103 protein-coding genes are annotated in these 106,308 nt (G+C 65.0%); 49 read left to right on the top strand and 54 right to left on the bottom strand.

Features of this window, described 5'->3' with window-relative positions; translation table 11 throughout:
• The 5 genes from A3840_RS12300 to A3840_RS12280 all read right to left on the bottom strand — a co-directional run.
• A partial coding sequence (locus A3840_RS12300; RefSeq protein WP_067457010.1) for a GTA baseplate fiber-binding domain-containing protein occupies positions 1-2,089 on the bottom strand: 2,089 nt, incomplete at its 3' end.
• Positions 2,070-2,489, bottom strand: coding sequence for a hypothetical protein (locus A3840_RS12295; protein WP_067457007.1), 420 nt, complete (start codon positions 2,487-2,489; stop codon positions 2,070-2,072). The genes A3840_RS12300 and A3840_RS12295, both read right to left, overlap by 20 nt.
• A 217-nt stretch (positions 2,490-2,706) precedes the next feature.
• Positions 2,707-3,972, bottom strand: a complete 1,266-nt coding sequence (locus A3840_RS12290; RefSeq protein WP_067457005.1) for an Hsp70 family protein — start codon at positions 3,970-3,972, stop codon at positions 2,707-2,709.
• Between the two features lie 1,105 nt (positions 3,973-5,077).
• On the bottom strand, positions 5,078-5,707 hold the full coding sequence (locus A3840_RS12285) for a diguanylate cyclase domain-containing protein (protein ID WP_067457002.1): 630 nt from the start codon (positions 5,705-5,707) through the stop codon (positions 5,078-5,080).
• 87 nt (positions 5,708-5,794) lie between these two features.
• The gene (locus tag A3840_RS12280) at positions 5,795-6,250 is read right to left on the bottom strand and encodes a YcgN family cysteine cluster protein (protein WP_067456999.1); all 456 of its coding nucleotides are present in this window, start codon (positions 6,248-6,250) and stop codon (positions 5,795-5,797) included.
• Positions 6,251-6,383: 133 nt separating this feature from the next.
• On the opposite strand from A3840_RS12280, the gene A3840_RS12275 reads away from it, so the two are divergent.
• Entirely contained in the window at positions 6,384-8,549 is a 2,166-nt protein-coding gene (locus tag A3840_RS12275) for a transglycosylase domain-containing protein (protein WP_067457043.1), read from the top strand.
• Here A3840_RS12275 and A3840_RS12270 read toward each other — a convergent pair.
• On the bottom strand, positions 8,546-9,019 hold the full coding sequence (locus A3840_RS12270) for a hypothetical protein (RefSeq protein ID WP_067456995.1): 474 nt from the start codon (positions 9,017-9,019) through the stop codon (positions 8,546-8,548). The two genes, A3840_RS12275 and A3840_RS12270, sit on opposite strands and share 4 nt — an antisense overlap.
• A 198-nt stretch (positions 9,020-9,217) precedes the next feature.
• On the opposite strand from A3840_RS12270, the gene A3840_RS12265 reads away from it, so the two are divergent.
• The 3 genes from A3840_RS12265 to A3840_RS12255 all read left to right on the top strand — a co-directional run bounded on the left by A3840_RS12265 (position 9,218) and on the right by A3840_RS12255 (position 11,115).
• Positions 9,218-9,793 carry a DUF1214 domain-containing protein gene (locus A3840_RS12265; RefSeq protein WP_067456992.1) on the top strand — a complete coding sequence of 192 codons (576 nt, stop codon included), beginning with the start codon at positions 9,218-9,220 and terminating at the stop codon, positions 9,791-9,793.
• A complete protein-coding gene (locus A3840_RS12260; RefSeq protein WP_067456989.1) occupies positions 9,790-10,341 on the top strand; it encodes a DUF1254 domain-containing protein in 552 nt (183 codons plus the stop codon). The genes A3840_RS12265 and A3840_RS12260 overlap by 4 nt, the downstream gene beginning before the upstream one ends.
• 120 nt (positions 10,342-10,461) lie before the next feature.
• Positions 10,462-11,115 carry an NUDIX hydrolase gene (locus A3840_RS12255; protein WP_067456986.1) on the top strand — a complete coding sequence of 218 codons (654 nt, stop codon included), beginning with the start codon at positions 10,462-10,464 and terminating at the stop codon, positions 11,113-11,115.
• A 637-nt stretch (positions 11,116-11,752) separates the two neighbouring features.
• Here the strand turns inward: A3840_RS12255 and A3840_RS12250 are convergent.
• The 4 genes from A3840_RS12250 to A3840_RS19720 all read right to left on the bottom strand — a co-directional run bounded on the left by A3840_RS12250 (position 11,753) and on the right by A3840_RS19720 (position 14,751).
• Positions 11,753-12,490, bottom strand: a complete 738-nt coding sequence (locus tag A3840_RS12250; RefSeq protein WP_067456983.1) for a hypothetical protein — start codon at positions 12,488-12,490, stop codon at positions 11,753-11,755.
• Between the two features lie 61 nt (positions 12,491-12,551).
• Positions 12,552-13,754 carry a chromate efflux transporter gene (gene chrA, locus A3840_RS12245; protein WP_067456980.1) on the bottom strand — a complete coding sequence of 401 codons (1,203 nt, stop codon included), beginning with the start codon at positions 13,752-13,754 and terminating at the stop codon, positions 12,552-12,554.
• Between the two features lie 9 nt (positions 13,755-13,763).
• Positions 13,764-14,564, bottom strand: a complete 801-nt coding sequence (locus A3840_RS12240) for a hypothetical protein (protein WP_067456977.1) — start codon at positions 14,562-14,564, stop codon at positions 13,764-13,766.
• A gap of 16 nt (positions 14,565-14,580) precedes the next feature.
• A complete protein-coding gene (locus A3840_RS19720; protein WP_165603175.1) occupies positions 14,581-14,751 on the bottom strand; it encodes a hypothetical protein in 171 nt (56 codons plus the stop codon).
• 195 nt (positions 14,752-14,946) lie between these two features.
• Here A3840_RS19720 and A3840_RS12235 point away from each other — a divergent pair, with 195 nt between their 5' ends.
• Complete coding sequence (locus A3840_RS12235) at positions 14,947-16,089, top strand: DUF2336 domain-containing protein (RefSeq protein WP_067456974.1); 1,143 nt, start codon at positions 14,947-14,949, stop codon at positions 16,087-16,089.
• Positions 16,090-16,131: 42 nt separating this feature from the next.
• Here A3840_RS12235 and A3840_RS12230 read toward each other — a convergent pair whose 3' ends face one another.
• Genes A3840_RS12230 through A3840_RS12220 form a run of 3 tightly spaced genes read right to left on the bottom strand, consistent with a single transcriptional unit; the run spans position 16,132 to position 19,367 of the window.
• The gene (locus tag A3840_RS12230; RefSeq protein WP_131798312.1) at positions 16,132-16,476 is read right to left on the bottom strand and encodes a DUF1491 family protein; all 345 of its coding nucleotides are present in this window, start codon (positions 16,474-16,476) and stop codon (positions 16,132-16,134) included.
• Positions 16,477-17,631 carry a peptidoglycan-binding domain-containing protein gene (locus A3840_RS12225; RefSeq protein WP_067456968.1) on the bottom strand — a complete coding sequence of 385 codons (1,155 nt, stop codon included), beginning with the start codon at positions 17,629-17,631 and terminating at the stop codon, positions 16,477-16,479.
• Entirely contained in the window at positions 17,628-19,367 is a 1,740-nt protein-coding gene (locus A3840_RS12220) for an ATP-binding protein (protein ID WP_067456965.1), read from the bottom strand. Before A3840_RS12220 ends, A3840_RS12225 begins: the two co-directional genes overlap by 4 nt.
• Positions 19,368-19,757: 390 nt before the next feature.
• On the opposite strand from A3840_RS12220, the gene A3840_RS12215 reads away from it, so the two are divergent.
• Complete coding sequence (locus A3840_RS12215; protein ID WP_067456962.1) at positions 19,758-20,051, top strand: hypothetical protein; 294 nt, start codon at positions 19,758-19,760, stop codon at positions 20,049-20,051.
• A 168-nt stretch (positions 20,052-20,219) separates the two neighbouring features.
• The gene (locus A3840_RS12210; RefSeq protein WP_067456959.1) at positions 20,220-20,648 is read left to right on the top strand and encodes a SufE family protein; all 429 of its coding nucleotides are present in this window, start codon (positions 20,220-20,222) and stop codon (positions 20,646-20,648) included.
• Between the two features lie 3 nt (positions 20,649-20,651).
• Here the strand turns inward: A3840_RS12210 and A3840_RS12205 are convergent, their stop codons facing one another.
• The 10 genes from A3840_RS12205 to A3840_RS12160 all read right to left on the bottom strand — a co-directional run bounded on the left by A3840_RS12205 (position 20,652) and on the right by A3840_RS12160 (position 28,131).
• On the bottom strand, positions 20,652-21,161 hold the full coding sequence (locus A3840_RS12205) for a DUF6456 domain-containing protein (protein WP_131798310.1): 510 nt from the start codon (positions 21,159-21,161) through the stop codon (positions 20,652-20,654).
• Positions 21,154-21,510, bottom strand: coding sequence for a helix-turn-helix domain-containing protein (locus tag A3840_RS12200; protein ID WP_067456954.1), 357 nt, complete (start codon positions 21,508-21,510; stop codon positions 21,154-21,156). Before A3840_RS12200 ends, A3840_RS12205 begins: the two co-directional genes overlap by 8 nt.
• 153 nt (positions 21,511-21,663) lie before the next feature.
• The gene (locus A3840_RS12195; protein ID WP_067456951.1) at positions 21,664-22,086 is read right to left on the bottom strand and encodes a Ros/MucR family transcriptional regulator; all 423 of its coding nucleotides are present in this window, start codon (positions 22,084-22,086) and stop codon (positions 21,664-21,666) included.
• Positions 22,087-22,210: 124 nt separating this feature from the next.
• Positions 22,211-22,567 (bottom strand): monovalent cation/H(+) antiporter subunit G, encoded by a 357-nt coding sequence (gene mnhG / locus A3840_RS12190; RefSeq protein ID WP_067456948.1) that lies wholly within the window; start codon positions 22,565-22,567, stop codon positions 22,211-22,213.
• A complete protein-coding gene (locus A3840_RS12185; RefSeq protein WP_067456945.1) occupies positions 22,567-22,860 on the bottom strand; it encodes an MrpF/PhaF family protein in 294 nt (97 codons plus the stop codon). The genes mnhG and A3840_RS12185 overlap by 1 nt, the downstream gene beginning before the upstream one ends.
• Positions 22,857-23,336: a Na+/H+ antiporter subunit E gene (locus tag A3840_RS12180; RefSeq protein WP_067456942.1), complete on the bottom strand. Its 480-nt coding sequence runs from the start codon at positions 23,334-23,336 to the stop codon at positions 22,857-22,859. Before A3840_RS12180 ends, A3840_RS12185 begins: the two co-directional genes overlap by 4 nt.
• The gene (locus A3840_RS12175) at positions 23,333-24,925 is read right to left on the bottom strand and encodes a proton-conducting transporter transmembrane domain-containing protein (RefSeq protein WP_067456939.1); all 1,593 of its coding nucleotides are present in this window, start codon (positions 24,923-24,925) and stop codon (positions 23,333-23,335) included. The genes A3840_RS12180 and A3840_RS12175 overlap by 4 nt, the downstream gene beginning before the upstream one ends.
• Position 24,926: 1 nt before the next feature.
• Positions 24,927-25,304 carry a Na+/H+ antiporter subunit C gene (locus A3840_RS12170; protein ID WP_067456936.1) on the bottom strand — a complete coding sequence of 126 codons (378 nt, stop codon included), beginning with the start codon at positions 25,302-25,304 and terminating at the stop codon, positions 24,927-24,929.
• Positions 25,304-25,729: an MnhB domain-containing protein gene (locus A3840_RS12165; RefSeq protein ID WP_067456934.1), complete on the bottom strand. Its 426-nt coding sequence runs from the start codon at positions 25,727-25,729 to the stop codon at positions 25,304-25,306. Before A3840_RS12165 ends, A3840_RS12170 begins: the two co-directional genes overlap by 1 nt.
• Positions 25,726-28,131: a putative monovalent cation/H+ antiporter subunit A gene (locus A3840_RS12160; protein WP_067456931.1), complete on the bottom strand. Its 2,406-nt coding sequence runs from the start codon at positions 28,129-28,131 to the stop codon at positions 25,726-25,728. The genes A3840_RS12165 and A3840_RS12160 overlap by 4 nt, the downstream gene beginning before the upstream one ends.
• Before the next feature lie 214 nt (positions 28,132-28,345).
• Here A3840_RS12160 and A3840_RS12155 point away from each other — a divergent pair, with 214 nt between their 5' ends.
• The 3 genes from A3840_RS12155 (at position 28,346) to A3840_RS12145 (ending at position 31,923) form a co-directional block, all read left to right on the top strand.
• Complete coding sequence (locus tag A3840_RS12155) at positions 28,346-30,427, top strand: S9 family peptidase (protein ID WP_067456928.1); 2,082 nt, start codon at positions 28,346-28,348, stop codon at positions 30,425-30,427.
• Positions 30,428-30,526: 99 nt separating this feature from the next.
• Positions 30,527-31,141 carry a superoxide dismutase gene (locus tag A3840_RS12150; RefSeq protein ID WP_067456925.1) on the top strand — a complete coding sequence of 205 codons (615 nt, stop codon included), beginning with the start codon at positions 30,527-30,529 and terminating at the stop codon, positions 31,139-31,141.
• A gap of 230 nt (positions 31,142-31,371) precedes the next feature.
• On the top strand, positions 31,372-31,923 hold the full coding sequence (locus tag A3840_RS12145) for a response regulator (protein ID WP_067456922.1): 552 nt from the start codon (positions 31,372-31,374) through the stop codon (positions 31,921-31,923).
• Between the two features lie 105 nt (positions 31,924-32,028).
• On the opposite strand, the gene A3840_RS12140 is transcribed toward A3840_RS12145, so the two are convergent.
• Both A3840_RS12140 and A3840_RS12135 read right to left on the bottom strand, forming a co-directional pair.
• Positions 32,029-32,571, bottom strand: coding sequence for a hypothetical protein (locus A3840_RS12140; protein WP_131798309.1), 543 nt, complete (start codon positions 32,569-32,571; stop codon positions 32,029-32,031).
• An 8-nt stretch (positions 32,572-32,579) separates the two neighbouring features.
• The gene (locus tag A3840_RS12135) at positions 32,580-34,088 is read right to left on the bottom strand and encodes a helicase HerA-like domain-containing protein (protein WP_067456916.1); all 1,509 of its coding nucleotides are present in this window, start codon (positions 34,086-34,088) and stop codon (positions 32,580-32,582) included.
• Between the two features lie 126 nt (positions 34,089-34,214).
• Here A3840_RS12135 and A3840_RS12130 point away from each other — a divergent pair, with 126 nt between their 5' ends.
• From A3840_RS12130 to A3840_RS12120, 3 genes are all read left to right on the top strand, one after another.
• Positions 34,215-35,501, top strand: coding sequence for a TIGR03808 family TAT-translocated repetitive protein (locus A3840_RS12130; RefSeq protein WP_067457039.1), 1,287 nt, complete (start codon positions 34,215-34,217; stop codon positions 35,499-35,501).
• A gap of 96 nt (positions 35,502-35,597) precedes the next feature.
• Positions 35,598-36,005 (top strand): MbcA/ParS/Xre antitoxin family protein, encoded by a 408-nt coding sequence (locus tag A3840_RS12125; protein WP_067456913.1) that lies wholly within the window; start codon positions 35,598-35,600, stop codon positions 36,003-36,005.
• Positions 36,005-36,697, top strand: a complete 693-nt coding sequence (locus tag A3840_RS12120; protein ID WP_067456911.1) for an RES family NAD+ phosphorylase — start codon at positions 36,005-36,007, stop codon at positions 36,695-36,697. The genes A3840_RS12125 and A3840_RS12120 overlap by 1 nt, the downstream gene beginning before the upstream one ends.
• A gap of 70 nt (positions 36,698-36,767) precedes the next feature.
• Here A3840_RS12120 and A3840_RS12115 read toward each other — a convergent pair whose 3' ends face one another.
• The gene (locus A3840_RS12115; protein ID WP_067456908.1) at positions 36,768-37,769 is read right to left on the bottom strand and encodes an asparaginase; all 1,002 of its coding nucleotides are present in this window, start codon (positions 37,767-37,769) and stop codon (positions 36,768-36,770) included.
• Between the two features lie 92 nt (positions 37,770-37,861).
• Positions 37,862-38,200 (bottom strand): SH3 domain-containing protein, encoded by a 339-nt coding sequence (locus A3840_RS12110; protein WP_067456905.1) that lies wholly within the window; start codon positions 38,198-38,200, stop codon positions 37,862-37,864.
• A gap of 155 nt (positions 38,201-38,355) precedes the next feature.
• Here A3840_RS12110 and A3840_RS20040 point away from each other — a divergent pair, with 155 nt between their 5' ends.
• The 11 genes from A3840_RS20040 (at position 38,356) to A3840_RS12060 (ending at position 51,711) form a co-directional block, all read left to right on the top strand.
• Entirely contained in the window at positions 38,356-38,784 is a 429-nt protein-coding gene (locus A3840_RS20040; protein ID WP_245676607.1) for an NAD-dependent epimerase/dehydratase family protein, read from the top strand.
• A 36-nt stretch (positions 38,785-38,820) separates the two neighbouring features.
• Positions 38,821-39,216, top strand: coding sequence for an NAD-dependent epimerase/dehydratase family protein (locus A3840_RS20035; RefSeq protein WP_245676606.1), 396 nt, complete (start codon positions 38,821-38,823; stop codon positions 39,214-39,216).
• Positions 39,217-39,485: 269 nt separating this feature from the next.
• Positions 39,486-40,076, top strand: a complete 591-nt coding sequence (locus tag A3840_RS12100) for an ANTAR domain-containing response regulator (RefSeq protein WP_067456902.1) — start codon at positions 39,486-39,488, stop codon at positions 40,074-40,076.
• Positions 40,077-40,084: 8 nt separating this feature from the next.
• Entirely contained in the window at positions 40,085-41,293 is a 1,209-nt protein-coding gene (locus A3840_RS12095) for a CmpA/NrtA family ABC transporter substrate-binding protein (protein ID WP_067456899.1), read from the top strand.
• A 465-nt stretch (positions 41,294-41,758) separates the two neighbouring features.
• On the top strand, positions 41,759-43,051 hold the full coding sequence (locus A3840_RS12090; RefSeq protein WP_067457036.1) for a CmpA/NrtA family ABC transporter substrate-binding protein: 1,293 nt from the start codon (positions 41,759-41,761) through the stop codon (positions 43,049-43,051).
• Between the two features lie 50 nt (positions 43,052-43,101).
• Positions 43,102-43,995 (top strand): nitrate ABC transporter permease, encoded by an 894-nt coding sequence (gene ntrB, locus A3840_RS12085; protein ID WP_067456896.1) that lies wholly within the window; start codon positions 43,102-43,104, stop codon positions 43,993-43,995.
• Positions 43,996-44,004: 9 nt separating this feature from the next.
• A complete protein-coding gene (locus A3840_RS12080; protein ID WP_067456893.1) occupies positions 44,005-44,796 on the top strand; it encodes an ABC transporter ATP-binding protein in 792 nt (263 codons plus the stop codon).
• A 15-nt stretch (positions 44,797-44,811) separates the two neighbouring features.
• Complete coding sequence (gene nirB / locus A3840_RS12075; RefSeq protein WP_067456890.1) at positions 44,812-47,256, top strand: nitrite reductase large subunit NirB; 2,445 nt, start codon at positions 44,812-44,814, stop codon at positions 47,254-47,256.
• Between the two features lie 163 nt (positions 47,257-47,419).
• Positions 47,420-47,755, top strand: coding sequence for a nitrite reductase small subunit NirD (gene nirD, locus A3840_RS12070; RefSeq protein ID WP_067456887.1), 336 nt, complete (start codon positions 47,420-47,422; stop codon positions 47,753-47,755).
• A gap of 160 nt (positions 47,756-47,915) precedes the next feature.
• Positions 47,916-50,531: a nitrate reductase gene (locus tag A3840_RS12065; RefSeq protein WP_067456885.1), complete on the top strand. Its 2,616-nt coding sequence runs from the start codon at positions 47,916-47,918 to the stop codon at positions 50,529-50,531.
• A complete protein-coding gene (locus A3840_RS12060) occupies positions 50,503-51,711 on the top strand; it encodes a siroheme synthase family protein (protein WP_082903853.1) in 1,209 nt (402 codons plus the stop codon). Before A3840_RS12065 ends, A3840_RS12060 begins: the two co-directional genes overlap by 29 nt.
• Here the strand turns inward: A3840_RS12060 and rhaM are convergent.
• The 6 genes from rhaM to A3840_RS12030 form a co-directional block, all read right to left on the bottom strand.
• The gene (gene rhaM / locus A3840_RS12055) at positions 51,644-51,976 is read right to left on the bottom strand and encodes an L-rhamnose mutarotase (RefSeq protein WP_067456879.1); all 333 of its coding nucleotides are present in this window, start codon (positions 51,974-51,976) and stop codon (positions 51,644-51,646) included. The two genes, A3840_RS12060 and rhaM, sit on opposite strands and share 68 nt — an antisense overlap.
• Positions 51,973-52,974 (bottom strand): ABC transporter permease, encoded by a 1,002-nt coding sequence (locus A3840_RS12050; RefSeq protein ID WP_067456876.1) that lies wholly within the window; start codon positions 52,972-52,974, stop codon positions 51,973-51,975. Before A3840_RS12050 ends, rhaM begins: the two co-directional genes overlap by 4 nt.
• Before the next feature lie 166 nt (positions 52,975-53,140).
• Positions 53,141-54,121 carry an ABC transporter permease gene (locus A3840_RS12045; RefSeq protein ID WP_067456873.1) on the bottom strand — a complete coding sequence of 327 codons (981 nt, stop codon included), beginning with the start codon at positions 54,119-54,121 and terminating at the stop codon, positions 53,141-53,143.
• Positions 54,118-55,623: a sugar ABC transporter ATP-binding protein gene (locus A3840_RS12040; protein ID WP_067456870.1), complete on the bottom strand. Its 1,506-nt coding sequence runs from the start codon at positions 55,621-55,623 to the stop codon at positions 54,118-54,120. Before A3840_RS12040 ends, A3840_RS12045 begins: the two co-directional genes overlap by 4 nt.
• A gap of 103 nt (positions 55,624-55,726) precedes the next feature.
• Positions 55,727-56,665: a rhamnose ABC transporter substrate-binding protein gene (gene rhaS, locus A3840_RS12035; RefSeq protein WP_425388849.1), complete on the bottom strand. Its 939-nt coding sequence runs from the start codon at positions 56,663-56,665 to the stop codon at positions 55,727-55,729.
• A gap of 91 nt (positions 56,666-56,756) precedes the next feature.
• Complete coding sequence (locus A3840_RS12030; protein ID WP_067456863.1) at positions 56,757-57,563, bottom strand: DeoR/GlpR family DNA-binding transcription regulator; 807 nt, start codon at positions 57,561-57,563, stop codon at positions 56,757-56,759.
• Positions 57,564-57,832: 269 nt separating this feature from the next.
• On the opposite strand from A3840_RS12030, the gene A3840_RS12025 reads away from it, so the two are divergent.
• Both A3840_RS12025 and rhaI read left to right on the top strand, forming a co-directional pair.
• Entirely contained in the window at positions 57,833-59,929 is a 2,097-nt protein-coding gene (locus A3840_RS12025) for a bifunctional rhamnulose-1-phosphate aldolase/short-chain dehydrogenase (protein WP_067456861.1), read from the top strand.
• Between the two features lie 166 nt (positions 59,930-60,095).
• Positions 60,096-61,385 (top strand): L-rhamnose catabolism isomerase, encoded by a 1,290-nt coding sequence (gene rhaI / locus A3840_RS12020; RefSeq protein ID WP_067456858.1) that lies wholly within the window; start codon positions 60,096-60,098, stop codon positions 61,383-61,385.
• A gap of 67 nt (positions 61,386-61,452) precedes the next feature.
• Here the strand turns inward: rhaI and A3840_RS12015 are convergent, their stop codons facing one another.
• Positions 61,453-62,349: a LysR substrate-binding domain-containing protein gene (locus A3840_RS12015; protein WP_067456855.1), complete on the bottom strand. Its 897-nt coding sequence runs from the start codon at positions 62,347-62,349 to the stop codon at positions 61,453-61,455.
• A 120-nt stretch (positions 62,350-62,469) separates the two neighbouring features.
• Here A3840_RS12015 and A3840_RS12010 point away from each other — a divergent pair, with 120 nt between their 5' ends.
• Together A3840_RS12010 and ybaK are read left to right on the top strand one after the other, a co-directional pair.
• A complete protein-coding gene (locus tag A3840_RS12010; RefSeq protein WP_067456852.1) occupies positions 62,470-62,670 on the top strand; it encodes a hypothetical protein in 201 nt (66 codons plus the stop codon).
• Between the two features lie 37 nt (positions 62,671-62,707).
• Positions 62,708-63,181 (top strand): Cys-tRNA(Pro) deacylase, encoded by a 474-nt coding sequence (ybaK, locus tag A3840_RS12005; RefSeq protein ID WP_067456849.1) that lies wholly within the window; start codon positions 62,708-62,710, stop codon positions 63,179-63,181.
• Between the two features lie 152 nt (positions 63,182-63,333).
• Here ybaK and A3840_RS19085 read toward each other — a convergent pair whose 3' ends face one another.
• From A3840_RS19085 to cydD, 3 genes are all read right to left on the bottom strand, one after another.
• Positions 63,334-63,480 carry a DUF1127 domain-containing protein gene (locus tag A3840_RS19085; RefSeq protein ID WP_082903852.1) on the bottom strand — a complete coding sequence of 49 codons (147 nt, stop codon included), beginning with the start codon at positions 63,478-63,480 and terminating at the stop codon, positions 63,334-63,336.
• Between the two features lie 279 nt (positions 63,481-63,759).
• Positions 63,760-65,415, bottom strand: coding sequence for a thiol reductant ABC exporter subunit CydC (gene cydC / locus A3840_RS12000; RefSeq protein ID WP_067456846.1), 1,656 nt, complete (start codon positions 65,413-65,415; stop codon positions 63,760-63,762).
• Positions 65,412-67,154, bottom strand: a complete 1,743-nt coding sequence (cydD, locus tag A3840_RS11995; RefSeq protein WP_067456843.1) for a thiol reductant ABC exporter subunit CydD — start codon at positions 67,152-67,154, stop codon at positions 65,412-65,414. The genes cydC and cydD overlap by 4 nt, the downstream gene beginning before the upstream one ends.
• Positions 67,155-67,287: 133 nt before the next feature.
• Here cydD and A3840_RS11990 point away from each other — a divergent pair, with 133 nt between their 5' ends.
• The 3 genes from A3840_RS11990 to cydX are packed head-to-tail and all read left to right on the top strand — an operon-like array spanning position 67,288 to position 70,173.
• Complete coding sequence (locus A3840_RS11990; RefSeq protein ID WP_205633380.1) at positions 67,288-68,883, top strand: cytochrome ubiquinol oxidase subunit I; 1,596 nt, start codon at positions 67,288-67,290, stop codon at positions 68,881-68,883.
• Positions 68,880-70,025: a cytochrome d ubiquinol oxidase subunit II gene (gene cydB, locus A3840_RS11985; RefSeq protein ID WP_067456837.1), complete on the top strand. Its 1,146-nt coding sequence runs from the start codon at positions 68,880-68,882 to the stop codon at positions 70,023-70,025. Before A3840_RS11990 ends, cydB begins: the two co-directional genes overlap by 4 nt.
• A 10-nt stretch (positions 70,026-70,035) precedes the next feature.
• Complete coding sequence (gene cydX / locus A3840_RS11980; RefSeq protein ID WP_067456834.1) at positions 70,036-70,173, top strand: cytochrome bd-I oxidase subunit CydX; 138 nt, start codon at positions 70,036-70,038, stop codon at positions 70,171-70,173.
• 232 nt (positions 70,174-70,405) lie between these two features.
• On the opposite strand, the gene A3840_RS11975 is transcribed toward cydX, so the two are convergent.
• Positions 70,406-71,128, bottom strand: a complete 723-nt coding sequence (locus tag A3840_RS11975) for a Crp/Fnr family transcriptional regulator (protein WP_067456831.1) — start codon at positions 71,126-71,128, stop codon at positions 70,406-70,408.
• Between the two features lie 218 nt (positions 71,129-71,346).
• On the opposite strand from A3840_RS11975, the gene A3840_RS11970 reads away from it, so the two are divergent.
• Genes A3840_RS11970 through A3840_RS11960 form a run of 3 tightly spaced genes read left to right on the top strand, consistent with a single transcriptional unit; the run spans position 71,347 to position 74,208 of the window.
• Entirely contained in the window at positions 71,347-73,602 is a 2,256-nt protein-coding gene (locus A3840_RS11970) for a heavy metal translocating P-type ATPase (protein WP_067457032.1), read from the top strand.
• Positions 73,599-74,006 carry a Cu(I)-responsive transcriptional regulator gene (cueR, locus tag A3840_RS11965; protein WP_067456828.1) on the top strand — a complete coding sequence of 136 codons (408 nt, stop codon included), beginning with the start codon at positions 73,599-73,601 and terminating at the stop codon, positions 74,004-74,006. The genes A3840_RS11970 and cueR overlap by 4 nt, the downstream gene beginning before the upstream one ends.
• 1 nt (position 74,007) lies before the next feature.
• A complete protein-coding gene (locus tag A3840_RS11960) occupies positions 74,008-74,208 on the top strand; it encodes a heavy-metal-associated domain-containing protein (RefSeq protein WP_067456825.1) in 201 nt (66 codons plus the stop codon).
• 629 nt (positions 74,209-74,837) lie between these two features.
• On the opposite strand, the gene A3840_RS11955 is transcribed toward A3840_RS11960, so the two are convergent.
• From A3840_RS11955 to A3840_RS11945, 3 genes are read right to left on the bottom strand one after another with little or no spacing between them, the layout of a single operon-like run.
• Positions 74,838-75,791 carry a substrate-binding domain-containing protein gene (locus A3840_RS11955; protein WP_067456822.1) on the bottom strand — a complete coding sequence of 318 codons (954 nt, stop codon included), beginning with the start codon at positions 75,789-75,791 and terminating at the stop codon, positions 74,838-74,840.
• Between the two features lie 56 nt (positions 75,792-75,847).
• Positions 75,848-76,852, bottom strand: coding sequence for an ABC transporter permease (locus A3840_RS11950; protein ID WP_067456819.1), 1,005 nt, complete (start codon positions 76,850-76,852; stop codon positions 75,848-75,850).
• Positions 76,833-78,374, bottom strand: a complete 1,542-nt coding sequence (locus A3840_RS11945) for a sugar ABC transporter ATP-binding protein (protein ID WP_067456816.1) — start codon at positions 78,372-78,374, stop codon at positions 76,833-76,835. Before A3840_RS11945 ends, A3840_RS11950 begins: the two co-directional genes overlap by 20 nt.
• Positions 78,375-78,581: 207 nt before the next feature.
• Here A3840_RS11945 and A3840_RS11940 point away from each other — a divergent pair, with 207 nt between their 5' ends.
• The gene (locus tag A3840_RS11940) at positions 78,582-79,604 is read left to right on the top strand and encodes a LacI family DNA-binding transcriptional regulator (protein ID WP_281180578.1); all 1,023 of its coding nucleotides are present in this window, start codon (positions 78,582-78,584) and stop codon (positions 79,602-79,604) included.
• Positions 79,605-79,722: 118 nt separating this feature from the next.
• Here A3840_RS11940 and copM read toward each other — a convergent pair whose 3' ends face one another.
• Complete coding sequence (gene copM / locus A3840_RS11935; RefSeq protein WP_082903860.1) at positions 79,723-80,076, bottom strand: CopM family metallochaperone; 354 nt, start codon at positions 80,074-80,076, stop codon at positions 79,723-79,725.
• 105 nt (positions 80,077-80,181) lie between these two features.
• Between copM and A3840_RS11930 the strand changes: the two genes are divergently transcribed.
• Positions 80,182-80,469 (top strand): ArsR/SmtB family transcription factor, encoded by a 288-nt coding sequence (locus tag A3840_RS11930; RefSeq protein ID WP_067456811.1) that lies wholly within the window; start codon positions 80,182-80,184, stop codon positions 80,467-80,469.
• Positions 80,470-80,499: 30 nt separating this feature from the next.
• On the opposite strand, the gene A3840_RS11925 is transcribed toward A3840_RS11930, so the two are convergent.
• From A3840_RS11925 to A3840_RS11900, 6 genes are all read right to left on the bottom strand, one after another.
• Positions 80,500-80,994 carry an SRPBCC domain-containing protein gene (locus A3840_RS11925; RefSeq protein WP_067456808.1) on the bottom strand — a complete coding sequence of 165 codons (495 nt, stop codon included), beginning with the start codon at positions 80,992-80,994 and terminating at the stop codon, positions 80,500-80,502.
• A gap of 11 nt (positions 80,995-81,005) precedes the next feature.
• Positions 81,006-81,347: an ArsR/SmtB family transcription factor gene (locus A3840_RS11920; RefSeq protein WP_067457025.1), complete on the bottom strand. Its 342-nt coding sequence runs from the start codon at positions 81,345-81,347 to the stop codon at positions 81,006-81,008.
• 638 nt (positions 81,348-81,985) lie between these two features.
• Positions 81,986-82,495, bottom strand: a complete 510-nt coding sequence (locus tag A3840_RS11915; RefSeq protein WP_067456805.1) for a GNAT family N-acetyltransferase — start codon at positions 82,493-82,495, stop codon at positions 81,986-81,988.
• Entirely contained in the window at positions 82,495-83,595 is a 1,101-nt protein-coding gene (locus tag A3840_RS11910) for a M24 family metallopeptidase (RefSeq protein ID WP_067456802.1), read from the bottom strand. The genes A3840_RS11915 and A3840_RS11910 overlap by 1 nt, the downstream gene beginning before the upstream one ends.
• Positions 83,596-83,882: 287 nt before the next feature.
• On the bottom strand, positions 83,883-85,469 hold the full coding sequence (locus A3840_RS11905; protein WP_067456799.1) for an ABC transporter substrate-binding protein: 1,587 nt from the start codon (positions 85,467-85,469) through the stop codon (positions 83,883-83,885).
• Positions 85,466-86,122, bottom strand: coding sequence for a helix-turn-helix domain-containing protein (locus tag A3840_RS11900; RefSeq protein WP_067456796.1), 657 nt, complete (start codon positions 86,120-86,122; stop codon positions 85,466-85,468). Before A3840_RS11900 ends, A3840_RS11905 begins: the two co-directional genes overlap by 4 nt.
• Before the next feature lie 205 nt (positions 86,123-86,327).
• Between A3840_RS11900 and A3840_RS11895 the strand changes: the two genes are divergently transcribed.
• The 5 genes from A3840_RS11895 (at position 86,328) to A3840_RS11875 (ending at position 90,848) form a co-directional block, all read left to right on the top strand.
• A complete protein-coding gene (locus tag A3840_RS11895; RefSeq protein ID WP_245676609.1) occupies positions 86,328-87,341 on the top strand; it encodes an ABC transporter permease in 1,014 nt (337 codons plus the stop codon).
• 223 nt (positions 87,342-87,564) lie between these two features.
• Entirely contained in the window at positions 87,565-88,467 is a 903-nt protein-coding gene (locus A3840_RS11890) for an ABC transporter permease (protein ID WP_067456793.1), read from the top strand.
• A gap of 187 nt (positions 88,468-88,654) precedes the next feature.
• The gene (locus tag A3840_RS11885; RefSeq protein ID WP_067456790.1) at positions 88,655-89,488 is read left to right on the top strand and encodes an ABC transporter ATP-binding protein; all 834 of its coding nucleotides are present in this window, start codon (positions 88,655-88,657) and stop codon (positions 89,486-89,488) included.
• Positions 89,485-90,219, top strand: coding sequence for an ABC transporter ATP-binding protein (locus A3840_RS11880; protein ID WP_067457019.1), 735 nt, complete (start codon positions 89,485-89,487; stop codon positions 90,217-90,219). Before A3840_RS11885 ends, A3840_RS11880 begins: the two co-directional genes overlap by 4 nt.
• A gap of 137 nt (positions 90,220-90,356) precedes the next feature.
• Positions 90,357-90,848 (top strand): GAF domain-containing protein, encoded by a 492-nt coding sequence (locus A3840_RS11875; RefSeq protein WP_067456787.1) that lies wholly within the window; start codon positions 90,357-90,359, stop codon positions 90,846-90,848.
• A 170-nt stretch (positions 90,849-91,018) separates the two neighbouring features.
• Here A3840_RS11875 and putA read toward each other — a convergent pair whose 3' ends face one another.
• Positions 91,019-94,396, bottom strand: a complete 3,378-nt coding sequence (gene putA / locus A3840_RS11870; protein ID WP_067456783.1) for a bifunctional proline dehydrogenase/L-glutamate gamma-semialdehyde dehydrogenase PutA — start codon at positions 94,394-94,396, stop codon at positions 91,019-91,021.
• A gap of 123 nt (positions 94,397-94,519) precedes the next feature.
• Here putA and A3840_RS11865 point away from each other — a divergent pair, with 123 nt between their 5' ends.
• The 8 genes from A3840_RS11865 (at position 94,520) to cobM (ending at position 101,352) form a co-directional block, all read left to right on the top strand.
• Positions 94,520-94,984 carry an Lrp/AsnC family transcriptional regulator gene (locus A3840_RS11865; protein WP_067456780.1) on the top strand — a complete coding sequence of 155 codons (465 nt, stop codon included), beginning with the start codon at positions 94,520-94,522 and terminating at the stop codon, positions 94,982-94,984.
• Between the two features lie 13 nt (positions 94,985-94,997).
• Positions 94,998-95,723 (top strand): precorrin-6A synthase (deacetylating), encoded by a 726-nt coding sequence (gene cobF / locus A3840_RS11860; protein ID WP_067456777.1) that lies wholly within the window; start codon positions 94,998-95,000, stop codon positions 95,721-95,723.
• A gap of 135 nt (positions 95,724-95,858) precedes the next feature.
• Complete coding sequence (gene cobG / locus A3840_RS11855; RefSeq protein WP_082903850.1) at positions 95,859-97,106, top strand: precorrin-3B synthase; 1,248 nt, start codon at positions 95,859-95,861, stop codon at positions 97,104-97,106.
• On the top strand, positions 97,103-97,735 hold the full coding sequence (locus A3840_RS11850; RefSeq protein ID WP_067456774.1) for a precorrin-8X methylmutase: 633 nt from the start codon (positions 97,103-97,105) through the stop codon (positions 97,733-97,735). The genes cobG and A3840_RS11850 overlap by 4 nt, the downstream gene beginning before the upstream one ends.
• The gene (locus tag A3840_RS11845) at positions 97,732-98,457 is read left to right on the top strand and encodes a precorrin-2 C(20)-methyltransferase (RefSeq protein ID WP_067456771.1); all 726 of its coding nucleotides are present in this window, start codon (positions 97,732-97,734) and stop codon (positions 98,455-98,457) included. Before A3840_RS11850 ends, A3840_RS11845 begins: the two co-directional genes overlap by 4 nt.
• Positions 98,454-99,209: a precorrin-3B C(17)-methyltransferase gene (locus tag A3840_RS11840; protein ID WP_067456768.1), complete on the top strand. Its 756-nt coding sequence runs from the start codon at positions 98,454-98,456 to the stop codon at positions 99,207-99,209. Before A3840_RS11845 ends, A3840_RS11840 begins: the two co-directional genes overlap by 4 nt.
• Positions 99,210-99,215: 6 nt before the next feature.
• Complete coding sequence (locus A3840_RS11835; protein WP_067456765.1) at positions 99,216-100,427, top strand: bifunctional cobalt-precorrin-7 (C(5))-methyltransferase/cobalt-precorrin-6B (C(15))-methyltransferase; 1,212 nt, start codon at positions 99,216-99,218, stop codon at positions 100,425-100,427.
• Positions 100,428-100,596: 169 nt separating this feature from the next.
• Positions 100,597-101,352 (top strand): precorrin-4 C(11)-methyltransferase, encoded by a 756-nt coding sequence (gene cobM / locus A3840_RS11830; protein ID WP_067456762.1) that lies wholly within the window; start codon positions 100,597-100,599, stop codon positions 101,350-101,352.
• Between the two features lie 78 nt (positions 101,353-101,430).
• On the opposite strand, the gene A3840_RS11825 is transcribed toward cobM, so the two are convergent.
• The 5 genes from A3840_RS11825 to A3840_RS11805 are packed head-to-tail and all read right to left on the bottom strand — an operon-like array spanning position 101,431 to position 106,164.
• Entirely contained in the window at positions 101,431-102,537 is a 1,107-nt protein-coding gene (locus tag A3840_RS11825; protein ID WP_067456759.1) for an extracellular solute-binding protein, read from the bottom strand.
• Between the two features lie 49 nt (positions 102,538-102,586).
• Positions 102,587-103,348 (bottom strand): IclR family transcriptional regulator, encoded by a 762-nt coding sequence (locus A3840_RS11820; protein WP_067456756.1) that lies wholly within the window; start codon positions 103,346-103,348, stop codon positions 102,587-102,589.
• 16 nt (positions 103,349-103,364) lie between these two features.
• Positions 103,365-104,636 (bottom strand): TRAP transporter large permease, encoded by a 1,272-nt coding sequence (locus tag A3840_RS11815; protein WP_082903849.1) that lies wholly within the window; start codon positions 104,634-104,636, stop codon positions 103,365-103,367.
• Positions 104,636-105,127: a TRAP transporter small permease gene (locus tag A3840_RS11810; protein ID WP_067456753.1), complete on the bottom strand. Its 492-nt coding sequence runs from the start codon at positions 105,125-105,127 to the stop codon at positions 104,636-104,638. The genes A3840_RS11815 and A3840_RS11810 overlap by 1 nt, the downstream gene beginning before the upstream one ends.
• Before the next feature lie 53 nt (positions 105,128-105,180).
• Complete coding sequence (locus A3840_RS11805) at positions 105,181-106,164, bottom strand: TRAP transporter substrate-binding protein (protein WP_067456750.1); 984 nt, start codon at positions 106,162-106,164, stop codon at positions 105,181-105,183.
• Positions 106,165-106,308: the final 144 nt, after the last annotated feature.

The following is a 106,308-nucleotide window of genomic DNA, read 5'->3' as shown; positions in this document are numbered from 1 at the left end:
GGGTCCAGGACAGCGCGATGGCGCCGTCTTCCCGCCGCACCGCGCGCGGATGCACGGGCGCGAGCGGCAGGGCCGGCCCCGCATCGGGCGAAACCACAAAGGCCCGCCCCGTCGCGTCCCCCGCCCCGGCAAAGCAGCGCAGGCTCCGGCTCTCGCCGATGCGATGCGCCTCGACCGGCAGCGTGGCCGCCCGCCCGTCCAGCACCATGACGCGCCGCCCCGCCGAGACCGGGCCGATAGCCGCCTCGGTGCCGTCCAGCCCCCGCAGCAACAGGCTCAGCCGATAGCGCCGGGGCGCGACCAGCTCCGCCCGCGCGAAGCCGATGACTTCCCAGGCGCCGCTGTCTGTTTCAACCGCGATGCGGTTATTGCCCGCCAGCACCTCGCCTTCGTCCAGATCGGCCAGATGGCCGGAGCCCAGTGCGATCTCCAGCGCCTGGCCGCGATGCCACACTGCCCGCGGCCCCGCCGCGAGGGGGCCAAGCGTTTCGCCCATCACCAGCGGCCGCGTCAGCTCCGCCAGCACCGCGCCGGTGCTGTCGTCCGCGATGCGGACCGCGCCGGGCCAGGGCCGGGCAAAGGCCCCGATGAGGAGGCGACTGCGCGCCGGATCGTCCGGCAGCGGCGGCAGATGCGCCGCGACCACGACAGGGGCGACCTGCGGCGCCGGCATCGCCGCCCCGCCGCGCGGCCGCTCCAACCCGGCCGCCACGGCATCGCGCCGCGGCAGGGCCGAGGCGGTAATGCGCCGCACCGCGCCATCGCGGATATCGGTGATTTCGAACGGGCCTTCCGCCAGCCCGGGCAGGTCGATGCGATCCCCCGGCTCCAGCGCGATCCGGTCCGGCGGCAGGGCCAGTTCCAGCCTGTCGCCGGCGGCGGCGCGGCGGTCCAGCAGCCTTTCGGCGGCGCGCCGCGCCCCCGCGCCGTCCAGCACCATGGGCAGCGTTTCGGCCAGCAGGTTTCCGGTTCCCGGCCGCAGGGCCGTGACATTGGCCATCAGGTAATCCCGCTCGCGATCGAAATGGGCCAGGCTCAGCCGCCCCGGCCGCTCCGCCGCATCCCCCCGCCGTCGCGCCAGCACCGGCCCGTCGGTTGCCGCCAGCGTTTCGGGGGCCAGCATGGTCGTCGGACCCGCGCCCTGGGCCCGCGCCAGCAGGACGCCATCGCGGGCCAGCAGCACCTGCCCACTTATCTCCAGCACCGGCTCGATGGCCTGGCGCGCCGTGCCCGGCCCGTTGATCACCATGCCGCCCACCAGTGGCGCGGCGGGCACGGCGTCGAGCGCGCATCCGTGATCCTCGGCGATGGCCCCGGCCAGCTCGTCGCTGGCCAATGCGCCCAGCCGACCGGTCAGCCAATGGCCATTGCCATGGTTCGGCCCATCGGCCCAGACCGCTTCCAACGCCGGAAAGCTCGGATAGGGCCGCGCATCCCAGGTCCAGCAATAGAGCCTGTCCACATCGACCATGCCCGGCGGATTCTTCGCCGGATCGTGCCAATGGCGGTGATGGGCGCGCAGGAATTGCCGCTGGATCAGCCCGTCCGGCAGACCGCTCGAAAAATAGGGCCGCCCGCCTTCGGCGCTCTTGGCATCGCCGAAAATATTGGGCTGGTTCGCGCCCTTGTCGACCGCGCCACAGCCGATTTCGTCGCACCAGGCGGCGGCGAATTGCGGCCCGCGAAACCGCTCCGGGTCGGAGGCGGTGAGGATCGTGGCCTCGACCCCGTTGGGCCAGCTCAGCCGGCTCTTGCCATGCAGCGTGGGGCGTTCCTCGTCGGGATGCACGGCCAGAATACCGCTTTCGCCCCGCACCATGATCTCGACCGCCTCGCTCATGGTCTCGCCCACCAAAGCGATGGGCGAGATGCGCTTGCGCGCCAGCCGCCGCACCCATTCGGCGCCGGCCCTGGTCTTGCCCGAGCCGCGCCCGCCCATCAAAAGCCAGGTGGTCCAGTCGCCCACCGGGGGCCTTTGCTCCCGCCTGGCCCAGCGTGGCCAGCAATAGAGCATCCTGTAGGCCATGTCGTCGCTCAGCCCTTCGACATCGGCCCGGGCCTGTTCCAGCCTAGCGTCGGGACTGGGCAAGACGCTGGGCCAGCTTGGCGCGAATATCGTTCATATCCTTGCGCGTGGCCGGCTCCACATTACGCTCCGCCGCGCCCAGCTCGATGAGCTTGTCGAGCGTCTTCACCTGTGTGGCGAGCGTATTGGTCCGCTTGTCCACGGGTTCGTCCTTGCTCATTTCCAAATCCCTGATCTGTCTTTCCAGCACTTTGAGCATCCGCGACACCAGCACGGCCTCTTTCGGCCGCCGCTCGCGCTGGCTCAGCCAGCCCTCGCATTGGCGCCGGTAGCGCAATTGCGACACGGTGATGGCGTGACGCTTGCAGATCATGCGGGCCTCATAGAGCCGCCCCTCATATTCGGCGCGAATCGTCGCCCAGTCAGGCTGCCGTTCCCGGCTCGCCGTGCCCGTTCCATCCATTTCAGCAATTCCCGAAAGTGCCGGGGCATTCCGCCCGCCGCCGACCCAATTTGTCGACCATGCCATAAACATAACCGACCAGCGTGACGGGGGGATAAATCGAGAGATTTTTTTTTGGACATTCTCCATCCGCCGGTGTCATCCCGGCGAATGACCGGGATCCATCTTGAGGCCCCCGGTCTCTTTTTGGGCCTGATCCGGACAGGGATGAACCGGCCTAGTGTCCCGGCCCGAACACCCTTTTCGCCTCCAGCGCCAGGCCCAGCCCCACGCTGCCCAGCACGTCGGTGCGCACCACCTCCGCCTCCGGAAACAGCGCCCCGAGCCGGCGCGACACCGCCGGCACCAGCGTCGAACCGCCGGTCAGGATCAGGCTATCCACCGCGTCGGCGCCGATGCCCGCGCGTCGCAGCGTTTCCCCGATGGTCGCTTCCAGCCGCGCCACCGAATCGGCCAGCGCCTCGGCCAATTGCCCCACGCTGATCGTGGTCCGGATATCCCGGTCCCGCACCGGAAAGACGAAATCGGTCTCCGTCGCGTCCGACAGCGCGATCTTGGCCGCTTCCACCGCCCCGATCAGCCGGTGCCCCAGCCTGTCCTCCACCAGCATGATCATGGTGCGCACCCGCTCCGCCTCGATCGCCTCGCGCAGGGTGGAGCGCAGGTCGCGCAGGGCCTGCGGATCGTAGAGCCGGTTGATGCGGTGCCAGGTGGACAGATCGTAATAGGGCGCCACCGGCAAATGCCTCTTGCCGTCCCGGGTGCGCGAGCCCAGCCCCAGTTCCGGCATGATCCGGCTCATGGCGAGCAGCCGGTCGAAATCGGTGCCGCCGATATGGACGCCCGCCGTCGCCAGGATATCCCCCGAGCGATCCGCCGCCCCGGCCCGCGCCGGCGAGACGCGCACCAGCGAAAAGTCCGAGGTGCCGCCGCCCAGGTCGACGATCAGCGCCAGCTTCTCCCCGCTCACCTGCCGCTCATAGTCGAGGGCGGCGGCGATGGGTTCGAACTGAAACGCGATCTCCTCGAAGCCCTGCGCCCGCACGGCCGCTTCCAATTGCCCCTGCGCCATGCGGTCGGCCTCGGCATCGTCATCCACGAATTGCACCGGCCGGCCCATCACCACCCGCGTCAGCTCCGCGCCCAGCTCGGCCTCGGCCCGCCGCTTCAATTCCCCGATATAGGTGCCGATGATCTCCCCGAACCCCAGCCGCCGCGCCTTCACCCGGGTCGTATCGGCGAAAAGTGCCGTACCCAGCACGCTTTTCAGCGACCGCATCAGCCGCCCCTCGGCCCCGGTCACATATTCGGCCAAAGCCGCCCGCCCGAAATGGACGCGATCGTCCTCGAAGCCGAAAAACAGCACGCTGGGCATGGTCGCCTGCCCATCCTCCAGCGCCAAAAGCTGCGGCTGCCCATCGGGACCGACCCGCCCCAGGGTCGAATTGGACGTGCCGAAATCGAGGCCGCAAGCCAGCGTCATGGGAAAACCGTCCGGAAAGTAGCGCGAGGGGACGGGCCTTTTAGGGAAGAAGGAACTAGATGGCAACCACGCACTGGCGTCCCGCGCTCCGGGGAGCTCCACTCATTCGCCGGGTCATTTACTTAGGGCGCGTCATTACGTGAATTTTCACGATGTCATCCCCGCGAAAGCGGGGACCTCCGTTCCCGATATAAAGGCCGCAAACAGGGGTTCCCGCTGTCGCGGGAATGACTCCGTGGGTAAGGAAAGCCCTCGTGGTGAAATGCGGAGCAAAGCACGGCCGCGACACTATTTTCACCGTCATTGCCGGGCTTGTCCCGGCAATCCATCGCGCGACGGCATGGCCCTCGGGTCAAGCCCGAGGGTGACGAGCTGCGGGTGGGGATCATGCGGCAAACACCGAACCCCACCTCCCCCTTGATGGGCTTCGAACCGGCCCGCAGGGCAAATCTCTCCAGTGGAGAGATTTGAGGTGAGAAGGCCATGAGCGCTATGCGCGAATGGCGGAGCGCAGCTTGGCCGACAGGCCCTAGCGTAGCTAGGAGGGGGTGCAGAACAGCACGGAAGACAAAATTTGAGACTCCTCCCTTGTGGCGGAGTGTTTAGTTCGGCGCCTCTTTCAGCTCCTTGATTGACGCATCCACCGCGCTGCCCTCGGGCTTGCATTGTGTCTGCCCGCAGTATTTTCTGATCCAAAGGGGGAAAGACATGGCACGGCGTCGCTCACCATTCGGATTTCGTAAACCTTCGCTGAAGAAGAGTTTTGCTGCTCGAACCTCAGCCAAGAGGATTATTCGGCATAATCTTGGCCTTAAGGCGCCGCGCGGCTGGGGCTGGCTGACCAATCCAAAGCGTGCCGCTTATAATAGAACTTATTCCCGTACTTCCTGGAGTGTATGGGGATTGTTGGCTAGCCTGTTCCGGAAAAAATAGGCCTGACATTTGGGTCTGTAGAAGCGAAACAACCTCAACAGACCTCATCCTGAGTCCGTCGAAGGACGACGTCGTGGCACTCAGGCCTCCGCTCACCCGACCTCGTGGTTCGACAGGCTCACCATGAGGTCTCATGCAGCAAGCGCTAGATCAACCCTCGGGCAAACGCCCCCTAAGCCGCCTTCTTCCGCTTTTCGGGCTTGGCGCGCAGGTCCATGACTTCGAGCCGCGCCAGGCCCCGGCGCTGGGCGCGTTTGACGGCCTGGTTGGCATTGTGCAGCACGGCGCGGTCGAAGCCGCCCTGCGGATTTGTGATGGCCAGGCCCATGCTCAGCGTCACCTGGCCGGCATGGCTTTCCCTGTTGGGCAGGTTTTCCTGGCGGATGGCCTTGGCGATGCGGCTGGCCAGGTCGCGCGCCATCAGCACCGGCATGTCCGGCAGCACCAGCACGAAGCCGGCGCGCCCCTGGCGCAGGCAGTGGATCGACGGCGCCGGCAGCAGCGGCCTGATCGTCTCCAGCAGGTGATCGAGGCTGTGCTCCACCACGTCCTTGCCATAGGCAGCGAAATATTCGGGATAGCGGTCCATTTCCATGGCCAGCACGCAGAGCGACACATGGCGCTGCGCCGACTCGGTCCAGCCCCGGCGCAATTCTTCCTCGATGCGCTGGGCGGGCCGGGATTTCTTCTCGGGATTGCCGATGGCCGATTGGCCATAGGCGGGTTCGGCAGGGTTCCGGCCGAGCACTGCGCGCACCCGGACCCAGAAGCTGTCATTGCCGCTCATGGTCACCCTGTTCATCCAGCCTGTCCTGGGCCCTGTTTGCCTCCCGCCGATCTGGCCACAGAATGGTTAACAGGAGGTAAGGCCTTGTCCCGATCAGGCGTCCTACAGATGCTCGGGCGGTTCGAATTCCGGCCAGTCCACCGCGTGCTCTTCCCAGTCCTCGGGGTCGATTTCCGTTTCGAGGAATGTCCGCCCCTTCACCGACACGCCCACATCCACCACGGTCTGCGGATCGCCTGAAACCAGCGGATGCCACCAGGCCAGTCCCTTGCCTTCCGCCAGCCGCCGATAGGCGCAGGTCGTGGGAATCCAGGGGATCTCCCGCACATTGTCCGGCGTCAGCTTGATGCAGTCGGGCACCTTTTTCTGCCTGTTGGGATAATCGGTGCAGGCGCAGCTATCGCCGTCCAGCAGCTTGCAGCGCACGTCGGAGGTGATGAGCGTGCCGCTATCCTCGTCCTCGAGCTTGATGAGGCAGCAGCGCCCGCAGCCGTCGCAGAGCGCTTCCCACTCGGACGGCGACATTTCCTCCAGCGATTTTTCTTCCCAAAAGGCCATGTTTACCCTTGGCGGTTCATGATGTTGCCGGTTTGCGCTTGCCGGACGGCAAAGGCAATCATATTCCAGCGATTGTGTTGCATTGGTCGCGTATTGGCGACAACCATGCGGCCAGGTGGCTCCGGGGATCGGCGTGCAGGATCCGTTCTATACCAGGGAAAAGAAGCGCAAATCGTCCGGCGGCATGCTGGCGGCCGATGCATGGCTGGATTCCTCGCTCTACGAATTCTGGCAGGCCCTGGGCCGGGCCTATACGCGCTACCAGGATTTCATGAACCGCTTCCATGTCAGCGGCATCAGGCGCTTCTTCGTCGAAATCCTCTCCGACGCCTTCACCTTCGGGGCCATTGGCTGCGTGCTGGTCACCGCGCTCGCCATGCCCGCCTTCGACATCATCGATCGCGGCATCCTCAACAAGGCGGAGGATTATTCGGTCGTCTTCCTCGATCGCTTCGGCAACGAGATCGGCCGGCGCGGCATCCGCTCCGACGACAGCGTCGCCCTGGACCAGATGCCGGACTATCTCATCAAGGCCACGCTCGCCACCGAGGACCGGCGCTTCTACGAGCATTTCGGCGTCGATGTCCTGGGCACCCTGCGCGCGCTGATGACCAATGCCACCGGCGATACGTCCATGCATGGCGGCTCCTCGATCACCCAGCAATTGGCCAAGCAGCTCTTCCTCTCCTCCGAGCGCACCATCGAGCGCAAGATCGTCGAGGCCTTTCTCTCGGTCTGGCTGGAATGGCATTATTCCAAGGACCAGATCCTCAAGCTCTATCTCGACCGCGCCTATATGGGCGGCGGCAATTTCGGGGTCGTGGCCGCGGCCGATTATTATTTCGGCAAGCGCATCCAGGACATTTCCCTGGCCGAAGCGGCCATGCTGTCGGGCCTCTACAAGGCGCCGGGCCGCTGGGCGCCCCATATCGATCTCGCCGCCGCGCGCGGCCGCGCCAATGTGGTGCTGACCAATCTGGTGGCCGCCGGCTTCCTCACCGAGGGCCAGGTCACCGCCGCCCGCCGCCATCCCGCCTCGCCGGTCGATCGCACGGCCGACGCCAATTCGCCGGGCTATTTCCTCGATTACGCCTTCGAGGAATCCAAGCGCCTGATCGATGAAAACAACGCGCCGGGCAATAATTTCATCGTCCGCACCACTATCGACACCACGCTGCAGGCCTATGCCGAGGAAGCGATCAATTCGGTGATCCGCGAGCAGGGCCAGCAATATCGGGTCGAGCAGGGCGCCATGGTGGTGACCGATACCGAAGGCGCCATCCGTGCCATGGTGGGCGGCACCGATTACGCCAAGAGCCAGTTCAACCGCGCCATCGTCTCCACCCGCCAGCCCGGCTCGTCCTACAAGCCCTTCGTCTATGCCGAGGCCTTCGAGCAATTGGGCCTCAAGCCCTCCGACACCATTTCGGACCGCCCGGTCTGCATCGGCGATTGGTGCCCGCAGAATTACGGCCGCTCCTATCGCGGGCAAACCACGCTGCTCAGCGCCTTCGCCGCCTCCATCAATACCGTACCGGTCACCCTCTCGATCAAGACCGGGCGCGACGCCATCGCCCAGCTCAGCTATCGCATGGGCCTGCGCCAGGAATATCCGGTCACCCGCTCGCTGGCCCTGGGCGTGGCCTCGGTCTCGGTGCTGGACATGACCTCGTCCTACGCGGTCTTCGCCAATCACGGCCTCAAGACGCAGGCCTATGGCCTCACCCGCATGACCGATCTCAACGAGAACCTCATCTGGGAACACGACGTGCATGCGGAAAAGCCCCGCGTGCTCTCCGAGCAGACCGTGGCCTATATGAACCAGATGATGCGCGCCGTGGTCACCAGCGGCACCGGCACCCGCGCCCAGATCGAGGGCGTGCCGGCCCTGGGCAAGACCGGCACCACCACCTCCTATCGCGATGCCTGGTTCGCCGGCTTCACCGGCAATTACGTCGCCGCCGTCTGGCTGGGCAATGACGATTACCGCCCCACCAACAATCTCACCGGGGGCCTGCTGCCCACCATGGCCTGGCAGAAATTCATGGCCTTCGCCCACACCAATATCGAGGTGGAGCCGGTGTTCGGCGTCGATTTCGTGCCGCCCCAGCGCATCATCGCCGATGCCGATCTCGATGCGGTGGAGGAGCTGGCGCCCGAGCGTCCGCCCAGCCTGAAACCCGCCGCCGCCCGCAAGCTGCTCGATCTCGCCACCCGTTTCGAGACCAATCTGGCCAGAAATACCGGCCTCAGCGACACCGCCAGCGCCCCGGCGGCACCCGGTGCGGTCGGGCTTTAATCGTCCTGGTCGATGGGGCGATATTCGTAGCGGCCCGCAAACGCGGCCATGCAGGTCCCGCTCTCGGTCACATCGATCCAGTTGATGTTCCAGTCGAGCCGCAGCACCAGCACGCAATCGTCCGGCCCGGCCTCGCCGGGCGGCAGGGCTCCATCCGGCCCCAGCATGAACGCGATCTGATTATCGACATGGATGTCGCGGTCCGGAATGCGCACCGAGAATTGCGCATTCTCCACATTCCCCGCCGCCCGCCGATCGGGATCGAGCAGGCCGATCGTGAACAGCCCGTCGATCTGCAAGGTGTTCCTGTCCCACAAGAAGATCGTGATCGACCGCTCCGCATCGGCGAAGAAATCCCCCACCCATTCGGACGTATCCAGGCGCGACACGATACCGTGCGGCCTCAGCTCGCCCCCGCCTGCCGGCGCCACGCTCAGCGCCAGGATCACGGGAACCATCAATGCGCGCATCGGACCACCGCCATTTTCGGGAAATCGCAGCTCCCTGCCCTGATGTGGCCCGTCCGCGCAAGCTCCCTGCCCGGCGCGCAAAACCAAAACTTGCCGGACAAGCGCCTTTCGCCGCGCCCGGCCCGTTGCTATAGCCTAGGGCGTCGCCAACGCAGCCGGTCCGGCCATCCCATGCCCCATTCGCAGAGAAGCTGATCCGTGCGTTTCGTCCTGCGCCTGCTCCTGTCGATCGCTTTGGCCCTGGCCACCGGGTTCGGCCTGTCCTATTCGGCGCTCACCGATGGCCGCCTGTTCGGCGCCACGCAATTGGGGGCCTGGACCACCTGGCCCGATATCGGCTCTCCCCTGCCCAATCCCTATACCCGCGCCCATATTGCCCGCGAGGCGGCGCTGCATCTGGGGCGCAGCGAGGGCCTGCAATTCATCGCCCGTGCCGACAGCGCCGGCGAGCCGCTCGATCTCGCCTGTTCCTACCGCCTGGATGGACGCAGCCCGGTCTCCAGCTTCTGGACCCTGGCCGCCATCGACGGCGACTGGGTCAATCTGGCCGCGCCGGGCAGCGATGCCGCCCTGCGCTCCAGCGAAATCGCCCGCGCCCCCGACGGCGCCCTCCGCATCCATGTCGGCACCGCGCTCCGGCCCGGCAATTGGCTGGAACTCACCGGCACCGGCCCCTTCAGCCTGGTGATGACGCTCTACGACACCACCGCGCTCACCGGCTTCAGCTCCGCCGACACCACCATGCCCGCCATCACCCGGGAGGCATGCCGATGATCCGCACCCTGCTCTGGCTCCTGGGCGGCCTCCTGCTGGGCGGGCTCATCCATCTCGTCACCATCCTCATGCTGCCCCTGCTCGCGGAGGACACGACCTGGACCCGCATCACCCAGCTCGAGGCGCGCAACCGCGTGGTCATCCTGCCGCCCGCGCTGCCGGGCGAGCCCAACCCGTTCCATATCGATACCGAGCTCAGCTATGGCCTCTGCCAGGTGGACCTGGCCGATGGCCCCGCCTATCTCAGCGGCATATTGCCCGACGCCTTCTGGTCGGTCGCCATCTACAACCAGGCCGGCATCGTCACCTATTCCACCACCAATCGCGACGGCATCGGGCAGAATGTCGAACTGGGCATCTTCAATGCCGACCAGACCCGCCTGCTCGCCCAGCAGCAGATCGACATCGCCGAAGGCCTGCTGGTGGTGGAATCGCGCGACGACGACCTCTTCATCCTCGTCCGCCTGGCGCCCCCCCACGAAATCATGCGCCCCCGCTTCGAGCAGGAACTCTCCAAACTCACCTGCGGCCCCCGCCCGGCCGCGTGAGGCATGGAAACGCGTTCTATAACCCACGAAACGCCCATATCGTGAGCTATGGCCAGCCCCCTGGCCGCCATCCCTGAGCGCCGCTCGCATTCTCATCTGAACCACCGGAAAGGACATGACATGGTCTTCGCCGAGGCGCTCGCCGCCGCAGTCAGCCGCTATCGCGCCGAAATCGCCGGCCCCGGCGAGCATCTTTCGCTGCTGCGCTGGCAGATGGAAGCGGGCCATGCGCTCGACCGGCGCGAGACCTTGCCCGGCCATGTTACCACCAGCGCCCTCATTGTCTCGCCCGATCATCGCCGGACGCTGCTCATCGACCACGTCACCATCGGCCGCTGGCTGCAACCGGGCGGGCATTACGAGCCGGCCGCCTTCTTCCATATCTCGGCCCTGCGCGAGGCGGTGGAGGAAACCGGCATCGCCCATGCCGCCCTGCATCCCTGGCACCGGGACAGCGACGTGCCCTTCGTCATCGACAGCCACGACGTCCCCGGCAAGCCGGCCCGCAACGAGCCGGCCCATGTCCATCACGATCTGCAATATCTCTTCATCGCCGACCCGGCCGCGCCCCTCGTCGCGCAACTGGACGAAGTCCACGCCGCCCAATGGCACGACATCGCCATGCTGGACGACATCGCCCCCAAAGCCGCGGCCAGGCTGCGCGGCGTGGTGGCGGCGAGGGGGAATGAGGGTGGCGGCCGGCATTTGCCGCATGATCCCGCCACACACCGCTCGTCACCCTCGGGCTTGACCCGAGGGCGTTCACACGATTGAGACGACGCCGTGGACGCGCGGCGGCAGGCCCTCGGGTCGAGCCCGCGGGCCGTTCGGTGTGGGCGGAGGCTGGCAAGAAAGAACCCTCGGGTCGGGCCCGAGGGTGACGATCCGGGGGTGTGGGTGGTTCAGTGATCCGCCGATGACCCCACGCTCATTCCTCCCCCTCAAGGGGGAATGAGCGTGGCGGCCGGCATTTGCCGCATGATCCCGCCACACGCCGCTCGTCACCCTCGGGCTTGACCCGAGGGCGTTCACCGGATTGAGATGACGCCGTGGGCGTGCGGCGGCAGGCCCTCGCATCAAGCCCGCGGGCAGTTCGGTGTGGGGGAAGGCTGGCAAGAAAGAACCCTCGGGTCGGGCCCGAGGGTGACGATCCGGGGGTGTGGGTGGTTCAGTGATCCGCCGATGACCCCACCCTCATTCCTCCCCTCAAAGGGGAATGAGGGTGGCGGCCGGCATTTGCCGTATGATCCCGCCACCCACCGCTCGTCACCCTCGGGCTTGACCCGAGGGCGTTCACCGGATTGCGACGACGCCGTGGGCGTGCGGCGGCAGGCCCGCGGGCCGTTCGGTATGGAGGGGATAAATCCACACTATGATCCCCGCTCCACCGCGATAAACAACTATCCCGCTTTCACAAGAACCGCCGCATGGCGCTCGCATGCAGGGCCGCGAATTCGAGCCGCCTGATCCATTGCAGCGGATCGTCGTCGCCGCTATCGGCCGCCGCGCCGAATTCCTCGATAGTCCGATAGAACAGCGCATCCGATTGCGCATAGCCGGTCCGCAATCCGGCCTGCCGCACCAGCAGCGGCCATTCGACGTCATTGGCCAGGCTGTCCACTTCGCTCCGCTCGACAATGAGCCTGGCCGCCGCCGGCGACAGGCGCCTTATGGCGAACATCAGGTCCCAATGCTTGCCGGTCAGCAGCGCATGGGCATGATTGACCAGCGCCTCGGTCTCGCGCAACCGGCGCGGCTCTGCCGCCAGGGCTCGTTCGGAGCGCCCCACCACCAGGCAATCGACATCCGGCGTCGTCGCCAGCACCGCGCGCAAATCTTCAGGGCCGAACTCCACCCAGCGCAGCATATGGTCGAAATCGGCATAGAGCACCGGCCGGCCATCGGCCGCCAGGGCCACGGCATCGCGCCGCGCCTTGCCGATAATGGCCTCCCCCGCCGCATGGATCATCACCCTGTCGCCCAGAAGCCGCGCCGCCGCGATCACCTCCGGCGTCGTGGCATCGGAAATATTGAGCGCGATGGCCGGGAAGACCTCTCGCAATGGCCCCGCCAGCCGCTCGATCGCCCCGGCCAGCCGCCCCACCGGATCGTGCAATGTCGCGCCAAGCACCACGCCGGAACTGCCCATGCCGTCCTCCCCATTTCGGCGCGAGCCTATAAGCGACAAGCGGAGCTGTCACGCGCCGGCCTCAAAGCACCAGCAATCCCCCCGCCAGCCCCAGCGCCAATACCACGCTCCAACTCGGCGCCTTCCAGGCGACCAGCGCCACGAAGCCGGCCAGGGCCAGGGCGAAATCCAGCGGGGTCAGCACCGCGCTGGTGAACACCGGGTCATAGAGCGCCGCGCCCAATAGGCCCACCACGGCGGCATTGGCGCCGCGCATGCCCGCCTGGGCCTGCGGCCAGCGCCGCAATTGCGTCCAGAACGGCAGCGCGCCGACCACCAGCAGCAGGCCGGGCAGGAAGATGGCGACGAGCGCGATGGCGGCGCCGCCGATACCATTGGGCGGGGCCAGCCCGATCGCACCGAGATAGGCGGCGAAGGTGAAGAGCGGCCCCGGCACGGCCTGCGCCGCGCCATAGCCGGCGAGAAATGCGTCCGGGGTCACCAGGCCGCGCCCCACCGTTTCCGCCTCCAATAGCGGCAGCACCACATGGCCGCCGCCGAAGACCAGCGCCCCGGCGCGATAGAAGCCGTCGAACAGCGCCAGGCCCGGCCCGGCTCCGCCGATCAGCGGCAGGCCCACCAGGAGCAGCGCGAAGAGGACCAGCGCCATTATGCCGGCGCGGCGCGGCAGCGCATGCAAATGCGATTCGGCCGCCATGGTCGGCGCGCCCCGGCACAGCCAGAGGCCCGCCAATCCACCGAGCAGGATCGCTCCCACCTGCCCCATGGCGCCGCCGGCCAGCACGACGACGAAAATGGCCAGCACGGCGATTCCCGCCCGCTCCCGGTCCGGCGTCAGGCTCCGGGCCATGCCGAACACGGCCTGGGCGACGATGGCGACGGCCACCAGTTTCAACCCATGCAGCACGCCTTGGGCAAAGCCCCCCTCCAGCGCAGCGGCGCCATAGGCGAACAGCACCAGCAGCAGGGCCGATGGCAGGGTGAAGGCGGTCCAGGCCGCCAGCGCGCCCAGCGGCCCGGCGCGCATCAGGCCGAGCGCGAAGCCGACCTGGCTGGAGGCCGGCCCGGGCAGGAACTGGCAGAGCGCCACCAGGTCCGCATAGCCCGCCTCGTCGAGCCAGCGTCGGCGAGTGACGAATTCGTCGCGGAAATAGCCCAGATGGGCGATGGGCCCGCCGAAAGAGGTCAGGCCCAGCTTGAGAAAGGCGAGAAAGACCTCACCCGCATTGCCCGCAAGTGGCCGTTCCTGTTCGCTCACGGGCATTCCTGGCTGTTATTTCTGGGGGATGACTTCGCGATCCGGCATCATGGTCTGGTAGCGTGACGGTATGGTGACGACGGCGCCGCCCCCGCCGCCGGTGAGGCCCGAGCAGAAATCGCCGCGATTGGCTCGGTCCACCCAGGGCCCGAGGCGTCGCAGGTTTTCGTCCACCGCCATGGATTGTTCATGCGGGGTTTCCACCAGCAAGTGATCCAGCGCATAGGCATAGCTCTGGTAGCGGTAGTTCAGCGCCCGCACGAACCAGTCGATATGCCAGCGATTCTCGACGAAGCGGGCCTGCGCATTGGCCGCGACGGAGGCCTCGATGCCCGGCAGCTCGGCCAAAGCGATGCGCCGCTGGCGGTCCACTTCCTCGACGGCACAGATGGCGCGGAAGGTGGTGGGCAGGGTGTCGATATCGGCCAGGATATGCCGGCCGACAGAATTGTAGCGCGTCGGCGAGGATTGGTAATGGGTGCTCCGCAGCCAGGCATAATAGCGCTCGGGGCCATAGCGGTGATCCTTGGCCGGCCCGATCCGGGTGCGCTGCAATTCGGCATTGGTGTCGAACATCCAGTCCCGGCTATGCGCGGCGACGAGGAAGCGCCAGGTGCGGTCATGCATTTCCCGCTCCTGGTCGGTCTGATTGAAGTTCGAAACCGGCTCGCCGCGATTGGCGGCGACCTTGCTGCCGATATAGGGCATGGCCCGGTCATGCAGGACGCCAGGCTGGGCCCGGCCGAAGTCGCCCACCGGCCGCGAGACGCAGGCCGCGGCGAGACCGGCCATGAGCACCAGCGCCACAAAGCGCATGCAGCCGCGCGCGGACTTATCCCCGCTTGCGTTTGCGCCGTTTGGTTTCGGCATGAGAATCAGACGGCGGCGGCGTACCGCGTTCATAACGCACCCCGGTAAAGATCAGGATCTGGGCGGAGCCGCGCGTGGTGTTCCCATCGCTGGCGGTTGTCTTCCGCCCGGCAAATTTCAGCAGCTTTCCCAAGCTGGCCTCCGTTCGAGATGCCGCTCCCCCGTCCCTAGTGGAGGCAGCGAGTAGTAAATTAGCAGTCCGACGCGTCGCCCCACGCGTTTCGCCCCATTAAGAGATCGTCAAGGTTAACAGTCTGCTAACGAATTGCCGGCAAGAGTTGTTTGGCATCGCTTGGGATGCGAAAGCGAGTCGACGGTTCCTGCACACATGCTTGGTTTTCAGCCTTACGAAACCTTCCAGCTTCTGATCGAGACGGGCGGGGTCGACCGCACCAATACCCTGCTGATCGCGGCCTGCGACGCCTATGCGCGGCGCGGCAAGCCGACAATTCCCGAAATGGAACAGTTCGAAACCCTTGCCGGCCGCCTGTTTCCGACCGCCGGGCCACAGGCCCGCGCCAAGGGCGCCGCCATCCTGGGCCGCGCCGAACTGCTCTCCCCCAAGCTCGAGCAATTGGTCATCGACAATATCGGGGAGGACCTCATCCCCTTCCTGGAGCATGCCGCCGAGCTCTCCGACCAGACCATGATCGACGTCATAGCGCGCTACGACGTTCCCGCCTGCGCCACCCTGGCCAGCCGGCCGGGCCTGTCGAATGTGGTGCTGGCCAAGCTGTTCCAGATGAATTCCCGCAAGGTTTACAGGGCCTTGGCCGCCAATACCCACATCGCGCCGCGCGGCGCCTATCTCAGCGCCCTGGCCCGTTCGGCGCAGATGGACCATCTCGTGGCCGAAGCCCTGGGCAATCGCGACGATTTCGACGCCGCCCTCTTGGCGCCGGCCTTCTTCGATCTCTCCGACAGCCACCGCCTCAAAGTCATCCACGCCTTCGCCAATCGCGAAACGCCGGCGGCGCCGATATCGCGGACCATCGAACAAATCTCGGTGGCCAGTGGCGAACTGACCAAGGCGCTGATGAAGCTGTTCTCGGAAAACCGGCGCCCGGAGGTGACCCGGCTGCTGGCCCAGATCACCGGGCTGGACGAGGTCCGCTGCGGGCAGATCGCCCACGACGTTACCGGCGCCTCGCTCTTCGTCATCCTGCGCGCCTTCGGCTCCACCGCCTATGACGGGCTCAAGGTGCTGATCCACGCCACCAGCCATGATGGCGAGCGGTCCGGCGTTCTGCCCGATTTCGCTACCCTGTTCGGCGGCGTGTCCTCGGAATCCATGGCCTATCTGATGAGCGCCTGGCGTGGCGAGGTGAACCTGCTGGAGCTCAACAAGCCGCAATATCAGCCATTTACCCAGCCCAGCCGTCGCACGCCCGGCCTGGCGCCGGCGCACAATCCGGTGGTCGAACAGGCCATTGAAGCGCTGGCCCGCATCGGCGCCCGTCGCGCCAGCTAAGAACCCGGAACGCAAAAGGCCCCGCTCGATGCGGGGCCTTTTTCACTGACTATCCCTGACCAGGTCGATACCGAGATCGCCGTCGCGGCTATCGAGGCTCAGCACCCAGAGATCGGGATCGAACTCCACTTCCCGCGCGATCCGCTCGCGGATTTTTTCCGGTTCGGCATGGTCGAAACGGCGCTGGAACACCAGCCCTGCGCCCTCCCCCCGGCTCACCATTGGCGCGGGCGTATAGAGCGAGCGCGTGCCGTCCAGATGGTCGACCTCGATAAAGACCTGGCCGGCAATGGGGTCGCCGCGCCGGGCAACGACGCACATATGGCCCAGATCGTTGTGGCGCCGCACGAAGGCCATGCACCACAGATCGCTGCGCAAGCTGGACACTTAGATCGTCGCGCCGGCCTTGAGCAGGAGATCCACCAGATCCGGCTGCACCTGCCCGGTCATCCTGTAGCGGTGGAAGCTCTCGAACTCGCGAATGGCCCTGGCCGTTTCCGGTCCCGGCTTGCCGTCCACCGGCGCATGGAAAAAGCCGAGGCTGGCCAGGCCGCGTTGGATTTGCGTCACCAGTTCAGTGTCATTGGCCGGCGGTGTCCGCGCGGCCCGCACATTGGTGGCGGCCGGCTGCGGGGCCGGAGCGATCTCGGCAACCGGCGCCGGCATGGGCTGGGTGCTCGCGGTCAGGTTCGATGCCGGAACTGGCGGATTGGCCATGGCGGGAGCCGGCGACGGCGCTCGCGTGTCCACGGCGGCAATGATGGAATCGATAGTATTGGCGGCCGATTGGGCCACGCTGTCGAAGGCCTGCTCGGCGGGCGACAATGCCGGCAGGCGCGCCACCACCTGGTCCTGCTGCGGTGCGCTCGAGGCCGTCTGCACCGGCGCTGGCTGCGGTTGGGGCGCGGGCGCGGTCACGACCGCCTGCGGTTGCGGCTGCGCCGCCGGTTGCCTAGCCGCCGGCGGCTGGGCGACGCGACCCGTCGAATCGGATGCCAGGATGGCCTCCATCACAGCGGCATTGGTGCTGCCGGTCGGCGTCATGCCATTGCGCTGCTCGAAGGCCCGAATCGCCTCGGCGGTCTTGGGGCCGTAATAGCCGTCGATCGTGCCATTGAAGAGATTGAGCTCGAACAGCTTCTTCTGGACGGCAAACATCTGCGCATTGCCCACCGGCGCGTCGGGCACCACCACGTTGGTGGCAACGCTGCCCGTGGTCTCCTCGACCACGGCGGGGGCGATGGCCGTCTGCGGCGCCGGAATCTCCGGCAAGGCCATCTCGGGCCTTTCGACGACCGGCGTGGGCAGCGCGGCGATGCTGTTGGCGGCCGGGGCGAAAAAGGGCGAGGGATGCTCGGTCGTCTGGAAATACAGGGCATTGCTGCCCGCCAGGGCCGTCAATGTCACCAGGGCGAGCAGCCCCGTGGAGGCGAGCGGCGCTCGCATATAGCGCGATAAGGTCCATTGGCCCGCCCGGCCGATCGAGCCAAGCAGGGCGCCGCTGGCCATCAGCAGCGGCTGGGAGAGGGTCGCAGCATTCATTGCGCTTTTCTTTTTTCGTTTTGCCATGAAGGAGGATTGGCGCTGGCCAGAGGCTCTCGGTGCAGGTGAACGATGTCGGCAGTTTCGCCGGCTTTGGTTGCTGGACCGTTTATAGGCAGCAGAACAGTGATGGTTGTCCCCGCTCCAATCTCCGACATCGCCCGCAAAGTGCCGCCATGCAGCTCCACCAGACCCTTGACGATGGAAAGACCGAGCCCCGTCCCTTCATATTTGCGGGCCAGGCCTTCCTGCACCTGGAAGAAGGGTTCGCCGATTCGGGCCAAAGCCGCCGGCGCCATGCCGATGCCCTGGTCGCGGACCGACAGATTGATCGACTGTCCCTGGCGCTTGATCGCCACACTCACCAGTCCGCCTTCATGGCTGAACTTGATGGCGTTGGAGAGCAGGTTGATCAGGATTTGCCGGCAAAGCCGTTCGTCAGCGGTCAGGAGGGGCAGATCGGCCTCGACCTCCGCGACGAGTTCGACCTGGCGCTCCGCCGCCATGGTTTCCACCATGGCGAGGCACGAGGGCACGATTTCGCCCGGCGCCATCGGGGCCGCCAGCACATCGAACTTGCCCGCTTCGATGCGCGACATATCCAAAAGCATGCTGACCACTTCCAGCAGATGCTTGCCGCTCTGGTGGATGAGGCCCGCATATTCCTTCTGCGTTGGCGACAATTCCCCGCCGATGCCGCTGGTCATCATCTCCGAAAAGCCGACAACCGCATTGAGCGGGGTGCGCAATTCGTGGCCGATCGTGGCCAGGAAGCGGGACTTGGCCTGCGAGGCTTCCTCGGCCGCGCGCCGTGCTTCGGCCATGGCGGTCTCGGCATCCTTGCGGCCGGTAATGTCGCGCAGCAGCGCGATCACTTCATAACGTCCGTCCGGCGCGATTTCGTCCAGGATCGGGGAGAGCTGCATCTCGACCCAGACGAAGCGCGGCACGCTGGTGGCAGCATGCGGATTGTCCTGGCGCATGCGGATTTCGATGGTCCGGCTGCGGCCGCCCTTATTGGCATCGGCAAAGGCCGTCATGAAGGCGGGCCGGTCCAGCACGTGCAGCCGGCCGCTCAGGTTCCCGCCCGATAAATGATAGCGGGGGCAACCGAACAAGGCTTCGGACGAGCGCGAGGCCAGCAGAATCGCACCATCGGCGCTGAAGCGCAGCACGGCGTCCTGCACATGTTCGACCAGGTGCCGGTAAGCGCTGAGCTGGGCCTTGTCATGAACCTCATATGCCGCGCTGATTCGATGCGCGCTATGCGCCACGATGGCAAAGGCGGCCAGGAAGCCGAACGCCGACGCGAAAAGCATCGACGGTTCCGCCATCGGCACCGGGGCCATGCCGACGATGCTGGCAATCGCGCCCAGCGTCAGGATGGCGGCGAGGCCGATCCAGCTTGCCCGCCGCTGCGCCGGCTTGGCGATCAATGCCGCCAGCACCGGGCCCATCAGCGCCACGGCCATGCCGGCATCACCAAAATGCGGATCGGTTATCGTCAGGACCAGGCCGGCGGCAATCAGCGTGGCAACCTGTCCGGCGGTGGCGCTGCCGAAGAACCCGCGCTGATGCATGGAAAGGCTGATCATGCCACCGGCCAGCAGCAGGCATGCCAGAATGAAGGGCAGAGCCGCACCGGTCATGAGCATGTACATGGAAGGCAGCAGCGCAAGGCCCGCCAGGGCGATCAGCAGACGCGCATTATTGGCGATGGTCTTGCGGCGCAGCATTTCAGGACGGTTCCCGACCCCGACAGACGCCGGGTCGTTCCCCTTGCTGGCTCCGAACACCTTGAGGCTACGCATCCACTAAACTCACTATAACGACGCCTTTTTGCGGAGCTTCTGCTCCTGGCGCAGCCCTTCCCCGAGCCGCCCGCCCGAATTCATCCGGGTCATGCAGGCACGTTCGCGCGCCAACATCTAAGACAGGTTTAAGCCGGCGCCTTGGGGCGGCCCGTTCTGCGGGCTTTCGAAAGTTAGCGTAAACAAGGGGTTGCACAGGCCCGGAAAGCTGCGTCGCATTTGTTTCAAATTTTATCGAAATGTCGCAGCAGGGTTTAAACGTCGCCCGCTAGGTTGAGGACAACAGGCGGGAATGGCCCGCTCATTGGGTGGACGATGTTTCTCTTGCGCTCCGCATTCTGGCTGACAATCGCGTTCCTGGTCATCCGACCGGGTATGGATGTGCAGGAAAGTGCCGCCGCCCTCTCCTCCGAGGCCATGGCGCGCGGCAGCCAGTTTGTCGCGCAGCAGATCGACGCCATCGAATGCGACAATCTCACCTGCATCGGCGGCAAGGCCGTGGTCAGCGCCGCCCTCCAGTCTAGCCTGCCCGCCGTCCATCCCATGCAAATGCTTGCGGCGGATAATCCGGTTCCTCTCCCCCGACCTCGGCCGGATCGCGCAGGCTAGCCACAGCGCCGTTCCGGCGCCAATTCATACTCCGGGGGTCGTCACTTCCCCAAGCGACGCTACTCCATAGGCCCCTGGCTCCTGCCGCAAGCACCGCCCTGTGCTTGCGGCTTTCTTTTGCCGATCGGGGCTCTGGCAAAGCGCTCCTTCATGGCCTAGATAGGGCCAATGACCCAGCCGCAGCCCTTCCAGGATATTGCCGACAACCTCGCCTTTCTCGACGATTGGGAGGATCGCTACCGTTATCTGATCGAACTCGGCCAGGCGCTGCCCAAGCTCGCCGAGACCGAGCGCGCGGCCGAAAACAAGGTGAATGGCTGCGTCTCCCAGGTCTGGCTCGTCGCGGAGCCGGAAACGATCCAGGGTGCGCCGGGCCTCAAATTCCGGGGCGAAAGCGATGCCATGATCGTGCAGGGCCTGGTCGCTGTGCTGCTGGCGCTTTATTCGGACCGCCCCGCCCGCGAGATCGCCGACACCGACGCCATCGCGCTCTTCGATGAACTGGGCCTGCGGGAACATCTGACCACGCAACGCTCCAACGGCCTGGTGGCCATGGTCAACCGCATCCGCAACGAAGCCCGCGCCGCGCTGAGCTGAACCTTATTCGGTCGGCTCGGCGAACATGGGCGGCCGCTCGGGCAGCCAGTTGCGCGTCGCGCTGGCCGCCCTGCCCTCGGCTTTTTCGCCCAGCCCCATGATGGATGTCAGCTGGTCCAGCCCGATGCGCAGCACCAGCTTGGCGCTGCGGCGCGGCCAATTGCGTTCCGTTTCGATCTGCTGAAGCCCTTTGTCGAAGCCGCAGACATCGGTGAGCATGTTCCAGCAGTCGCGCGGCATCCGGCGCGCCAGCCCATCGAGCACGCGCCGCGCCTGGATGGCGCTGTCGGCGAGATCGCCCTGCCGGGGCCGGTCTCGTCCGCCGCCGGCGCGCGCCGGATCGTAGGACATGGTCACCCGTTGCATCATGCGGGCCCGGTCGAACAGACGCGCCAGCCGCCGCGCCGCCTCCACGTGATGCGCCGCAAGAAACCGCTCGCCCCCGCCCCCCACGGCCAAGCGCATCACCGCCTCAGGGGCGATTTCACCCTTCTGCATTGCCGCTTCACTCATGGTGAAGCGCCTCCGCCCGCTCGAGCAAGGCTTCGAGATGGCAGACTTCCGCGTCGAAATGAGGATCGTCGCGCATATCCTCGATGAGCCCACAGGCGTAGGAGACTGTTGTCCTATCCCGCCCGAAGGCCAGCCCGATGGCGGTGAAGCTCTGCTGCAGGATGACATGGGTGAGATACATGGCGAGTTGCCGGGCCAGTGCCACATCGGCGTGGCAACGGGAATTGTTGAACAGCAGGGATTTTTGGATATTCTTGGTGCTGGCGACAAGATGGGCCACACGCTGGGCCGGCGCAGCGCGGCGCCTGGCAAGCCTTGTGGAAGATGCCGAGACAAAACCGATATCCATGGCGGGACTCCGATCAGAATAGGACTATATTCCTACAATCTGTGCGAAGGCCACCCACCCGGGGATAAGTTGCTGTCGATTTTCAGAGGCCGTAAAAAATAAGGCCGCCCTGTGGGGCGGCCTTCATGGTCTCGACGCTGGTTTTCAGGCGGTTCAGCCGGCCTTGCGGCCCAGGCCATTATCCTTGGCCAGCTTGGAACGGGTCGCCGAATAGCTCGGGGCCACCATCGGGTAATCGGCCGGCAGGCCCCACTTCTCGCGATATTCTTCCGGCGAGAGGTTGTAATGGGTGCGCAGGTGACGCTTGAGCGACTTGAACTTCTTCCCGTCTTCCAGGCAGATGATGTAGTCGGGCGCGATCGACTTGCGGATGGGCACGGCGGGCTTCAGCTCTTCCACCGGCGCGGGCGTTTCGTTGTTCTTGAGGCCGCGCAGCGCGCTATGCACATCGGCAATCAACCGGGGCAGATCACCGGGACTGACAGCGTTGTGGCTGACATAGGCAGAGACTATTTCAGTGCTGAGTTCGACCAGATCGGCCTCAGCATTTACGAACGCGCCGGTATCGTCGTTCATTTTTTCAACCTTCCAAATTTTTCTTGATGACAGAAGCAGGGGGCAGCTTCCGCACGCCTCGTTTACTATGGCCGTTTATAGCCACATGCAAGCCGATACTGATCATCCGAAAAATGGGCTATCGTTATTTATTGGCAGAATTTTGTTCTGCATTTATCGCAATGTCGTCGGCAACAGTTTCACTTCCGGGCTTGTAACCCGCAAGATAACTGGCGCGCGCCAGAAGATGTGCCGATAGCGGCGTGGTCAGCAGCAGAAACACAATACCAATCACGGCCCGTACGGCGATTGCGGCATCCTGTCCCAGCACCGCCACCGCCAGAAGAATCAGCCCGCCGCCGACCGCCCCTGCTTTGGAGGCCGCATGCATGCGTGTATAGAGGTCGGGCAGGCGCAAGACGCCGATGGCGGCCATCAGGACGAAGAGCGATCCGGCCAGCAGCACGATTCCGCCGACATAGAGAGCGAGGCTGTGCAGCATCAGGCGTTCTCCCCGCGCTGGGCCCGCAGCAGGATATAGCGGGCCAGGGCCACAGTCGCCAGGAAGCCCAGCAGGGCCAGGGCGATGGCTATGTCGAGATAGAGCGTCAGCCCGGTGCGCACCGCGATGGCGCCGATAAAGCCCATGGCCACCACGGTCAGCAGGTCCAGGGCCAGCACGCGGTCGGACAGCGTCGGCCCGATGATGATCCGGGCCAGCGAGAGCAGCAGCGCCAGCGCAAGCAGTACCAAGGAGGCCAGGCTCACCCAATCGATGAAAAGCTCTGCACTCATTCGAACACCTCCAGAACCTTCTTCTCGAAGCCGTTCTTGATGTCGGCGATCATCGCGTCGCGGTCGCCCATGGTCAGCGCATGCACATAGAGCACCGACCGATCCGGAGAGAGATCGACGCTGAGCGTGCCCGGTGTCAGCGTGATCAGATTGGCCAGCATGGTGATCTGGACGTCCGATTTGGCGCTGAGCGGCACCGCGACGATGGCCGGCTGGATGACCTTGTTCATATCCGGCCGCAGCACGACCAGTGCCACCCGCACCGCGCTCGCCATCAATTCATAGAGGAACAGTCCCAGGAGCGAGAGGGCCTGCCGGGCCCGGCGCAGATGCACAGAATTGGCGAGCGACTGGCGCAGCAGCAATACCGCGACACCGCCAATCACCCCGCCGAACAGCAGGTTCAGCCCCGAGAATGAGCCGGTGGTACCGGCCCAGAGCAGCGCGAGGATGACGACGAGAAAGGCGGCGTTCATGGCGTGTCCTCCGCCAGACCGGTGGCGGCCACGTAGCGGGCCGGATCAGCCACATCCTGCGCTCCTGTCCGGGCGCCGTCGAGCAATGGCGCCGGCCACAATCCGGCCATGACGATACCGGCAGTCAGCGCGGCGACCGCACCGAAGCCCAGCCTGCCCCGCCGGTCCAATGGCGCCAAGGGCTGGCGGACATGTTCGGAGCCTTCACCCTCGGGTCCCTCGCGCCAGAAGATATGCGCCCAGAGCCGGGTGCCGGCAATCAGGGTCAGGACGGCGTTGACGAGCAGCGCGAGCGTCAGGGCCGAGCCGATCCAGCCTGCCGCCGGACCTGTTACGCCCTCGGCCAGCCCGGCCTCGAGCAACAGCAATTTGGGCCAGAAACCGAGGAAGGGTGGCACTCCCGCGCTGGCCAGGACCAGCAGGATGAACAGAACGGACAGCGGCGCGCTGGCGGCATAGAGCCCGCCCATCTGCCGCGTATCGGTGCTGCCGGTCCGCTTTTCGACCAGCCCCGCCACCATGTAAAGCGCCGACATGGTCAGGATGGCGTGCAGGATATAGAGGCCCGAGCCGGCGATACCGTCCGCGGTCGGCACGGCCAGCCCCACCATGACCGCGCCGATGCCGCCAATGACGATGAAGCCTATGGCACGGCGCAGATTGGTCTCGGCAATGGCGCCCAGCGGCGCCAGCAACAGCGTGGTGATGGCGAGCAGGGCCAGAACGGGCTCGAGGAGATCGCGGCTGGCCGGCAGCAAGGCGACGAGGGCCCGCAGCAGCGCATAGGCGCCCACCTTGGTCAGCAATCCCGCGAACAGGGCCGAGATCGCGGCGGGCGGCGTATGATAGGCGGCCGGCAGCCAGGCATTGAGCGGAAAGGCCGCCGCCTTCATGCCGAAGGCCAGCAGCAGCAGCGCCGCGACACCCGCCATGGCCGCGGGATTGGCGAGCGGGGCCACGCGCATGATATCGGCCATGTTCAGCGTACCGAGCAGGCCATAGAGCAGGCCGAGCGACAGAAGGAAAAGCGTGGTCGCCAGGAAATTGAGGAAGCCGTATTTCACCGCGCCATCGAGCTGGGCGGGCCGGCCGCCCTGCACGATCAGCCCGAAGGAGGCGATGAGCGTCACCTCGAACCAGACATAGAGATTGAAGAGGTCGCCGGTCAGGAAGGCGCCCGTCACCCCCGCCAGGAGCAGCAGCACTATGGCGTGGAAGGCATCCCTGCCATCGGCGCCGGCGCGGTCGATCTCGGCGTAGAGCAGGATGAACAGCGTCACCACGCTGGCGGCCAGCGCGAAGCTCGCGCCGAAAATGTCGGCGGTGAGGCTGATGCCGAAGGGTGGCAGCCACCTGCCCATGGTCATGCTGACCGGGCCGTTCTCCAACACGGCGAGCAGCAGGACGATCTCGCAGGCAATAATGCCCAGGACGACGAGCACCGCGCCGACCAGCGGCATCCTGGTGCTGCGCCGCACCATGAGCAGGCCGGCAGCGCCGATCAGGGCCAGCACGATGGGCAGTACGACGACCCAATCGGCGAGAGGCGTGGCCGTTTCGATCATGGCCTGTGGCAGTGTGGCCTCCATATCAATAGCTCAGCGGCGGCTGGGGCGCGCGTTCCGGCTCGGCCAGGCGCATATTGTCGGTATTGTCGGCATCCAGGCTCTGATAGGCGCGGAAGGCCAGCACCAGCAGGAAGCTGAACATGGAAAAGCCGATGACGATGGCGGTGAGGATCAACGCCTGCGGCAGCGGATTGGCAATGGGGCCTTCCGGCGCGTCGAGACCCGGCGGGATGATGGGCGCGATTTCCCGCGTCACGCGGCCGGCGGTGAAGATCAGCAGATTGACGCCATTGCCGAAAATGGTCATCCCGATCAGCATGCGGATCACCGAGCGCGACAGCAGCAGATAAATGCCCAGCGCGATGAAGAGACCGACCAGCGCCGCGAGAATATAGTCCATCAGATGTCCTCCTCGCGGTCGCTTTCCAGCGACAGCGCGATTGCCGACAAGGTGCCGAAGACGACGCAATAGACGCCCAGATCGAAAAAGAGGGGTGTGGACAGCGGCACCACGCTTTCGCCGATATCGAGATAGAGCCAGATCGAGGTCATGAAGGGCGCATCGATGAAGAGGCTCATCAGCCCCGATGCGCCCGCCATCACCACGCCGAATCCGGCAATGGCCATTGGATCGACCCGGAGCGCCTTGCGCACCGTCGCTACGCCCGAGGCCATGCCGAAGACGCCGATGGCGGCCGCCGCAATCAGCCCGCCGATAAAGCCCCCGCCCGGCTCGTTATGGCCGCGCAAGCACACATAGACCGAAAAGACCAGCATGATCGCCACGATCATCGGCGCGAGGGTGCGGAAGATTACCGTGTTCATGCGCCGGCCTTTCGCGTCCGCCGCCGAGGCGCGGGCTTCTCGGTCGCCTTTTTGCGCTGCCGGCGCAGCAGAGCCAGGATGGCCATGCCCGCGCCCATGACCACCGAGATTTCACCCAGCGTATCGAAGCCGCGATAATCGACGAGGATGACGTTGACGATGTTGTGGCCATGCGCGATGGGCACGCTGGTGGCCGTGAACAGGTCGGAGAGGCGCGTATCGAGAGTGCCGTTGAGCACCAGCATCAGCAGGAGGCTCACCCCGACGCCGCAGACGATGGCCAGCGTGCCGTCGCGTGCCCAATCCTCGAAGGGCCGGGGATCGCGGTCATCGAGCCGCAACCGGGTCATGAGGAAGGTCAGGATGACCACCGAGAGCACTTCCACCATGAGCTGGGTAAAGGCCAGGTCCGGCGCGCCGAACAGCAAAAAGATAAGCGCCAGGGCGGTGCCCTGCACGCCCATGGAGAGAATGGCGATGAGCCGGGTCGGCGCCGCGAGGACGGCGAGCAGGCCGGCAATGGCCATGACGATGACGCCCCATTCATAGGGTTGCAGCGCCGGCAGGACGAGGCGCTGCGACCAGTCGCCCAAATCGGCCTTCGGTACCATCCAGTCCAGCCCGCCCCAGGCCAGCATGGGCCCGAAAAGCGCCACGGCCAGGGTCAGGAAAACCAGGACCAGGTAGAGTTCCAGCTTGCCGTGGTGCAGCGCCCGCGTGACGGCGCCCGAAAAGCGGATCAGGCCGAACATGCAAGCATCGAACACGTTATCCGCCGTCCAGCCCAGCCAAGCGTCGAAGCGGCGCAGCAATGTGCGGATCGTGTCGGCCTGCCGGTAGACGAGAACGCCGAGCGCCCAGGTCAGGACGGAAAGCCAGAGCAGGAGGCCGGTGACATCCAGCGCCAGCGTCAAATGGCTCTCGACCGGCCGCTGCAGGATGGCGGAGGCCGCCGGCACCAGCACGTCATGCCCCAGCCAATCCGGCAACACGCCCGCGACGAGTCCTGCCGCGCCCACCAGGACCGGCCCCGCCAGCATGGCGAGCGGGGCCTCATGCGGCGTCCGCGGCGTCGGCACCAGGGTACCGAGGAAGGGGCGGATGGCCACGATCAGGGCGACGCCAGCCAGCATGGCATTGCCGGCGATCAGCACGACGATGACGACAAGGCTCGTCCAGTCCCCGTTCATGAGACCCAGGTACATTTCCTCCTTGGCGAAATAGCCGATCGTCAGCGGCAGTCCGACCATGGAAAGCGCCGCCATGGCCGCGGCGATGAAGGTGGCGGGCATTTTTTCCGCCAGGCCGCCGAGGCCGGTGATCTCCCGCGTCCCGGTTTCGTGGTCCACGGCGCCCGCGACCATGAACAGGCCGGCCTTATAGAAGGCATGGGCGACGAAATAGACGATGGCTGCGGCGATGGAATAGGTACTGCCCAGCCCGATCAGCAGCACGAGCAGGCCGAGCGAGGCAATCGTGGTCTGCGCCAGGATTTGCTTGAGATCGGTCTGCTTGAGCGCTCCCAGCGCGCCCCAGATCAGGGTCAGTCCGCCGAAGATCACCAATATGGACGTCCAGGCCTCCGTACCCCCCAGGACCGGGCTCATGCGGGCCAGGAGATAGACGCCGGCCTGCACCATGGTGGCCGAATGCAGGAAGGCCGATACAGGCGTCGGCGCCTCCATCGCATTGGGCAGCCAGAAATGCAGCGGAAACTGCGCCGATTTGGTGAAGGCGGCGCCGAGGAAGCAGAAGAGCACCAGCCCGTAAAGGGCATGGTCGCGCAGCAGGTCGCCCATGCCGCGCAGAGCGCTCATCTCCCACGAGCCGGAAAGCTGCTGCACCAGGATCGCGCCGGCCAGCAGACACATGCCGCCGATATTGGTGATGACCAGGGCCTGGATGGCGCCGCGCCGCGCCGCCTGGCGGGCATGATCGAACCCGATCAGCAGGAAGGATGTAACAGAGGTCAGTTCCCAGAACAGGAACAAGGCCAGGAGGCTATCGGCCAGAACCAGCCCCAGCATCGCACCCATGAAGGCGAGCATGAAGCCGAGAAACCGTCCCTGATGCTTGTGCCCCGCCAGATAGGCGCCGGAATAGAGGATGATCAGCGCGCCAATGCCGGAAATGGTCAGCGCGAAAACCAGGCTCAACCCATCGATGAAGAAGCTGAGATTGATGTCATAGGCGGGGATCCAGTTCATCGACATCGCGATGGTGCCGCCGCCAATCACCGTTTCGGCAAAGCCGAGCAGGAACAGGAAGATCGCGGCCGGAACCAGCGCCAGCAGCCAGCCGGTGAAACGGCCAGCGATTCGAAACAAGAACGGCGCCAGAATGGCGGCCACGAAGGGCGCGATGGCGACAAAGACGATGCCCGTTTCAGAGGCTGGCCACAAACCTGCCAATTCCTCTCCCCCAATTGCGATTCCGCCAGCTTTCGGGCTGCGACCTTACCGATTGAGGGGGGCGGGACAAGCAAAATCGGTCCTGTTTCGTCCCTGCCGGGACTGGTTTTCAACTGATTCCGGACTGGCAAAGCGCGGTCACGCGGCCTATGTCCTGTCCAGCCCTTCTCGCGGCTCCGGCCGCGCCCCATCCTGTGGAGACAGCATGATCCAGGCCCAGCCCCCCGTGGCCAAGCGCGTTGCCCATTCGCACACGCATCACGATATCCACCGCGACGATCCCTATGCCTGGCTGCGGGCCGACAATTGGCAGGAGGTAATGCAGAAGCCGGAGGCGCTCGATCCGGAAATCCGCGCTTATCTCGATGCCGAGAACGCCTATTACGAGGCCGAATTCGGCCAGAAGACGGCGGCATTGCAGGACAAGATCTACCGCGAAATTCGCGGTCGCATCAAGGAAGACGATAGCGGCGTACCCTCGCCTGACGGGGCGTGGGCCTATAATTCGCGCATGCTCGAGGGCAAGCAATATCCGCAGATCGTGCGGACGCCGCGCGAGGGCGGTGCCGAAACGGTGCTGCTCGATTGCAATATCGAGGCGGGGGATGGCTATTTCGGCTTTGCGGGGGCGGGCCACGATCCTTCGCACCGCATTCTCGCCTGGGCGGCCGACCGGGCGGGCTCTGAATATTACGACATCGTGCTGCGCGACATTGCCACCGGCAAAGACAGCGCGGAGGTGATCCGCGAGACCGCCGGCTCCTATGTCTGGTCCAACGACAGCCGCTCGATCTACTATACCGAATATGACGACAATCACCGCCCCTTCCGCATCCGCCGGCACGACCTGGGGACGGCGCAGGCGGCCGATCCCGTCATCTACGAGGAAAAGGATCCCGGCTTTTTCGTCGGTGTCGGCAAGACGCTGTCCGACCGGTTCATCGTCATCGACGCCCACGACCACCAGACCAGCGAAATCTGGCTGATCGATGCCGAAAACGGCGGCGAACCGCGCCTCGTCGCGCCGCGCCTCACCGATCGCGAATATGAAATCGATGAGCGCGACGGACTGCTCTATATCCGCACCAATGCCGATGGCGCCGAGGATTACAAGATCGTCACCGTCTCGGCCGAGGCCCCGGCCGCGGAGAACTGGACCGATCTGGTGCCCCATCGCGAAGGGGTTCTGATTCTCGACATCGCCCTGCTCAAGAACCATCTGCTGCGCCTGGAGCGGGAAGACGGCCTGCCCCGCATCGTCGCCCGCGACCTGCGCAATGGCAGGGAGGAAGTCGTTCGTTTCGGGGAGGAGGCCTATTCGCTGTCCATGTCGACCGGCTACGAGTTCGACACATCGGTCTTCCGACTCACCTATTCATCGCCGACCACGCCCAGCCAGGTCTTCGACATCGACCTCGAGACCGGGGCGCGCAGTCTGCTCAAGACGCAGGAAGTGCCCTCGGGGCACAATCCGGCCGATTACGAGACCCGACGGCTGTTCGCCACCGCGCCCGATGGCGAGCAGGTGCCCGTCACCCTGCTTTATCGCAAGGGTCTCGTGCTCGACGGCACCAATCCCACCCTGCTCTACGGCTATGGCGCCTACGGCATGTCCATGCCTGCCGCCTTTTCGGTCTCCGTGCTTTCGCTGGTCGATCGCGGTTTCGTCCACGCCACTGCCCATATTCGCGGCGGCATGGAAAAGGGCTATCGCTGGTATCGGCTGGGGCGCGGCGCGCACAAGGCCAATACTTTCACCGACTTCATCGCGGCAGCCGAAATGCTGATTGAAAAGGGCTATACCCGGCAGGGCAGGATCATCGCCCAGGGCGGCTCGGCCGGCGGCATGCTGATGGGCGCGATCGCCAATATGCGTCCCGAGCTCTGGGGCGGCATCATCGCCCAGGTGCCGTTCGTGGACGTACTCAACACCATGCTCGACGACACCCTGCCCCTCACCCCGCCCGAATGGCCCGAATGGGGGAACCCGATCCTTTCCGCCGAGGATTACAGTCGGATCGCCGCTTACGCGCCCTATGAGGCGGTGAGCGCCCAGGCTTATCCCCCGATCTTCGCGCTGGCCGGGCTGACCGATCCGCGCGTCACCTATTGGGAGCCGGCCAAATGGGTGGCCAAACTGCGGGCAACCAAGACCGGGGACGCCCCATTATACCTCAAGACCAACATGGGCGCCGGTCATGCCGGGGCCTCGGGTCGGTTCGATCGCCTGAAGGAAACCGCGCAGTGCTATGCCTTTGCAATAAAGTCTGCGGGATTGGACCTTTAGTTCCTTCGGCGACATTGTTGCGCCATTGGCGTGCGCCTATAAAGGCGCATCATCAGCCGGTTCTTCCAGCGTCAGATCTTTCCCCGAACGGAGGCTAAAATGACCACCAAATTCACCCTGCCCGAGCTGCCTTACGCCTATGATGCGCTCGCGCCCTACATGTCGGCCGAAACGCTCGAATTCCACCACGACAAGCACCACCAGGCCTATGTCACCAATGGCGAAAAGCTGCTGGAAGGCTCGGGGCTGGAAATCCTGCCGCTCGAGGACATCGTCAAGGAAAGCTTCGGCAAGAATGCTGGCCTCTTCAACAATGCCGGCCAGCATTACAACCATGTGCATTTCTGGAACTGGATGAAGCCCAATGGCGGCGGCAAGTCCCTGCCGGGCAAGCTCGCAGCCAAGGTCGACGAGGACCTGGGCGGCTTCGACAAGTTCCGCGCCGATTTCATCAATGCCGGCACCACCCAGTTCGGGTCGGGCTGGGCCTGGCTGTCGTTCAACCACAAGGCGGGCAAGCTCGAAGTCACCAAGACCGCCAACGGCGAATCGCCGCTGGTCCATGGCGGCCACCCGCTTCTGGGCGTCGATGTGTGGGAGCATTCCTATTATATCGACTACCGCAATGCCCGCCCGAAATACCTCGAAGCCTGGTTCGATAACCTCGTGAACTGGGAACACGTGGAAAAGATGTTCGAGGAAGCCACGGCCTGATCCGGACCTGACTTCCGCCCCGGTGGCTCCGGCCATCGGGGCCTTTTGGCGGCCGCCCCTGCCCTGAACACGGTGGCCCTATTCGCGGGTATTCCGTAAGGCGATGCCACATCGGGAACTCTCCCGATCCCGATTTACCCTCTCCAGAAAGTCTTTTGAGAAGCGGAACTCCCCGCTTCATTCGCCCGTTCGGTCATGTTAACGAAGCCTTTACCACTTGAGGAATCGTCGTGACCGCAGCCGGCAAGAAAATTGCCATCCTGGCCGCCAATCCGGCCCTTACTGCCGTCCTCACGATGGTGGTCGCCGGTGATTCACGGCTGCGCGTGCGGCCGTTCGAAAGCGAGGCCGAACTCTTCGCCTATATGCGCCTCGCGCCGCTCGACCTGCTGGTGGTGGATTTCGACCGCGAGGGCCGCCCGGCCTATGAAATGGTCGAAGCGATCCGGCTCGATCCCTCCTTCCTCTCGCGCGACCTGCCGGTGATCGCCCTGGCCCGGGCCATCACGCCGCCCATGCGCCAGCAGGCTATCAGCGCCGGTATAGACGAGGTGGTGGTCAAGCCGATGTCGCCGCGCCACCTGTTGCAGCGCGTCCAGGCCCGGCTGATCAATCGCAGCGTCGTCGGCGCGCTCGGCGCCGGCTATCGCGGCCCCGACCGTCGCGCCCGCCTGCCGCAGTCCAGACCGCAACCCAATGCCGGCCGCCGCTTCACCGACAATGTCGTGCCCCTATTCCCCGACCGCCGCGCCCAGCGCCCGGAATTGGAGCCCTTGGCGTAGGCGGTCTAACCACGAGGACGGGCACGCGAAGCTGAGTGCCACGCCTCGCCCTTGGACAGGCTCGGGATGAGGTCTGCTGCTATCTCTTTGCAGGTGTGAAACGCACTACCGCCGCTGTTCGCCGACCCAGACGATCTTGTTCCACAAGTCGTCGGCATTGTCGGCGAACTGGATTTTGCGGTCATGGCCCGGCACGGCGGGGGCGAGGACGTCGGCCGCAAAGCCGCGTATCGCCTCGAAGGCGCGGTGCCGGTTCAGCATCACCACCGGCAATTGCGTGCCGTTCGCCCAGGTCTGGAACAGAGCAGTGGCGGAAGCCAGGGAGCCCGGCAGGCCGACCAGGACCGCGGCCGTTGCGGCCAGATAAGCCAGCCGCTCGGCATGATCGGGCAGAACCGTGATCGGCACTGAAGCCAGGGCGGGCGGCAGCACGATGCCGGTATCGGCGAGCACTTCCACCGCGCCCCCGGCCGTACGGGCCGCCGTGATCAGCGGCACCGGGATGACGCCACCTTCGGCCAGGCACAGGATCCGCGCGCCTTTGCGCGCAAAGACGCGCCCCACCTCGCCCATAAGGCTGGCGCGTTCAGGATCGCCCGGCCCCTTGTCGGATGCGAAGATCGCAACGACCGGGCTAGTCTGCGCCATGGCGCCCATCAGCGGCGCCCCCTGATGCCACCGAGAATGCCGCGCACCAGTTCACGCCCCAGCGTATTGGCAATAGTGCGGGCAAAGGAGGTCGTGGCCGCCTCAACCGGGGTCTGTCTTGTACTGCGGCGCGGCGCGGCGGCTTTTTCGGCCTTTTCGCGCTCCTTGGCCAACCGTTCGGCTTCGGCGCGGCTTTCGGCCTCCAGCAGGGCCCGCTCATCCTCGACCTGCTTGTCCCTCGCCCGCTTCTGCAGGATTTCGTAGGCCGATTCCCGGTCGATCACCGTGTCATAGAGCCCGCCGACCGGCGAACTGGTGATGGACGCTTCGCGCTCGGCCGGGCTGATCGGCCCCACCTGCGCCGAAGGCGGGCGGATGAAGGTGCGGCCGACCATGGAGGGCACGCCCTTGTCTTCCAGCACCGAGACCAGTGCCTCGCCGATGCCGAGCTGGGTGATTGCCTCCGCCGTCGAAAAGGCCGGATTGGGCCGGAACGTATCGGCGGCGACCTTCACCGCCTTCTGTTCGCGCGGCGTGTAGGCCCGCAAGGCATGCTGCACGCGATTGGCGAGCTGCGCCAGGACGCTTTCGGGAATGTCGACCGGGTTCTGGGTGACGAAATAGACGCCTACGCCCTTGGAGCGAATGAGTTTCACCACCTGCTCGACCTTGTCCACCAGGGCCTTGGGGGCGCCATCAAACAGCAAATGGGCTTCATCGAAGAAGAAGACCAGTTTCGGCTTTTCGGGATCGCCCACCTCTGGCAGTTCTTCGAACAATTCCGAAAGCAGCCAGAGCAGGAAGGTCGAATAGAGCCGGGGCGACTGCATCAACTGGTCGGCCGCGAGGATTGAGACGAAGCCGCGCCCATCGGCATCGACCCGCATCAGGTCGGCGATTTCCAGCGCCCGTTCGCCGAAGAAATTGTCGGCGCCCTGCTGTTCCAGCACCAGCAGCGACCGCTGGATAGCGCCGATGGAGGCGGTCGTCACATTGCCATAGCGCCCGGAAATTTCCTTGGCCCGCTCCTGCAGATCGGTCAGCAGTGCCCGCAAATCCTTGAGGTCGAGCAGGAGCAACCCTTCCTCGTCGGCGACGCGGAAGGCGATGTTGAGCACGCCTTCCTGGGTGTCGTTGAGGTCGAGGATGCGGCTCAGCAGCACCGGCCCCATTTCCGAGATGGTCGCCCGCACGGGATGCCCCTGCTTGCCGAACAGGTCCCAGAAAATGGTGGGATAGACGTCGTCGCGGTAATCGTCGAAACCGATATCGGTGGCCCGCTGGGTCTGCCAACCCTGCGCCTTGCCCATGCGCGAAATGCCGGACAGGTCGCCCTTGATGTCGGCGGCGAAGACCGGCACGCCTGCGGCTGAAAAGCCCTCGGCCAGCACCTGCAGGCTCACCGTCTTGCCCGTGCCGGTGGCGCCGGTGATCAGCCCATGGCGATTGCCATATTTGAGATTGAGATATTCGGGCCGATCGCTCACGCCCAGAAAAATCTTGCCATCAACGAGCATGAAACCACCTGCCACAAAAAGACTCGTCCCGTTATAGCCATCAGCAGCCATGCCGAACAAGCAAAGCCGTTCACCAAGGTCGCGGGTTTGCCTCGCCTCTTTGTCGAAAACCGGCACAATGGCGCCATGAACAAGGCCGTCCCGCTCCATCGCCGCTCCGTGCTTGCCGGTCTTTTCGGCCTCGCCCTGACCTTGCCCGGCATGGCGCTGGCGCAGGTGGCAAGCCTCGATGCTTCCAGCGATGCCGACCAATCCGCCGCCCTGCGGGAGGCCCTTGCGGCCGCCGGCGCCAGCGGCCGCCTCGCCTTGCCGCCCGGCCGGTTCCGCGTTTCGGGCCTGCGATTTCCGGCCAATATGCTGGTCGAGGGCGTGCCGGGCGCCACCTGGCTCATCGGCACCGGCGCGGAAATCGCCGCCATCGAGGGGCAGTCCAATGTAACGCTGCGCGATATCGGCTTTGCCGGCAATAGCGGCGCCGACGCGCTGCTGCGCATCGCCTCCGGCGAGAACATCAGCCTCGAACGCTGCCTGTTCCGCGACAATCCGGGCATTGGGCTCGATATTCACGGCGCGGCGGCAAGCATTCGCGATTGCGATTTCGCCGGCCATGGCGACGCCGCCATTCATGCGCTCGACAGCCTGGGCCTGCTCGTCGCCGGCAACCGCATCAACGCCTGCGGCAATGCCGGCATTCGCATCTGGCGCTCGGAGGCCGGCGTGGACGGCTCCATTCTGGTCAATAATCGTATTTCCGGCATCGATTGGCGCGCCGGCGGCAATGGCCAGAACGGTAATGGCATCAATGTCTACCTGGCGGACGAAGTCATTGTTGCCGACAATCACATCAGCGATTGCGCCTTCACCGCCGTGCGGCTCAACACGACGCGCAACAGCCAGGTGACCGGCAATCAATGCCGTACATCCGGCGAGGTGGCGATTTTCTCCGAATTCGGCTTTTCCGGCTCGGTCATCGCCCAGAATATCGTCGATGGCGCCGCCACCGGCATTTCCATCACCAATATGGACGTGGGCGGCGCGCTGGCGGTCTGCTCGGGCAATATCGTGCGCAATATCAGCCCGCGCTCCACCGTCAATCCCGACACGATCCCCCTCGGCATCTTCGCCGAGGCAGACACGGCCATTACCGGCAATGTGGTCGAGAATGTTCCGGGCGTGGCCATCGGCGCCGGCTGGGGGCCCTACCTGCGCAACGTGCTCATATCCGACAATGTCGTCATCGGCAGCGATATCGGTATCGGCGTCAGCCTGGCCGAAGGGGTAGGCGCTGTGACCATTGGCAGCAACAGGATCGAGGCGCGCCAGCACGCCATTGCCGGCATGCTGTGGACCGATGTGGCGGAGCCGGAGCTGGCCGACGTTGCGGATCGTTATCCGCATGTGACCATGAATTAGAGCATTTCACGCATTCGACTGAAACCGCAGTTGCGCTCACACGCATCTTGCCATTTGGCAAATACCCCCTATTTTACGCCAAAAGGAGATTTGCTCATGTTGCTGGAACTTCCGCGCACCCAGGCGGCTCCCGAGATTGCCCGCATCACCGATGCCGAGGCTCAGGCCATGGTGCGTGCCGTCATTCGCCTGTTCGAGCGCTGGCAGGTACCGGATAATCGCGCCCGCGACATTCTTGGCGGCCTCGCCGCCCGCACCTATGCCCGCTGGAAGGCCGGCGAGATCGGCCGGATCGACCGCGATCTGGCCACGCGCCTGTCGCTGCTCATGGGCATTCACAAGGGCCTGCGCTATCTCTTCACCGATCCCGAGCGCGGCTATGCCTGGGTCGGCAAGCCCAATCCGGTTTTCGGCGGGCAGAGCCCGATCGAGATCATGGCGGCGGGCGACATCTTCTCGCTGGCGCGGGTCCGCGCCTGGCTCGATGCGGAGCGGGGCGGCTGATGCCGCCAGTGCCCGGCACCACCCGGGTCCGCTGGCCCAAGGCCTATCGGCTGATCCGCTCTATCTATCCGCCGATCGATCTCTTTGAAGATATTGCCGATCCCAGCGATTGGGAGGCCCTCGCCTCGGCAGAGGCCAAGACCAATCCGCGCGTCTGGGAGCATCTGGGCCGGCTCGACCTCGTGCCGCCGGAGCGGCGTGTCAGCGGGCCCGGCGCCAGCTATCTCATGGCGCCCTTCGTCCATGTCAGCCACGACCGGCCCGGCCGCTTCACCGACGGTTCCTACGGCGTGTTCAGCGCCGCCGACAAGGAGGAAGTCGCCATCCGCGAAGTCGCCCATCACCATGCCCGGCTCATGCGCGGTACCAATGAGCCGCCCGGCTGGACCTCGCAATTCCGCATGCTGGTGACCCGGCTCGATCTCGACCTGCACGATGCCCGACCGCTCGAAGAATGCCACGATCCCGACGATTACGCGCCCGCCCAGGCGCTGGCGCGCCAATTGCGCCAGGCGGGTAGCAACGGCATTCTCTATCGCAGCGTGCGCTGCCCGGGCGGCGAATGCGCCGCCCTGTTCTGGCCCGACCTCATGCCCGCGCCGGTGCAGGCTGACCATTTCGACTTCCACTGGGACGGCACCCGCGTCGATCGCATCCGCAATTGCGGCACCCAGGCGATCTTCGGGCTTTAGGCGTAGGCCGGGGTATGGAGATGAATCCCGGCCTTCGCCGGGATGTTAGCCTGGTTGTGGGGCTCGCCCCTTAAATCCCGATAGCCCGCAACTCGCCCACCACAGTGCCCCGCACATTCTTGGTCGGCTGGCGCGCAAACTGCTCCAGCACGGCGCGCTGGGCGGCGTCGGGGTCGGCGTATTGCAGCAATAGGGCGGCGATCATGACGTGGCTTGCAGCCATGTTGCCGTCGTCGCATTTGAGGGCGTAGCCCCAGCCTTTGTCGCGGATGGCGCCGCATTGCACGCCTTCGGCGCCGCCCTTCTGCATCACCCGGCCCTTGAAGGCCTCCATGACCAGCGTATCGAGATGCCCAGTGCCGGCGACAAGGTGGGGATGGCTGGTCGCCGCGTCGAAGAGTTTTTGTGCACCGGCCGCGTCGTCTGCCGAAAGATCCCTACCCGTCGCCATGCGCGCGAAGCCCTGTGCCCAGGCGCGCAGCGGCGCCGCCCAGGTAGGGATGGAACAGCCATCGGTGCCGCAACGATCCTCGGTCAGAGGCTCGCCGATCACCCGTTCGACGGCGGCGCGGACGGCCTTCTGCACGTCATGCTCGCGCTCGACATAGCCGCTGGTCGGCACGCCCATGGCCAGGGCCACGCTCAGCATGCCCGAATGCTTGCCGGAACAATTATTGTGCAACGCGCTGGGCCCTTGCCCAGAGGCGCGCAAGGCCTCGCGCGCCTTGCCATTGGTGGGCATGTGCGCGCCACATTCAAGATCGGCCACGGAGAGCCCCATGCGGTCGAGGAAATGGGCGACATTGCGCACATGCATGTCCTCGCCGTGGTGCGAGGCGCAGGCCAAGGCCAGCTCTTCGGGACTATGGTGGAACTTTTCCATCGCATGCCGCTCGAAGATCGCCAAAGCCTGCATGGACTTGATGGCCGAGCGCGGGAAAATCGGCCGCTCGACATCCCCGCCCGAGGCGATCACTCGCCCATCGGCATCGGCGATGATGAACGCGCCGCGATGGCGATTTTCCACCCAATTGCCGCGAACGGCTTCGGCGAGAATAGGATTGGCCTGCATGAAAAAAGCTCCGGTCCCTGCTGATCCTGTGGACCAGCGCAGAACCGGAAAGTCAACATGCATGGGAGATGGAGGCGCGCCAGAAGAAGGGATCAGATATCCCAGTCATGCACCGGGGTCAGGAAGCGCGAATTCACCCAACCCTTGGTGTTGTTGCGGTCGACCAGGCACCAATCGGAGCTGTTCTTGACCTCGATGCAGCGCTCCACCCAGACATGGACGCCGGGCGCGAACGCGCCCACCTGCTGCGAATAGCTGGCCGGCCACTTGCGCACATTGAGCTGGTCCCAATGGGCCACGCCGCTCACCCGCGCCAGATTGTCGACCGGGTAGCCCGCGGCCATGGCCGGCTGCACTGCGAAGGCAGCCGCGGCGGTGAGCACCAGGCCGCACAGCGTGGCGACGAGAACTTTTTCCTGAGCCTTGTTCATTTCATGTCCCCCGGACAATTCGATCTGTTGGAGGCACCTTACGAAGCCCGTCTTGAACTCACCCTGAGACCGGCGTTCAGATTGGGTTCATCCGGCGGATTGGCAGCCGGGGCCTCTGCGCTTAGGCTCATTGCCTGCAAATAGAGGAGGCGGAGATGACGAAGGTGCTGGTCACCGGTGGCAGCGGCAAGCTCGGTCGCGCCGTGCTGCGCGATCTGGTCGAACATGGCTATGAGGTGCTCAATATCGATCAGCAGGCATTGCCCGAGCCGATCTGCCCGAGCCTGCGCATCGACCTGGCCAATTTCGGCGAGGTCGCCGCCGCCGTCCTGGGTGGCGTGGATGAAAGGCCCGGGCCGTTCGATGCCGTGGTGCATCTGGCTGCCATCCCCGCCCCCGGCCTGGCAGCCAATGCCCGCACGATCACCAACAATGTCAGCGCCAGCTACAATGTCTTCGAGGCCTGCCGACTAGCCGGGATCAAGAACGTGGTCTTCGCCTCCAGCGAAACCGTTCTGGGCCTGCCCTTCGACAATCCGCCGCCCTATGTGCCGGTGGACGAGAACTATTTTCCGCGCCCCTAAAGCGCCTATTCGCTGGGCAAGCTGCTGGACGAAACCATGGCCGCGCAATTCTGCCGCTGGGATCCCGGGCTGCGCATGGTGGGCCTGCGCTTTTCCAATGTCATGTATCCGGAGGATTACGCCGCCTTTCCCGGCTTCGACGCCGATCCGGCCAGACGCAAATGGAACCTTTGGGCCTATATCGATGCCCGCGACGGCGCCCAGGCGGTGCGTCGCGCCATCCAGGCCGATTTCAAGGGTTTTGAAGCCTTCATCATCGCCAATGCGGATTCGGTGATGAACCGTTCCAATATCTCGCTGCTCGCCGAGATTTTCCCCGAAGTCGAGCAGCGCGGCAATATCGCCACCAATTCCACCCTGCTCTCGATCGACAAGGCCAAGCGCATGCTGGGCTATTCGCCGCAATATAGCTGGCGCAATGGCGGCGCGTGAGGGGACAGAACATCGGGCCATTCCGAGGAATGCGGGATATCGGGTCCGAACAGCCGCCCTTGCTCCCCCACCCACCGTTCGTCACCCTCGGGCTTGACCCGAGGGCGTTACCTGCATCGCGAGCCCCCTCGCGTCGCGCGCGAGGGTGACGGTCGGGGATGTGGGGAACGACCGACAAAGAGGAAGCATCCCCTCTCCACACATTTTGCATACGAAATGTGCAATTTCGTCTCTTGCGCCTTTTGCGGGCAAGGGCATAAAACCGGACCATGCCCGGCCCGGACCTTTCGATCCTGATCATCGATGAGAATCGCATCCGTGCCTCGATCATCGAGGAGGGGCTGCGCGAGGCGGGTCATGCGCGGGTCGCGGTGATCCATGATGTCAACGAGGTCGGACGGACCATTCAGGACACCATGCCCGATGTGGTGTTCATCGATCTCGAAAACCCCAAGCGCGACACGCTCGAGCATTTCTTTTCCCTCAGCCGCGCCATCCAGCGCCCCATCGCCATGTTCGTGGACCGGTCCGATACGGGCATGATCGAAAAGGCGGTCGAGGCCGGCGTCTCCGCCTATGTCGTGGACGGGCTCAAGAAGGAGCGTGTCAAGCCCATCCTGGACATGGCCATTTCCCGCTTCAACGCCTTTTCCCGCCTGACGCGCGAGCTGGAGCAGGCCCGCAGCGCCCTGGAGGAGCGCAAGATCGTCGAGCAGGCCAAAGGCATATTGATGAAGACCCGCGGGCTCAGCGAGTCGGATGCCTATGCCCTGCTGCGCTCCACCGCCATGAACCAGAACCGCCGGCTGATCGACATCGCCCAGAGCCTGATCACCGCCGCCAATCTGCTCGACCCTTAGGACATGCCATGTCACGCCCGCTGATCAATGCCGGTTTCCTGCCCCTGCTCGACAGCGTGCTGCTGGTACTGGCGCATGAAATGGGCTTCGCCGAAAAGGAAGGCCTTGGCCTCGCCCTCAGCCGCGAAACGTCCTGGGCCAATATCCGCGACCGGGCAGCCCTGGGCCATTTCGACATTGCCCTCATGCTCGCGCCCATGCCACTAGCGGCCAGCCTGGGCATTACCCCGCTCGCCACGCCGATGATCGCGCCGGTCATGGCCGGATTGGGCAATAATGCCATCACCGTCAGCGCCGACTTGTGGCAAAAAATGGAAGATGCAGGCGCGCCGGGCGACCTGGCCGCCGGCCCGGCCGGCAAGGCCTTGGCGCAGGTCGTTCGAACGTCACCGCGAAAACTGCGCTTCGGCGTCGTGCACCAGACCTCCTCGCACAATTACGAATTGCGCTACTGGCTCGCCGCCAGCGGCATCCGGCCGGACCGGGACGTGGAGATCGTCGTTCTGCCGCCGCCACTGCTGCCCGAGGCGCTCGGCTCGGGCGGGCTCGACGGCTATTGCGTCGGTGAGCCATGGAACAGCGTCGGCGTCGTGCATCACCAGGCCCGCATCGCCACGATCAAGGCCTCGATCTGGCAATGGAGCCCCGACAAGCTGATCGGCATGCGGGGCGACTGGGCCCGACGGCACCCCGACATCGTCGCGTCGATCATCCGCGCCATCTACCGTGCCGGCCTCTGGCTCCAGGCACCTGAAAACCGCATGCCGGCCGCCGAAATCATGGCCCGCCCGCCCTATCTCAATCTCCCTGTCGATATAGTGGTCCGCGCCCTGGCCGGCCATATCGATAGCGGCGCCCGCACGCTCTCCGTCCCGGATTACTTCATCCCCCATGACGGGGCCGCCAATTTCCCATGGAAGAGCCACGCGCTCTGGTATTACAGCCAGATGGTGCGCTGGGGCGAAGTCGAAGCCAGCCCCGACAATGCGGAGAAGGCCGCCGCCACCTTCCGCCCCGATCTCTACCGCGCCGCCCTCCGCCCCCTCGGCATTCCGGTACCGCTGGAGGATTATCGCAAGGATGGCGACCAGCCCGCCGCGCACGAGATTGCCGCCAGCAATGGCGGAATGATGCTTGGCCCCAATCGCTTCTTCGACGGCACGATTTTCGACCCGGCGAAGCTGGATGCCTATATTGCGGGGCAGAAGGCGGATTAGGCTGAAGCCTTTCTTTTGGCTTGAAGAAGACCTCATGGTGAGCCCGTCGAACCACGAGGTCGGGCATGCCGAGGCTTTGGGTTGCCACGCCCTCGCCCTTCGACAAGCTCAGGATGAGGTCTACTGGTGGCTTCGGCAGAACAAAGCCCAATCATTAACCACTCAGACGAACTTGCACAAATTTTGTGCACCTTGCCGACGCGATAGCCGCATCAGCAGATGACGCGTCGTCTGCGCCAAATCCGCGGCAAACACCCAAACCACTGACAAAACTTAACAAATCCACCCACACCCAATCTGGCACGCTTCCTGCAAAGCATCAGGCGAAGCGCTCCTCCCAAGACGCTCTTCGCTCGACGCCCAATGAGGGGTGTCCAAAGGCAAGGCTGCCAACAGGTCGCGACCGGCTCAACCCGGTCCACGTCCCGTTGGCAGCCTTTTTGTTTGTCGCAATCGGAGAATGCCATGGCCCTGCCTCAGACCACCCGCCGCTCCTTCCTCAAGGGCGCCTCCGCCACGGCGGCCACCCTGCTCGCCGCCAAGACGCTGTTTCCCGCCGGCGCCTTCGCGCAGGGCGCAGGGCCGGAAGTGGCCGGCACCAGGCTGGGTTATATCGCGCTCACCGATTCCGCCCCGCTGATCATCGCCAAGGAAAAGGGCCTTTTCGACAAGTATGGCCTGCCCGACATGGCCATCGAAAAGCAGGCGAGCTGGGGCGCCACGCGCGACAACATGGCGCTCGGATCGGCCAATGGCGGCATCGATGGCGGCCATATCCTGCGCCCAAAAGTGCACCTCTATTCGGCCGGCATGGTGACGCAGAACAACCAGCCCCTGCCCATGTATACGCTGCTCAACCTCAACGAGGATTGCCAGGGGCTGTCGGTGGCGCAGGCCTATGCCGATCTCGGCGTGGGCATCGATTCGAGCCCCCTCAAGGAGGCTTTCGCCAAGGCCCGCGCCGAGGGCAAGGCGCCCGCCGCCGCCATGACCTTTCCCGGCGGCACGCATGACCTCTGGCTCCGCTACTGGCTGGCCGCCGGTGGCATCGTGCCCAATGTCGATGTCGATGTCATCGTGGTGCCACCACCGCAAATGGTCGCCAATATGAAGGTCGGCACCATGGATGCCTTCTGCGTCGGCGAGCCGTGGAACGAACAGCTGGTCAACCAGGGCATCGGCTTCACCGCCGCCACCACGGGCGAGCTCTGGGCCAATCATCCGGAAAAAATCCTGGGCATGCGCGCCGACTGGGTCGACGCCAACCCCATCGCCACCCGCGCCATCCTGATGGCGGTGATGGAAGCCCAGCAATGGTGCGAAGCCATGGAGAACAAGCAGGAAATGGCCGAAATCATCGGCCGCCGCCAATGGTACAATGTGCCGGTCGCCGACATTATCGGCCGCATCAAGGGCGACATCAATTACGGCAATGGCCGGGTCGAAACCGGCACCGACCTCTACATGAAATTCTGGGGCGAGAACGGGGCGGCTTCCTATCCCTGGAAGAGCCTCGACACCTGGTTCATGACCGAAAACATCCGCTGGGGCTATTTCCCCGCCGACACCGATGTGAAGGCCCTGATCGACCAGACCAACCGCGCCGATCTCTGGCTGGAAGCGGCCAATGAACTCGGGCTCACCAACCTGCCCTCCGGCGACAGCCGCGGCACCGAAACCTTCTTCGACGGCAAGGTCTTCGACCCGGCCAATCCGCAGGCCTATCTCGACAGCCTTGAGATCAAGACGCTGGCTTGAGCGCCCTGCCACCCCTGAAAATCGAACGCTGACCATTAAGGGAGAGCCCCATGACCCTGCCCGCCACCGACGACAGCAAGATCACCGCCCTGCCACTCAAGGGCAAGTCCGCGACCGTCACGACCATCGCGCCCTCGGCCCGCAAGCTCGATATCGCTGCCCTTACCGGCACGATCGGTAAGAATGTCATTCCGCCGCTCATCGTGCTCGCCGTCATCCTGGCGATCTGGCAGGTGGTGTTCTCCCAGCCCGGCTCATCGCTGCCGCCGCCCAGCGAGGTCTGGGCGCAAAGCTATGACCTGATCGTCGATCCCTTCTTCGTCTATGGAAGCCAGGATATCGGGCTGGGCCTGCGGGTCTTCACCTCGCTGCAGCGCGTGGCCATCGGCTTCGGGCTGGCCGCCATTGTCGGCGTCGCCGTCGGCGCGGTGATCGGGCAGTCCATCTGGACGATGCGCGGGCTCGATCCCATTTTCCAAATCCTGCGCACCGTGCCCCCGCTCGCCTGGCTGCCGATTTCTCTCGCCGCCTTCATGGATAGCGGTCCCTCGGCCATTTTCGTGATCTTCATCACCGCCATCTGGCCGGTGATCATCAATACCGCCGTGGGCGTGCGCAATATCCCGCAGGATTACCGCAACGTCGCCCGCGTGCTGCGCCTCAACCAGCTCGAATTCTTCACCAGGATCATGGTGCCGGCGGCCGCGCCCTACATTTTCTCGGGGTTGCGCATCGGCGTGGGGCTGTCCTGGCTCGCCATCGTCGCCGCCGAAATGCTCACCGGCGGGGTCGGCATCGGCTTCTTCATCTGGGATGCGTGGAACAGTTCCCGCCTCACCGACATCATCGTGGCGCTGGTCTATATCGGCGTCGTCGGTTTCGTCCTCGACCGGCTGGTTGCCCTGATCGGCACCCTGGTCACCCGCGGCGCCAGCGCCAGCTAAGGAGACGTCATGACTTACCTGCAAATCTCCGCCGTCGGCAAAACCTTCACCCGGGGCAGAGCGAGCACCGAGGTGCTGCGCGACATCAATCTCGATATCGAGAAGGGCGAGTTCGTCTCCATCATCGGCCATTCGGGCTGCGGCAAGTCCACGCTGCTCAATCTGGTGGCCGGCCTCAATGAGGTCAGCTCCGGCGGCATCATTCTCGAAAATGCCGAGGTGCACACGCCTGGCCCCGATCGCGCCGTGGTGTTCCAGAACCATTCCCTGCTGCCCTGGCTGACCGTATATGAAAACGTCAACCTTGCCGTCGCCAAGGTCTTCGGCCGCCGGAAGAGCGCTGCCGAGCGCCATGACTGGATCATGGACAATCTCAATCTCGTCCAGATGGCCCACGCGAAAGACAAGCGCCCCACCGAGATTTCAGGCGGCATGAAGCAGCGCGTCGGCATTGCCCGCGCGCTGGCCATGGAGCCAAAAATCCTGCTGCTGGACGAACCCTTTGGCGCGCTTGATGCGCTCACCCGCGCACACCTGCAGGACCAGATGATGGAAATCCACGCCCGGCTCGGCAACACCATGATCATGATCACCCATGACGTGGACGAGGCGGTGCTGCTCTCGGACCGCATCGTCATGATGACCAATGGCCCCGCCGCCACGATCGGTGAAGTGCTGGACGTGCCGCTGGAGCGCCCGCGCCGTCGGCTCGAGCTCGCATCCGACCGGACTTACCTCAAGTGCCGGGAAGCTGTCCTCAAATTCCTCTACGAGCGCCACCGCTTCGTGGAAGCGGCCTGATCGGGAGTCCCTCCAATGGAAAAACTGGTCGTCATCGGTGCCGGCATGGCCTCGGGCCGCGCCCTCGAACATATCTTCGAGGAGGCCCCCGGCCGTTTCGACATCACCCTGTTCGGCGCCGAGCCGCGCGGCAATTACAACCGGCTCATGCTCTCGCCCGTCCTGGCCGGCGAGAAGGAATATGAGCAGATCATCACCCACGATAGTGCGTGGTACGAGGCCAATGGCGTCCATACCCGCTTCGGCGAAACCGTCACCGCCATAGACCGGCAGCGCAAAATCGTCATCTCCAGGAACGGAGAAACGTCCTATGACAAGCTGATCATCGCCACCGGCTCGGCGCCCTTCATCATCCCCCTGCCCGGCAAGGACCTGCCTGGCGTCATGGCGTTTCGCGATCTCGACGACGTCAATGCCATGGTCGCAGCCGCGAGACGTCCCAATGCCAAGGCCGTCATCATCGGCGGTGGATTGCTGGGTCTCGAAGCGGCGGCGGCCCTGCGTCTGCGCGGCATGGAGGTGGTGGTCCTCCACCTCACCGGCCATGTCATGGATCGTCAGCTCGATCCCGCCGCTGGTTACCTGCTCCAGCGCGAGCTCGAATCCCGCGGCATCAAGGTGCATTGCAAGGCCCAGACCAAGGCCATTCTCGGCCAGAACGCCGTCGAGGCCGTCGCTCTCGATGACGGCACGGTGTACGGCGCCGATATCGTCATCATGGCCGCCGGCATCCGCCCCGAAACCCGCATCGCCGTCGATGCCGGCCTGCATGTCGAGCGCGGCATCGTCGTCAACGACCAGATGGTCACATCCGACCCCGACATCTTTGCCCTGGGCGAATGCGTCGAGCACGAGAAAATCGTCTACGGCCTGGTCGCCCCGCTCTATGACCAGGCCAAGGTGCTGGCGAAAACACTCGCCAAAAATGACGCGGCCTTCCGCCCGGTGCAGACCGCGACGCAGCTCAAGGTGACGGGCGTTTCGGTCTATTCGGCGGGCGATTTCGCCGATGCCGAGGACCGCGAGGAAATCGTTTTGCGCGACGCTACATCGGGCATCTACAAGCGACTCGTACTCAAGGATGATCGCGTCATCGGCGCCGTGCTTTACGGCGAAACCGGGGACGGCCCGTGGTTCTTCGACATGATCCGCAAGGGCACTGACACGCGGGAGATGCGCGACACCCTGATTTTCGGCCAGGCCTATCAGGGAGGGGCCGCCCTGGACCCTATGGCGGCCGTTGCAGCCTTGCCGGATGATGCAGAAATCTGTGGCTGCAACGGCGTCTGCAAGGGAGCGATCACCGGCGCGATCCTCTCCAAAGGCCTCACCGATCTGGATGGTGTGCGCGCCCATTCCAAGGCCTCGGCCTCGTGCGGCTCCTGCACGCATCTGGTCGAAAAGCTCATGGCCATCACCTTGGGCGACAGCTACAACCCGGCCGCCGTCAAGCCGATGTGCCCCTGCACCGAGCACGACCACGGCACGGTCCGCCGCCTGATCGTGGCCAAGGGGCTGAAATCCATTCCTGCCGTCATGCAGGAACTGGAATGGAAAACGTCCTGCGGCTGCGCCAAATGCCGCCCGGCGCTCAACTACTATCTCGTTGCCGACTGGCCCGGCGAATACGAGGACGACAACCAGTCCCGCTTCATCAACGAGCGCGTCCACGCCAATATCCAGAAAGACGGCACCTATTCGGTGGTGCCGCGCATGTGGGGCGGCATGACCAATCCACGCGAATTGCGCGCCATCGCCGACGTGGCCGACAAGTTCGCCATTCCCGCCGTAAAAGTCACCGGCGGCCAGCGCATCGACCTGCTCGGGGTCAAGAAGGAGGACCTGCCCGGCGTCTGGGCCGATCTCAACGCCGCCGGCATGGTCTCGGGCGCCGCCTATGCCAAAGGTCTCCGCACCGTCAAAACCTGCGTCGGCTCGGACTGGTGCCGCTTCGGCACCCAGGATTCCACCGGCCTCGGCATCCGCATTGAAAAGTTCATGTGGGGTGCCTGGACACCGGCAAAACTGAAGCTCGCCGTCTCCGGCTGCCCGCGCAATTGCGCCGAAGCCACCTGCAAGGATATCGGCGTCATCTGCGTGGATTCGGGCTACGACATCCACTTCGCCGGTGCGGCCGGGCTGGACATCAAACCCACCGAACTGCTCGGCCACGCCAATAGCGAGGACGAAGCCCTCGAGATCATCACCGCCCTGACGCAGATGTATCGCGAACAGGGCCATTATCTCGAGCGCATCTACAAATGGGCCAGGCGCGTCGGCGTCGACACGATCAAGGCCGCCATCATCGAGGACCTCGACAAGCGCCGCCACTATGCCGAGCGCTTCGCCTATTCCCAGCAATTCGCCCAGGTTGATCCCTGGGAGGAGCGCGTCAACGGCAAGGACGCCCATGAATTCGCCGCCATGGCCGAATTCGGGCTTCCCGTGGCGGCGGAGTGATGCGGATGGAATCCCCCTCACCCGTCTCGGGCTTCGCCCGATCCACCCTCTCCCCGAGGGGGAGAGGAATAGAGGCGAATGTCGACCCGTTCTTCTCCCCCTCGGGGAGAAGGTGGCGCGCAGCGCCGGATGAGGGGGTCTTCCCTCACGCCAGGAGCCCCCAATGACCGACTGGATCGATATCGGCGCCATCAACGCCATTCCCCAGCGCGGCGCCCGCTGCGTCAATACCCCCAACGGCAAGATCGCCATTTTCCGCACGGCGGATGATCAGGTCTTCGCCATGGACAATCGCTGCCCCCACAAGGGCGGCCCGCTTTCCGAAGGCATCGTCCACGGCGCCTCGGTCACCTGCCCGCTGCACAATTGGGTCTTCGACCTATCGACCGGCACAGCGCAGGGCGCCGACGAAGGACAGGTGCGCACCTATCCCGTGCAGGTGATGGATGGGCGGATTCTGATCGCGCCGGACGTGCTGATGGAGGTGGCGGCAGAGTGATGGCGTTCCTTCTCCACATCGCACCCCTCACCCTGACCCTCCCCCCGGAGGGGCGAGGGGACGATGGGCGAACCTCCGGCGCTCCCATAGCCGCGATCTGGCTCCCTCGCCCCTCTGGGGAGAGGGCTGGGGTGAGGGGTCTTCAACAAAGCGCCTCCCCATGAAAACCACCCGCACCACCTGCCCCTATTGCGGTGTTGGCTGTGGTGTCCTTGCCACCCCGCAGCCCGATGGCAGCGTCACCATAGCCGGCGATCCCGATCATCCCGCCAATTTCGGCCGCCTCTGCTCCAAGGGCTCGGCTTTGGGCGAAACCCTTTCGCTCGATGGCCGCCTGCTGCACCCCGAAATCGCCGACAAACGAGTCACCTGGGACGAAGCGCTCGGCCACATCGCCGGCCGCTTCACCCGGATCATCGCCGAACACGGCCCCGATGCCGTCGCCATCTATGGCTCCGGCCAGCTCCTCACCGAGGATTATTACCTCGCCAACAAGCTGATGAAGGGCTTTGTCGGCACCGCCAATATCGACACCAATTCCCGCCTTTGCATGGCCTCGTCGGTCGCCGGTCACAAACGCGCCTTCGGCTCCGACACGGTTCCGGGCAATTACGAGGATCTCGAACAGGCCGATCTCATCGTGCTGGTCGGCTCGAACCTGGGCTGGTGCCATCCGGTGCTTTACCAGCGCATCGCCGCCGCCCGCGCCCAGCGCCCGGAGATGAAGATCGTCCTCATCGATCCGCGCCGCACCGTGACCAACGAGATTGCCGATCTGCATCTGCCCATCGGCCCCGATGGCGACAGCGCGCTGTTTGTCGGCCTCCTCGCCCATCTCGCGCAGACTGGCGCTACCGACCCCGCCTATATCGCCGCCCATACCAGCGGATTCGACGCTGCTCTACTCGCCGCCGAAGACTGGGACATCGCCCGCGTGGCCGCGGCGACCGGTCTCGCTCCCCTTGCCATTTCGCACTTCTACGATCTCTTTGCCCGCACCGAAAAGGTCGTCACTGTCTATTCCCAAGGCGTTAATCAATCGGCCGCCGGCAGCGACAAGGTCAATGCCATCATCAATTGCCATCTGGCCAGTGGCCGGATCGGCCGGCCGGGCATGGGCCCCTTTTCCGTCACCGGCCAGCCCAATGCCATGGGCGGGCGCGAGGTCGGTGGGCTCGCCAACATGCTGGCCGCCCATATGGATTTCACCCCCGAGGCCATCGACCGCGTCTCCCGCTTCTGGGATGCACCCAATATCGCGCGAAAGCCCGGCCTCAAGGCCGTCGATCTCTTCGCCGCCATGGCGCGCGGCGAAATCAAGGCCGTCTGGATCATGGCCACCAATCCGGTCGATTCCATGCCCGACGCCGATGCCGTGCGCGCCGCTCTGGCCGCCTGCCCCTTGGTGGTGGTGTCCGACATGAACCGGCATACCGATACGATGGACCTCGCCCATATCCGCCTGCCCGCCGCCGGCTGGGGCGAAAAGGACGGCACCGTCACCAATTCGGAACGCCGCATCTCGCGCCAACGCCCCTTCCTGCCGCTCCCCGGCGAGGCCCGCCCCGATTGGTGGATCATCAAGGAAGTCGCGCGCCGCATGGGGCATGCCAAGGCCTTCGACTATGAAACGCCGTCAGAGATTTTCGCCGAACACGTCGCGCTCTCGGCTTTCGACAATGACGGCAGCCGGGATTTCGATCTCTCCGGGCTGATCGATGCCGATTACGACACCCTCGCCCCTGTACAATGGCCTATCCGCACCAGGCCTGCCGCCCGCATGTTCGGCGATGGCCGTTTCTTCACGCCGGACCGCAAGGCGCGCTTCGTCGCCATCCAGCCCCCGCCGCCCTTCGCCCCCGCGCCGGGCGGTTTCATCCTCAATACCGGCCGGGTGCGCGATCACTGGCACACCATGACCCGCACCGGCAAGGCCGCGCGCCTCTCCGCGCACATGGCCGAGCCCTTCGTCGAAATCCATCCCGACGACGCCGCCCGGCTCGGCATCCGCCGCGCCAGCCTGGTGCGGCTGTCGAGCCGGCATGGCACTGCCCTGGTCCGCGCCCTCGTCACCGATCGCCAGCAGCGCGGCCAATTGTTCGCCCCCATGCATTGGACGGACCAATTCGCCAGTAATGGCCGCATCGACGCGCTCGTCCCCGGCAAGACCGATCCGGTTTCCGGCCAGCCGGCGCTGAAAATGGCGCAGGTCCATGCCGAGCCCGCCGCCATGCGGCTTCACGGCTATTTCGTCGCCGCCGAAAACCCGCGCCTCTCCAGTGAATACTGGGCCATCGCCCCGGCGCTGGGCGGCTGGCGTGGCGAGTTGGGTTTCACCGCCGAACCGGCGGATTGGCCTGCGTTTCTCGCCGTGACCTTCGGCACGGAGTCGCAATTTCAGTCCATCCGCGACGACCGCAATGGCCGCCGCGCCTTCGCGCTCATCGAAAATGGCCGCCTCGTCGCCGCGCTCTACACATCGCCTGATCCGGTCCTCGTCTCCCGCCAATGGGCCGCCGGCCTCCTCGCCGAAACCGGCCTCAGCGCCTCCATCGTTCTTGCCGGCCGCCCCGGCAGCGACCGGCCCGATGGCGGCGCCGTGGTCTGTTCGTGCTTTTCGGTGGGCATCAATACCATCGCCGATGCGGTCGCCCGCCAGGGCTGTTCCAGCGTCGAGGCCGTCGGCGCCGTCACTCGCGCCGGCACCAATTGCGGCTCCTGCCGCGCCGAAATCAGGAGCATTCTCGATGCGAACCGTCTCGCCGCAGCCGAATAGCCCAAGGATCGCCCCGCTCGCGGTGCTGCCGGTCTTCTTCGACCTGCGCGGCAAGCGCGTCGTCGTCATCGGCGGCTCGGAAGCGGCGGCATGGAAGACTGAATTGCTGGCCGCCGCGGGCGCACATGTCGATGTTTACGCGGAGGAGATTTGCGCGGAGCTGGCGGCTCTTGCGCCTCCCTCCCCCTTGAGGGGAGGGAACGAGGGTGGGGGTGCAGGCGCTCCCACACACATCGAATTCCTGGGCAGCCGCAGAACCTCCACCCCCAACCCCTCCCCTCAAGGGGGAGGGGAGCCTGGCATCACACTGCATTTGCGGCCTTGGAGTGCGGAAGATCTATCCAACACCGCCCTCGCCATAGCCGACCTCGAATCCGACGCCGAAGCCCGTGCCTTCATCGCCGCCGCCAGGGCCGCGTCCGTGCCCTATAACGTCATCGACCAGCCCGAATTCTGCCAGTTCCAGTTCGGCGCCATCGTCAATCGCTCGCCGCTCGTCGTCGGCATTTCCACCGCCGGGGCCGCGCCCATTCTCGGCCAGGCCGTGCGCCGGCGCATCGAGACGCTGCTGCCGCGATCGCTGGCGCTCTGGGCGCAACTGGCCGCCCGGCTGCGCGACAGGGTGATGGAAAATCTCGCGCCGGGCCCCCAGCGCCGCGTCTTCTGGGAGCGCCTGGCCGACAAGGCGTTCGGCGAGGCCCCGCCCGTCCGCGCCGACGAGGAAATCTCTCCCGTTACCGCAATGCCCTTGGGCCGCATCAGCCTGGTCGGCGCCGGCCCGGGCGCGCCGGACCTCCTCACCGTCAAGGCCGTTCGGGCCCTGCAATCGGCCGATATCATCCTCTTCGACGCGCGCGTTCCGGCCGCAATTCTCGAGCTTGCCCGGCGCGAGGCCCGGCGCCTGCCGGTCGCCGACGATGCTGTCGCGCAGATGGTTGCGCTCGCCCGCCAGGGCAAGCATGTCGTTCGCCTCAGGACCGGCGACGCGCTATCCGACACCGGCGGCGAGATGATCACCAGGCTCGAAGATGCGGGCATTGCCGTCAATATGGTCCCCGGCCTTCCCGCCGCCCGTCAGCGCAGCGACAGGACATGGCCGCGCCGGCAGCCGCTCACTTCATCCAGAACATCGGCGTCAAGTCCATCGAGACCGGCTCGTTCTGCGCATTGGTCGCCATGATATCGGCCATATGCGCCCACCAGCGCTGCATCACCTCTGTCCTGGGCAGGTCGGCCATCGTGTGGTCCACCCGCCGCCAGAGCACGCCGAACAGCGTATTGGTCTCCTCATCCAGGTGGATGGAATAATCCTTCACCCCGGCCTCGTGCAGCAGGTCCACCAGTTCGGGGAAGATTTCGTCATGGCGTTTTTTGTATTCCGCCGCCATGCCGGGATTGAGCCGCATCTTGAAGGCGTGCTTTTCGTAGCCCTGGTCGACAATCATGCCCGGCGTTCCTTGTACATGCGCCACAGGATCGGCAGCGCGATGACCACGATCAGCAGCGTGCCGGTAAAGATCGACATGACAATGCCCGGCACGTTGAGCAGGCCCAGCCCGAAGGTCACGAGGCCAATGATCAAGGCTGCCAGCACCACGCCGATGATCGAGCCGGCGCCGCCCAGGATCGAGACCCCGCCCAGCACCACCATGGTGATGACCTCGAGCTCGAAGCCCTGCGCGATGGAGGGACGGGTCGAGCCCAGCCGGGCCGTCAGCAACACGGCGGCGATGCCGCTCATCAGCCCGGTGAGGCAGAAAAGGACGAACTTGATGCGGTCCACGCGCACGCCGGAAAATTGCGCCGCCGTCGCATTATTGCCGATGGCGAAGACCCGGCGGCCGAAATTGGTGTGGTGCAGCAGCACGTAGAAAATCACTGCCGCCACAAGGAACAGCACCAGTTCGAAGGAAATCACCCACCAGACATAGCCCTGCCCGAACCAGGAAAAGCTCGCCGGATAGCCTTTGAAGCTCTGGTCGCCCAGGATGATGTAGGCAATGCCGCGAAACAGGCTCATCGTGCCGATCGTGACCACGATGGAGGGCAGCTTGAGCCCGGTCACGAGGAAGCCGTTGAAGGCGCCGCAGAGGATGCCGACGCCCACACCCACCGCCACCAGCATGGGCGTGTCCGCGCCATATTGCAGCGCCAGGCCCATCAGCGTCGAGGCCAGCGCGATGATCGAGGCCACCGAGAGGTCGATTTCACCGGTGATGATCACCAGCGCCATGGCCAGGGCGATCAGCGCCTTCTCGGTAAAATTGAAGGTGAGGTCGCTCAGGCTCCACGCATTGAGGAAATAGGGCGAGGCGAAGCTGTTGGCGATGAAAATGCCCAGCGCCACCAGCACGAGCAGGCTCTCCCAGCTCAGGGCGGCCGATTTCACCGGATTGTCGAGCCGGTCGGGCAGACGGCGGCCAGTCGTGATCATGTCGGTCATGGGCAAAAATCCGGGAGCCACAGGGCAGGCTTCCCTCCCCCTTGAGGGGAGGGATTGAGGGTGGGGGTTCGGGCGCCGAAAAATGCACTGGCGTTCGTGGAGAAGTCTGACCCCCCACCCCCGGCCCCTTCCCTCAAGGGGGAGGGGAGAAAAGCGTCCATTATCATCACGCCACCCCCTCCGCCTTTTTCAGGATCACCCGGCCCTTGCTCCGCTCGCCGCGCGCATTGAGCACCACGGCCAGCAGGATCGCGGCGCCGGAAATGGCCATCTGCCAGAAAGGCGAGACGCCGATGACCGGCAGGGCATTGTTGACGACGCCGAGGAACAGCGCGCCGAGCAATGCGCCTGCCACCGTGCCGATGCCCCCGGCAATGGAGACGCCGCCGATGACGCAGGCGGCGATGATGGTCAGTTCATAGCCGCTGGCCACTTCCACCGAGGCGATGACGTAGCGGGAAATCCAGAGATAGCCGCAAAGCCCGGAAATCGCCCCGGAAATGACGAAGGCGAGGAATTTGGTCCGCCCCACATTGATGCCGGTATAGACCGAGGCCGTGGGATTGACGCCGATGGCGTAAAAGCTCCGGCCGGCCGGCGTGCGCGTCATCAGCACATAGAACAGAGCCGCGACGACGATGGCGAACCAGGTCAGGACCGGCAGGCCGACAAAGCTGCCGCGCTGCAGGGCAATGAAATCCGGGCTCATCTGCGCCGCATTGACCCAGGCGCCGCCGGAAATGACGAAGACCAGCCCGCGGAAAATGGTGAGCGTGCCCAAAGTCACGACGATAGGCGGAATATCGAGCTTCCAGACCAGCATGCCGTTGAAGCCGCCCAGAGCCGCGCCGACCAGAACGCAGCCGGCGATCAGGAGCGGAATGGGGATCATGGGGAAGGCCGCATTGACCATGGCGACGATCATGCCGGTCAGCGCCAGGTTGGAGGCCATGGACAGATCGATCGAGCGCGTCAGGATCACCACCATCTGCCCCAAAGCCAGCATCATCAGGATGGAGGTGTCGTTGAGGATGGTCAGCAGGTTTCCCGGCTGGGAAAAGCGCGGAAAGCGCAGCGTCACCAGAATGACCACCGCCACGATGGCCAAAGCCAGCCAGATTTCACGATTTTTCAGCACGCTTTTCATGCCGCCTCGTCCTCGACGATCCCCGCGGCCAGGCGCACCAGCGTCTCGGGTTTAAGGTCTTTGTTGTCCAATATGTCCACCACCAGCCCTTCGCGCATGACCACGATGCGGTCGCTCATGCCCAGCACTTCGGGCAGTTCGGAGGAGACCATGATGACCGAGAGCCCCTGCGCCACGAGTTCCCCCATGAATTCATGCACGGCTGCCTTGGAGCCGATATCGATACCCTTGGTCGGCTCGTCGAGGATGATGACCTTGGGCAAGGTGGCCAGCCATTTGGCGATCACCACCTTCTGCTGGTTGCCGCCCGACAGCGTCGAGACATTCTGGCTCAGCGAGGAGGCGCGCAGGTCCAGCCGCTCGGTATAGGTCCGCGCCAGCGCAAATTCCTCGGCCATGCGCAGAAAGCCGGAGCGGCTGGTTTTATTGAGGCTCGGCAGCGAGACATTCTTGAAGATCGGCTCGCCCGTGATGACGCCCTGCTTGCCACGTTCCTCGGGCACATAGACGATGCCCGCTTCCACCGCATCGGCCGGTGAGCGCGGGGCAATGGTCCGGCCGTCCAGCACCATGACGCCGCCCGAAGGCTTGGTCATGCCGAACACGGCCTGCATCACCTCGGAGCGCCCGGCGCCGACCAGCCCGTAAAAGCCCAGGATTTCGCCCTTCTTCACGGCGAAGGCGACGTCGTCGAATTCGGTGGGATGGCTGAGCCCTTGCACGTCCAGCACAACGTCGCCGATCGCGGCCTCGCGCGCGGGGAAGATATGGTCCACCGAGCGCCCCACCATCAGCCGGACGATTTCGGCTTGCGGCGTATCCTTGATGAACCCCTTGCCCACCATTTCCCCGTCGCGGAACACGGTATAGCGGTCGGCGATACGATAGATTTCGTCGAATTTGTGCGAGATGAAGAGGATGGCCTTGCCGTCCTGCTTGAGCAGGTCGACCAGCACGTAAAGCTCTTCGATTTCCTTCTGGCTCAAGGCCGCCGTCGGCTCGTCCATGATGACGACCTGCGCATCCACCGACAGCGCCCGCGCCACGGCGACCAGGTGCTTCTTGGCGATGCCCAATTCCTTGAGCGGCATGCCCGCATCGATGCCTGCCGCCATGGAATCAAGCGTTTCCTGCGCCTCGCGCCGCATCGTGCCCCAATCGATCAGCCCCAGCCGATTGCGCGGCGCATGCCCGAGATAGATGTTCTCGGCGACGCTCAATTCGTCGAACAAGACCGTTTCCTGGTGGATGGCGGTAATGCCGGCCTGGGAAGCCGAAATGGCCGTCGGCAGGCTCACCACCTGGCCATTGACGCGGATTTCCCCGCTATCGGACTGGTAGATGCCGGTCATGGTCTTCACCAGCGTCGACTTGCCCGCGCCATTCTCGCCGATCAGCGCCGTCACCGCGCCGGGATAGAGTTCCAGCGACACATCGCTAAGCGCCCGCACGCCGGGAAAGCTTTTCGATATGCCGGAAAGGGTGAGGATGGGCTCGGTCATGGGTTTGTGCTCGTTAATACCCCCACCCCTGTCCCCTCCCCCCTTGTGGGGAGGGGACAGGGGTGGGGGTTACCCCGGCGCCGAAGCGCCGGGATGGGAAAGATCAATAAATCTTCGAGAATTCCTCGATATTGGTCTTATCGAACTGGAACGGCGCGGCCATGGCGGCCGAGTTGGTGTCGTCCAGGGTCACTTCGCCCACCTTGCCGATGGAGAAGGTGGCGCCCGGTGCCGCTTCCTGCCCCTCGACCAGCGCATTGGCGAGGTAGACAGCCGAATAGCCGAGATCGATCGGGTTCCACAGCGCCACGGCCTGCGAAGCGCCATTGTCGATGAACTGCTTGAACTCGGACGGCAGGGCCAGGCCGGTGACGTTGATCTGGCCGATGAGGTTCTGGTCGGTCACCACCTGGGCGGCGGCAACGACACCGACCGTGGTCGGGGCGATGATGGCCTTGAGGTCGGGGTAAGCGGCGATCAGGCCGCGCGCTTCTTCGGTGGATTTCACCGAATCGTCATCGCCATAGACGGTGGCGACGAGGTTGATATTGGGGAACTTCTCGGGGATCGCGGCCTTGGCGGCCTCGATCCAGGCATTCTGGTTGGTCGCGGTCGAGGCGGCCGAGAGAATGGCCACGTCACCCCCTTCGGGCAGGTAATCGGCGGCGAGCTTGATGATGGTTTCGCCGATCAGGTCGATGTCCGACGGGTTGAGGTGGATCTGGCGGCCTTCGGGCGCGACGCCCGAATCCCAGGAGATGACCTTGATGCCGCGGTCCATGGCGCGCTGCAGGGCCGGCACCAGGGCGTCGGGATCGTTGGCGGAGATGGCGATGGCATCCACCTGCTGGGCGATCAGCGAATTGACGACTTCGATCTGCGCTTCGGCGGTGGCCGCGGTCGGGCCGGTATAGATCAGCTCGACATCGCCCAGCTCGGCGGCGGCTTCCTCAGCGCCCTTGGCGGCGGCGTCGAAAAAGCCGTTGCCGAGCGATTTCACGACCAGCGCGATACGGGTCTGGGCGGCGGCCGGCGCGGCCATCAGCACGGCGGCGGTTGCCGTTGCAGCAAGCAGTGTCCAGAGTTTCATATGAATTCCTCCCGGGAATGATCTGGTTATCGTCATTGAATGCTCAGGCCGTTTTCGTTTCTGGCTCGGCCTGAGCGGCCGCATCCGCCACGATGAGTCGCACGCCTGCGTTTTCCAGCATCTGGCGGTCCTCGTCGCGGATACCGCTATCGGTGATGACAGCGGCAATTCGGTCCAGCCCGCAGAGAATGAGGCTGGAGCGTCCCGAAAATTTCGATGAATCGGCGAGGACGACGAGTTCGTCTGCCTGTCCGATCAGCGCCAGCTCCGATTGCACGACCATGGGGTCGGCCTCCATCAGGCCATGGGCGCCGATGCCCTGGCAGCCGATGAACATGCGCTTGGCGTAAAAATGGCTCGCCACCACGCCGCCGAAGGGCGAGAGGATGACGTTCTGCTCGCGATAGATCGTACCGCCGGGAATGACGACCGAATTGCGCGAATTGTGAATGAGGAATTCGGCGATGGCGAAGCTGTTGGTGAAGACGCTCAGCCGTTTGCCCAGAAGGTGATGCACCATCTGATAGGTGGTGGTGCCGCCATTGATGATGATCGGCTCGCCGTCATTGCACATCTCGGCGGCAGCACGGGCGATTGCCCGCTTTTGCGCGATATTGATCGTTTCGTTGACCGAGAAGGGCCGCCCCATCAATCCGCCCTGTTCCGGCGGATTGATCGCCTCGGCGCCGCCGCGCACCCGCCGCAGCTTGCCCTGCACATGCAGCGCCGCAATGTCCCGACGAATAGTGGCTTCGGACGAGCTGGTCACGTCGCAAAGCTCCGCCACGGTCACCACGGGGCGACTTTGTGCGGCTGCCAATATGACGCGATGACGTTCCGTTTCGTGCAAGGCCGATCCTCCCTGATTGCATTCGTTCCCATCAAACTCATGCAGAGTCAATCATCATTCCGCATGTTTCTGTCATATTCGAGCATGAATGACGAAACATGACTGTTTCTGATTGACACTATCGGAGTGGTATGGCCATGTCCGGACCGAACTTGCGTGCGGGCAAAGCCAGGAATGGTCCCCATACCCGAAGTCACCCGGCGCCGGCCGGGATGACGCCCGTGGATGGGGACGGCTCCTGAGACCGCCGAAACTACAGGAGGAAATCCATGTCCACCGCGCCCAAGCGCCTCGCCAATTTGTGGGATGATGCCAAGGCCGCGTCTATGAGCGAGCCGGAGCGCCTCGTCTATCGCTCCAACCTGCTCGGCAGCGACAAGCGCGTCACCAATTACGGTGGCGGCAACACCTCCTCCAAGATCATGCAGCAAGACCCGCTGACGGGCGAAATGGTCGAGGTTCTCTGGGTCAAGGGCTCGGGCGGCGACAATGCCTCGATCAAGCTCGATGGTTTCGCCACGCTCTACATGGACAAGCTGCGGGCGCTGAAGGGCCTCTATCGCGGCGTCGAATTCGAAGACGAGGTGGTGGGCTACCTCCCCCACGCCACGTTCAATCTCAATCCCCGCGCCTCCTCCATCGATACCCCGCTCCATGCCTATGTGAACCGGCCCTATGTCGATCACATGCATCCCGACGCGATCATCGCCATCGCGGCCTCGAAGAATTCCAAGGAGCTGACCCGGCAGATTTTTGGCGATGTGATCGGCTGGCTCCCCTGGAAGAAGCCAGGCTTCGAGCTGGGCCTGTGGCTGGAAAAATTCTGCCTCGAAAACCCCGAGGCCAAGGGCGTCGTGCTCGAGTCCCATGGCCTCTTCACCTGGGGCGACACGCCCAAAGAGTGCTACGAAACCACCATCGCCATCATCAACCAGGCCATGGACTGGTTCGAGAAGGAGACCGAGGGCAAGACGATCTTCGGCGGAAAAAAAGTCGATAGCCTGCCCGCCGAGGAACGCCGCGCCGTTGCAGCCCGCCTGATGCCCAAGATTCGCGGGTTCATCTCCGAAGACAGCCACAAGCTCGGCCATTTCGATGACAGCGCCGCCGTGCTCGAATTCGTCAATTCCAACGATCTGCGGCCGCTGGCGGCCCTGGGCACGTCCTGCCCCGACCATTTCCTGCGCACCAAGATCCGCCCGCTGGTGATCGACTTCGATCCGGCCAAGCCGGACGTCGATGCCGTCATTGCCGGTCTCGACCAGCAGATTGCCGATTACCGCGCCGATTACGCGGCCTATTACGAGCGCTGCCGCCACGACAATTCGCCCGCCATCCGCGATCCCAATGCCGTGGTCTATCTCATCCCCGGCGTCGGCATGATCACCTTCGCCAAGGACAAGGCTACCGCCCGCATTTCCGGCGAGTTCTATGTCAACGCCATCAACGTGATGCGCGGCGCTTCGACCGTGTCCGAATATCAGGGGCTGCCCGAGCAGGAAGCCTTCGACATCGAATATTGGCTGCTCGAAGAAGCCAAGCTCCAGCGCATGCCGAAGCCGAAATCGCTCGCGGGCAAGATCGCCCTCGTCACCGGCGGCGCCGGCGGCATCGGCAAGGCAACGGCCGTCCGCCTGCTGCGCGAAGGCGCCTGCGTCGTCCTGGCCGATATCGATCAGGCCGCGCTCGACGCCGCCAATGAAGAACTTGGCTCCGCCTTCGGCAAGGATTTCGTCCGCCCGGTCAATATCAACGTCACCAGGGAAGACCAGGTCATTTCCGGCTTCGCCCATGCCGTGGTGGAATTCGGCGGCCTCGACATCCTGGTCTCCAATGCAGGCCTCGCATCCTCGGCCCCCATCGAGGAAACGACGCTGGAGCTCTGGAACAAGAACATGGATATCCTGTCCACGGGCTATTTCCTGGTTTCCCGCGAGGCCTTCCGCCTGTTCCGCCAGCAGAAGATCGGCGGCAATGTCGTCTTCGTGGCCTCCAAGAACGGCCTCGCCGCCTCGCCCAATGCCGCCGCCTATTGTACCGCCAAGGCCGCCGAAATCCACCTCGCGCGCTGCCTGGCCCTCGAAGGCGCCGCCGAGCAGATCCGCGTCAACACCGTCAATCCCGACGCGGTGCTGCGCGGCTCCAAGATCTGGGCCGGCGAATGGCTCGAGCAGCGCGCCTCAACCTACAAGACCGACAAGGATGGCCTCGAGGAAATGTACCGCGAGCGCTCCATGCTCAAGCGGAGCGTCTTCCCCGAAGACATCGCCGAGGCCATCTATTTCTTCGCGTCGGACGCTTCGGCCAAGTCCACCGGCAACATCCTCAACGTCGATGCGGGCAACGCCCAGTCGTTTCCGCGGTAATTAATTGGGGAAGAGCCCCCTCATCCGCCCTTCGGGCACCTTCTCCCACAAGGGGAGAAGGAAGGCACTTAGCCTCCCCGAACGCGGAGCCCCCCCTCGCCCCTTGTGGGAGAGGGTGGATCGGCCGAAGGCCGAGACGGGTGAGGGGTATCTTCGGGAGAAAACAATGACCGAACACATCATCGACCCATCCATCATCGCCGCCGAGAACGCCAGGCTCTCAACCGACCTTCGCAACGACTATGACAGCCTCGGCGAACGCCTCGACCGACGCGGCATTGCCATCGACGCCATCAAGGAAAAGGTCGCGAATTTCTCCGTCGCCGTGCCCTCCTGGGGCGTCGGCACCGGCGGCACCCGTTTTGCCCGCTTCCCGGGCAAGGGCGAGCCGCGCGACATCTTCGACAAGATCGAGGATTGCGCCGTCATCGCCCAGCTGACCCGGGCGACGCGTACCGTCTCCCTCCACATTCCCTGGGACAAGGCCGATCCGAACCGGCTGAAGCAGGCCGCCAGCCGTTTCAATCTCGGCTTCGACGCCATGAATTCCAATACCTTCTCGGACGCCAAGGGGCAGATCCAGTCCTACAAGTTCGGCTCGCTCTCGGCCTATGACAAGGCCACCCGCGACCAGGCGATCGAGCATAATCTGGAATGCATCGAGATCGGCAAAACCATCGGCTCCAAGGCCCTCACCGTTTGGATCGGCGACGGCTCCAACTTCCCCGGCCAGGTCAATTTCACATCGCAATTCGAGCATTATCTCGACTCGATGAAATCGATCCACGCCGCCCTGCCCGATGACTGGCGGCTCTATACCGAGCACAAGATGTACGAGCCGGCCTTCTATTCGACCGTCGTGCAGGATTGGGGCACCAATTACCTGATCGCCAAGGAACTGGGCGACAAGGCCTTCTGCCTCGTCGATCTCGGCCACCATGCGCCCAATGTGAACATTGAAATGATCGTCGCCCGCCTCGCTCAGTTCGGCAAGCTTGGCGGCTTCCACTTCAATGACAGCAAATATGGCGACGACGATCTCGACGCCGGCTCCATCGATCCGTTCCGTCTCTTCCTCGTCTTCAACGAGCTGGTAGACGCCGAAAGCCGCGACGCCGATTTCCACCCCGCGCACATGCTCGACCAGTCACACAACGTCACCGACCCCATCGAGTCGCTGATGCTCTCCGCGGCCGATGTGCAGCGAGCCTATGCCCAGGCCCTGCTGGTCGATCGGAATTCACTCGTCGCGGCGCAGAACGCCAATGATGCGCTGGCCGCAGCGCTCGAACTGCGCAAGGCCTTCCGCACCGATGTGGAGCCCATTCTGGCCATGGCCCGGCTGGAACAGGGCGGCGCCATCGACCCGCTCGCCGCCTATCGTGCCGCCGGCTACCGCGCCAAGGTCGCCGAAATCCGCCCGGAAATCGCGGCCGGGTCGAGCGGCATCGTCTAGCTTTCCAAGGCACCTCCCCGCCGCGGAAACAAGGGCCCGGAACACGTCTCCGGGCCCTTTGCCTTGTTCAGGATTCGGCGCGCATGAAAGCCGTCGCCTCCAGCATCCAGTCGCGGAACCTCTTGATCTTAGGCACGTTTCGGCGGCTTTCCGCATAGGCCAGGTAATAGCCCCGCCCGGCATTGGCCAGCAGCGGAAAGGGCCGGATCAACTGGTCCGCGGCAATCTCGTCATGGAACAGCGCCGGCGTCAGCATGGTCGCCCCGCGCCCCGCAATGGCGGCCGCGCCGAGCAGGCTCTGCAGGTTCATCACGCTTTTGGGCCGCCCCTCCCCCGAAAAGCCCGGCACCCCCGCCGCGCTGAACCACATGCCCCACCATTCATCCTGCGGATCGAGCATCGGCAGCTTGAGAAGGTCCGCCGGCTCCCTGATCCCGCCAATGCTTTCCGCCAGCGCGGGGCTTAGAAGCGGGGTGAAGTCCGCCTTGACCAGCAGGTGGTATACCAGCCCCTTCCCTCGCGGCTCCGCCAGCGTGCGGATCCCGATATCGAAGGCGTCACCGCTCAGATCGACCATGTCGCTGGTGCTGTCGAGCCGCACGGCAATATCGGGATGCGCGATCTGGAACAGGCCGAGATTCTTGGCCAGCCATTGGCTGGCAAAGGTGGGCACGGTGGAGATCGAGAGCAGGCTGTCGACTTCCCCCTTGGTATCGGCAAAGGCCTCACGCATGAGCTCGAAGGCCTGGCGGATTTGCGGCGCCAGCTTGCGGCCGGTTTCGCTCAATTCCACCTGCCTGGGCCGGCGCACGAAGAGCGGGGCGGCAATGCGCTCCTCCAGCAGCTTGATCTGATAGCTCACCGCCGCCTGCGTCATGCCCAATTCGTCGGCGGCGCGGGTGAAGCTCAAATGGCGCGCCACGGCTTCGAAGGCTCTTATGGCGGCCATGGGCGGCAACGACATGGATAAAATCTCCTTATGCGTACTTGCCGAGCTTTAGTTGGTATCCGGCCAGAGTGAGGCGCATATTCCAGGCGTTGTCAATCGCATGAGAGCGCTGGCCATAAGGCCAGCGAATGCAAAATGCTTGGTTTTCTCGCTTTTCTCCTGCCCCTGCCCGCGGCCCGCAATGGCGGCGGAGAGGAGCAGGTCGGCCAGCGCCGCCGGCGCGCCCTTCAGGCGCTGCGCCTGTCGCCGCATCTCTTGCAGGATGTCGGCATGGAAGCCGCGCACAATCCCGCCGACGATCCGCGCTGGATACAGCGCAAGGACCTCGAGCGCTGAGGCTTGCCGTTTGCCGCCATTGGCCTAAAACAGGGCCATGTCCAAGACGACTCCCGCCACGCAGGCCCTGGCGAAGGCCGGCCTGGCCTTCACGCTCGCCACCTATGACTACGATCCCAATGCGGAGCGCGTGGGATTGCAGGCGGCCGAGGCCATGGGCGCTTCGCCCGGCGAAGTGTTCAAGACCTTGATGGCCGAACTCGACGGCAAGCCCGTCTGCGCCATCCTGCCTTCCGACGAGGAGGTGAACATGAAAAAGCTCGCCGCGGCCCTGGGTGGCAAATCCGCCCAGATGATGAAGCCCGTCGATGCCGAACGCCTGACCGGCTACAAGGTCGGCGGCATCAGCCCCCTGGGCCAGCGCAAGCCGGTCCCCACCGCGCTCGACGAACTGGCCATGCTCTACGACGAGATTTTTCTCAATGGCGGCCAGCGCGGCCTGCAAATCCGCATCCGGCCGGCCGACCTCGTCACGGCGCTGGACTGCGTCGTCGCGGATCTCGTGCGTTAGAGCGGTTCGGGCGAGGCAGCATCCCCACCCACAAATCGTCACCCTCGGGCTTGACCCGAGGATGACGATCCGGATTGGTTCCGAAGCCCCTAGAAACGACAAAAGGCGCCCTGGAGGACGCCTTCGTCGGACAGTTCAGCTATGCGTTTGGCTTAGCCGATATAGGTGCCGCGAGCGATCGACTTGATGTCGCCCTTGGTGATGCCCAGGTCGTGCAGCTGACGGCTGTCGAGGCTGTTCAGCTCGCGCAGGGTGCGCTGGTAACGGGCAAAGTCGGCAATCTTCTTGGCGATGTTCATTTTGGTTCCCCTTCGTTTTGATGACCCTTATCTAGATCATTGGGGTCGTGATTAGTAGGTAGCCAAACTGCACATCCGTTATGCACTACATGCATTCGAAAGAGGCATAAGGTTCATGAAACCTTGCCAGTCCTGCCGATGAACGCGCCGGACCCGCCCACCCTTGAGAGCTTTCATGCCATTGATATTTAAATGAAATTCTTGCCGAACGGCACGATTATGGCGTATTTTTGATTTTTGACCATCCGGTCAACAGCCATGCATCTGCGGCGTTGCTCTTCAGGTGCAAAGCCGCCCGTTGCGCAGCGTCAGCACCCGATCCACCACGCCCTCCGGCAGGGCGGCATGGGTCACCATGATGATGGTACGCTCCGCCGCCGCTGCCGCGAGAACGCCGAAAAAGGCCAGTTCCGTGGCGCGGTCCAGCGCGTCACTGGGCTCATCGAGCAGCAGCACCGGCGCCCGGCTGACCAGCGCCCGGGCTAGGCAAAGCCGCCGGGCCTGGCCCGCCGAAAGCGTACGGCCGGCCTCGCCGACAATGCTGTCGAGCCCCTTGGGCAGCGCGGCAATATGCGCATCCAATTGCGCCTCCGCCAGGGCGGCCCAGAGATCGGCATCGCTGGCGTCGGGCCGCCCGATCAGCAGGTTGTTGCGGATCGTATCGATGAAGACCGGACTGTCCTGGCTCAGCAGCGCCATATGCGCATGGATATCGGCGCTGCGGAATTGCTCGAGCCCGATCCCGCCAATGCCGATCGCGCCATCCTGCGGCTCGGCCAGGCGCAGCAGCAGCCGCAGCAGGGTCGACTTGCCGCTGCCGCTCGGGCCGGCAATGGCGATACGCTCGCCCGGTGCGATTGTCAGTGAAAATCCCGAGAGCACGGGCGGTAGGCCCGGATAGGCGAAGCTGACCTCCTCGAACGCAATGGCGCCATCTTCGGGGATGTCGCGCGGCTTTGCCGGTTCGGCCACCGGCGGGGCCAGGGCCGCCAGCGCATTGAGGCGTTCGGCGGCGGCCATGGCGGCGCCGGCCTTGCCGACGCTGCGCACGATCATGCCGGTCACCTCGAAGCTGCCGAGCACGGCCAGCAGCAATCCGGCCATGACGGGGCCTTCGACATGCCCCGCATCCACGGCCAGGAGCCCCATCCACAAGGTGCTGATCAGGGCCAAGGCGGCCAGCATTTGCACCATGGCCGCGGCGCCGGCCGTATAGGCGCCGAGGCGACGGCGCAGGGACGCAGCGATGGCGCTGGCCGCCTCGAACCGGCGCGCCGCCGTGCCCAGCGCGCCCAGGGCCGTGAGGTCGGCGTGCCCGATGGCGCCGTCGAGCACGGCCATGCGCATATCGGCCTGGGCCGCGACGCTGGCCCGCCCCGCCGACCGGCTGAGCCAGACGAGGCCGATCGGCACCAGTAAGGCGGCACCCAGCATTGCCAGGCCATAGGCCAGCGCCGCCCCGGGCAGGAAGAAGCCGAGCAGCGCCGTCATGCCGCCGCCCACCAGCAGGGCCGCCATCCAGGGGCCGACGGCCACGAGGAAGGCAGTGTCGAGCGCGTCTACATCGGCCGTCAGCCGGCTCACCAGGTCGCCATGGCGCAGCGAGCGGTCGGGCAGCGGCAATTTCGGAAACAGCAGCGCAAAGAGCCAGCCACGCAGGTCCGAAAGCAGCTTCAGCGTGGCATTGTGGCCCACCAGTCGCTCGCCATAGCGCGCCAGGATGCGGATGAAGGAAAAGCCGCGCACCAGCGAGGACGGCACGAAGAGGTTGAAGCCCAGCCCCAGCGTGGTCAGCGCCGTCGCGGTGATGAACCAGCCCGAGGTTCCCAGCAGCGCCACGCCGGCCAGCAGGGTTACCAGCGACAGCAGCAGCGCCAACCCGAAGGCGCGGCCGCGCTGGCGGAACAGGGGGAGAAAAGCCAGCAGCGCCTTCATGCGACACCCCGCTTGCGCCGATGATGCGGCGCCTCGACCAGCCCGTGCCCGGCAATGCGCCAGGCCTTGTCGAGGCGATTGGCGAGATTGTGCGAATGGGTGGCGATGACCAGCGTGCGGCCGGCGCAATAATCGAGCACCTTGCCGATGATTTCGTCCTCGAGCGCGGGATCGAGATGCGCCGTGGGCTCGTCGAGCAGGACCAGGCCGGCATCGCGCAGGAACATCCGCGCCAGCGCCACGCGCTGCGCCTGCCCGCCGGACAGCCCGATCCCATCCTCGCCGATCAGCGTATCCAGCCCCTCGGGCAGGGCCGCGGCAAAGCCGCCGATAGCGGCGCCTTCCGCCGCCCGCTCGATATCGTGGCGGCTGGCATCGGGCCGGGCCAGCGCGATATTGTCGGCAATACTGGCATGGATCAGCCGGGGCTTCTGCGTCAGCATGAAGACCCGGCCGCGCAATTCCGCCGCGCTCCATTCGGCCAGCGGCCGGCCATCAAGGCTGATGCCGCTTTCCGGCGGGCGCAGGCCGGCAATGGTTTCGAGAAGGCTGGTCTTGCCCGAGCCACTGCTGCCCAGAATGGCCACGTGCTGCCCCGGCGCGATGGTCAGGTCCGCTTCGTCCAGCACGGCACGCATGCGGTCCGGCGTGCGCAGAATGAGCTTGTCGAGCACGATGCCGATGGCCGGGCCGGAGCGCGGCGCGATATCGACCGGTGCCGATCCGGCTTCGGGAATGGCGCCCAATTGCCGCTCGATCTCGACGAGGCCCGCCTTGGCCGTGGCCCGGTCATGGTAATGAGAGGCGAGCAAGCGCAGCGGATTGTAGATTTCAGGCGCCATGAGCAGCAGGAACATGCCCACATGCAGCGTCAGCGGGCTGGCGCGCAGATGCAGATAGTCGATGAAGGTCAGGCCGACATAGAGCGCGATGCCGGCGACGCCCAGCGCCGCGAAGAATTCCAGCACCGCCGAGGACAGGAAGGCGATGCGCAAGACCTTGAGCGTGCGTTTGCGCAAGGCCTCGCTGGCGGCGACGATGCCGGCGGTTTCCGCCTCGGCGCGCCCGAACAACTTTAGTGTCAGCAGGCCTTTGAGCCGGTCGGCGAAGCGGCCCGAGAGGTGGCTGAGCGCTCGCGCCTGGCGGTCCGTGGCGATCTGCGCGCCCCAGCCGACCAGGGCCATGAAGATGGGAATGAGCGGCGCGGTGACCAGAAACAGCACGCCCGCCACCCAATCCAGCGGCAGGATGATGGCGCCGAATATCAGGGGCAGCAGCGCGGCCTGCAGCGCGGCGGGCAGATAGCGCGCGAAATAGCCGTCCAGCGCCTCCACCTGGTCGACGATGGCGGCCGCGGCAAGCCCGGACGAGGCCTTGTCCGCATCGCGCGGCGAGCGCGCCAACAGATTCTGGAACAAGGCCTGGCGCAGATGCTGCTTGATGCGTTCCGCGGCGGCTATGCCGGCCTGTTCGCCCAGGGCGCCCAGCCCGGCGCGGATGGCGAGCAGGGCCAGGATGAGCCCGACGGAAGGCAGCAGCAAAGCTGGCGCCTCCCCGCTCTCGATGGCCCGGCCGAGCACATCGGCCAGCGTCCAGGCCTGCCAGACGAGAAGTCCGCCGCCGGCCAGCGGCAGCAGCAGCGCCACCCACAGGGCGACCCCGCCATGGCGTTGCAGCCGGCTCAGCAGCTTGCCGGCCTGGCGATCGGCATCCTTCGGTGTGGCAGGCGTCCTGTTCATGGTCGGACCACCCTAGCGGCAGGTCAGCCAGGCTGTCTTGATCTGAATCAAGGCGTTCAACACCCTGCATAATTATGAGGGGACAAGGGCGACCCGATTCCGGCCGCCGCAAGACCGAGGCCCATATGCCATGATCGATATGCTCGTCGTCGATTTATCGCGGTGGCAATTCGCCGCCACCGCGATGTACCACTTCATCTTCGTGCCCCTGACGCTGGGCCTCTCTTTCATGATGGCGATCATGGAAAGCGTCTATGTGATGACCGGGCGCCAGATCTGGCGCAAGGCGACCCTGTTCTGGGGCACGTTGTTCGGCATCAATTTCGCCATGGGCGTGGCCACGGGCATCGTCATGGAATTCCAGTTCGGCATGAACTGGAGCTATTACAGCCATTATGTCGGCGACATCTTCGGCGCGCCTTTGGCCATCGAGGGCCTCATGGCCTTCTTCCTCGAAGCCACCTTTATCGGCCTGTTCTTCTTCGGCTGGGACCGGCTGAGCAAAGTCGGCCACCTGGTCGTCACCTGGCTCACTGCCCTGGGCGCCAATTTCTCGGCCCTGTGGATCCTGATCGCCAATGGCTGGATGCAGAACCCGGTCGGCGCCAAGTTCAACCCCGATACGATGCGCATGGAAATCACCGATTTCATGGCGGTGATCTTCAATCCCGTGGCCCAGGCCAAGTTCGTGCACACGGTCAGCGCCGGCTATCTCTCGGGCGCGGTGTTCATCCTGGCCATTTCGTCCTTCTTCCTGATCAAGGGCCGGCATGTCGAGCTGGCCAAGCGCTCGGCCGTCGTCGCGGCCAGTTTCGGCCTCGCTTCGGCGCTTTCGGTCGTGGTGCTGGGCGATGAGAGCGGCTATGTCGCCACCGAGCACCAGAAGATGAAGATCGCGGCGCTCGAGGCCATGTACCATACCGAAGAGGCGCCCGCGCCCTGGACGCTGATCGCCTGGCCGGGCGAGAATGGCGAGCCGGGCTTCCACATTTCGATCCCCTGGGTCGGCGGGCTCATCACCACGCGCTCCTTCACCGAGGAACTTCCGGGCATCAACGAGCTGGTGGAGCGCGCCGAGGACCGCATCCGCACCGGCATCATCGCCTATAGCGCGCTCCAGGATATCCGCGCCGATGGCAGCAATGAAGAAGCCCGCGCCATATTCGACGAATATTGGCCCGACCTGGGCTATGGCCTGTTGCTGAAAAAATATCGCGTGGACATCGAGAACGCCACCGAGGCGGAAATCGCCATGGCGGCGCAGGATACGGTGCCGGGCGTCTGGCCGCTGTTCTGGACCTTCCGCATCATGATGGGGTTGGGCTTCTTCTACATCGCCTTCTTCGCGATGTGGTTCTACCGGGCATCGCGCGGCTGGATCGATACCAACAAGCCCTTGCTGTGGTTCAGCTTCGTCACCCTGCCCCTGCCCTGGGTGGCCATCGAAAGCGGCTGGTTCATCGCCGAATTCGGCCGGCAGCCCTGGGTGGTGGAGGGGGTATTGCCCACCTTCTACGCCGCATCGGGCCTCACCGTGCTCGATCTCGTCCTTTCGCTGAGCTTCTTCGTGCTGCTCTATACCGTCCTGCTGATCATCATGGTCTTCCTCATGGTCCGCGTCATCAAGGCCGGTCCCAAGGACAAGCTGTTCGCCGACGATGACGACGCCGATGATTTCGTCATGGCCGCCATCCCCGCCACGCCCGCAAACAAGGAGCTCGGATCGTGAGCACCATTCCACTCGATTACGAAACGCTGCGGCTGATCTGGTGGCTGCTGCTCGGTGTCCTGCTGATCGGTTTCGCCATCATGGGCGGGCGCGACCTGGGCGTGGGGACCCTGTTGCCCTTCGCCGCCCGCACCGATGCGGAACGACGGGTGCTGCTCAACCTGATCGGGCCGACCTGGGAAGGCAATCAGGTCTGGCTGATCCTGGGCGGTGGCGCCATCTTCGCCGCCTTCCCCTCGCTCTATGCCGTCAGCTTCTCGGGCTTTTACCTGGCCATGATGGTCATCCTCGTGGCGCTGATCCTGCGGCCAGTCGGCTTCAAGTTCCGCGGCAAGGTCGAGGACAAGCGCTGGCGCACCGCCTGGGACTGGGGCCTGTTCATCGGCGGCTTCGTGCCCGCGCTGATCATGGGCGTGGCCGTGGGCAATGTGCTGCTGGGCGCGCCGTTCCACCTCGATCACACGATGCGCATCTTCTATACCGGCAATTTCTTCCAGTTGCTGACGCCCTTCGCGCTGCTGGCCGGGCTGGTCAGCGTCGGCATGGTGGTCACCCATGGCGCCGCGCTCCTGGCCGGTCGCACCGAAGGCATCATTGCCGAGCGGGCGCGCAGCTACGGCATCTGGGCCGGCCTCGCCACCCTCGTCCTGTTCGCCCTGGGCGGGGTCTGGATATCCTTCATGAGCGGCCATGTGATCACCAGCGTCATCGATCCCAATGCGCCGATCAATCCGCTCAACAAGTCCGTCGAACTGGTGCCGGGTGGGTGGCTCAGCAATTATAGCACCTATCCCTGGATGATCGCCGCGCCGGTCCTGGGGTTCGGGGGCATGGCGCTAGCCGTGTTCGGCCTCGCCGCCCGCCGCAAATGGCTCGCCTACCTCGCCAGCAGCACCGGCATTTTCGGCATCGTCAGCACGGCGGGGCTATCGATCTTCCCGTTCTTCCTGCCGTCCTCGAGCGTCCCCAATAGCGGGCTGACGCTGTGGGATTCCTCGTCCAGCCACATGACGCTGTTCATCATGCTGCTGGTCACCGCGTTCTTCCTGCCGATCATCGTCATGTATACCGGCTGGGTCTTCCGCGTCATGCGCGGACCGGTGACCAGCGACAGCCTCGGCAAGAACCCCAACGCCTATTAGGAGAAGCTCGATGTGGTATTTCTCGTGGATTCTCGGCGTCAGCCTGGCCTGCAGCTTCGGCATCCTCAACGCCATGTGGTTCGAAATGCGCGAAGACCGGCGCCTCGCCCGCGAAGAGGGCAAGGAGCCGGTGGGGGCGACCGAGTAGAGGTTTAAGAACCCGGATATCGCTGCACTCTCGGCTCTTTCGCCCCCTCCCCCTTGAGGGGAGGGCTGGTGTGGGGGTTCTGAAGGTGCAGCATGCTCCCACGGCAGCGGGATTGCTGACAGGTCTGAACCCCCACCCTCATTCCCTCCCCTCAAGGGGGAGGGATGCGCAGGAACCGACACTCTGGCGCAAAAACAAGCAGCCCAGACTGGACGTATCCTGGGGTCAGCCCCTACCCGCACAACACCCTTAACCGCGCCAGGTCGGGCACGGTCACGTGCCGGTAATTGACGATCTCGATCACCCCATCGGCCTTGAGCTTGCTGATCTGGCGGCTCACCGTCTCGATGGTCAGGCCCAGGAAATCGGCGATGTCGGAGCGGCTGAGCGGCAGGTCGAAAGTGGCGGCCTCGAACTCGTCGGTGGGGTCGATATGGCTGGCGATCATGAACAGGAAGCTCGCCACCTTCTCGGCGGCGGTCTTGCGGCCCAGCGTCACCATCCAGTCGCGCGCCTCGTCCAGTTCGCGCAGCGCCTGCATCATCACCCGATGTTCGAGGGGCGCGCTGTCCTGCATCAGGGCTTCCAGCGCCGCCTTGGGAATGACGCAGAGATCGACCTCCGAGGCCGCTTCGGCGCTGACCCGGCTTTCCGCCGCGAAGGGCCGGCCGAGCAGGTCGGGCGCGAATTGCAGGCCCACCACCTGCTGGCGTCCGTCTTCGAGCACCTTGGTCAGCTTCACCACGCCGCGCAGCACGTTGGAATAGGAGGAGATCGGCATGGCGTCGGCCATCAATTCCTCGCCCGCCTGCCGGCGGACCCGGCGGGTCGACCTGGCCAGGGCCAGCAATTGTTCGGGATTGAGCGCGCCACACACGCCCTGATGCCGCGCCTCACAGCTCTGGCAGAGAAGGGGAAGCTCGGAATTGTGGATGTCTTTGCGAACCGTCTGCATGATCGGCCTCCTGACCATCCAAGAGATATGCGCATGCGGGCAGTGGTTTAACCTGTGGCTTTGTCGCTGTGCCAACAGGTCGCATTTGGAATGGGGATGAGTCATTCGAGCGTATCCACCCATGTGCGATAGCGGCGCCCTCGCGGAGAAGGAAAGGAAACACCCCTTGACCTTCCCATGATGGGAAGGATTATATGCTTGCGGACGAGGTAGAAATCATGAACCAGCACGTCCATAAACATTCCGATCCCACCAGTCTCGACATTTCCGGCATGACCTGCGCCTCCTGCGTTTCGCGGGTCGAAAAGGCGCTGCTCAAGGTGCCGGGGGTCGAAGCGGCCTCCGTCAATCTGGCCACCGAGCGCGCCAGCGTCACCGGCGGCGATCCCGCGGCCCTGCTCAAGGCGGTCGAGAAGGCCGGCTACAAGGGCAGCGTCCGGCCCAAGGACGCTCCCGCCCACGATCACGGCCATCACCACGACGAAGACGCCGCAATCCTCAAGCGCGACGTCATCATCGCCGCGATCCCCACCATCCCGCTCTTCCTGGTGGAGATGATCGGCCATATCCACATGCCCTTCCATATGTGGGTCATGTCGATCGTCTCGATGGATGTCCTTTATGTGAGCTATTTCCTGCTCGCCACTTTCGTCCTGTTCGTCCCCGGCTTCCGCTTCTTCCGCATCGGCTTTCCCGCCCTGTTCCGCGGCGCTCCGGAGATGAATTCGCTGGTGGCCCTGGGCGCCGGGGCGGCCTGGCTCTATTCCAGTATCGTCACCTTCGCGCCCCAGCTGGTGCCGGCGGAGACGCGCTATGTCTATTTCGAAGCCGCCGCCGTCATCGTCACGCTGATCCTGGTCGGCCGCTGGCTCGAGGCCCTGGGCAAGGGCCGCACCGGCCAGGCCATCAGCCAGTTGATGCAGCAGCAGGCCAAGACCGCCCGCATCGAGCGCGACGGCCAGGTCAGCGAAGTGCCGATCGAAGAGGTTCGCGTGGGCGATATCGTCCTGGTGCGCCCCGGCGAGAAGATCGCCGTCGATGGCCAGATCGTTGAGGGCGCCAGCCATATCGATGAATCGATGATCTCCGGCGAGCCGCTGCCCGTTTCCAAGGGCGTCGGCGCCGATGTGGTGGGCGGCACGCTCAACACGTCCGGATCCTTCCGCTTCCGCGCCACCAAGGTCGGGTCGGACACCATGCTGGCCCAGATCATCCGCATGGTCGAGGACGCGCAGGCCGGTAAATTGCCGATCCAGGCGGTGGTGGACCGGATCACCTCGATCTTCGTGCCCATCGTCATCGGCATCGCCATCCTCACGGCCGTGGCCTGGTTCGTCCTCGGCCCCGATCCCAAGCTCACCTATGCGCTGGTCAATGCCGTCGCAGTGCTCATCATCGCCTGCCCCTGTGCCATGGGCCTGGCCACGCCGATGTCGATCATGGTCGGCACCGGTCGCGCCGCCCAGCTCGGCGTCCTGTTCCGCAAGAGCGAGGCCCTGCAGCAGCTCCGCGACGCCAAGGTGGTGGCCTTCGACAAGACCGGCACGCTGACGGAAGGCAAGCCGGCCCTGGCCGATCTCATCCTCAATGACGGCTTCGAGCATGACGAGGTGCTGGCGCTGGTCGCCGCCGCCGAATCCCGCTCCGAGCACCCCATCGCCCATGCCATTGTCGGCGCCGCGGAAAAGGCCGGGCTCGCCCTGGGCGAGGTCACCGATTTCACCGCCAATGCCGGCACCGGCATCACGGCCCGGGTCGATGGCCGCGAGGTCCTGGTGGGCGCGCAGCGGCACATGAACCATCTCGATTTCTCGGGTTTTGCCGAGGCCATCGAGCGCTTCGCCAATGAGGGCAAGACCCCGGTTTTCGCGGCGGTGGACGGTCGGCTGGCGGCCGCCATCGTGGTCGCCGACACCATCAAGCCCACCAGCAAGGCGGTGATCGATGCCCTGCATGTCATGGGCCTCAAGACGGCGATGATTTCCGGCGACAATCGCCGCACCGCCGAAGCCATCGCCGCCCGCCTCGGCATCGACGAGGTCCGCGCCGAAGTGCTGCCCGCCGACAAGGTCGAGGCCATCAAGTCCCTGCGCCAGGGCAATGGCGTGGTCGCCTATGTGGGCGACGGCATCAACGATGCACCGGCCCTGGCCGAAGCCGATATCGGCATCGCGGTCGGCAACGGCACCGACGCGGCCATCGAGAGCGCCGACGTGGTGCTGCTCGGCGGCGATCTCAGGCAGGTGCTCAATGCGCTGGCCATCAGCCGGGCCACGCTTCGCAACATCTGGGAAAACCTGTTCTGGGCCTTCGGCTACAACGTCATCCTGATCCCGGTGGCGGCAGGTCTGCTCTATCCCGGTTTCGGCATTCTGCTCTCGCCGATGATCGGCGCCGGCGCCATGGCTTTGTCCTCGGTCTTCGTGGTGGCCAATGCCCAGCGCCTGAGGAACGTGAAAGGAGGTACGGCATGAATATCGGACAAGCCGCCGAGCAATCCGGCGTCTCGGCCAAGATGATCCGCTATTACGAGCAGATCGGCCTCATTTCGGCGCCCCATCGCACCGGCAGCAATTACCGGGTCTATGGCAGCGACGAAGTGCATGTCCTGCGCTTCATCAAGCGGGCGCGCACGCTCGGTTTCTCGGTGGAGGAAACCGGCGCCCTGCTCGCCCTCTGGCAGGACAAGAGCCGGGCCAGCGGCGAGGTGAAGGACATAGCCAGCGACCATATCGCCGCGCTCGAAACCAAGATCGCCGAACTCCAGGGCATGGTGAAGACGCTGAAACACCTGGTTCATTGCTGTCAGGGCGACAACCGCCCCGATTGCCCCATCCTCGACGATCTCGCCGGCGAACCGGCCCACAAAGGACACTGACATGACCGACAAGCACATTCTCATCGTCAACGACATGACCTGCGGCCATTGCGTCGGCACCGTCCGCACCGCCCTCGAAACCGCCCTGCCCGGCGCCGAAATCCAGATCGACCTGGACACCCACAAGGTCAGCTTCACCGGCGACAAGACCCGGGGCGAAGCGGCCATCCGCGAGGCGGGCTATACGCCTGAAGCGCCATAGGCACCGCGATACGCTGTTCCGTCCTTGCGCCCTCGGGTGAGGCGCCAGGGTGACGAACTGCGGGTGGGGCCGGACCGCGCGGCCAACGCCGCAGCCCCACCTCCCCCTTGATGGGGGAGGTAGCGCAGCTTGGCCGATCGGCCTAGCGAAGCTGGGAGGGGGTGCCGGCAAGCGCCGGCGCCCGGCATATGGCACCTGCCCGCCAGCATCCTCACAACCTCATTCCTCTGACACCCAAGCGCCCCAGAAGCCAAAGCGACGCCTCGTATGGCAGGACCTCCTCTACCCACCGCTCGTCACCCTCGGGCTTGACCCGAGGGCTCTATACGTCATGCCAGGCGAGGCACCCGGTCGCCTCAAGCAAAACGCCCTCGGGTCAAGCCCGAGGGTGACGATCCGGTGGGAGAGGAGGCATGCGGGGTGCCGGCAGGTCACGCCCGAGGGCAGTGAGGAGTGTAAGGATGAATAGACACCTCCCCAGCCCCTCTGACCGCTGCGCCCCAAACACAAAAGGGGCGCCTCGCGGCGCCCCTTTCCCGTTCGGTTCGCCATTCGAGCATAGCTCTCATGGCCTTCTCGCCCCCAATCGCTCCACCGGAGCGATTGGCCCTGCGGGACAGCTCAAAGCCTCAGAACGGGCTGTCGGCGTCTAGGAACTGCTCGGCATTGTCCTTGGTGATCAGGGTCGAGTCGAGGATATAGCGACCAGCCACCTGGATGCCGCCGGTGAAGTGCGACGTCGTCAGTTCGATGGCGGTGGCGATCATTGCCGGGCTATAGCTCACGTCGACCGGGGTCAGCGGGTCGCCATTGGCAACGGCCTGGATGATCTGCTGCATGCCGGCGCCGCCGACCACGAACATTTCGTCTTCACGGCCAGCCTGCTTGATGGCCTCGATGGCGCCCAGGGAGATATCGTCGTCCTGGGTCCAGACGGCATCGATTTCCGGGAAGCGGGTCAGGAAGTCCTGCATCACGCGGAAGCCATCATCGCGGTTCCAGTTGGCGAACTGGTTTTCGAGAACCATGATGTTGGAGCCTTCGATGCTGCCCATGAAGCCATCGAAGCGCTGCTGATCGATCGGGATCGGCAGGCCGCGCAGGATGACCACGTTGCCGCCGTCCGGCAGAGCACTCTTGATGTACTCGGCAGCGTTGGCGCCAAGACCCGGATTGTCGCCGGCGACATAGAGGTTTTCCACGCCGTCGATCGACAGCTGGCGGTCCACCACGGTCACGAACTTGCCGGCGTCCTTGACCTGCTTGATGGCCGAAGTCATGGCGTCCGGATCACCCGGCAGGATGACCAGAGCATCGATGCCGCGGGTGGAAACCATGTCCTCGATGTCGGCGATCTGCTTGGGCGAGTCAGGCGAAGAGGCAAAGACGAATTCAACGTTCGGATAGGTTTCGCTAAGGCGGGTGATGGCCTGCTGGGCGAAATAGTTGACACCGCCGGTCCAGCCATGCGTTGCGGCCGGAACCGAGACGCCGATGGTGACCTTGTCGTCCTGGGCCAGGGCAACGCCACCCAGGCCGGCCGCGATGACGACGGACGCCATCAGGGTTTTTGCCAGTTTCATTCTTTTAGTCCTCCCAAAATGCCCGTTTGTGGGCGATGTAAAACTTGATGTCGTCGTCAGCTGGCGCGCTTGGGGCGCTGAAGCAGCACGGCGAGAATGATGATCACACCCTGGAAAGCCCCATTCAGATATGGGCTGATGAAGCTTTGCAGGTTGAGGATGTTGCCGATCAGGCCAAGGATGATCACGCCCGCCACCGTGCCCCAGACGCGGCCATAGCCGCCCTTTAGCGTGGTGCCGCCGATGATCACCGCGGCGATGGCTTCCAGCTCCCAGAGCACGCCGGTCGTGCTCGACGCCGAGCCAAGACGGGGCACGTAGAGCAGCACGGCGACAGCCACCAATACACCCTGGAGAATGTAGGTAATCAGCCGGACATTATCGACGTTGATCGAGGAATAGCGGGCCACCTGCTCGTTCGAGCCGATCGCGGCGCAATGGCGGCCAAAGGCAGTGCGGCGCATGACGACTTCGCCGGCAATGGCCACGAGCGCAAAGACCAGGATCGGATAAGGAACGCCCAGGAAGCCATTGTAGTAGACCGGACGATAGACGTCGGCGACCTGGAAATTGAGCGAGAGCGTGCCGCCATCGGCGAGGAAGGTCACCAGCGAGCGGAAGATGCCCATCGTGCCAAGGGTCACGATGAACGCTTCGATGCGGCCACGGGTGATCATGATGCCGTTGCCGACGCCCGCCACGCCGCCAAGCAGGACGCCTGCCGCCATGCCGGCAAGAATGACGCCCCAGCCGATGCCGAAAACCGGGATCAGCCAGTTCATCACCATGATCATGACGCCGGCGATGACCGCAGCCATGGAGCCCACGGACAGGTCGAGCCCGCCCGCAGTGATCACGAAGGTCGCGCCGATGGCGATGATCCCGATGAAGCTCGAGCGCGCCAGGACGTTGGTGATATTGTTGTAAGTGAGAAAATTCTCGTTGAGCGTAATGCCCAGCAGCACCAGCAGGGCCAATGCCGCCAATGGACCTATGGTCTTGAGATCCCACTTGAAACGGCTCGTGGTCTTAGCCGGAATCTCAGGCGCTGATACGCTCATCGTGTCCACTCTGCTTGATGCCCGCGGCGTACCGCATGATTTCTTCTTCGGTGATCTCGGCGCCTTCGAGCACCCCGGCAATGCGCCCTGAGCGCATCACCACGACCCGGTGGCTGAGCCCGATCACTTCCTGGAGTTCGGAGGAAATGACGATGACCGCTTTCCCCTCGGCGGCCAGCGCCGCGATGATGTGATAGATTTGCTGCTTGGTGCCGACATCGATGCCGCGTGTCGGCTCATCCATGATGATGATGTCCGGCTCGCTTTCCATCGTCTTGCCCAGCATCAGCTTTTGCTGATTGCCGCCCGACAGGCGCCCAACGGCCACCGAGGCGTCACGGGCGCGGATGTCGAAGCGGCGCGTCGCACGTTCGAGCGCACGCTCTTCGCTGGCCGTATCGAGGAACCCGGCGCGCATATGCTTTTGCAGCGTCAGCAAGGTCAGGTTCGGCCGCAAGCCCATATTGAGCAGCAGGCCCTTGCCCTTGCGGTCCTTGGTCATATAGGCCAGCCCCGCCTCGACCGATTGGGCGACCCGGGTAAAATTGACCACCTGGCCATTGAGCTGGATTTCGCCAGCCGTCCGATGTGTCAGCCCGACAATCGCTTCGGCCACAGCCGTGCGACCCGAACCGATCAGACCGGCAAACCCAAGAATTTCGCCCTTCCGCAGGTCGAAGGAAATGTCGGAGACGGACTTGGTTGCGAGGTTCCGCACACTCAGCAGCACAGGCTCGTCCACATCCGGCTCGTGCTTGGGCGGATAGAGGTTGGACAGCTCGCGGCCCACCATCATCTGGGCGATGGAATCGGGCGTCAGCGCCTCGGTGCTCACCGTCGCGATCAGTTGGCCATCGCGCAGCACGGTGACGCGGTCCGCAAGCTCCATGATCTCATCGAGCTTGTGCGAGATGAACACCACGGACACGCCACGCGCCGTAAGGCGCCGGATCTGCTCGAACAGGGTCTGGGTTTCGCCCACCGACAGCACCGCTGTCGGCTCATCCATGATCAGCACCCGCGCATCGCGGCTGATGGCCTTGGCGATTTCCACCATCTGCTTGTCGGCCACCGAAAGGCTCGAAATGCGCGCGTCGGGATCGACATGCACATGCAGCGTTTCCATGATCTCGGCGGCGCGGCGGCGCATCTCGCCGACTTTGAGGAAGGGCCCCTGCCTCAGCTCGCGCCCAAGGAAGATCGAATCCGCCACGGTCAGGTGTTCGGCCAGGTTCAGCTCCTGGTGAATGAGCACGATGCCCATGGCTTCCGCCTTGCCGTCGGGCGGCAGCACCACGCTCCGACCGTCATAATGGATCGATCCGGACGTAGGCTGCTCGATGCCGGAGAGGATTTTGATCAGCGTCGACTTGCCGGCGCCGTTCTCCCCGATAATGGCATGCACTTCGCCGGGCCTGATATCGAAGTCGATGCTGAACAGCACCGGAATTTCGCCGAAGGATTTGGAGATGCGATGCGCCGACAGAATCGGCGCCACGCCTGTGTCCTGCACATCCGCCATGCTGTCTGCCCCTCCCGAGCGGGCGCCGCTTTGCCGCGGGCTCTCTGCTCTCCTGCCGATGTAAAGGTTTTCATGAATGATGTAAAGGTTTACACAGGGGCATAAGTGTATATGCCTGTGAGCGATGCCGTGGCGGAGGAAGCGTCATCTGCTAAAGGCGGAAGCGCGCTGGATTTTCGGTTCGGTGTGAGGGGCGGAGCGAGCCAAGTGCAGCAGCATAAGCTGGCGACAATCGAAGATGTTGCGGCCATGGCCGGGGTCTCCATCGCCACGGTCAGCCGCGCGATCAACGAACCCACCAAGGTCGCCGACGCCACGCGCCGCCGGGTCACCGAGGCCATTGCCCGCACCGGCTATACCACCAATGCCATGGCCCGCTCGCTGCGGATGCGGCGCTCCAACATGATCCTGATTCTGGCGCCCGACGTGGGCGACCCGAATTTCTCCAACATTCTGGTGGGCCTCGAAACCGAGGCCAGCAAGCGCGGCTATGGCCTGCTCATCGGCAATACCCAGAACGATCCCAGCCGCGAGACCGATTACCTGCGCTTCATCAGCTCAAACCAGGCGGACGGGCTGATCCTGTTCACCGGCCACCTGCCCTTCGGCTTCGGGCAGGATCGCGGCGAGACCCGCCTGCCCCCCATGGTCGCGGTCAATGAGCCGGTCATGGGCCAGGACGTGCCTTTCGTGGGCGTCGACAACCTGGAAGGGGCCCGCGTCGCCGCCGAGCATCTGATTTCGCAGGGCCATCGCCGCATCGCCTTTATCGGCCGCTCCAGTAGCCGCGAGATCAATCGCCTGCGCGAGGCCGGCTACCGCGCCGCCCTGGAAGGGGCCGGCATCGTCATCGATCCGCGCCTGATCCTGGATGGCGACGGCACCACCGAAAGCGGCCGCGCCGCCGCCGAGCTGATGTTCGTGCGCGATGCCCTGCCGACGGCCTTTCTCTGCGTCAACGACGCCACGGCGCTGGGCGTCATCATCGCGCTCAATACCCGCCATTACGAATTGCCCCGGCAATTTTCCATCATGGGGTTCGACGACATTTCCTTTTCCAGCTTCGTCAGCCCCTCGCTGACCACCATGAAGCAGCCCCGCCACCGTATCGGCGAGGCGGCCATGGAATTGCTGCTGGCTCTCTTGGCCGGCGAAACCCCGAAATCGCGCGAAGTGCTGCTGCGGGCAGAGCTGATCGTGCGCAATTCGGTGGCCCGGCCGGCGCGCTAGCCGATCATCGGCTCCTGCGCCCTATCCCTCCCCGCCATCGTCATTGCCCGGCTGGTCCGGGTGGACCACCCGGGTGGTGCCGCCGGGAGAATATCGACCCTCAAGAACCGCCGGGTTCTCAATACCCGTTCTTGTCCAGCCATTCCTGCATCCAGGCGATTTCGGCTTCCTGCGCTTCGATCACCGCTTCGGCCAAGGCGCGCACTTCCGGATCGGCGCCGTGCTCCAGCACGATGCGCGCCATGTCCACCGCGCCCTGGTGATGGGGGATCATGCCGAGGATGAAATCGGCGTCGGCATTGCCGGTATAGGCAATGTCCATCTGGGTATGCATGCGCGCATTGGCGTCACGATAGGCGATCGTGGCGGCGCTGTCGCCGGCGGCGGCGTGGCCGCCATGGCCGGAATGATCCTGGGCGAGGGCCGGCAGCGGCAAGAGCACGAGGACAGCGGCGAGCAGAACGGTTTTCATGGCAACCTCCATTGGTGATGCCCCTTTCTGCCGCCTTCCAAAATGGGAAGGTCAAGCCGGCGTCGCCACGTTGACAGCGCCGGCGCCCACTTGTTACTTAATTAAATGCTTAACAAAAAGCCCGATCTCGACCTGATCTTCCAGGCGCTGGCCGATCCGACACGCCGCGCCATGCTCGAGCGGCTCAGCCAGGGGCCGGCGGCGGTCAGCGAATTGGCCAGGCCCTTCGAGATGAGCCTGCCCGCCGTGGTGCAGCATCTGCAGGCGCTGGAGGCCAGCGGCCTGGTGAGCTCGGAAAAGGTCGGCCGCGTCCGCACCTGCCGCATCGAGCGCGACGCTTTGGGCGCGGCCGAACATTGGCTGCATGCGCGCCGCCTGTCCGGGGAAGCCTAGAGCCTTCCCCGGCGCCAGCGCCCTGCCCGCTCAGCCCTTCAGCCGTTCCAGGATGGTGTCGAACTTGGCCATGGAGACATTGGCGCCCCATTCCATGCCGGTATCGACCGTGGCGTTGCGCATCTCGATATCGGGGAAATTCGAAATCGAGCGGTAATGGGTCCTGCCGTCCCGCTCCTCGAAATGGTGCTCTTCGTAATAGCGTTCGTCTTCCTCGAACATGCCCTCGACCACGAAGGTATTGCGGATCATCCGCTTCGGCTCGACGGCGAGATAGGTGCCGAACATCACCCATCGCGTCCCGTCGGGGGACAGACCCACGATCCGCCATTTACCGCCGGTGCGCACGTCGTATTCGATCACCTCGTTCTTGCCGAAGCCCCACCAATGGGCGACGTGTTCCTTTTCGGTCCACACTTTCCAGACCAGGGCCAGCGGCGCCTCGAAACTGCGCGACATGATGATGAGCGGCTGGTCGTCGGGCAATTCGGTCTTGAAGGGATTGGCGAAATTCTGGGTATCCATCGGTCTTCTCCTCAGTTTTTCGTGTCGGTGCGCGGGCGCTGCACCTGGGCCAGATAGGCTTCGAGCTGGTTGAGGTTCTGCTCCCAGAACCGGCGATAGAGTTCGAGATAGGAGGCCGCCTCGCGCAGTGGCCCCGGCTCCAGCGCGCAGGGCCGGTATTGAGCCTGCCGACCGCGGCGCACCAAGCCGGCATTTTCCAGCACCTTGATATGCTTGGAGACCGCCGCCAGCGTCATGTCGAAAGGCTCGGCGATCTCGTTGACGCTCGCCTCCCCCTTTGCCAGCCGCGCCAGGATCGCGCGCCGCGTCGGATCGGCCAGCGCCCCCAAAGTCGCGCTCAAGCTGTCGGTCATCACCACCTCCATAATTCAACTTATCAGTATAATACTAATTGGTTGAATTATGATCAAGCGGAAATCGCGGGCGTTTGCGAATGCTTCCAAAAACGAAGAACCCTCGGGTCACGCCCGAGGGTGACGACCGGGATTGGGTTAGATGCCCTTAAAGCAGCCGACATTTGAGCTGAAATCACGGCTCTTTTGCTTCCCTCCCCCTTGAGGGGAGGGAATGAGGGAGGGGATCCATCAGTGGATAACTGCCACCCTCACCCACGGATCGTCACCCTCGGCTCGACCCGAGGGCGTTTGCGATATACACAAAAACAAAGAATCCTCGGGTCACGCCCGAGGGTGACGATCGGGGTTGGGTTAGACGCCCTTAAACGATCCGGACTGGGTTTGATGCCCTCAAAGCAGTCCACATTCAGCTGGGATCGCTGCTCTTTTGCTGCCTTTACCCTAAAAAGAAGGGCTTGAGGGAGGGGGCCACCAGTGAATAACCGAACTACCCTCACCCACGGATCGTCACCCTCGGGCTCGACCCGAGGGCGTTTGCGATACACCCAAAACCAAAGAACCCTCGATCAGGCCCGAGGGTGACGATCCGGATTGGGTTAGATGCCCTTAAACGATCCCGATTGGGTCAGATGCCCTTATTCCCGGCGCAGCAGCAGGGATGGCTTGCCGTAATAATCGATGCGCTGGGTCTCGCGGAACCCCAGGCGCAGGGCGAGGCCGAGGGAGGCTTCATTGTCCGGGTCGATGAGGCAGAGCGTGCGGGCCATGCCGCGCCCAGCGGCCCAATCCAGCAGCGCCGCCACCGCCTCGCGCGCCAGGCCCTTGCCATGCCAATCGGGGTGGAAGACCCAGCCGGCTTCGGGCGCGTCGAGCGGCGGGGATATATCGCGCCGAAAATCGGCCAGGCCGACCTCGCCGATCACCCGGTCGCTGCCGCGCTCGGTCACCGCGAAATAGCCGAAGCCGAGCATCTGCCAATGGCCGGCATAGCGCAGGATGCGCGACCAGACCTCTTCCCCGGTGCTGGGCCGGCCGCCGATGAAGCGCGTCACCGTCTCCTGGCCCCACAGCGCGCAGCAGGCGGCATGGTCGCCGGCGCGATGCCCGCGCAGGACCAGCCGCTCTGTCTCCAGCCGCGGGACCATTATCCGGCGGCGATGGCGGCGCGCGGCATTTCCGAAAAGATTTCCGCCTTGCCGTTGCGGATGATGACGATCTCTTCGAGGCGCAGGCCGAAGCGGCCCTGCAGATAGATGCCGGGCTCGATGGAGAACACCATGCCCTCGTCCAGCACCGTCTCGCTGGTGCCGGTGATATAGGGCGCCTCATGCACGTCGATGCCCAAGCCATGCCCGGTGCGGTGCAGGAAATATTCGCCATAGCCGGCCTGGGCGATCACGTCCCGCGCAGCCTTGTCCACGTCCATGGCTTTGGCGCCGGGCAAAGATGCCGCAATGGCCGCCTCGACGGCACGGTCGAGGATGGCGTGGATGTCGTCGAACCCTTCCGGCTTGCTGCCGAAATAGCCAACGCGGGTCATGTCGGAGGGATAGCCGCCGATACGCCCGCCGATATCGATCAATACGGCATCGCCCTGCTTGAGCTTCGTCGCGCCGGTATGGTGGTGCGGAAAGGCGCCATTGGGGCCGAAGCAGACCGAGATGAACTGCGTGGTCGCGCCGTTTTCCTTGTAGAAATTGCCGATCACCTCGGCCACTTCCGCCTCGGTCACGCCGTCCTTCAGCGCCGCGAAGCCGGCCGCCATGGCCCGGTCATTGAGCAGGTGCGAGGCTTTCAGCAGCCTGTATTCGGCCTCGTCCTTGCGCGAGCGCAGATAGCCCACGCTGTCGGCGGTGAAGCGCCGCTTGGCGCCGGGCAGCGCGTCGAGCACCAGGAGGGCGAAATCGGCGCGCATGGTTTCGTCCAGCACGATGGAGGGGCTGATCCGCGACACGCCCGTCGCGTCGATCAATTGCGCCAGCGCCGCATCGGGCCCGTCGGCATCGGCCCAGGGGAAGAAGGGCAGATCGGTGTGCTGGCGCGAAGAATCCACGTTCAAGGCCGGCATGAGGAAGCCGGCGAAATCCTTACTCACCATCAGTAGCACCGGACGCTCGTCGCCATGCGGCGACAGGTCGGCCAGGTAGCGCATATGGCTGGATGGCCCGATCACCACGAGGTCGGTGCCGGTCTCGGCCATGCGGGCGCGCAGCTTTTCCATGCGGGTGGCGAGGATGGGGTTCATGATCTGGTCTCGTCTTGTTGGGACAGGGCTGGCACCATTGCAGCAAAGCACTCGGTGGTATTCCCTCGCCCCTCAGGGGAGAGGGTCAGGGTGAGGGGTGCGGGCCTCTCGGCAAGAATCGAGAAGCCGGCACCCCTCATCCGGCGCTACGCGCCCCTTCTCGCCGGAGGGGCGAAGGAAAGGCGGCGGCGACAAATAAGAGCGGAGCCGGACGGGAGGAGGAGATGTCCGGCTCCGCAAGCGGCGGCCCGAGGGAACGGAAGCCGCCGCTTGTTCGATGTCGGACCTTAGTCCTTGGTCACCAGCCGATAGTAGACGAAGTCCGAATTGGACCCGTTCACATAGCCTTCGACATTATTGGCCATGCCGATCTGCAGTGCGGCCTGGAACATGATGATGATCGGGCTTTCAGCCTGAACCTTCTGCTGCAGGTCGACATACATCTCGTTGCGCACGCTCTGGTCGGCTTCGGCCAGGGCGGCGTTGACCTCGTCGTTCATCTCCTGCGGCACGGCCCAGGCATTGCGCCAGGTCGTGGTCGCCGCATAGGCGTCGTCCGCATTGTTGGAATTGTAGGCGAAGGCCTTGGCGTTGGAATGGGGATCCATGAAGTCCGGGCCCCAATAGAGCAGCATGGCCTGGTGGGTGCGCTCACGATATTTCGTGATCACCTGGGCGCCGGTGCCGGGCAGGATGTCGAAATTGATTCCCGCTTCGGAGAAGCCGGCCTGCAGGGACTGGGCGATATCGGTGAAGGGCGCCGAATTGATCACGTCGAGCGTGACGTTGATCGGGGTTTCGATACCGGCATCGGCCAGGATCTGCTTGGCCTTTTCCACGTCATAGCTATAGGGCGTCTCGTCATAGGAGCCGGGGAAGCCCTTGGGCCAGAAGGCCTGGTGCTTTTCCATCTGGCCCTTGAGGAAGGTCTCGGTCATCCCGTCATAATCGACGAGGTAACGCGCGGCTTCCCAGATGGCCGGGTCGGTCAGTTCCTCGGTCTTCTGGTTGAACGAGAGGAAGTGGACGGCCGCCTGCGGATAGGTTTCCACCTTCACGTTCTCGCCCAGGCCGCCGATCTGGTCGGGGGTCAGGTTCTTGGCGATATCGATGTCGCCCGAGGTCAGCAGCAATTGCTGGGTGGCCGCTTCGGCGACGTGACGGATCAGCACCTGCTTCATGGCCGGCGCGCCGTTCCAGTAATTCTCGTTGGCGGTGAGGCGCACGAGTTCGGCCGGACGGTAATCGGTCAGCACGAAGGGGCCGGAGCCGGCCGAATTGGTGTTGAGCCAGGCATTGCCCCAGTCGCCGTCCACCTCGTTCTGCATCACCAGCACTTCATCGACGATGGCGCCGGGGCGGGCGGCCAGCACGTTCAGCACGAAGGCCGAAGCGAAATCGCCGGTCCACTTGACGGTGACCTTGTTGCCGTCGACCGTGACCATCTCGCCGATATTGTCCGGGGTCCAGCCGAGCTGGGTGAGGATGAAGGCGGGGGTGAGGTTCAGCGTCACCACGCGGGTGAACGAGAATTTCACGTCCTCAGCGCGCACCGGATTGCCCGAGGCGAAGGTCGCGCCTTCGCGCATGGTGAAGGTCAGCGACTTGGCTTCCTCGTCGGCAACCCATTCGCTGGCCAGGCCCGGCGCGAGCACGGTGGTGTCCTCCGCGTCGTACTGCACCAGCTTGTCATAGAGGTTGGCGTTGATTTCGCCGGCCGAGAATTCGTAGGCCTGGGCGGGATCGAGCGCGACGATATCGTCGATGTTCTGGGCAATGACCAGCGCATCGGCGGGCGTCGCGGCATAGGCGGCGCCGGCCGCGAGCGGCAGGGCCAGGGCGGATGCCATCAAGGCAGCACGGAAGAGCTTCATGAGCGTTTCTCCTTGGGAATGACTTTTTTGCGGACCGGCTTGTCGCTGCCGGTTTTGGGCTTCGCCACGACCGGCCTGGGCCGGGCCGTGGAGCGAAAGAGCGCCAGCGTGCCCGTCCACAACAGACGGGCCGGCTGATCGGTATGGTTCGACCAGGAATGGGGGCGATTGCCCCGGAAATGCAGGCTGTCGCCGGCCTGCATGATCATTTCCTCGCCGTCGAGCCTCTGGGTGATCGCGCCTTCGAGCACGAAGAGGATTTCTTCGCCCTCATGCGCTACCGTTTCCGAGCGATAGCCGGGCGGCACGAGCATGAGGAAGCTCGAGAGCTGGTTACCCGGGAAATCGGCCCCCAGCCGCTCGTAGAGAATGGAGGAGCCGTCCAGTGAGAAGCGGTTGCGCTCGCTTTGGCGCGTCAGCGCATTGTGGCTGGCCGGCGAGGCGATGAAGTAATCGATGCCCACGCCCAGCGCCCGCGCGATCTGCGCAAGCGTGCCCAGCGAGGGGGTGGCATGGTCGCGCTCGACCTGGCTCAGATAGCCCACCGAAACCTCGGCCGCCTCGCCCAGTTCCATCAGCGTCATATGCTGCTGGCGGCGGCGCGCACGGATCAGCGCACCCACCTTGGGATGCCCGTCCTGCCTGTTCGCCATTGCCTCCGCCACGCTTCGCCTCACCAAAATTTTTTTGATATAAGCAAAGTTTCTTGTATGGTGAAAGCGAAATGTGAAGGTTCTGCGACTTGCCCACTCTTGCGGTTGGCGAGGTCAATAACCTGTTATTCAAGAGGAATTTTCATTGGCGCTTGATCAGCAAACCGCCCCGCCGCCTCTGGCGCCCAGCCTGCGCAACAAGCGCCTGGGCCGCAATGTGCTGACGCTGGGCGGCTTTGTGCTCACGCTTTTCCTCACTTTTCTTGGCCTGCTCGCCATCACCTTCTTCATCGGGCGCATCATTCCCATCGATCCGGTGCTTTCGGTGGTCGGCGACCGCGCCACCCAGGCGCAATATGATGCCGCCCGGATCGCCATGGGGCTGGATCGCCCGCTCTGGCAGCAATTCATCTCCTATGTCGGCAATGTCTTTACCGGCGATCTGGGCCGTTCGGTGTCCACCGGCCGCCCGGTGATCGAGGATTTGTCGCGCTTCTTCCCCGCCACGTTCGAAATGGCGACCCTGGGCATCCTGATCGGCGTGGCGCTCGGCGTGCCGCTGGGGGTCACCGCCGCCGCCCGCCAGGGCTCCTGGCTCGATCAGGCGATCCGCGTGGTGGGCCTGCTCGGCTATTCGGTGCCCGCCTTCTGGCTCGGCCTGGTGGGCCTCGCCCTGTTCTACGCCCGCCTGCGCTGGGTCGGCGGGCCGGGCCGGCTCGACATTTTCTACGATGGCCTTGTCCAGCCGGTCACCGGCATGATCCTCGTCGATTCCCTCCTGCGCGGGGAGATCGACATCTTCTGGAACGCGGTCTCCCATATCGTGCTGCCCGCCTCGGTGCTGGGCTTTTTCAGCCTCGCCTATATCGCCCGCATGACCCGGAGCTTCATGCTCGACCAGCTGAGCCAGGAATTCGTCACCACCGCCCGGGTCAAGGGCGTGCCGGAACGCATCGTCGTCTGGCGCCACGCCTTCAACCCGATCCGCGTGCCGCTCATCACCGTCATCGGCCTCTCCTATGCGGGGCTGCTCGAAGGCTCGGTGATGATCGAGACCGTGTTCTCCTGGCCCGGCATCGGCAATTACCTCACCACCGCCCTCCTCAACGCCGACATGAACGCCGTCCTCGGCGCCACCCTGGTCATCGGCGCGGTCTTCATCGTCATCAACAAGGTCTCGGACGTGCTCTACCGCGTCCTGGATCCGAGGGCGAAGTGATGGGGATAACGCACGACGTCGTCGCGGTCGCCTGGGAGCCACAGAACCGCCCCCTCCCCCTTGAGGGGAGGGCCGGGGTGGGGGTTCTGCGGCAGCCACTTGCGCCATCGCAGCCGTTCCCCCCGCTGACAGGCCTGCACCCCCACCCCATCCCTCCCCTCAAGGGGGAGGGTGCCCATCGCGGCTCTCTCGCATCAGTGTCAAACTCACAAGGAGTCCCCGCATGACCACCCGCGACTGGCTCCTTGCCGATAGCCCCACTTCCCGCATGCAGGCCAATGCCGGGCGCGCCTATCGCGTGTTCACCGCCCTCCTGCGCAATCCCCTGTCCGTGCTCGGCGGCATCATCATCCTCGTCCTGCTGCTCACGGCCGCCTTCGCGCCGTGGATCGCGCCCTATTCGCCCACCGGGCAGAATCTCTCCGCCCGCCTCCTCCCGCCCTCCGCGCAATATTGGATGGGCACGGACGAGCTGGGCCGCGACATCTTCTCCCGCGTGGTCTGGGGCAGCCAGATCACCCTCACCATCGTCGCGCTGGTCGCGCTGATCTCCGCCCCGCTGGGCCTGTTCATCGGGGCAATTGCCGGCTATTTCGGCGGCTGGGTGGATCGGATGCTGATGGGCTTCACCGATATCTTCCTGTCGCTGCCCAAGCTGATCCTGGCCCTGGCTTTCGTCGCCGCGCTCGGCCCCGGCATCAACAATGCCATCATCGCCATCGCCATCACCTCCTGGCCGGCCTATGCGCGCATTGCCCGAGCCGAAACGCTGACCATCCGCAATGCCGAATATATCTCGGCGGTGCAATTGGCCGGCGGCGGACCCCTCCGCATCATCGTCCAGCATATCCTGCCGCTCTGCACCTCCTCGATGATCGTGCGCGTCACCCTGGACATGGCCGGCGTCATCCTCACCGCGGCAGGCCTGGGCTTTCTCGGGCTGGGCGCCCAGCCGCCCCTGCCCGAATGGGGCGCCATGATCAGCCGCGGCCGCACCTTCATTCTCGATCAATGGTGGGTCGCCACCATGCCGGGCTTCGCCATCATCATCGTCAGCCTCGGCTTCTGCTTCCTCGGCGACGGACTGCGCGACGTGCTCGATCCCAAGAGCGAGGGGAAGTCATGATCCTCGATCTGTCGGTTCTTTCGCCTCCCTCCCCCTTGAGGGGAGGGATCGAGGGTGGGGGTCCATCAATGCATCACCGCACTACCCCCACCCCAGCTCCGCTAAGCCTTCGGCCAAGCTTCGCTACCCTCCCCTCAAGGGGGAGGGAGGGCGCAGCCGTGCATCCAGAGTGTGCGGGAGCCACCTCATGCCCCCCCTTCTCGAAGTCGAAAATCTCCGCGTTTCCTTCCCCACGCATTCGGGCCGGGTCGAGGTGGTGAAAGGCCTTTCCTTCACCCTCGGCCGCGAGCGGCTGGGCATTGTGGGCGAATCCGGTTCCGGCAAATCCATGACCGGCCGCTCGATCCTGAAACTCATCCGCAAGCCGGGCCAGGTCACCGCCGACAAGCTCAGCTTCGACGGCATCGACATCCTGGCCCAGAACGAGAAGCAGATGCGCGCCATTCGCGGCGCCCGCATCTCCATGGTCATGCAGGACCCCAAATTCTCGCTCAATCCGGTGATGACCGTCGGCGAGCAGATTGCCGAGGCCCTTGTCACCCACCAGAAGCTGCCGCGCCGCGACGTGCAGGCGCGCATTCTCGACATGCTCAAGGCCGTGCGCATCAACGATCCCGAGCGCGTGGCAAAACTCTATCCGCACGAAGTCTCCGGCGGCATGGGCCAGCGCATCATGATCGCCATGATGCTGATTCCCGAGCCGGAATTGCTGATCGCCGACGAGCCTACGTCCGCGCTCGACGTCTCGGTGCAGGCGCAGGTCCTCGACATCATCGATGACCTGGTCACCCGCAAGGGCATGGGCCTGATCCTCATCAGCCACGACCTGGCTCTGGTCAGCCGCTATTGCGACCGCATCCTGGTGATGAATGCCGGCCGCGTGGTGGAGGAATGCGCTGCCGGCCAGCTCGAAAACGCCCAGCATCCCTATACGCGGGGCCTGCTCGCCGCCATGCCGGTGATCGACGAAAACCGCGACGAGCTTCCCGTGCTCGACCGCACCCAATGGGCCGGCACATGAACGCCATCGACCTCCAGAATCTCGATATTTCCTATGGCGACACCAAGGTCGTCTTCGACGTGAACCTGGCCATTCCCGAGGGCGAGAGCTTCGCGCTGGTGGGTGAATCCGGGTCCGGCAAATCCACCATCCTGCGCGCCATTGCCGGCCTCGCGCCGGACTGGACCGGCTCGATCTCCGTCATGGGCAAGCCGCGCAGCCATCATGTGGATCGCGCCGTGTCGCGGCAGGCCCAGATGGTGTTCCAGGACCCCTATGGCTCGCTCCATCCCCGCAAGACCATCGACGCCGCCCTGTCCGAACCGCTGGCCATCCACGGCATCGGCAATCGCGGCGAGCGCGTCGAGGCCCAGCTCAAGGCCGTGGGGCTCGACCAGCGCTTCCGCTTCCGCTTTCCCCACCAGCTTTCCGGCGGCCAGCGCCAGCGCGTCGCCATTGCCCGCGCCCTGATGCTGGAACCCAAAGTGCTGCTGCTGGACGAGCCCACCTCGGCGCTCGACGTGTCGGTGCAGGCCGAAATCCTCAACCTGCTCAAGCGCCTGCGTCGCGAGCAGGGCCTGACCTATCTCATGGTCACCCACAATCTTCCCGTCGTCAGCTTCCTCTGCGACCGCCTCGCGGTCATGCGCCATGGCCGCATCGTGGAGATCGCCGATGTCGCCCAGCTCAAGGCGGGCCAATTGCGCGAGCCCTATTCCCAGGAACTTCTCGCGGCGACAGAAGGCGGATAAGCGCCTGGATTGCCGGGACAAGCCCGGCAATGACGGATGAGCGTGGCACCGAGCCCCCCACACCGTCATCACCCGGCTTGTCCGGGTGATCCATGCGACGCCTCTGCAGTCACAAGACTACCACCAAGGACCACCCCATGACCGACCACATCCCCGCCCTCGCCACCTTCGACGCCGCCATCGCCAAGGCGAAAACCGCCGACGAAGCCTTCACCGCCCTCCAGGACCTGGCCCGCGCCGTGGTCGGCGCCAAGCTCTTCACCATCATGCTGGTCGATATGGAAGCCGAGCTCTCCCGCCGCGCCTTTACCAGCGATCCGGTCAGCTACCCGACCTCGGCCACCAAGCCGCTCAATTACGGCCCCTGGTTCGACATCGTCCACGGCAAGCGCGAATTCTTCGTCGCCAACACCATCGAGGACATCGCCAAGGTGCTGTTCGACCACGAGCTGATCAATTCGCTGGGCTGCCAGTCCGTCGTCAACGTGCCGATCATCCTCAAGGACGAACTGGTCGGCTGCATGAACCTGCTCGACGTCGCCCACCACTATACCGAAGAACGCCTGCAAACGATCCGCGACGTGCTCTCCATCCCCGCCAAGCTGGCCGTACTGGCCGCGCGGGGGTGATCACCTCCCTCAGCGCTCGACCTATCCCACCCGCCGGCGCAACACCTCCCCCTTGACGGGGGAGGCCGGGAGGGGGTGCGGGAGCCCCGATCTCCGAGCGTGTGAGCAACCCTCCCCGTCAAGGGGAGAGTGCATATCGTGGCTCACCAAAAACGGCGCGGTGCGGCGCCCTAAACCGCCGACGCCATCAGCGAGGCATTGCCGCCCGCCGCCGTCGTGTCGATGCAGACATGCCGCTCCAATTGCAGCCGGCCGATATCGTCCGGCCCGATGAGGATCGGCAGCAGCGCCCCGGTCCGCTGGCCCAGCGCCTGCCGCACCGCCTTCAGCCCTGCCGCATCGCCGAACCAGGCCACGGCATCAAAGCCCTGCCCCGCCACCAGGTGGTCCGCATCGAACGCGGCGGTCTCCGCCCGGCATCCGGCCCGTTCGGCCATTGCCTGCTGCGCCGCCATATCGGCCTCGCTAGGCCCCAGGCAGAGCAGCGTGCCGCGCGGCATCACATGCAGCACATTGCTCTCGCCCGTCGGCCCCGGCAGTTCCAGCGCGCCGGCCTGCAGATCCATTGCCCCGCGGGTAAACCGCTTGAGATAATGCGGCCCGCCCGCCTTGGGCCCGGTGCCCGACAGGCCCTCGCCGCCAAAGGGCTGGCTGCCCACCACCGCGCCGATCTGGTTGCGGTTCACATAGATATTGCCCGCATGCACCTGTCCCGCCAGCTTGCGCACCCGCGAGGAAATGCGCGTATGCATGCCGAAGGTCAGCCCATAGCCCGAGGCATTGATGGCGGCGATCACCTTGTCCAGTTCGTCGCCCTTGAACGTCGCCACATGCAGGACCGGCCCGAAGATTTCCTCCGGCATTTCCGCGATGCCCGACACGCGCAACACCGTCGGCGCAATGAACGTTCCGCCCTGCGGCGCGGCCAGCCGATGGATCACCCGATCCTCGCGCTCGGCGACATAGGCGGCAATCTTGTCCCTGGCCTGCGCATCGATGATCGGCCCGACATCGGTGGACAGCGCCCAGGGATCGCCCAGCACCAATTCGTCCATCGCGCCCTTGAGCATGTCGATAGTCCGCTCGGCCGCTTCTTCCTGCACATAGAGAATGCGCAAAGCCGAGCAGCGCTGCCCCGCCGACTGGAACGCCGAGGCGATGATGTCGCGCACGGCCTGCTCGGTCAGCGCGGTCGTATCGACCACCATCGCATTGAGGCCACCGGTCTCGGCGATGAGCGGCGCATGGGGAGAGGCATGTTCCGCCATGGCGGTTTCGATGCTTTTCGCCGTTTTTAGCGAGCCGGTGAACGCTATGCCGCCAAGTGCGACACTCGACGTCAACAGTCTGCCAACCTCAGGGCCTCCGGTGAGAAGCTGAAGTGCATCCCTGGGAATGCCTGCCTCATGCAGCAATTGCACCGCGCGATAGGCGATCAGCGGCGTCTGCGGCGCCGGCTTGGCCAGCACCGGATTGCCCGCCACCAGGGCCGCCGCGATCTGGCCGGTGAAGATGGCGAGCGGGAAATTCCACGGCGAAATGCACACGAAAGGTCCCCGCGGCGCATCGTGCAACGCCTCCGCTTCCTCCGCATAATAGCGAAGGAAATCAACGGCTTCGCGCAGTTCCGCCACGGCGTCGGCCCAGCTCTTGCCCGCCTCCCGCGCCAAAAGCGCGAAGAACTCGGCGGCATTGGCCTCGTAGAGATCGGCGGCCCGGCGCAGCAGGTCGGCGCGCTCGCCCCGCGGCCAATTGGCCCAGCCCGATGCCGTCGCGGCGGCAAGTGCCTGATCTACCTGATCTTTCGTCGCCTCGACCACCATGCCGACCCGGTCGGCATGGTTGGCTGGATTGATCACCTTCTGCGCCGATCCGGTCGCATCCGGCCTCATGGCGCCGAGCGGAGCGGCCTGCCATTGCCGCGTCTCGAACCCCGCCCTCGCCTCAGACATCGCCGTGAAGGCGACCGGATCGGTCAGGTCCAAACCCTTGGAATTGCGGCGCTTTCCGAAAATCCCTTCCGGCGCCGGAATAGCCGGATTGGGGATGGCCGCGCCCAGGGCCTGCAGCTTGCCGATGGGGTCCTCGGCGACCTTCTCGGCCGGAATGCCCTCGTCGGCGATCTGGTACACGAAGGAGCCATTGGCGCCGTTTTCCAGCAGCCGCCGCACCAGATAGGCCAGCAAATCCTTGTGCGCCCCGACCGGCGCGTAAATCCTTGTGGTGACTGCATGATTCTTGCGCAGCACTTCGTGCAGCTGCTCGCCCATGCCGTGCAGGCGCTGGAATTCATAGCTGTCGTTGAAACGCCCCGCCTCGGCCGCCAGATGCAGCACGGCCGCCGCCGTGTGGGCATTGTGCGTGGCGAATTGCGGGTAGATGTGCTTGCAATCAAACAGCTTTTTGGCCGCAGCGATATAGCTCGCATCCGTCGCCGCCTTGCGCGTGAACACCGGATAGCCCGGCAGGCCCAGCACCTGCGCCCGCTTGATCTCGGCATCCCAATAGGCGCCCTTGACCAGCCGCACCATGATCCTGCGATCCAGCCGCGCGGCCGTCGCTTCCAGCCAGTCGATCAGCGGCAGGACCCGCTTGCCATAGGCCTGCACCACGACGCCGAAACCGTTCCAGCCCGCCAGTTCCGGCGTATCCAGCACCACCTCGATCACGTCGAGCGACAGGTCCAGCCGATCCATTTCCTCGGCGTCGATATTGAATCCCATATTGGCCCTGGCCGCCGCGATGGCCAGCTTGCGGGTCACCTCGACCAGTTCGGCCATCACCCGCTGGCGCTGGGCCACTTCATAGCGCGGATGCAGCGCGCTGAGCTTGACCGAAATGCCCGGATTATCCCGCACCGATCCATTGACGCAATGCGGCGCCAAGGCATTGATCGCGTTGAGATAAGCGTCGAAATATCGCCGCGCATCCTCGGCGGTTCGCGCCGCCTCGCCCAGCATGTCATAGGAATAGCGATAGCCCAGGGCCTCGGGCTTTTTGGCATTGCCGATCGCCTCGTCGATGGTGCGCCCGAAGACGAATTGGCTGCCCATCAGCCGCATGGCATGGCCCACGGCCTTGCGGATCACCGGTTCGCCCAGCCGCGCCACCGCCCGGTGCAGCGCCGATTTCGGGCCCACTTCCGGATCGCCCAGCACTTCGGCTGTCAGGTTCAGCGCCCAGGAGGAGAAATTGACCAGCGGGCTGGACGAGCCGCCGAAATGGCTGGCCCAGTCGGCGCCGCCGACCTTGTCGTGGATCAGGGCATCCACCGTCTCGCTGTCGGGCACGCGCAGCAGCGCTTCGGCCAGCGACATCAGCGCCAGGCCTTCCTCGCTGTCGAGGCCGTATTCGGAGAGAAAGCTCTCCATCAGGCCGAGCCTCGTGCCCCGGCGCACGGCCTGGACCAGTCCGGCGGCACTGGCGGAAACGGCCTGTCGCGCCGCGTCGTCGAGCCCGGTCCGCGCGATGATATCGCGAACGAGATCGGTTTCGTCGGCATAAAGGGACTGGCGGAGGGCGGCGCGGGCGATATCGGCTTGGGTCATGGCAGGGCTCGGAGAACGAATGGCCCATATTGCCAGAGCGGCGATAGCCGTTTTGCCTGATCTATCGCCTTCTGCGATACTTGTGATACGATGTTGTGGTCTTTTCCAGCCATTCCGCCCACCATGTCCGACCAAGACAGTCCTTTGGATCAAATCGATCGCCGCATCCTCACCGAGCTGGCCCGCGACGGCCGCATCAGCGTGGCCGAACTCAGCCGGCGGGTAAACCTGTCCAAGACGCCGCTGCAGGCCCGCATCAAGCGGCTGGAGCGCGACGGCTATATCCTGGGCTATCGCGCCGTCATCGATCCCGAGCGCCTCGGCCTGCCGCATGTCGCATTTGTGGAAGTGCGGCTCAGCGATACCCGCAAGGCGGCGCTCGAAGCCTTCAACAAGGCGGTCCGCGCTTTGTCCGAGGTCGAGCAGGCCCATATGATCGCCTCCAGCTTCGATTATCTGCTGAAAGTGCGGACCAAGGACATCTCGGCCTATCGCGAAGTGCTGGGCGAGAAGATTTCCGCCCTGCCCCATGTCGCCCACACCTCCACCCATGTGTCGATGGAGGCAGTCAAGGACGATGCGGAATGATAGAGAGCCCGGCATGAAGACCATTCTCGTCGTCGGCATCGGCACCGGCAGCCCCGACCACATGACCATGGCCGCCATCGAAGCGCTGAACCGCGCCGATGTGCTGTTCGTGCCCGACAAGGGCGCGAACAAGGCCGACCTGGCCGATATCCGCCGCACCATCATCGCCCGCTTCGTCACCGGCGCGCCGCGCCAGATCGGCTATGCCGTGCCCCGGCGCGATGCGGCCAATCCCGATTACGGCCAGGGCGTCGATGATTGGCACGATGCGCTGGGCCGGATTTTCGGCGATCTCATCGCCCAGGTGCCGGATAGTGGCGCCGGCGCCTTCCTCGTCTGGGGCGATCCCGGCCTCTATGATTCCACCCTGCGCATTCTCGAGCGCGTCGATACGCCGATCCGGGTGGAAGTCATCCCCGGCATCACCGCCATCCAGGCGCTTACCGCCGCCCATGGCATCGCGCTCAATCGCATCGGCGAACCGGTGCTGATCACCACCGGCCGCCAATTGGGTTCGGTCGAAACCGACACCATCGTCATGCTCGACGGGCGCCTGGCCTTCCAAGAGGCCGATCCGGACCTGCAAATCTTCTGGGGCGCCTATCTCGGCACGCCCGACCAGTTGCTCATCGCCGGTCGGCTGGGCGATGTGGCCGAGGACATCGTCGCCACCCGCACCGAAGCCCGCGCCCGCCATGGCTGGATCATGGATACCTATCTCCTCCGCAAGGCGCAGTAGTGCGCCGGGCGGCGGGCTGGTAAGATAATCCCATGCAGCGTTTGGACTCTTTCAGACAGTCACAATGTCATTCCCGCGAAAGCGGGAACCCCTGTTTGCTGCAACGGAGGTCCCCGCTTTCGCGGGGATGACCCCGTGATAAATATCACCGCCCCCAATCGTCGCGGCGCCTGTCCGACGCTGGACGCGCCGATGCGGACCGGCGACGGCCTGCTCGCCCGCCTCCGCATTGCCGGCAATCGGCTGGCGCCATCCCAGCTTGCCGATCTCGCGCGGCTCGCCATCGCCCATGGCAATGGCATCGTTGAAATCACCGCCCGTGGCAATCTCCAAGTGCGCGGCCTGACGCCGGCCAGCGCCCCGCTCTTCGCCCGCGCCGCCGGCGCCGGCTTGCCCATCGAAACCGGGCTGGTGGTCGATCTCTCTCCCATCGCCGGCGACGATCCCACCGAAAAGGCCGATCCCCGTGCGCTTGCCGAAGCGATCCGCAAGGCCGCCGCGCCGATGGAGGGCAAGCTCGGCCCCAAGGTCAGCGTGGTAATCGACAGCGGCGGCCAGGTTTCCCTCGCCGCGCTCAAGGCCGATATCCGGTTGCTCGCCATCGACGATAAACACTGGGCGGTGACGCTGGGCGGCGGCAAGCCACAGGTGATGGATACCGATGGCGCGGTCTCCGCCACCCTCGCAACGCTCGGTGCGCTGGCGGCTCTAGGCGTCGAGGCGCGGGCGGCGGATTTGTTTCCGGCACAGCGTATGCCATCCCCCCCTCCCAACCTCCCCCGCAAGGGGGGAGGTGCTGCATCGAGGATGGGCCTCGATTTTGCGCCAAAAGCCGGCCCAACACCCTCCCCCTTGCGGGGAAGGACGGGGTGGGGGGGCCACACGCTCGAAATTCTCAACGGCCGCACCGCTCCCATAGCCCTGCCCTTCGCCCAAATCCACGGCAGCGCCCTCATCGCCCTGGCCGATCTGGCCGCTGCCGCCAAGCTCACCACATTCCGCCTAGCGCCCAACCACAGCCTGCTTCTCGACGACGCCCCCGCCGGCCTCATCGCCGCCGCCACCGGCCTCGGCTTCATTACCGATCCAACCGATCCGCGCCGACGGGTCAGCGCCTGTGTCGGCAATGAAGGCTGCGCCTCCGGCCATGTCGCCGCGCGCCGGCTGGGCGCCGCGCTCGCGCCGCATGTTCCGGTCGGCAAACACCTCCATGTTTCCGGCTGCGCCAAGGGCTGCGCCCATCCGCGCCCGGCCGATATCACGCTTGTCGGCCGCGCCGATGGGATTGGCCTTGTCTTCCAGGGCCGCGCGGGCGATACGCCTGATGAAATTGTTGACGAGGCCGGGCTGATCCCCGCTCTCGCCTGCCGGGAAGGCCGATGACGCAATACGACTACATCAAGGATGGCGACGCCATTTACCGGCAATCTTTCGCCATCATCCGCAGCGAGGCCGATCTGTCCGGCTTTGCCGAAGACGAGGCCGAGCTTGCCGTACGCATGATCCATGCCGCCGGCATGGTCGAGGCCGCCCAGCATTTCGTCTTCGGCGCCGGTTTCGTTTCGGCGGCCCGCAAGGCGCTTGAGGCCGGCGCGCCCATTCTCTGCGACGCGGAAATGGTCGCGCGCGGCATCACCGCCGCCCGCCTTCCCGCCGACAACAAGGTTATCTGCACCCTGCGCGATGCGCGCACACCGGCCCTGGCGGCAGCGATCGGCAATACCCGCTCGGCCGCTGCACTCGATCTCTGGTCCGAGCATCTCGCTGGTGCCGTCGTGGCCATCGGCAATGCGCCCACCGCCCTGTTCCATCTATTGGAAATGCTGCGCGACGGCGCGCCGAAACCGGCGGCCATTCTCGGCATGCCGGTGGGCTTCGTTGGCGCGGCTGAATCCAAGGACGCCCTAGCCGAAAATTCCTACGGCGTGCCCTTTGCCATCGTGCGCGGCCGCCTGGGGGGCAGCGCCATCACCTCGGCCTGCCTCAACGCCCTGGCGAGGCCGGGCCTGTGACCGGCAAGCTCATCGGCATCGGCACCGGACCCGGCGATCCGGAACTGCTCACGCTCAAGGCGGTGCGCGCTATCGAAAGCGCCGATGTCATCGCCTTTTTCGCCAAGAGCGGCAATGCCAGCAATGCCCGGGCCATCGCCGCCGCCCATTTTCGCCCCGGCCAGATCGAGGAGCGGCTGGATTACCCGGTCACCACCGAAATCCACCGCCACGAGAACGGCTACAAGGCGCAGATCGAGGCCTTCTATGCCGAGGCGGCCAAGCGTCTCGCCGCCCATCTCGACGCGGGGCGGATCGTCGGCGTGCTCAGCGAGGGCGACCCCCTGCTCTATGGCAGCTATATGCATCTCCATGTCCGCCTCGCGCCGCGCTACGACACGGAGGTCATTGCCGGGATCACCGCGATGTCCGGCGCCTGGTCGCATGCAGGCCTGCCGCTGGTGCAGGGCGACGATATCCTCACCATCCTCCCCGGCACGCTCGACCACGCCGATCTCGTTCGTCGTCTCGGCGGCACGGAAGGCGCCGTCATCATGAAGCTCGGCCGCAACCTGCCCAAGGTGCGCGCCGCGCTGGCCGAGGCGGGGCGCCTGTCCGGCGCCGTCTATGTTGAGCGCGGCACCATGGAGGCCGGCTTTTCCCAGTCGCTCAGCGAGAAGGCGGATGACCTTGCGCCCTATTTCTCGCTGATCCTCGTCCCCGGCTGGAGCACGCGACCATGACCGGCAGCCTCACCATCATCGGCACCGGCCCCGGCAATCCCGGGCAGACCACGCCGCAGGCCCTCGAGGCCATCGCCGCCGGCGAAATGTTCTTCGGCTACGGGCCCTATCTCGACCGGCTCGATCTGCGCCCCGACCAGAGCCGTATCGCTTCCGACAATCGCGAGGAAATCCACCGCGCCAGGGCCGCGCTCGATGCTGCCACGCGCGGCGCACGGGTCTGCGTGGTGTCCGGCGGCGATCCGGGAGTCTTCGCCATGGCCGCGGCCGTGTGCGAAGCCATCGAGACGGGCCCGGAAACGTGGCGCCGGCTCGATGTCAAAGTGCTGCCCGGCGTCACCGCCATGCTGGCCGTGGCCGCCCGCGCCGGCGCGCCCCTGGGCCACGATTTCTGCGCCATTTCGCTTTCCGACAACCTCAAGCCGTGGGAGCTGATCGAGCGGCGTCTGCGCGCCGTGGCCGAAGCGGGCCTGGTCATCGCGCTCTACAATCCCATTTCCAAGGCCCGGCCCTGGCAATTGCCCAATGCCTTCAAGATCCTGCGCGAAGTGCTGCCGGTGACGACGCCGGTGATCTTCGGCCGCGCCGTGGGCCGCCCGGACGAGCATTTCGCCGTCGCTCCCCTGGGCGAGGCGCATCAGCAGCCCGCCGACATGGCCACCTGCATCATCATCGGCTCGGCCGAAACCCGCATCATCGAACGGCCCGGCATGGACCCGCTGGTCTATTCGCCGCGGGGCGTGGGAATGTGACGGCCCATGGCTGATCCCTGGCTCACCATTGTCGGTATCGGCGAGGATGGCGTGCCCGGCCTGTCTCCCGCCGCCCGCCAGGCCATCGAAGCGGCCGAGATCGTCTTTGGCGGCGCCCGCCATCTCGAGCTGGCAGCCCCCGCCATCAGGGGCGCGCCGCATGCATGGCCATCGCCCTTCTCCGCCGCCATCGACGCCGTGCTCGCCGAGAAGGGCAGGAATGTCTGCGTCCTCGCCTCGGGCGACCCCTTCCATTACGGCGTCGGCGCGACGCTGGCCCGCCATGTCGATGCGGCGCAGATGCGCGTCATCCCGCATGCCTCCGCCTTCAGCCTCGCCGCCGCGCGGTTGGGCTGGGCCTTGCAGGACGTGATCAGCCTCTCGCTGCATGGCCGCCCCCTCGACCTTATCCGCCCGCACCTGCATCCGGCTGCCCGCATCCTCGCCCTCACCTCGGACGAACACGGCCCCGCCGCCCTCGCCAAGCTCCTCACCGAGGCCGGGTTCGGCCGCTCCATCATCACCGTCATGGAGGCCCTGGGCGGTGCCGATGAACGGGTCCGCTCGCAGATGGCCGAGCTCTTTGCGCTCACCGATATCAACCCGCTCAATATCTGCGCGGTAACCGCCGTGCCCCTGCCCGACGCCCGCATCCTGCCGCTGACGCCGGGGCTGGACGATGCGCTGTTCGAGCATGACGGCCAGATCACCAAGCGCGATATCCGCGCGCTCACCCTCGCCGCCCTGGCCCCGCGCCGCCATGAAACGCTCTGGGACATCGGTGCCGGCTCCGGCTCCATCGGTATCGAATGGATGCTGGCCGATCCCAGCCTCAGGGCCATCGCCATCGAGGACAATGCCGCCCGCGCCGAACGCATCGCCCGCAATGCCGCCAGTTTCGGCGTGCCCGACCTGCGCGTCATCACGGGGCGTGCGCCGGAAGCCCTGGCCGGCCTCGATGCCCCCCACGCCATCTTCATCGGCGGCGGCGGCTCGGAACCGGGCGTCATGGAGACCGCAATCGCGGCCCTCCGTCCCGGCGGGCGCCTCGTGGCCAATGCGGTCACGCTGGAAATGGAGCAGGCCCTGCTGGCGCTGCACACCCGGCATGGCGGCGATCTCGTGCGGCTCTCCATTGCCCATGCCGAGCCGCTGGGCACGATGACGGGCTGGCGTCCGGCCATGCCGATCACGCAATGGCGTTGGGTGAAGGGATGAGCATGCAGAACCCCTCATCCGCCCTCCGGGCACCTTCTCCCACAAGGGGAGAAGGGAGGCACTCCGCCTCCCCAAGCACCAGCTCTCCCCTCGCCCCTTGTGGGAGAGGGTGGATCGCGCGCAGCGCGAGACGGGTGAGGGGTTCTCTCCACACGCTGCGAGTCTGCCCATGACAATCCACTTCATCGGCGCCGGCCCCGGCGCGGCCGATCTCATCACCGTGCGCGGCCGCGACCTGCTCGCCCGCTGTCCGGTCTGCCTCTATGCCGGGTCCATCGTGCCCAGGGAAATGCTGGATTGGTGCCCGCCCGGTGCGCGCCTGGTCGATACCGCGCCGATGTCGCTGGACGAGATCGAAGCCGAATATATCCGCGCCCATGAAGCGGGCGAAGACGTCGCGCGGCTGCATTCCGGCGACCTCTCGGTCTGGAGCGCCGTGGCCGAACAGATGCGCCGCCTCGACCGGCTGGGCATTGGCTATACGCTCACCCCCGGCGTGCCCGCTTTCGCCGCCGCCGCAGCCGCCCTGGGGCGCGAACTGACCATTCCCGGCCTGGCGCAGAGCCTGGTGCTCACGCGCATCGGCGGCCGCGCGTCGCCCATGCCGGAAGGCGAGAACCTGGCCGCCTTCGCCGCCACCGGCGCAACGCTGGCCATCCACCTCGCCATTCATGGGCTCGACAGGGTGGTGGCAGAGCTGACGCCCTTCTACGGCGCCGACTGCTCGGTCGCCATAATCGCCCATGCCAGCTGGCCCAACCAGACCATTCTGCGCGGCACGCTGGGCGATATCGAAGAGAAATTCGCAGCCCAGCCGGTGGAGCGCACCGCGCTCATCTTCGTCGGGCGAGGCCTGGGCGCGGAGGATTTTCGCGAAAGCTCGCTCTACGACCCCGATTACCAGCGCCGCTTCCGCGGGCGGTAGACCGCGGATATTGCGGCAGGCGACCCTGCACCTCCCCCGTGACGGGGGAGGTGTGCCGCTGGCCGGAACCATCCAGCCCTAATTCGCCGCAAAGGCCGCGTTCATGCGGTCGATGATCTCGCCGGCATCCTTGCCGTTGCGCAATCCGGCCTCGAGGATTTCCGAGCCGAGGGCCTGGAAGGTCATATAGCCGTCATGGCGCGGGCGGATCCAGGATTGCTCCAGCGTCGCCAGCGTATTGCGGTAAAAGCCATGCACCGGCGCATTGACCGCTTCGTCCTGCCAGGCGTCGAGATTGCCGGCCTGGCCGCCATTCTGCGTATAGAGCGTCTTCTGCACCTCGGCGCCCGCCACCCAGAAAGCATAGTCGAGCGCGGCATCGACATCTCTGGAATAGGCGGAAACCGCAATGCCCGTGCCGCCCAGGGCGGCGCCCAGCGGGCCCTTGCCGCCGGCGGCCGCGATATCGGCGAAGGCCACGCGATGCGGCCGGAACCCGTCCGTCGCATAGCTCAGATAGCCATAGGTCAGCGGCAGCAGCACTTCGCTGCGCGTGCCCGAAGCGATCAATTCCAATGCGGCGATCGGGTCCATGTCCCAGCAATCGGACTGCACAAGAGCGAGCAATTCGCTCATCAGCTTCAGCACGCGGATGCCCGCTTCGCGCCCGATCAGTTCGCCACCGGCCTCGGAGCGGCAAGGCGTGCCCAGATTGGCGGCCAGCGTATAGAAGACCATGAGGGCGTGCGGCGAGCGCATGGGCAGCGTCACCTTGCCCTCGCGCGCCAGCGCGATCACGTCGCTCCATTGCACGGCCGGCCCGCCCAGCGCATCGGCGCGATAGGCCTGCACCTGGGTGGCGGCGTCGATGGGCAGGCCCCATTGGCGGCCCTGCCAATTATAGCTCGGAAAGGACTGCCCCACAGATTGGCGCGCCAGCTCGGCCAGCGCCGCCTGGCGTTCCGGACGGTCGAAGGCGGCCAGGCAGTTTTCCGCCGCGATCTGGCCGACATGGGGATGATCGATGACGATCAGGTCGTAATTGCGCGCCAGGTCCTCGACCGGATAGCTCTCGAAATCCTGCAGGCTCCGCTGGTCCCATTCGATGGTCACGCCGGTCTTTTCGAACCAGGTGCGGGAGGTCGCCACCATGGGGTCAAAGCCGCGGGGATGGCGCCAGGTCATGCCTTTGAGCGTCGTCAAGTCAGTCTCCGTCAGGAAGGGGCGCAGAACCTCAGGTGTTCTGCATGATGGTGGTGAGCATGCCGGCCGCCGCGACGACCTTTTCGAGCACCGCTTCGGCCTGCATGCGCATGCGGCGCTGGGGCAGGAACGGCACGGTGATGGCGCCCAGGGGATGTCCGGCCGCGTCGAGCACCGGCTTGGACAGGTTGATGACGCCGGCGGTGACGTCGCTTTCGCGGCGCTCATGGCCGCTTGCGCGGATCGCCTCGAAGCGGGCGCGGAATTGCTCCCGCTCGGCCTCGGAAAATTCGGCCAGCAGCATGTGCTGCCGGTTCGGCGCGGACAAGGCGGCGATCACCACGCCGGAGCTGGTTTCCATGGCTGGAAAGCGCGAGCCGAGCTTGACCGTGTAATGCATCGGCATCGGGCTGTCGGCCTGCGCCAGGATCACCACGGAGGTCCCGGTGACGGTCGCCAGGTGACACGACTGGTCGGTCTCTTCGGCCAACCGCTCCAGGATGGGATCGGCGTGATAGATCAGTTTCTGCAGTGGCGGATGGCGGGTCGCCACCTCATAGAGCTTGAGCGTTAGTTCATAGCGGTCGCTCTGCTCGTTTCGCCGCAACAGGCCCAGGCGATGCAGCGACACCACGATCCGGTAGATCTGGCTGGTCGAGCGGCCCAGGCGCAGCGCCATGTCCGTCACGGTCAGCCCCGACATTTCCCCGGCCAGCAGATCGATGATCTCGAAGGCCTTGTCCACCGCGGGGGCCGAATAGCTCGGCCCCAGATCCGTATCGTCCTTGCTCACCCTCGTTCCCCTTCCGCTAGAGATGCGCCAGACCAGTGCTGAACACGGGTACGAAGATCAAGACCAGCGCAAAGGCGAGATAGGCCAGGATCATCGGGAAGGCCGCCTTGGTGAAGGCGATGAGCGGCGTCTTGGTGATGGTGCAGGTGGTGAACATGATGGTGCCCACCGGCGGGGTCACCCCGCCCAGATGCGCCATCAGCACGAAGACCACCCCGTAATGCACCGGGTCGATCCCCAGCGCGTTGGTCACCGGCAGGAAGATGGGGCCCAGGATCAGGATCAGCGCCGTGCCCTCGATCACCGCGCCGGCAATCAGGATGACCACGGCGATCAGCGCCAGCATCAGGGTCGGGTTGTCGGTGAAGGAGAGCAGCCCGCCGGCAATGGTCTGGGGCACCTGCTCGAAGGTCAGCACCCAGCTGAAGGCGGTCGAGGCGGCCAGGATCAGCAGGATGGCGGCGGTAGTCGAAACGGTCGAGCGCAGGGCCTTCCACACCATGGCCCAATCGGCCTCGCGATAGACGATCACGCAGATTACCGTGTAGACCACGGCGATGCCGGCCGCCTCGGCGGGGGTGAACACGCCGCCGCGGATGCCCAGAATGATGAGCACCGGCAGCATGATCGCCGGCAGGGCGCCGAGAAAGGAACGGCCCAGCGAGGGGTCGCCCGGCTGCACGCCGCGCGGCGGATCCCACTTGTTGATGCGGCTCGTAAAATAGGCCTGGACCAGCATCATGAACGCCATCAGGAAGCCCGGGAGAATGGCCGCCGCAAAGAGCTGGCCGATCGAGGTATTGGTGACGAAGCCGAAAAGAATGAGGCCGATGCCCGGCGGAATCATCGGGGCGATCAGCGAGGACACGGCGGTCAGCGCCGCCGAATAGGCTACCGGATAGCCTCTTTTGGTCATTTCCGGCACGATGATCTTGGCCTGCATGGCCGCGTCGCCATTGGCCGAGCCGGACATGCCGGCCAGGAGCGTGGACAGCAGCACATTGGTTTGCGCCAGCCCGCCCCAGACGCGGCGGGTCAGCACGGCGGCGAAATCCATGACGCGCCGGCTGATGCCGGAAATGTTCATCAATTCGCCGACCAGGATGAAAAGCGGCACGGCCAGGAGCGGGAAGCTTTGCGTGCCCTGCACGATGCGCTGCGCCAGCACCACGTCCATCAGCGCCGGCTCCATCAGCACATAGGCGACCGAGAGCATGAGCAGGATCAGGCCGACGGGGACGCCGAGCGGCAGCAGGAAGAGGAAAAGGGCGAGAACGACCCAGAGCATCAGCGCGCTCCACCGGCGGCGAGCCGGATGATACGGCCGATATAGGAAAGGGCCAGCAGCCCGAACCCGATCGGCATGGAAAGATAAAGCCACTTCGCGGAAATGCGCAGCGAGGAGATCTGGGCGCCGGTGCGCAGATAGAGCTGCCAGCCGATCCAGGCCAGATAAACGGAGAGCGCCAGCACCAGGATGAGCCGCAGCGCCACCAGGGCCTGGCGAACCGTGGCATTGCCGATATTGGCGACCAGGTCGAGCCCCATATGCGCATCGTCGCGATCGGCGATGGCCAGGCCCACGAACACGATCCAGGCGAAGATCAGCGTCGAGAGATCGAAGGAGAAGATCAGCGGCGCATTGAACAGATAGCGCATGGCCACGGCCATGAAGACCACGCCGACCAGGACCACCAGCGCCACGATGCTCAGCGCGATCAGCGCCCGGTCGAGGCCGCCCAGAGCGGCGTCTATTTTTCTGGAGATTGCCTGCAACATCCCCTCCTTGCAAAAGATGGCCGGCCCGGACGCGTGCCCGGGCCGGCTGGCTGTTACTGGCCGTCGACGATGGCCTTGGCGCGGTCGTAGAGACCTTCGCTCCATTCGGGGAAGGCGTCGGCAATGCCGGCGGCGCGTTCGGCGAAGGCGGCGCGATCGACATCGGAAATGATGGTCATGCCGGCGTCGGCCAGGGTCTGGATACCTTCTTCATAGCTGGCGATCGAGGCCGCGGTCATGCTGTCGCAAGCGGCGCTGGCCTCTTCCTGGAAGATGGCCTGGTTGGCTTCCGACAGGCCATTGAACCAGGAGGCGCTGACCGTCACCGGCACGATGTCCGTCATGTGGTTGGTCTGGATGAAGAACTTGGTGTTCTCGTAGTGCTTCTGGTCGATCATGGCCGAGGGCGGGGCTTCGGCGGCATCGATCACGCCCTGGGCGAGGGCGCTGTAGACATCCGGCCACGGCATCGGGGTGGCGGCGCCGCCGAAGACCAGGCGCACCATTTCGGTATAGATGGTCACCGGCTGCACGCGGACGCTCAGGCCTTCCGAATCGGCGGGCGAGCGCACTTCCCGGTCGCGCGTATAGAGATCGCGGACGCCGAAATGGGCGTAGCAGAGCACCTTGATGTTGTTCTCCGCAACCTTGGCTTCCAGTTCCTTGATCAGGTCGCTGGCCAGCAGGCGCTTGGCACCTTCGAAATCGGGATAGAGGAAGGGATAGAGCACGATGGAATAGTCCGGGGCGTAGTCAGCCAGCATGCCGATACCCACCTGCCCCATCAGCTCGGCGCCGAAGGACATCTGCTCGGTCACCGCGCCGTTCTCGCCCAGCTGGCCGCTGGGGAACAGCTCCATCTTGATCTCACCATTGCTGCGCTCCTCGACGGCCTTGGCCATGTCCAGGGCCGCCACGTGAACGAAGTGCTCCGGCGAATTCATATGGGCGAAGCGCACAACGCTCTGGGCCTGGGCGGGGGCCACGAGGCCGGCAGCAAGCAAGGCGGCCGCCGAAGCGGCAATAGTCAGTTTCATGAGGTTTCTCCCGAAGCCGCGTTCAGCAGCTATTTTTCATATATGACAATTGTTTTTCATATAGCGATGATCTAGCAGGGTCAAGCCGCGATAAAAGGAGGCTTGCGTGACCGATCTCGCCGGAAAAACTGTTCTCATCACCGC

Source organism: Devosia elaeis (assembly GCF_001650025.1).
Lineage (GTDB): Bacteria > Pseudomonadota > Alphaproteobacteria > Rhizobiales > Devosiaceae > Devosia > Devosia elaeis.
This window is presented reverse-complemented; position numbering and strand designations above follow the sequence as displayed.

What these genes read in the sequence shown, in the direction of transcription:
- A3840_RS12125 (WP_067456913.1), top strand. Translation starts at nt 35,598, where the DNA reads ATGTTGCTGGAACTTCCGCGCACCCAGGCGGCTCCCGAGATTGCCCGC.
- mnhG (WP_067456948.1), bottom strand. Translation starts at nt 22,567, where the DNA reads ATGCTGCACAGCCTCGCTCTCTATGTCGGCGGAATCGTGCTGCTGGCC.
- A3840_RS20035 (WP_245676606.1), top strand. Translation starts at nt 38,821, where the DNA reads ATGGCCGCGCAATTCTGCCGCTGGGATCCCGGGCTGCGCATGGTGGGC.
- A3840_RS12045 (WP_067456873.1), bottom strand. Translation starts at nt 54,121, where the DNA reads ATGAAAAGCGTGCTGAAAAATCGTGAAATCTGGCTGGCTTTGGCCATC.
- putA (WP_067456783.1), bottom strand. Translation starts at nt 94,396, where the DNA reads ATGACCCAAGCCGATATCGCCCGCGCCGCCCTCCGCCAGTCCCTTTAT.
- A3840_RS12090 (WP_067457036.1), top strand. Translation starts at nt 41,759, where the DNA reads ATGGCCCTGCCTCAGACCACCCGCCGCTCCTTCCTCAAGGGCGCCTCC.
- A3840_RS20040 (WP_245676607.1), top strand. Translation starts at nt 38,356, where the DNA reads ATGACGAAGGTGCTGGTCACCGGTGGCAGCGGCAAGCTCGGTCGCGCC.
- A3840_RS12200 (WP_067456954.1), bottom strand. Translation starts at nt 21,510, where the DNA reads ATGGATATCGGTTTTGTCTCGGCATCTTCCACAAGGCTTGCCAGGCGC.
- A3840_RS11930 (WP_067456811.1), top strand. Translation starts at nt 80,182, where the DNA reads ATGCTTAACAAAAAGCCCGATCTCGACCTGATCTTCCAGGCGCTGGCC.
- A3840_RS12140 (WP_131798309.1), bottom strand. Translation starts at nt 32,571, where the DNA reads ATGGCGCAGACTAGCCCGGTCGTTGCGATCTTCGCATCCGACAAGGGG.
- A3840_RS12255 (WP_067456986.1), top strand. Translation starts at nt 10,462, where the DNA reads ATGGTCTTCGCCGAGGCGCTCGCCGCCGCAGTCAGCCGCTATCGCGCC.
- A3840_RS11825 (WP_067456759.1), bottom strand. Translation starts at nt 102,537, where the DNA reads ATGACCTGGCGCCATCCCCGCGGCTTTGACCCCATGGTGGCGACCTCC.
- nirB (WP_067456890.1), top strand. Translation starts at nt 44,812, where the DNA reads ATGGAAAAACTGGTCGTCATCGGTGCCGGCATGGCCTCGGGCCGCGCC.
- A3840_RS12060 (WP_082903853.1), top strand. Translation starts at nt 50,503, where the DNA reads ATGCGAACCGTCTCGCCGCAGCCGAATAGCCCAAGGATCGCCCCGCTC.
- A3840_RS12235 (WP_067456974.1), top strand. Translation starts at nt 14,947, where the DNA reads ATGCTTGGTTTTCAGCCTTACGAAACCTTCCAGCTTCTGATCGAGACG.
- A3840_RS11955 (WP_067456822.1), bottom strand. Translation starts at nt 75,791, where the DNA reads ATGAAACTGGCAAAAACCCTGATGGCGTCCGTCGTCATCGCGGCCGGC.
- A3840_RS12220 (WP_067456965.1), bottom strand. Translation starts at nt 19,367, where the DNA reads ATGCTGCGCCGCAAGACCATCGCCAATAATGCGCGTCTGCTGATCGCC.
- A3840_RS12280 (WP_067456999.1), bottom strand. Translation starts at nt 6,250, where the DNA reads ATGGCCTTTTGGGAAGAAAAATCGCTGGAGGAAATGTCGCCGTCCGAG.
- cydC (WP_067456846.1), bottom strand. Translation starts at nt 65,415, where the DNA reads ATGAAGGCGCTGCTGGCTTTTCTCCCCCTGTTCCGCCAGCGCGGCCGC.
- A3840_RS12150 (WP_067456925.1), top strand. Translation starts at nt 30,527, where the DNA reads ATGACCACCAAATTCACCCTGCCCGAGCTGCCTTACGCCTATGATGCG.
- A3840_RS12180 (WP_067456942.1), bottom strand. Translation starts at nt 23,336, where the DNA reads ATGAACGCCGCCTTTCTCGTCGTCATCCTCGCGCTGCTCTGGGCCGGT.
- A3840_RS12295 (WP_067457007.1), bottom strand. Translation starts at nt 2,489, where the DNA reads ATGGATGGAACGGGCACGGCGAGCCGGGAACGGCAGCCTGACTGGGCG.
- A3840_RS12115 (WP_067456908.1), bottom strand. Translation starts at nt 37,769, where the DNA reads ATGCAGGCCAATCCTATTCTCGCCGAAGCCGTTCGCGGCAATTGGGTG.
- A3840_RS11850 (WP_067456774.1), top strand. Translation starts at nt 97,103, where the DNA reads ATGACGCAATACGACTACATCAAGGATGGCGACGCCATTTACCGGCAA.
- A3840_RS11805 (WP_067456750.1), bottom strand. Translation starts at nt 106,164, where the DNA reads ATGAAACTGACTATTGCCGCTTCGGCGGCCGCCTTGCTTGCTGCCGGC.
- A3840_RS11905 (WP_067456799.1), bottom strand. Translation starts at nt 85,469, where the DNA reads ATGAAGCTCTTCCGTGCTGCCTTGATGGCATCCGCCCTGGCCCTGCCG.
- A3840_RS11920 (WP_067457025.1), bottom strand. Translation starts at nt 81,347, where the DNA reads ATGACCGACAGCTTGAGCGCGACTTTGGGGGCGCTGGCCGATCCGACG.
- A3840_RS11960 (WP_067456825.1), top strand. Translation starts at nt 74,008, where the DNA reads ATGACCGACAAGCACATTCTCATCGTCAACGACATGACCTGCGGCCAT.
- A3840_RS11970 (WP_067457032.1), top strand. Translation starts at nt 71,347, where the DNA reads ATGAACCAGCACGTCCATAAACATTCCGATCCCACCAGTCTCGACATT.
- A3840_RS11875 (WP_067456787.1), top strand. Translation starts at nt 90,357, where the DNA reads ATGACCGACCACATCCCCGCCCTCGCCACCTTCGACGCCGCCATCGCC.
- nirD (WP_067456887.1), top strand. Translation starts at nt 47,420, where the DNA reads ATGACCGACTGGATCGATATCGGCGCCATCAACGCCATTCCCCAGCGC.
- A3840_RS12015 (WP_067456855.1), bottom strand. Translation starts at nt 62,349, where the DNA reads ATGTCGTTGCCGCCCATGGCCGCCATAAGAGCCTTCGAAGCCGTGGCG.
- A3840_RS11865 (WP_067456780.1), top strand. Translation starts at nt 94,520, where the DNA reads ATGTCCGACCAAGACAGTCCTTTGGATCAAATCGATCGCCGCATCCTC.
- rhaI (WP_067456858.1), top strand. Translation starts at nt 60,096, where the DNA reads ATGACCGAACACATCATCGACCCATCCATCATCGCCGCCGAGAACGCC.
- A3840_RS12095 (WP_067456899.1), top strand. Translation starts at nt 40,085, where the DNA reads ATGTCACGCCCGCTGATCAATGCCGGTTTCCTGCCCCTGCTCGACAGC.
- A3840_RS11945 (WP_067456816.1), bottom strand. Translation starts at nt 78,374, where the DNA reads ATGGCGGATGTGCAGGACACAGGCGTGGCGCCGATTCTGTCGGCGCAT.
- A3840_RS11810 (WP_067456753.1), bottom strand. Translation starts at nt 105,127, where the DNA reads ATGTTGCAGGCAATCTCCAGAAAAATAGACGCCGCTCTGGGCGGCCTC.
- A3840_RS11835 (WP_067456765.1), top strand. Translation starts at nt 99,216, where the DNA reads ATGGCTGATCCCTGGCTCACCATTGTCGGTATCGGCGAGGATGGCGTG.
- A3840_RS11880 (WP_067457019.1), top strand. Translation starts at nt 89,485, where the DNA reads ATGAACGCCATCGACCTCCAGAATCTCGATATTTCCTATGGCGACACC.
- A3840_RS12050 (WP_067456876.1), bottom strand. Translation starts at nt 52,974, where the DNA reads ATGACCGACATGATCACGACTGGCCGCCGTCTGCCCGACCGGCTCGAC.
- A3840_RS19085 (WP_082903852.1), bottom strand. Translation starts at nt 63,480, where the DNA reads ATGAACATCGCCAAGAAGATTGCCGACTTTGCCCGTTACCAGCGCACC.
- A3840_RS11910 (WP_067456802.1), bottom strand. Translation starts at nt 83,595, where the DNA reads ATGAACCCCATCCTCGCCACCCGCATGGAAAAGCTGCGCGCCCGCATG.
- cobM (WP_067456762.1), top strand. Translation starts at nt 100,597, where the DNA reads ATGACAATCCACTTCATCGGCGCCGGCCCCGGCGCGGCCGATCTCATC.
- A3840_RS12225 (WP_067456968.1), bottom strand. Translation starts at nt 17,631, where the DNA reads ATGAATGCTGCGACCCTCTCCCAGCCGCTGCTGATGGCCAGCGGCGCC.
- A3840_RS12290 (WP_067457005.1), bottom strand. Translation starts at nt 3,972, where the DNA reads ATGACGCTGGCTTGCGGCCTCGATTTCGGCACGTCCAATTCGACCCTG.
- chrA (WP_067456980.1), bottom strand. Translation starts at nt 13,754, where the DNA reads ATGCCCGTGAGCGAACAGGAACGGCCACTTGCGGGCAATGCGGGTGAG.
- A3840_RS12205 (WP_131798310.1), bottom strand. Translation starts at nt 21,161, where the DNA reads ATGAGTGAAGCGGCAATGCAGAAGGGTGAAATCGCCCCTGAGGCGGTG.
- cobF (WP_067456777.1), top strand. Translation starts at nt 94,998, where the DNA reads ATGAAGACCATTCTCGTCGTCGGCATCGGCACCGGCAGCCCCGACCAC.
- A3840_RS11890 (WP_067456793.1), top strand. Translation starts at nt 87,565, where the DNA reads ATGACCACCCGCGACTGGCTCCTTGCCGATAGCCCCACTTCCCGCATG.
- A3840_RS12215 (WP_067456962.1), top strand. Translation starts at nt 19,758, where the DNA reads ATGTTTCTCTTGCGCTCCGCATTCTGGCTGACAATCGCGTTCCTGGTC.
- A3840_RS11815 (WP_082903849.1), bottom strand. Translation starts at nt 104,636, where the DNA reads ATGCTCTGGGTCGTTCTCGCCCTTTTCCTCTTCCTGCTGCCGCTCGGC.
- A3840_RS11885 (WP_067456790.1), top strand. Translation starts at nt 88,655, where the DNA reads ATGCCCCCCCTTCTCGAAGTCGAAAATCTCCGCGTTTCCTTCCCCACG.
- A3840_RS12135 (WP_067456916.1), bottom strand. Translation starts at nt 34,088, where the DNA reads ATGCTCGTTGATGGCAAGATTTTTCTGGGCGTGAGCGATCGGCCCGAA.
- A3840_RS12130 (WP_067457039.1), top strand. Translation starts at nt 34,215, where the DNA reads ATGAACAAGGCCGTCCCGCTCCATCGCCGCTCCGTGCTTGCCGGTCTT.
- A3840_RS11975 (WP_067456831.1), bottom strand. Translation starts at nt 71,128, where the DNA reads ATGCAGACGGTTCGCAAAGACATCCACAATTCCGAGCTTCCCCTTCTC.
- rhaS (WP_425388849.1), bottom strand. Translation starts at nt 56,665, where the DNA reads ATGGCCGCGCCGGCCGCCGCCCAGACCCGTATCGCGCTGGTCGTGAAA.
- A3840_RS11900 (WP_067456796.1), bottom strand. Translation starts at nt 86,122, where the DNA reads ATGGCGAACAGGCAGGACGGGCATCCCAAGGTGGGTGCGCTGATCCGT.
- ybaK (WP_067456849.1), top strand. Translation starts at nt 62,708, where the DNA reads ATGTCCAAGACGACTCCCGCCACGCAGGCCCTGGCGAAGGCCGGCCTG.
- A3840_RS11840 (WP_067456768.1), top strand. Translation starts at nt 98,454, where the DNA reads ATGACCGGCAGCCTCACCATCATCGGCACCGGCCCCGGCAATCCCGGG.
- A3840_RS12195 (WP_067456951.1), bottom strand. Translation starts at nt 22,086, where the DNA reads ATGAACGACGATACCGGCGCGTTCGTAAATGCTGAGGCCGATCTGGTC.
- A3840_RS12185 (WP_067456945.1), bottom strand. Translation starts at nt 22,860, where the DNA reads ATGAGTGCAGAGCTTTTCATCGATTGGGTGAGCCTGGCCTCCTTGGTA.
- copM (WP_082903860.1), bottom strand. Translation starts at nt 80,076, where the DNA reads ATGAAAACCGTTCTGCTCGCCGCTGTCCTCGTGCTCTTGCCGCTGCCG.
- A3840_RS12270 (WP_067456995.1), bottom strand. Translation starts at nt 9,019, where the DNA reads ATGCGCGCATTGATGGTTCCCGTGATCCTGGCGCTGAGCGTGGCGCCG.
- A3840_RS12170 (WP_067456936.1), bottom strand. Translation starts at nt 25,304, where the DNA reads ATGGACTATATTCTCGCGGCGCTGGTCGGTCTCTTCATCGCGCTGGGC.
- A3840_RS11950 (WP_067456819.1), bottom strand. Translation starts at nt 76,852, where the DNA reads ATGAGCGTATCAGCGCCTGAGATTCCGGCTAAGACCACGAGCCGTTTC.
- cueR (WP_067456828.1), top strand. Translation starts at nt 73,599, where the DNA reads ATGAATATCGGACAAGCCGCCGAGCAATCCGGCGTCTCGGCCAAGATG.
- A3840_RS12040 (WP_067456870.1), bottom strand. Translation starts at nt 55,623, where the DNA reads ATGACCGAGCCCATCCTCACCCTTTCCGGCATATCGAAAAGCTTTCCC.
- A3840_RS11925 (WP_067456808.1), bottom strand. Translation starts at nt 80,994, where the DNA reads ATGGATACCCAGAATTTCGCCAATCCCTTCAAGACCGAATTGCCCGAC.
- cydD (WP_067456843.1), bottom strand. Translation starts at nt 67,154, where the DNA reads ATGAACAGGACGCCTGCCACACCGAAGGATGCCGATCGCCAGGCCGGC.
- A3840_RS12240 (WP_067456977.1), bottom strand. Translation starts at nt 14,564, where the DNA reads ATGCGCTTTGTGGCGCTGGTGCTCATGGCCGGTCTCGCCGCGGCCTGC.
- A3840_RS12155 (WP_067456928.1), top strand. Translation starts at nt 28,346, where the DNA reads ATGATCCAGGCCCAGCCCCCCGTGGCCAAGCGCGTTGCCCATTCGCAC.
- A3840_RS12080 (WP_067456893.1), top strand. Translation starts at nt 44,005, where the DNA reads ATGACTTACCTGCAAATCTCCGCCGTCGGCAAAACCTTCACCCGGGGC.
- cydX (WP_067456834.1), top strand. Translation starts at nt 70,036, where the DNA reads ATGTGGTATTTCTCGTGGATTCTCGGCGTCAGCCTGGCCTGCAGCTTC.
- A3840_RS12165 (WP_067456934.1), bottom strand. Translation starts at nt 25,729, where the DNA reads ATGAACACGGTAATCTTCCGCACCCTCGCGCCGATGATCGTGGCGATC.
- A3840_RS11915 (WP_067456805.1), bottom strand. Translation starts at nt 82,495, where the DNA reads ATGGTCCCGCGGCTGGAGACAGAGCGGCTGGTCCTGCGCGGGCATCGC.
- A3840_RS12210 (WP_067456959.1), top strand. Translation starts at nt 20,220, where the DNA reads ATGACCCAGCCGCAGCCCTTCCAGGATATTGCCGACAACCTCGCCTTT.
- A3840_RS12065 (WP_067456885.1), top strand. Translation starts at nt 47,916, where the DNA reads ATGAAAACCACCCGCACCACCTGCCCCTATTGCGGTGTTGGCTGTGGT.
- A3840_RS12100 (WP_067456902.1), top strand. Translation starts at nt 39,486, where the DNA reads ATGCCCGGCCCGGACCTTTCGATCCTGATCATCGATGAGAATCGCATC.
- A3840_RS12025 (WP_067456861.1), top strand. Translation starts at nt 57,833, where the DNA reads ATGTCCACCGCGCCCAAGCGCCTCGCCAATTTGTGGGATGATGCCAAG.
- A3840_RS12120 (WP_067456911.1), top strand. Translation starts at nt 36,005, where the DNA reads ATGCCGCCAGTGCCCGGCACCACCCGGGTCCGCTGGCCCAAGGCCTAT.
- A3840_RS12175 (WP_067456939.1), bottom strand. Translation starts at nt 24,925, where the DNA reads ATGGAGGCCACACTGCCACAGGCCATGATCGAAACGGCCACGCCTCTC.
- ntrB (WP_067456896.1), top strand. Translation starts at nt 43,102, where the DNA reads ATGACCCTGCCCGCCACCGACGACAGCAAGATCACCGCCCTGCCACTC.
- rhaM (WP_067456879.1), bottom strand. Translation starts at nt 51,976, where the DNA reads ATGATTGTCGACCAGGGCTACGAAAAGCACGCCTTCAAGATGCGGCTC.
- A3840_RS12110 (WP_067456905.1), bottom strand. Translation starts at nt 38,200, where the DNA reads ATGAACAAGGCTCAGGAAAAAGTTCTCGTCGCCACGCTGTGCGGCCTG.
- A3840_RS12285 (WP_067457002.1), bottom strand. Translation starts at nt 5,707, where the DNA reads ATGAACAGGGTGACCATGAGCGGCAATGACAGCTTCTGGGTCCGGGTG.
- A3840_RS12250 (WP_067456983.1), bottom strand. Translation starts at nt 12,490, where the DNA reads ATGGGCAGTTCCGGCGTGGTGCTTGGCGCGACATTGCACGATCCGGTG.
- A3840_RS12260 (WP_067456989.1), top strand. Translation starts at nt 9,790, where the DNA reads ATGATCCGCACCCTGCTCTGGCTCCTGGGCGGCCTCCTGCTGGGCGGG.
- A3840_RS12010 (WP_067456852.1), top strand. Translation starts at nt 62,470, where the DNA reads ATGCTTGGTTTTCTCGCTTTTCTCCTGCCCCTGCCCGCGGCCCGCAAT.